109 protein-coding genes and 3 pseudogenes (2 of these 112 cut by a window edge) are annotated in these 115,343 nt (G+C 36.9%); 57 read left to right on the forward strand and 55 right to left on the reverse strand.

What is annotated here, in order from left to right; genetic code table 11:
* Positions 1–866: the 3' portion of a glycosyltransferase gene (locus AsFPU1_RS18305; RefSeq protein WP_124978665.1), read on the forward strand. Its footprint begins 145 nt before the window's first position; only the last 866 of its 1,011 coding nucleotides appear in the window; the start codon falls outside the window, past its left edge; it ends in the stop codon at positions 864–866.
* Between the two features lie 133 nt (positions 867–999).
* The gene (locus AsFPU1_RS18310; protein ID WP_124978664.1) at positions 1,000–1,884 is read left to right on the forward strand and encodes a D-alanyl-D-alanine carboxypeptidase; all 885 of its coding nucleotides are present in this window, start codon (positions 1,000–1,002) and stop codon (positions 1,882–1,884) included.
* A 222-nt stretch (positions 1,885–2,106) separates the two neighbouring features.
* Here AsFPU1_RS18310 and AsFPU1_RS18315 read toward each other — a convergent pair whose 3' ends face one another.
* From AsFPU1_RS18315 to AsFPU1_RS18350, 8 genes and pseudogenes are all read right to left on the reverse strand, one after another.
* On the reverse strand, positions 2,107–4,323 hold the full coding sequence (locus AsFPU1_RS18315) for a hypothetical protein (protein WP_124978663.1): 2,217 nt from the start codon (positions 4,321–4,323) through the stop codon (positions 2,107–2,109).
* A gap of 152 nt (positions 4,324–4,475) precedes the next feature.
* Positions 4,476–5,111 carry a precorrin-8X methylmutase gene (locus AsFPU1_RS18320; protein WP_124978662.1) on the reverse strand — a complete coding sequence of 212 codons (636 nt, stop codon included), beginning with the start codon at positions 5,109–5,111 and terminating at the stop codon, positions 4,476–4,478.
* A 3-nt stretch (positions 5,112–5,114) separates the two neighbouring features.
* Positions 5,115–5,891 (reverse strand): TPM domain-containing protein, encoded by a 777-nt coding sequence (locus tag AsFPU1_RS18325; RefSeq protein ID WP_227873683.1) that lies wholly within the window; start codon positions 5,889–5,891, stop codon positions 5,115–5,117.
* 130 nt (positions 5,892–6,021) lie between these two features.
* A complete protein-coding gene (locus AsFPU1_RS18330; RefSeq protein ID WP_124978660.1) occupies positions 6,022–6,432 on the reverse strand; it encodes a DUF948 domain-containing protein in 411 nt (136 codons plus the stop codon).
* Positions 6,433–6,444: 12 nt separating this feature from the next.
* Entirely contained in the window at positions 6,445–6,792 is a 348-nt protein-coding gene (locus AsFPU1_RS18335) for a YtxH domain-containing protein (RefSeq protein WP_124978659.1), read from the reverse strand.
* A gap of 89 nt (positions 6,793–6,881) precedes the next feature.
* Complete coding sequence (locus AsFPU1_RS18340) at positions 6,882–8,042, reverse strand: citrate synthase (RefSeq protein ID WP_124978658.1); 1,161 nt, start codon at positions 8,040–8,042, stop codon at positions 6,882–6,884.
* Between the two features lie 106 nt (positions 8,043–8,148).
* A complete protein-coding gene (gene sixA, locus AsFPU1_RS18345) occupies positions 8,149–8,646 on the reverse strand; it encodes a phosphohistidine phosphatase SixA (protein WP_124978674.1) in 498 nt (165 codons plus the stop codon).
* 159 nt (positions 8,647–8,805) lie between these two features.
* Positions 8,806–8,898 (reverse strand): annotated as a pseudogene (locus tag AsFPU1_RS18350) (IS200/IS605 family transposase); the annotation flags it as partial.
* A gap of 45 nt (positions 8,899–8,943) precedes the next feature.
* On the opposite strand from AsFPU1_RS18350, the gene AsFPU1_RS18355 reads away from it, so the two are divergent.
* Both AsFPU1_RS18355 and AsFPU1_RS18360 read left to right on the forward strand, forming a co-directional pair.
* Entirely contained in the window at positions 8,944–10,269 is a 1,326-nt protein-coding gene (locus tag AsFPU1_RS18355) for an RNA-guided endonuclease InsQ/TnpB family protein (protein ID WP_124978657.1), read from the forward strand.
* A gap of 365 nt (positions 10,270–10,634) precedes the next feature.
* Entirely contained in the window at positions 10,635–11,036 is a 402-nt protein-coding gene (locus AsFPU1_RS18360) for a hypothetical protein (RefSeq protein ID WP_124978656.1), read from the forward strand.
* 82 nt (positions 11,037–11,118) lie between these two features.
* On the opposite strand, the gene AsFPU1_RS18365 is transcribed toward AsFPU1_RS18360, so the two are convergent.
* Both AsFPU1_RS18365 and AsFPU1_RS18370 read right to left on the reverse strand, forming a co-directional pair.
* Positions 11,119–12,234, reverse strand: coding sequence for an AI-2E family transporter (locus tag AsFPU1_RS18365; protein ID WP_124978655.1), 1,116 nt, complete (start codon positions 12,232–12,234; stop codon positions 11,119–11,121).
* A 25-nt stretch (positions 12,235–12,259) separates the two neighbouring features.
* The gene (locus tag AsFPU1_RS18370; protein ID WP_124978654.1) at positions 12,260–13,603 is read right to left on the reverse strand and encodes a helix-hairpin-helix domain-containing protein; all 1,344 of its coding nucleotides are present in this window, start codon (positions 13,601–13,603) and stop codon (positions 12,260–12,262) included.
* Between the two features lie 40 nt (positions 13,604–13,643).
* Between AsFPU1_RS18370 and AsFPU1_RS18375 the strand changes: the two genes are divergently transcribed.
* Both AsFPU1_RS18375 and AsFPU1_RS18380 read left to right on the forward strand, forming a co-directional pair.
* The gene (locus AsFPU1_RS18375; RefSeq protein ID WP_124978673.1) at positions 13,644–14,042 is read left to right on the forward strand and encodes an acyl-CoA thioesterase; all 399 of its coding nucleotides are present in this window, start codon (positions 13,644–13,646) and stop codon (positions 14,040–14,042) included.
* Between the two features lie 352 nt (positions 14,043–14,394).
* Positions 14,395–14,733 carry a P-II family nitrogen regulator gene (locus tag AsFPU1_RS18380; RefSeq protein WP_124978653.1) on the forward strand — a complete coding sequence of 113 codons (339 nt, stop codon included), beginning with the start codon at positions 14,395–14,397 and terminating at the stop codon, positions 14,731–14,733.
* Positions 14,734–14,764: 31 nt separating this feature from the next.
* On the opposite strand, the gene rdgB is transcribed toward AsFPU1_RS18380, so the two are convergent.
* Entirely contained in the window at positions 14,765–15,340 is a 576-nt protein-coding gene (rdgB, locus tag AsFPU1_RS18385; RefSeq protein ID WP_124978652.1) for an RdgB/HAM1 family non-canonical purine NTP pyrophosphatase, read from the reverse strand.
* A 149-nt stretch (positions 15,341–15,489) separates the two neighbouring features.
* Positions 15,490–16,197, reverse strand: a complete 708-nt coding sequence (gene trmD, locus AsFPU1_RS18390) for a tRNA (guanosine(37)-N1)-methyltransferase TrmD (protein ID WP_124978651.1) — start codon at positions 16,195–16,197, stop codon at positions 15,490–15,492.
* Positions 16,198–16,662: 465 nt separating this feature from the next.
* Here trmD and AsFPU1_RS18395 point away from each other — a divergent pair, with 465 nt between their 5' ends.
* From AsFPU1_RS18395 to AsFPU1_RS18420, 5 genes are all read left to right on the forward strand, one after another.
* Positions 16,663–17,532, forward strand: a complete 870-nt coding sequence (locus AsFPU1_RS18395) for a cyanophycinase (protein WP_124978650.1) — start codon at positions 16,663–16,665, stop codon at positions 17,530–17,532.
* 113 nt (positions 17,533–17,645) lie between these two features.
* Complete coding sequence (gene cphA, locus AsFPU1_RS18400) at positions 17,646–20,279, forward strand: cyanophycin synthetase (protein ID WP_124978649.1); 2,634 nt, start codon at positions 17,646–17,648, stop codon at positions 20,277–20,279.
* Positions 20,280–20,526: 247 nt separating this feature from the next.
* On the forward strand, positions 20,527–21,672 hold the full coding sequence (locus AsFPU1_RS18405) for an IS4 family transposase (RefSeq protein WP_124969650.1): 1,146 nt from the start codon (positions 20,527–20,529) through the stop codon (positions 21,670–21,672).
* A 514-nt stretch (positions 21,673–22,186) separates the two neighbouring features.
* Positions 22,187–22,480, forward strand: coding sequence for an ATP-dependent Clp protease adapter ClpS (gene clpS / locus AsFPU1_RS18415; RefSeq protein ID WP_124978648.1), 294 nt, complete (start codon positions 22,187–22,189; stop codon positions 22,478–22,480).
* Between the two features lie 63 nt (positions 22,481–22,543).
* The gene (locus AsFPU1_RS18420; protein ID WP_172957599.1) at positions 22,544–23,398 is read left to right on the forward strand and encodes a CPBP family intramembrane glutamic endopeptidase; all 855 of its coding nucleotides are present in this window, start codon (positions 22,544–22,546) and stop codon (positions 23,396–23,398) included.
* 93 nt (positions 23,399–23,491) lie between these two features.
* Here the strand turns inward: AsFPU1_RS18420 and ftsH2 are convergent, their stop codons facing one another.
* Positions 23,492–25,378 (reverse strand): ATP-dependent zinc metalloprotease FtsH2, encoded by a 1,887-nt coding sequence (ftsH2, locus tag AsFPU1_RS18425; RefSeq protein ID WP_124978647.1) that lies wholly within the window; start codon positions 25,376–25,378, stop codon positions 23,492–23,494.
* 239 nt (positions 25,379–25,617) lie between these two features.
* Positions 25,618–26,037, reverse strand: coding sequence for a hypothetical protein (locus tag AsFPU1_RS18430; RefSeq protein ID WP_124978646.1), 420 nt, complete (start codon positions 26,035–26,037; stop codon positions 25,618–25,620).
* Positions 26,038–26,139: 102 nt separating this feature from the next.
* On the opposite strand from AsFPU1_RS18430, the gene AsFPU1_RS18435 reads away from it, so the two are divergent.
* Entirely contained in the window at positions 26,140–26,628 is a 489-nt protein-coding gene (locus tag AsFPU1_RS18435; protein ID WP_124978645.1) for a GNAT family N-acetyltransferase, read from the forward strand.
* A gap of 150 nt (positions 26,629–26,778) precedes the next feature.
* Here the strand turns inward: AsFPU1_RS18435 and AsFPU1_RS18445 are convergent, their stop codons facing one another.
* A complete protein-coding gene (locus AsFPU1_RS18445; protein WP_124978644.1) occupies positions 26,779–27,078 on the reverse strand; it encodes a colicin immunity domain-containing protein in 300 nt (99 codons plus the stop codon).
* Between the two features lies 1 nt (position 27,079).
* Entirely contained in the window at positions 27,080–27,385 is a 306-nt protein-coding gene (locus tag AsFPU1_RS18450; protein WP_124978643.1) for a colicin D domain-containing protein, read from the reverse strand.
* Positions 27,386–27,460: 75 nt separating this feature from the next.
* Here AsFPU1_RS18450 and AsFPU1_RS18455 point away from each other — a divergent pair, with 75 nt between their 5' ends.
* Together AsFPU1_RS18455 and AsFPU1_RS18460 are read left to right on the forward strand one after the other, a co-directional pair.
* Positions 27,461–28,051: a Uma2 family endonuclease gene (locus AsFPU1_RS18455; RefSeq protein WP_124978642.1), complete on the forward strand. Its 591-nt coding sequence runs from the start codon at positions 27,461–27,463 to the stop codon at positions 28,049–28,051.
* A gap of 24 nt (positions 28,052–28,075) precedes the next feature.
* The gene (locus tag AsFPU1_RS18460) at positions 28,076–28,684 is read left to right on the forward strand and encodes a Uma2 family endonuclease (RefSeq protein WP_124978641.1); all 609 of its coding nucleotides are present in this window, start codon (positions 28,076–28,078) and stop codon (positions 28,682–28,684) included.
* Between the two features lie 35 nt (positions 28,685–28,719).
* Here the strand turns inward: AsFPU1_RS18460 and AsFPU1_RS18465 are convergent, their stop codons facing one another.
* The 6 genes from AsFPU1_RS18465 to AsFPU1_RS18490 form a co-directional block, all read right to left on the reverse strand.
* Positions 28,720–29,373: a hypothetical protein gene (locus AsFPU1_RS18465; RefSeq protein WP_124978640.1), complete on the reverse strand. Its 654-nt coding sequence runs from the start codon at positions 29,371–29,373 to the stop codon at positions 28,720–28,722.
* 255 nt (positions 29,374–29,628) lie between these two features.
* Entirely contained in the window at positions 29,629–30,918 is a 1,290-nt protein-coding gene (eno, locus tag AsFPU1_RS18470) for a phosphopyruvate hydratase (protein WP_124978639.1), read from the reverse strand.
* A gap of 33 nt (positions 30,919–30,951) precedes the next feature.
* On the reverse strand, positions 30,952–31,719 hold the full coding sequence (locus tag AsFPU1_RS18475) for a DUF3887 domain-containing protein (RefSeq protein WP_124978638.1): 768 nt from the start codon (positions 31,717–31,719) through the stop codon (positions 30,952–30,954).
* Between the two features lie 100 nt (positions 31,720–31,819).
* Positions 31,820–32,743 carry a copper resistance protein B gene (locus AsFPU1_RS18480; protein WP_124978637.1) on the reverse strand — a complete coding sequence of 308 codons (924 nt, stop codon included), beginning with the start codon at positions 32,741–32,743 and terminating at the stop codon, positions 31,820–31,822.
* On the reverse strand, positions 32,744–34,510 hold the full coding sequence (locus AsFPU1_RS18485) for a copper resistance system multicopper oxidase (protein WP_124978636.1): 1,767 nt from the start codon (positions 34,508–34,510) through the stop codon (positions 32,744–32,746).
* 220 nt (positions 34,511–34,730) lie between these two features.
* Positions 34,731–35,123, reverse strand: a complete 393-nt coding sequence (locus AsFPU1_RS18490) for a hypothetical protein (protein ID WP_124978635.1) — start codon at positions 35,121–35,123, stop codon at positions 34,731–34,733.
* A 348-nt stretch (positions 35,124–35,471) separates the two neighbouring features.
* Here AsFPU1_RS18490 and rppA point away from each other — a divergent pair, with 348 nt between their 5' ends.
* Positions 35,472–36,167, forward strand: coding sequence for a two-component system response regulator RppA (gene rppA / locus AsFPU1_RS18495; RefSeq protein WP_124978634.1), 696 nt, complete (start codon positions 35,472–35,474; stop codon positions 36,165–36,167).
* A 31-nt stretch (positions 36,168–36,198) separates the two neighbouring features.
* Entirely contained in the window at positions 36,199–37,563 is a 1,365-nt protein-coding gene (gene rppB / locus AsFPU1_RS18500; RefSeq protein WP_124978633.1) for a two-component system sensor histidine kinase RppB, read from the forward strand.
* A 291-nt stretch (positions 37,564–37,854) separates the two neighbouring features.
* Here rppB and glgX read toward each other — a convergent pair whose 3' ends face one another.
* Positions 37,855–39,942, reverse strand: coding sequence for a glycogen debranching protein GlgX (gene glgX, locus AsFPU1_RS18505; RefSeq protein ID WP_124978632.1), 2,088 nt, complete (start codon positions 39,940–39,942; stop codon positions 37,855–37,857).
* 374 nt (positions 39,943–40,316) lie between these two features.
* Here glgX and AsFPU1_RS18510 point away from each other — a divergent pair, with 374 nt between their 5' ends.
* The 9 genes from AsFPU1_RS18510 to AsFPU1_RS18550 all read left to right on the forward strand — a co-directional run bounded on the left by AsFPU1_RS18510 (position 40,317) and on the right by AsFPU1_RS18550 (position 45,058).
* A complete protein-coding gene (locus AsFPU1_RS18510) occupies positions 40,317–41,270 on the forward strand; it encodes a ribonuclease III domain-containing protein (RefSeq protein WP_124978631.1) in 954 nt (317 codons plus the stop codon).
* A gap of 551 nt (positions 41,271–41,821) precedes the next feature.
* Positions 41,822–42,148 (forward strand): type II toxin-antitoxin system RelE/ParE family toxin, encoded by a 327-nt coding sequence (locus AsFPU1_RS18515; RefSeq protein ID WP_368665982.1) that lies wholly within the window; start codon positions 41,822–41,824, stop codon positions 42,146–42,148.
* Complete coding sequence (locus AsFPU1_RS18520; RefSeq protein ID WP_124978630.1) at positions 42,129–42,416, forward strand: addiction module antidote protein; 288 nt, start codon at positions 42,129–42,131, stop codon at positions 42,414–42,416. The genes AsFPU1_RS18515 and AsFPU1_RS18520 overlap by 20 nt, the downstream gene beginning before the upstream one ends.
* A 188-nt stretch (positions 42,417–42,604) precedes the next feature.
* The gene (locus AsFPU1_RS18525) at positions 42,605–42,976 is read left to right on the forward strand and encodes a hypothetical protein (protein ID WP_124978629.1); all 372 of its coding nucleotides are present in this window, start codon (positions 42,605–42,607) and stop codon (positions 42,974–42,976) included.
* On the forward strand, positions 42,973–43,404 hold the full coding sequence (locus tag AsFPU1_RS18530) for a hypothetical protein (RefSeq protein WP_124978628.1): 432 nt from the start codon (positions 42,973–42,975) through the stop codon (positions 43,402–43,404). Before AsFPU1_RS18525 ends, AsFPU1_RS18530 begins: the two co-directional genes overlap by 4 nt.
* A 138-nt stretch (positions 43,405–43,542) precedes the next feature.
* Positions 43,543–43,866, forward strand: coding sequence for a DUF4258 domain-containing protein (locus tag AsFPU1_RS18535; RefSeq protein WP_124978627.1), 324 nt, complete (start codon positions 43,543–43,545; stop codon positions 43,864–43,866).
* The gene (locus AsFPU1_RS18540) at positions 43,863–44,072 is read left to right on the forward strand and encodes a YgiT-type zinc finger protein (RefSeq protein ID WP_124978626.1); all 210 of its coding nucleotides are present in this window, start codon (positions 43,863–43,865) and stop codon (positions 44,070–44,072) included. The genes AsFPU1_RS18535 and AsFPU1_RS18540 overlap by 4 nt, the downstream gene beginning before the upstream one ends.
* A 395-nt stretch (positions 44,073–44,467) precedes the next feature.
* On the forward strand, positions 44,468–44,722 hold the full coding sequence (locus AsFPU1_RS18545; RefSeq protein ID WP_124978625.1) for a hypothetical protein: 255 nt from the start codon (positions 44,468–44,470) through the stop codon (positions 44,720–44,722).
* Entirely contained in the window at positions 44,723–45,058 is a 336-nt protein-coding gene (locus AsFPU1_RS18550; RefSeq protein WP_124978624.1) for a type II toxin-antitoxin system PemK/MazF family toxin, read from the forward strand.
* Between the two features lie 281 nt (positions 45,059–45,339).
* Here the strand turns inward: AsFPU1_RS18550 and AsFPU1_RS18555 are convergent, their stop codons facing one another.
* The 3 genes from AsFPU1_RS18555 to AsFPU1_RS18565 all read right to left on the reverse strand — a co-directional run bounded on the left by AsFPU1_RS18555 (position 45,340) and on the right by AsFPU1_RS18565 (position 48,805).
* Positions 45,340–46,131: a DUF3598 family protein gene (locus AsFPU1_RS18555; RefSeq protein ID WP_124978623.1), complete on the reverse strand. Its 792-nt coding sequence runs from the start codon at positions 46,129–46,131 to the stop codon at positions 45,340–45,342.
* Between the two features lie 70 nt (positions 46,132–46,201).
* Entirely contained in the window at positions 46,202–47,782 is a 1,581-nt protein-coding gene (locus AsFPU1_RS18560; RefSeq protein ID WP_124978622.1) for a glucose-6-phosphate isomerase, read from the reverse strand.
* Between the two features lie 225 nt (positions 47,783–48,007).
* On the reverse strand, positions 48,008–48,805 hold the full coding sequence (locus tag AsFPU1_RS18565; protein ID WP_124978621.1) for a biotin--[acetyl-CoA-carboxylase] ligase: 798 nt from the start codon (positions 48,803–48,805) through the stop codon (positions 48,008–48,010).
* 24 nt (positions 48,806–48,829) lie between these two features.
* Here AsFPU1_RS18565 and pgeF point away from each other — a divergent pair, with 24 nt between their 5' ends.
* On the forward strand, positions 48,830–49,639 hold the full coding sequence (gene pgeF, locus AsFPU1_RS18570) for a peptidoglycan editing factor PgeF (protein WP_124978620.1): 810 nt from the start codon (positions 48,830–48,832) through the stop codon (positions 49,637–49,639).
* 62 nt (positions 49,640–49,701) lie between these two features.
* Here pgeF and petE read toward each other — a convergent pair whose 3' ends face one another.
* Positions 49,702–50,061: a plastocyanin gene (gene petE, locus AsFPU1_RS18575; protein ID WP_124978619.1), complete on the reverse strand. Its 360-nt coding sequence runs from the start codon at positions 50,059–50,061 to the stop codon at positions 49,702–49,704.
* A gap of 285 nt (positions 50,062–50,346) precedes the next feature.
* Here petE and AsFPU1_RS18580 point away from each other — a divergent pair, with 285 nt between their 5' ends.
* The 3 genes from AsFPU1_RS18580 to AsFPU1_RS23355 all read left to right on the forward strand — a co-directional run bounded on the left by AsFPU1_RS18580 (position 50,347) and on the right by AsFPU1_RS23355 (position 53,113).
* Positions 50,347–52,596, forward strand: a complete 2,250-nt coding sequence (locus AsFPU1_RS18580) for a glycoside hydrolase (RefSeq protein WP_124978618.1) — start codon at positions 50,347–50,349, stop codon at positions 52,594–52,596.
* 155 nt (positions 52,597–52,751) lie between these two features.
* Positions 52,752–52,979 carry a hypothetical protein gene (locus AsFPU1_RS23195; protein WP_124978617.1) on the forward strand — a complete coding sequence of 76 codons (228 nt, stop codon included), beginning with the start codon at positions 52,752–52,754 and terminating at the stop codon, positions 52,977–52,979.
* Between the two features lie 2 nt (positions 52,980–52,981).
* Positions 52,982–53,113 (forward strand): hypothetical protein, encoded by a 132-nt coding sequence (locus tag AsFPU1_RS23355; protein ID WP_265415813.1) that lies wholly within the window; start codon positions 52,982–52,984, stop codon positions 53,111–53,113.
* On the opposite strand, the gene AsFPU1_RS18590 is transcribed toward AsFPU1_RS23355, so the two are convergent.
* Together AsFPU1_RS18590 and AsFPU1_RS18595 are read right to left on the reverse strand one after the other, a co-directional pair.
* A complete protein-coding gene (locus tag AsFPU1_RS18590) occupies positions 53,094–53,924 on the reverse strand; it encodes a CPBP family intramembrane glutamic endopeptidase (RefSeq protein WP_124978616.1) in 831 nt (276 codons plus the stop codon). The genes AsFPU1_RS23355 and AsFPU1_RS18590 overlap by 20 nt on opposite strands.
* A gap of 268 nt (positions 53,925–54,192) precedes the next feature.
* Complete coding sequence (locus AsFPU1_RS18595; protein ID WP_124978615.1) at positions 54,193–54,588, reverse strand: AbrB family transcriptional regulator; 396 nt, start codon at positions 54,586–54,588, stop codon at positions 54,193–54,195.
* Positions 54,589–55,022: 434 nt separating this feature from the next.
* Here AsFPU1_RS18595 and AsFPU1_RS18600 point away from each other — a divergent pair, with 434 nt between their 5' ends.
* The 6 genes from AsFPU1_RS18600 to AsFPU1_RS18625 all read left to right on the forward strand — a co-directional run bounded on the left by AsFPU1_RS18600 (position 55,023) and on the right by AsFPU1_RS18625 (position 60,416).
* The gene (locus AsFPU1_RS18600; protein WP_124978614.1) at positions 55,023–56,015 is read left to right on the forward strand and encodes a succinate dehydrogenase/fumarate reductase iron-sulfur subunit; all 993 of its coding nucleotides are present in this window, start codon (positions 55,023–55,025) and stop codon (positions 56,013–56,015) included.
* A gap of 11 nt (positions 56,016–56,026) precedes the next feature.
* Positions 56,027–56,395: a 2Fe-2S iron-sulfur cluster-binding protein gene (locus AsFPU1_RS18605; RefSeq protein ID WP_124978613.1), complete on the forward strand. Its 369-nt coding sequence runs from the start codon at positions 56,027–56,029 to the stop codon at positions 56,393–56,395.
* A 54-nt stretch (positions 56,396–56,449) separates the two neighbouring features.
* On the forward strand, positions 56,450–57,133 hold the full coding sequence (locus AsFPU1_RS18610; RefSeq protein WP_172957597.1) for a Uma2 family endonuclease: 684 nt from the start codon (positions 56,450–56,452) through the stop codon (positions 57,131–57,133).
* Positions 57,134–57,164: 31 nt separating this feature from the next.
* A complete protein-coding gene (locus tag AsFPU1_RS18615; protein WP_124978612.1) occupies positions 57,165–57,995 on the forward strand; it encodes an inositol monophosphatase family protein in 831 nt (276 codons plus the stop codon).
* A gap of 230 nt (positions 57,996–58,225) precedes the next feature.
* On the forward strand, positions 58,226–59,119 hold the full coding sequence (locus AsFPU1_RS18620) for a J domain-containing protein (RefSeq protein WP_124978611.1): 894 nt from the start codon (positions 58,226–58,228) through the stop codon (positions 59,117–59,119).
* A 76-nt stretch (positions 59,120–59,195) separates the two neighbouring features.
* Positions 59,196–60,416: an ATP phosphoribosyltransferase regulatory subunit gene (locus tag AsFPU1_RS18625; protein ID WP_124978610.1), complete on the forward strand. Its 1,221-nt coding sequence runs from the start codon at positions 59,196–59,198 to the stop codon at positions 60,414–60,416.
* Here the strand turns inward: AsFPU1_RS18625 and AsFPU1_RS18630 are convergent.
* The 3 genes from AsFPU1_RS18630 to AsFPU1_RS18640 form a co-directional block, all read right to left on the reverse strand.
* Entirely contained in the window at positions 60,408–60,752 is a 345-nt protein-coding gene (locus tag AsFPU1_RS18630; RefSeq protein ID WP_124978609.1) for a cell division protein SepF, read from the reverse strand. The genes AsFPU1_RS18625 and AsFPU1_RS18630 overlap by 9 nt on opposite strands.
* A gap of 636 nt (positions 60,753–61,388) precedes the next feature.
* Entirely contained in the window at positions 61,389–62,798 is a 1,410-nt protein-coding gene (locus tag AsFPU1_RS18635) for a caspase family protein (RefSeq protein ID WP_125061167.1), read from the reverse strand.
* Positions 62,799–62,871: 73 nt separating this feature from the next.
* On the reverse strand, positions 62,872–63,642 hold the full coding sequence (locus AsFPU1_RS18640; protein ID WP_124978607.1) for a carbonic anhydrase: 771 nt from the start codon (positions 63,640–63,642) through the stop codon (positions 62,872–62,874).
* Between the two features lie 222 nt (positions 63,643–63,864).
* Between AsFPU1_RS18640 and AsFPU1_RS18645 the strand changes: the two genes are divergently transcribed.
* Both AsFPU1_RS18645 and AsFPU1_RS18650 read left to right on the forward strand, forming a co-directional pair.
* Positions 63,865–64,713: a DUF547 domain-containing protein gene (locus AsFPU1_RS18645; protein WP_124978606.1), complete on the forward strand. Its 849-nt coding sequence runs from the start codon at positions 63,865–63,867 to the stop codon at positions 64,711–64,713.
* 105 nt (positions 64,714–64,818) lie between these two features.
* Positions 64,819–67,002 carry a glycosyltransferase gene (locus AsFPU1_RS18650; protein ID WP_124978605.1) on the forward strand — a complete coding sequence of 728 codons (2,184 nt, stop codon included), beginning with the start codon at positions 64,819–64,821 and terminating at the stop codon, positions 67,000–67,002.
* A gap of 50 nt (positions 67,003–67,052) precedes the next feature.
* Here AsFPU1_RS18650 and AsFPU1_RS18655 read toward each other — a convergent pair whose 3' ends face one another.
* The 6 genes from AsFPU1_RS18655 to AsFPU1_RS18680 form a co-directional block, all read right to left on the reverse strand.
* Positions 67,053–67,532 (reverse strand): photosystem I reaction center subunit XI, encoded by a 480-nt coding sequence (locus tag AsFPU1_RS18655; RefSeq protein ID WP_124978604.1) that lies wholly within the window; start codon positions 67,530–67,532, stop codon positions 67,053–67,055.
* 207 nt (positions 67,533–67,739) lie between these two features.
* Positions 67,740–68,915: an ISH3 family transposase gene (locus AsFPU1_RS18660; protein ID WP_227873682.1), complete on the reverse strand. Its 1,176-nt coding sequence runs from the start codon at positions 68,913–68,915 to the stop codon at positions 67,740–67,742.
* 447 nt (positions 68,916–69,362) lie between these two features.
* Positions 69,363–69,821: a hypothetical protein gene (locus AsFPU1_RS18665; protein WP_124978602.1), complete on the reverse strand. Its 459-nt coding sequence runs from the start codon at positions 69,819–69,821 to the stop codon at positions 69,363–69,365.
* A 7-nt stretch (positions 69,822–69,828) separates the two neighbouring features.
* A complete protein-coding gene (locus tag AsFPU1_RS18670) occupies positions 69,829–70,137 on the reverse strand; it encodes a DUF3181 family protein (protein ID WP_124978600.1) in 309 nt (102 codons plus the stop codon).
* A complete protein-coding gene (locus AsFPU1_RS18675; RefSeq protein ID WP_124978598.1) occupies positions 70,130–70,381 on the reverse strand; it encodes a 2TM domain-containing protein in 252 nt (83 codons plus the stop codon). The genes AsFPU1_RS18670 and AsFPU1_RS18675 overlap by 8 nt, the downstream gene beginning before the upstream one ends.
* Positions 70,382–70,505: 124 nt before the next feature.
* Positions 70,506–70,754, reverse strand: a complete 249-nt coding sequence (locus tag AsFPU1_RS18680) for a hypothetical protein (RefSeq protein WP_124978596.1) — start codon at positions 70,752–70,754, stop codon at positions 70,506–70,508.
* 253 nt (positions 70,755–71,007) lie between these two features.
* Here AsFPU1_RS18680 and AsFPU1_RS18685 point away from each other — a divergent pair, with 253 nt between their 5' ends.
* The 5 genes from AsFPU1_RS18685 to AsFPU1_RS18705 all read left to right on the forward strand — a co-directional run bounded on the left by AsFPU1_RS18685 (position 71,008) and on the right by AsFPU1_RS18705 (position 74,993).
* Positions 71,008–72,027: an ABC transporter ATP-binding protein gene (locus AsFPU1_RS18685; protein WP_124978594.1), complete on the forward strand. Its 1,020-nt coding sequence runs from the start codon at positions 71,008–71,010 to the stop codon at positions 72,025–72,027.
* Positions 72,028–72,039: 12 nt separating this feature from the next.
* The gene (locus tag AsFPU1_RS18690) at positions 72,040–72,936 is read left to right on the forward strand and encodes an ABC transporter permease (RefSeq protein ID WP_124978592.1); all 897 of its coding nucleotides are present in this window, start codon (positions 72,040–72,042) and stop codon (positions 72,934–72,936) included.
* Positions 72,937–73,009: 73 nt separating this feature from the next.
* Complete coding sequence (locus tag AsFPU1_RS18695; RefSeq protein ID WP_124978590.1) at positions 73,010–73,351, forward strand: hypothetical protein; 342 nt, start codon at positions 73,010–73,012, stop codon at positions 73,349–73,351.
* 257 nt (positions 73,352–73,608) lie between these two features.
* Positions 73,609–74,340: a hypothetical protein gene (locus tag AsFPU1_RS18700; RefSeq protein WP_124978588.1), complete on the forward strand. Its 732-nt coding sequence runs from the start codon at positions 73,609–73,611 to the stop codon at positions 74,338–74,340.
* Positions 74,341–74,420: 80 nt separating this feature from the next.
* Positions 74,421–74,993 (forward strand): hypothetical protein, encoded by a 573-nt coding sequence (locus AsFPU1_RS18705; RefSeq protein ID WP_124978586.1) that lies wholly within the window; start codon positions 74,421–74,423, stop codon positions 74,991–74,993.
* A gap of 222 nt (positions 74,994–75,215) precedes the next feature.
* On the opposite strand, the gene tnpA is transcribed toward AsFPU1_RS18705, so the two are convergent.
* Positions 75,216–75,632 carry an IS200/IS605 family transposase gene (tnpA, locus tag AsFPU1_RS18710; RefSeq protein WP_124973012.1) on the reverse strand — a complete coding sequence of 139 codons (417 nt, stop codon included), beginning with the start codon at positions 75,630–75,632 and terminating at the stop codon, positions 75,216–75,218.
* A 52-nt stretch (positions 75,633–75,684) separates the two neighbouring features.
* Between tnpA and AsFPU1_RS18715 the strand changes: the two genes are divergently transcribed.
* The gene (locus AsFPU1_RS18715; RefSeq protein WP_227873431.1) at positions 75,685–76,803 is read left to right on the forward strand and encodes an RNA-guided endonuclease InsQ/TnpB family protein; all 1,119 of its coding nucleotides are present in this window, start codon (positions 75,685–75,687) and stop codon (positions 76,801–76,803) included.
* Between the two features lie 233 nt (positions 76,804–77,036).
* Here AsFPU1_RS18715 and AsFPU1_RS18720 read toward each other — a convergent pair whose 3' ends face one another.
* The 4 genes from AsFPU1_RS18720 to AsFPU1_RS18735 all read right to left on the reverse strand — a co-directional run bounded on the left by AsFPU1_RS18720 (position 77,037) and on the right by AsFPU1_RS18735 (position 81,590).
* A complete protein-coding gene (locus tag AsFPU1_RS18720; RefSeq protein ID WP_124978584.1) occupies positions 77,037–77,516 on the reverse strand; it encodes a single-stranded DNA-binding protein in 480 nt (159 codons plus the stop codon).
* A 64-nt stretch (positions 77,517–77,580) separates the two neighbouring features.
* The gene (locus tag AsFPU1_RS18725; RefSeq protein ID WP_124978582.1) at positions 77,581–80,106 is read right to left on the reverse strand and encodes a mannose-1-phosphate guanyltransferase; all 2,526 of its coding nucleotides are present in this window, start codon (positions 80,104–80,106) and stop codon (positions 77,581–77,583) included.
* A 231-nt stretch (positions 80,107–80,337) separates the two neighbouring features.
* Positions 80,338–80,595: a CRR7 family NDH-1 assembly protein gene (locus AsFPU1_RS18730; RefSeq protein WP_124978580.1), complete on the reverse strand. Its 258-nt coding sequence runs from the start codon at positions 80,593–80,595 to the stop codon at positions 80,338–80,340.
* A gap of 14 nt (positions 80,596–80,609) precedes the next feature.
* The gene (locus tag AsFPU1_RS18735; RefSeq protein WP_124978578.1) at positions 80,610–81,590 is read right to left on the reverse strand and encodes a hypothetical protein; all 981 of its coding nucleotides are present in this window, start codon (positions 81,588–81,590) and stop codon (positions 80,610–80,612) included.
* A 229-nt stretch (positions 81,591–81,819) separates the two neighbouring features.
* On the opposite strand from AsFPU1_RS18735, the gene rbp reads away from it, so the two are divergent.
* Both rbp and AsFPU1_RS22780 read left to right on the forward strand, forming a co-directional pair.
* Complete coding sequence (gene rbp / locus AsFPU1_RS18740) at positions 81,820–82,119, forward strand: RNA-binding regulator (RefSeq protein ID WP_124978576.1); 300 nt, start codon at positions 81,820–81,822, stop codon at positions 82,117–82,119.
* 119 nt (positions 82,120–82,238) lie between these two features.
* Positions 82,239–82,400 carry an Asl3888 family RNA-binding protein gene (locus AsFPU1_RS22780; RefSeq protein WP_172957596.1) on the forward strand — a complete coding sequence of 54 codons (162 nt, stop codon included), beginning with the start codon at positions 82,239–82,241 and terminating at the stop codon, positions 82,398–82,400.
* Positions 82,401–82,508: 108 nt separating this feature from the next.
* On the opposite strand, the gene murJ is transcribed toward AsFPU1_RS22780, so the two are convergent.
* On the reverse strand, positions 82,509–84,110 hold the full coding sequence (murJ, locus tag AsFPU1_RS18745; protein WP_124978574.1) for a murein biosynthesis integral membrane protein MurJ: 1,602 nt from the start codon (positions 84,108–84,110) through the stop codon (positions 82,509–82,511).
* Positions 84,111–84,320: 210 nt separating this feature from the next.
* Between murJ and AsFPU1_RS18750 the strand changes: the two genes are divergently transcribed.
* The 5 genes and pseudogenes from AsFPU1_RS18750 to AsFPU1_RS23465 all read left to right on the forward strand — a co-directional run.
* Entirely contained in the window at positions 84,321–84,755 is a 435-nt protein-coding gene (locus AsFPU1_RS18750) for a peroxiredoxin (protein ID WP_124978572.1), read from the forward strand.
* Between the two features lie 172 nt (positions 84,756–84,927).
* Entirely contained in the window at positions 84,928–85,392 is a 465-nt protein-coding gene (locus AsFPU1_RS18755; protein ID WP_124978570.1) for a transthyretin-like family protein, read from the forward strand.
* Positions 85,393–85,614: 222 nt separating this feature from the next.
* Positions 85,615–85,968, forward strand: coding sequence for a Pepco domain-containing protein (locus AsFPU1_RS18760; RefSeq protein ID WP_124978568.1), 354 nt, complete (start codon positions 85,615–85,617; stop codon positions 85,966–85,968).
* Positions 85,961–86,590, forward strand: a pseudogene (locus AsFPU1_RS23460) (caspase family protein); the annotation flags it as partial. The gene AsFPU1_RS18760 and the pseudogene AsFPU1_RS23460, both read left to right, overlap by 8 nt.
* A gap of 489 nt (positions 86,591–87,079) precedes the next feature.
* Positions 87,080–88,043: pseudogene (locus tag AsFPU1_RS23465) on the forward strand (formylglycine-generating enzyme family protein); the annotation flags it as partial.
* Between the two features lie 448 nt (positions 88,044–88,491).
* On the opposite strand, the gene corA reads toward AsFPU1_RS23465, so the two are convergent.
* A complete protein-coding gene (gene corA / locus AsFPU1_RS18770) occupies positions 88,492–89,655 on the reverse strand; it encodes a magnesium/cobalt transporter CorA (protein WP_227873681.1) in 1,164 nt (387 codons plus the stop codon).
* Positions 89,656–89,811: 156 nt separating this feature from the next.
* Complete coding sequence (locus AsFPU1_RS18775) at positions 89,812–91,887, reverse strand: NAD(P)H-quinone oxidoreductase subunit 5 (RefSeq protein ID WP_124978561.1); 2,076 nt, start codon at positions 91,885–91,887, stop codon at positions 89,812–89,814.
* 213 nt (positions 91,888–92,100) lie between these two features.
* Here AsFPU1_RS18775 and AsFPU1_RS18780 point away from each other — a divergent pair, with 213 nt between their 5' ends.
* On the forward strand, positions 92,101–92,751 hold the full coding sequence (locus AsFPU1_RS18780; protein WP_124978559.1) for a DUF3782 domain-containing protein: 651 nt from the start codon (positions 92,101–92,103) through the stop codon (positions 92,749–92,751).
* 491 nt (positions 92,752–93,242) lie between these two features.
* On the opposite strand, the gene AsFPU1_RS18785 is transcribed toward AsFPU1_RS18780, so the two are convergent.
* Positions 93,243–94,217 carry a DMT family transporter gene (locus AsFPU1_RS18785; RefSeq protein WP_124978557.1) on the reverse strand — a complete coding sequence of 325 codons (975 nt, stop codon included), beginning with the start codon at positions 94,215–94,217 and terminating at the stop codon, positions 93,243–93,245.
* 793 nt (positions 94,218–95,010) lie between these two features.
* Between AsFPU1_RS18785 and AsFPU1_RS18790 the strand changes: the two genes are divergently transcribed.
* Positions 95,011–96,012: a 30S ribosomal protein S1 gene (locus tag AsFPU1_RS18790; protein WP_124978555.1), complete on the forward strand. Its 1,002-nt coding sequence runs from the start codon at positions 95,011–95,013 to the stop codon at positions 96,010–96,012.
* A 199-nt stretch (positions 96,013–96,211) separates the two neighbouring features.
* Here the strand turns inward: AsFPU1_RS18790 and AsFPU1_RS18795 are convergent, their stop codons facing one another.
* Together AsFPU1_RS18795 and AsFPU1_RS18800 are read right to left on the reverse strand one after the other, a co-directional pair.
* The gene (locus tag AsFPU1_RS18795) at positions 96,212–96,940 is read right to left on the reverse strand and encodes a sulfite exporter TauE/SafE family protein (RefSeq protein ID WP_124978552.1); all 729 of its coding nucleotides are present in this window, start codon (positions 96,938–96,940) and stop codon (positions 96,212–96,214) included.
* Between the two features lie 124 nt (positions 96,941–97,064).
* Entirely contained in the window at positions 97,065–98,204 is a 1,140-nt protein-coding gene (locus AsFPU1_RS18800; RefSeq protein ID WP_124978550.1) for a quinone-dependent dihydroorotate dehydrogenase, read from the reverse strand.
* Positions 98,205–98,411: 207 nt separating this feature from the next.
* On the opposite strand from AsFPU1_RS18800, the gene clpB reads away from it, so the two are divergent.
* Entirely contained in the window at positions 98,412–101,030 is a 2,619-nt protein-coding gene (gene clpB, locus AsFPU1_RS18805; RefSeq protein WP_125061168.1) for an ATP-dependent chaperone ClpB, read from the forward strand.
* Between the two features lie 217 nt (positions 101,031–101,247).
* Positions 101,248–101,472, forward strand: coding sequence for a hypothetical protein (locus AsFPU1_RS18810; protein ID WP_124977239.1), 225 nt, complete (start codon positions 101,248–101,250; stop codon positions 101,470–101,472).
* Here AsFPU1_RS18810 and AsFPU1_RS18815 read toward each other — a convergent pair.
* A complete protein-coding gene (locus AsFPU1_RS18815) occupies positions 101,469–102,458 on the reverse strand; it encodes a glycosyltransferase family 2 protein (RefSeq protein WP_124977237.1) in 990 nt (329 codons plus the stop codon). The genes AsFPU1_RS18810 and AsFPU1_RS18815 overlap by 4 nt on opposite strands.
* A 73-nt stretch (positions 102,459–102,531) precedes the next feature.
* Positions 102,532–103,449 carry an FkbM family methyltransferase gene (locus AsFPU1_RS18820; protein WP_124977235.1) on the reverse strand — a complete coding sequence of 306 codons (918 nt, stop codon included), beginning with the start codon at positions 103,447–103,449 and terminating at the stop codon, positions 102,532–102,534.
* A 252-nt stretch (positions 103,450–103,701) separates the two neighbouring features.
* On the opposite strand from AsFPU1_RS18820, the gene AsFPU1_RS18825 reads away from it, so the two are divergent.
* From AsFPU1_RS18825 to AsFPU1_RS18835, 3 genes are read left to right on the forward strand one after another with little or no spacing between them, the layout of a single operon-like run.
* Positions 103,702–105,483 (forward strand): hypothetical protein, encoded by a 1,782-nt coding sequence (locus tag AsFPU1_RS18825; RefSeq protein ID WP_125061169.1) that lies wholly within the window; start codon positions 103,702–103,704, stop codon positions 105,481–105,483.
* A gap of 4 nt (positions 105,484–105,487) precedes the next feature.
* On the forward strand, positions 105,488–107,674 hold the full coding sequence (locus AsFPU1_RS18830; RefSeq protein ID WP_124972695.1) for a putative glycosyltransferase family protein: 2,187 nt from the start codon (positions 105,488–105,490) through the stop codon (positions 107,672–107,674).
* A complete protein-coding gene (locus tag AsFPU1_RS18835) occupies positions 107,671–109,851 on the forward strand; it encodes a putative glycosyltransferase family protein (RefSeq protein ID WP_227873417.1) in 2,181 nt (726 codons plus the stop codon). The genes AsFPU1_RS18830 and AsFPU1_RS18835 overlap by 4 nt, the downstream gene beginning before the upstream one ends.
* Positions 109,852–110,063: 212 nt before the next feature.
* Here the strand turns inward: AsFPU1_RS18835 and AsFPU1_RS18840 are convergent, their stop codons facing one another.
* The 4 genes from AsFPU1_RS18840 to AsFPU1_RS18855 all read right to left on the reverse strand — a co-directional run.
* Complete coding sequence (locus AsFPU1_RS18840) at positions 110,064–111,617, reverse strand: glycosyltransferase family 39 protein (protein WP_124972697.1); 1,554 nt, start codon at positions 111,615–111,617, stop codon at positions 110,064–110,066.
* Positions 111,618–111,646: 29 nt separating this feature from the next.
* Positions 111,647–113,191, reverse strand: a complete 1,545-nt coding sequence (locus AsFPU1_RS18845) for an ArnT family glycosyltransferase (RefSeq protein WP_124972699.1) — start codon at positions 113,189–113,191, stop codon at positions 111,647–111,649.
* Positions 113,192–113,205: 14 nt separating this feature from the next.
* A complete protein-coding gene (locus AsFPU1_RS18850; RefSeq protein WP_124972701.1) occupies positions 113,206–114,996 on the reverse strand; it encodes a hypothetical protein in 1,791 nt (596 codons plus the stop codon).
* 80 nt (positions 114,997–115,076) lie between these two features.
* Positions 115,077–115,343, reverse strand: partial view of an FkbM family methyltransferase gene (locus AsFPU1_RS18855; RefSeq protein ID WP_124972703.1) — the 3' portion only. 894 nt of this gene lie beyond the right edge of the window; the window shows 267 of its 1,161 coding nt (coding positions 895–1,161); its start codon lies off the right edge, out of view; the stop codon is at positions 115,077–115,079.

A 115,343-nucleotide genomic window follows, 5' to 3' on the forward strand; every position in this document is an offset into this window, starting at 1 on the left:
AAACAGCAAAATCTCTAGGGGTTCAAGTCATCGAATTAGACTCATACCGTCCCTTTACTGCCGCTAGAGGCAGAAATACGGGATTTAGGTTTCTGATAGAGCAATATCCTAACTTAAAATATATTCAATTTATCGATGGAGATTGTACGATTATATCAGGATGGCTCGAACAAGCGATCAATGTATTAGATAATAATAAAAGTCTTGCTATTGTTTGTGGACGACGGGCAGAAAAATTTCCCGATGCTACTCCCTATAACCGCTTAGCGGATATGGAATGGAATACTCCCACAGGAGAAACAACCGCTTGTGGTGGTGACGCTTTAATGAGAGTACAAGCACTTCAAGAAGTTAATGGGTTCAATGATACTTTAATTTGTGGTGAAGAACCGGAAATGTGTGTCCGTTTGCGTCGTCAAAATTGGAAAATATTGCGCTTAGAAGCTGATATGACCCTTCATGATGCGGCAATGACCAAATTTAGTCAATGGTGGTCAAGAATGGTACGTTCAGGTTGGGCCACCGCAGAAGGTAGGGCCATGTATGGTTCATCACCTGAAAGATATATGGTACGTCAATCTTTGAGAAATTGGCTTTGGGGAGTGTTTCTACCCCTTATTTCCCTAATTTTTGCCTGGCCAACCTCTGGACTAAGTTTGTTATTGTTACTCGGTTATCCAGTTCTAGGATGGCGTATCTATAAATATCGCCTCAGTTGTGGAGATTTGCCCTCTCACGCGCGACTATATGCCTTTTTTTGTGTTTTAGGCAAATTACCAGAAGTCATGGGACAGGTCAAATATGGGTTAATACAATGGCGTGGTCAGCAAGCAACCTTGATTGAATATAAACTTCCCGTATCTTAAAATTAAGCTTGACATATTGAGAAAGATGAGATACAGTTAACCTCGACATCGACTTTATTTTTAATTAATCTTTGTCCGTCCCTTGATTTAATCAAGAGATTGAGTGAGGTAGTGAAAGGAAACATTTAGACTCATGCAACCAACCCGTTATTGGCTTAATCCTCTAGCAATTATTGCCACGGCTACCCTATTTTTGGGAACCCCTGCTTTGGCGAACGAGACAAACTCAATAACGATAGAATCTGATCAGGTTCAAGAAGAAGAAATTATTGAAATTGAGGTAACACCACCAGATATTAACCCATCTGGTGCTTGTGCCGCTTCTATTGAACCAATTATTAATAATATTATCGGTCGTTATCAAAATAATTGGGGTATTTTAGTCGAAAAATTAGAGGATAGAACTCTATTATATAATCACAACGCTGATAAATATTTTATCCCTGCTTCTAATAACAAAATATTTACTACTGCTGCTGCTTTACAAAGATTAAATCCCTACTCAAAAATTGGCTCAAAATCTCTACAAAATTGGGTTAATGTAACCAATATTAGAAGTAATAATTATTATGCTGATACCCTCTTACGTCACATTGGAGGGCCAAACGCAGCTAAAGCAGCTTTAGCTCAACTTGGGGTTAATCCTAACAGTTTTCGTCAAGTGGATGGTTCAGGATTATCTCGTAACAATATAGCAACTCCAAGGGCTTTAGTAGAAACCTTACGAGCGATGTATTATAGTCCTGCTAGGGATATGTTCTATTCTTCCTTACCCATTGCGGGAATCACAGGAACTTTGACAAACCGTATGAAAAGAACATCTGCTCAGGGAACAGTATCCGCTAAAACAGGCACATTGAGAGGGGTTCGCGCTTTGTCAGGTTATGTAAACCATCCTCAATTGGGATTACTTGTATTTAGTATACTAGCTAATAACTCGAATGTATCCGGCTCCGCGTTAGTCGGTTCCATTGATAAAATGGTTTTACAATTGAGTGCCTTCCAACCTTGTAATTAAGGCGATTTCCAAAAAAGACCTTCAAAGCAACGCTGGAACTTCTTAACGCCGCAATAGTAAAGGCTTGTAATGGGGTATTGAATAAGCTAAGACGCATTTAAAATGGTTATAGATAATTTCAGTACAAAAGTTCAAACTCTTTCTCCTTGCTCCGGCGCTCCCTTGCAGTCTCAACTACCAATTTAGATGCGTGACAGCTTACCCATCCCCCCTATCTAGCAGCTAATAAAACAAGAATGAACTAGGAACATATTTATCAGGTTGCTTATTTATGTTCCCTTTTGAATCATACCACTCAACCGCATAGTCCGTCAGTTTAAGGCTACTAGCTTCTTCTACTTTACCGAGATTAATTCCCAATGTAACAACCTTTAGGTTCAACCCTAACTTAAACCAAGATTTACTAGCATCCTTGCTATCTTGAAGTGCTGTACGGAAGCGCAAAGATTGAAGAATAGGGGTTTTATTTTTACTTGAAAGCCGCTCAAAAGTATCATTGTCAGGGACAAGAAACTGAGAATCTAAACGAAAATCTATGCTTTCTGGTGCAATAAAAGTTGCTTCCAAGAAATGCCCTTCTTTCTGTACTTCAAGGATGTCTAAGACTAAACTTTTATGATTGTCTAAGAATTGTTTGATAATGTTTTGATCAACTTTCAATTGTGTGGCTAAAGATTTTGTATATCTCGTTTTTTGTTCCTCCTTTCCAAGATAGTAATTATAAGTTAACTGCTGAGCAATAAGGGAATGACCCAGAGAAAAACCTGATACTTCTTCTTTTCTGAGTTGTTTTGTTTTTTGATTCCAGTAAAGAAATCCCGATTGATAAGATAAAGAGTTGACAACATCGTATTGCCCTCTTTTGTTTTTGTCCACAACGTTTTCTTCGCCCAATAGAACAGAGCCTGTGGCTTCAGCCGCAAGATAAACTTGTTTGAATAACATTGTGGTTCTTTGGGTTTTAAAAATTCCATTAGATAACTGATTTTGATAAGTATAGGTACTAAACTTAGCACTCGCATATACTCCACCCTTGAGTTCGGCTTTTACCATAGCACCATAAGATTCGTCTTCAGTACCAATCTTGGCTTCAACACCAATGCCTGCTTCAGCACCAACTTCGGCTTCAGCACTATAAGCATTAGAAGATAAAGAGAAAAAGACTGGTTCCTTAGGAAGTTTAATTTTAATTGATTGATTCTTGTTCGTCACTAGATCAATGATTATCTTGTCTATTTCTCCAAACAGATTGAAGTAAACTGGATTGGGATCGATAACTTGCATAAAAATACCTGTTACATCTGCTGCACCAGATACATAGCCTTCTATGTTAGCAAAAGCGTTCAATGAAATATTTTCCAGAATTTCAACACTTTTACCTTCAAATTTAGGGATAGGTTCTATTCCCATTTTGACAGTTACCTTAATCTTCCCCTCCATCTTTCGCCCATTCATATTCATTAGGCAATATCGTTTAAGAGCATTAGGAGATACTTCGTCAAGCTTAGATTGACATTCCGTGATAATCAGACGATCAGCAGTGACTTTAGCATTAGGCTCTATATCAATAGCTAATTTAAAGCAAGGCAGAATAAAAGTACCTGCATCAATACCAATTTTTACCCCACAACTTCCCCCTGAAGTTTGAATCGCTAAACTTGTTAAACCAATAAGATCATTATCGGCTACCAAGAAATTCCTCATTTCTGTTCTAAAGTTTTCCCGTGTAATTTGATCTACTTCGTAGATCGAAACTATCTTCTCCATCAGATAAGTAAACAGAATGGTTGGTGATTTAAGATAATAATCTCCTTGCAGCAAAAGTTGTAATATTTCTTTGTCTAAGCTCTTTTTTGCCTCTTCTGTCATAGCTAATTTTGGCAATTCATCCGCGATTTGTATCCGTAACTCTTCAAGTGCTTTTCTTCTATCCTCTTTGTTAAGATTATCATCTATATTCAGCCATTCACTTATTCCATCATTAACGCCCATTAAACACGTTATGTTTTTGATTACTGATTTCTTTTGCTTTAATAGTGCTTCATAATATTCTAGTTTTTTCACGATTTTTGAATAGATTGTTCCCTTAGTCTTCTCCCACAAAGTTGGAGATCCTGCTTTTTCCTGTAATTCCTGACTTGTCATTATTCCTGATGAATTGGGCATTTGAATTAACTCCGGTTCAATTGTTGTTGATGTTAGTTGTATATTTATTAAATTTTCTGTAGTTATTAAATTTTCTGTAGTTATTAAATTTTCTGTAGTTATTAAATTTTCTGTAGTTATTAAATTTTCTGTAGTTATTAAATTTTCTGTAGTTATTAGATTTTCTGTAGTTATTAGATTTTCTGTAGTTATTAAATTTTCTGTAGTTATTAAATTTTCTTGAGTTTGAGATTTTTTTCTTCTAGCCAGAATCAAATAACTTGCCATGTCCATTGATATAATTACCTCATTGAACCCATTTGTCGGCTTTGTACAATTTTCTACTTTTGAGGCCATCAACATAACAGTGGAAAGCGAAATTAAAATTTATATATATATATAGCATATCAGAGCTAAGTAGTCGGACATAAATAAACGACTCTGTATTAAGAAATATTAACCCCTCGTCCAGTCTGTCCATAAGCTTGCCAAGCTAAATCTAATAAACCATTAACAATAGCCACAGCAACCACCGCACTCCCTTTACGACTATCAACCGTAATATGAGGAATCTGAGAGTCTTGAAGTCGTTCTTTCGCCACATCCGCCCCAATAAACCCGGCCGGTGTTCCAATGACCAAGGCCGGTTTAATCTGTTCTTCTTCTACTAACTCTACCAATGATGTTAAACAAGTTTGAGAGTCACCGATAACAAAAATAGCTTCAGGATAACGTTGAGCAAGAGTTTCCATTCCCCAAGCGGTTTTAGTTTTAGTTTTTTGTGGCCGGGTAATAGTTTGGGTACTACAATAGACTGGATTAGCAAAAGTTTCTTGTAAATTAGGCACAATTCCTACTTGTACCATTGGCACATCAACAATAATAGTACAACGAGCTGCTAAAGCCGCGGCCCCTGATGAAAAGGCAGATTCAGAAAACCGTAGCAAGGAAAGATATTCAAAATCTGCCGTTTGATAGATAACCCGACGGATAATCTCATATTCCGCCGGGGAAAAGGAAGTATCACCGATTTCATGGTCAATGATGGCCAAACTTTGAGCGTCCGTCAGATGCCATTCCATAATCTAAGTATTGGAGGTATTTGGTTGATTAAGTAGAGGAGAAAGATAAGCCACCAGTACCCCTAAAGCAAAACCCATTATGTTGCGAAACAAGGGCAACCAATCAGAAGTACGAGTTACCACTGGCCCGATACCAAAAGAGATAAACAAGATGCCCCAAAGAGGTGACATGATTAAAGCCCATTGCCAAGCAAAAACTTGGCCTTTTTTACGAGGAATCCCCGCAAAACCACAAACTAAACCGCCGACAATGGAGGTGATTAATGTAAAAATCCACTGTTCTTTAGGTAATCCAGGAACAACAGCGCAACCCCCTTTGACCAGACAACCTTTAATGGTGTTTAAGGAATCCATAATAGCTTTATTGTCCCCATTATCTCGCACATAATACATATTGCCAAAACGAGATTGTAGTTCAATCCAAAAAGTTCGAGGTAATAAATTATAGACATCATCCCCAATACTAAAGGATAAGAGATTACCACCACGAGAGTCCGCCACTAATAAAATACTTTTGTCGTCCAATCCCCAAAAATTGATCACCGCACGACCAGGAGAACGATCATATTGGGTTAAGACCCTTAATCTCCATCCTGTTTCTTCCTCAAAATCTTTGATGTCTTTGATGAGAGAGTCTTCTTGGACATCGGGGAGAAAATTCGCTAAATCTACCACAGGGGTGACTTTCTCCGGCAAAAGTTCAGGATTATTGACTGCCCAAGCAGGAGGAACAGCTATCATCCAACTGGTTAGACTTATACAACAGGTAACAAGAATCATTAGGAGACTCGAAAGACAACGTTTCTGCATAGCAATCGTGCTGACCGATAATAATAGTGAACCGTTTCCTTAATATAATCAATATTAGATTTCTTTACAATTATTTACATTAAAATTAAGCTTTGGTTGATCACGATTCATCTTTTAGGTTTTGTCCTAAACTCCGTCGATTGTAAGGATAGCCATACCATGTCTCCCAAGCAGCTTTAAGTCCGGCTGTTACTCGACGAGTTCCCCGTTGCACCCGATTAACTTGTTGTTTAGTATTATTAAGGCTTTGATCGACTTGTTTAACAATATCCGAGGCACTTTTGACCCCTCGATCAAGTTCGTCGGTTAATTCAGTAATTTCTAATCCGGTTAAGCGAATAGATTCTAAGGTAGGGGGAAATTCTTGTCGTAGGGTATCAAAAAGCTTTTCCGCACTACGAGATGCTCGCCCTAATTCTTGCAGCGCAGGTACAGCAGCTATTAATACAGCAGTTAAACTAACAGCAACCAGTAGCAAAGAGCATCCAAGCCAAAATAGAGGGTCACTCACAGGTTTTTTCTCTCAAGATGGTTTTGGGGAGGACGAGGATTTGACTGTCATCTCACGAGGGGATGAAGTTTCTTGAATCTCTCTTTGAGAGGCTTCAAGTCCGGCCGAGACGGTTTCTTTCAGTCGGGTCAGAGTATCATTCCAGTTGGTCTGGGCCGATTCAGATAAACGATCAGCTTGAAACTGCACGGTAGTCGATAAATCTTCGGCTATTTCTGGGAGTGCATCGGCTGATTTTTTTAAGATCTGTCGGGTTTCTTTTCCTGAACGCGGGGCCATCAAGATCCCTGCTACCGTTCCGAGAAGACCCCCAAAGACCATTCCTACTATAAAAGTACTATTATTGTTATTTTTAGACATCATTAAAACTCAGTGAACTGTGAACTGCTACATAAAACTTTCGCGGAAGAAAGATAGGGGATTTAAAGCCCCTACGACCAACTTTCCTGTCAGTGTTCGTTATTTTCAGCCCCAACCCGCTTTTCTATAGGAATATAAGGCATATTATGAGAACCAACATATACTTGAGTGGGACGGAAAATACGGTTAACCGCTAATTGTTCTTTCCAATGTGCCAACCATCCGGCTACCCGTGCGATCGCAAAAATTGGCGTAAATAAATCAGTAGGAATGCCTAACTTACGATATACCAACCCAGAATAAAAATCTACATTCGCATAAATCCCTTTCTGACCGAATTTTTCCTCAACCACTCTTTCTAATTCCAGGGCAATTTCATAATATTCATCACGCCCTGTCTCTTCAAATAACTGTTCTGCTAAGCCTTGTAGAATGGTAGCGCGGGGATCTTTAACCTTATAAACCCGGTGTCCAAACCCCATGATTTTTTCCTTATTAGCCACACGTTTTTCGATGTAAGGACTCACCTTTTCCACTGAACCAATTTCTTCTAACATGACTAACACTTCTTCATTGGCCCCCCCATGTAACGGCCCCGCTAAGGTTCCTACGGCTGAGGCGATCACCGCATAGGGATCAGTTAAAGTAGAAGCTGTTACCATGGCCGAAAAGGTTGAGGCATTCATCGTATGCTCAGCGTGTAGAGTCAAACAGACATCAAACACTTTAGCGGCTAAAGCATTGGGCTTTCTTTCCGTTAGCATATAAAGAAAATTCGCCCCATAGTCTAACTTATCATGGGGTTGAACCGGGTCATTTCCCCTACGCATTTGATGGAAAGCAGCCACCATGGTCGGAATTTTCGCCAATAAGCGGACAACTGCTTGTCGAATATATTCAGGGTCATCTAAAGCCCGACGGGCGTAAAATAACCCTAAAGCGGCCGCTGAAGTTTGTAGTGCGTCCATAGGGTGTCCCGTCTCAGGAAAACACTTCATCATGTCGCGGATACGATATTTGACGCGACGATGATATCGAATTTCTGATTCAAAGGCTTCTAGTTGACTTTGAGTGGGGAGTTGATCCCAAATCAATAGATAGGCACATTCAAGAAAGCTGCTCTTATTGGCTAATTCTTGGATGGAAATGCCCCTATATTCTAATATACCGTCTTGGCCATCAACAAAACTAATACTCGATTTAGCGGCGGGGATATTCTCCAACCCTGGTATATATTCACATGCATTCATTGTTCTTCCCTATTACCTGCGAAACTCAACTTCAACTGTCTGAAAGTTAACCTACCCTAATTTCGCCCCTAGTTCCCAATTTCGCCCAAATGCTTTAATCATTGACTTAGAGTAACCATTTTGGAGAAGTTAATAAAAATAATTCCCCTTGACCAATGGGTGTGACTGTTTGAGGTAGGGTTAGTCCGATAATTCCTGCTTTTTTAACCGTAATTTTGTCTCTAGAACTGCCCCAAATCAATAATTCTGCCCACTCACCGAGATCGGGTTGATGACCGACTAGGGCTAGGCTATGTTCATCTTTATTGTAGCAGGAGTTTAACCACCAATTTACCCAGGCTTGGAGGGAACCACCAGGCGCAAGGGGAGCAAATTCGCTGATTTTTTCGCTTAGTTTGGCTTTTTGTAAAATTTCGGCGGTTTCCCAGGCTCTGACTAATGGGCTACTTAAAATTATATCAAATTTGACTCCCATTTCTCCTAACTTTTGCCCAATTTCTGTGGTTTTTTGTCGTCCTTTGTCAGTTAAGGGACGGGTTTCATCTTTAATATCTTCGTTGCGTTCTACCGCAATTCCGTGACGAATTAGATATATTTGGGTCATGATAGCTTGTTTAGTCATTGATAATGGATAATTGTTCGTGGGATATTTTCGTCGGTTGGGTTGAGGAACGAAACCCAACACGAAAAAAGACGGGAGCTTTTCCGCCCCGTCGTTTCAACACGGGGCGGAAAAGCGACGCGAGCGGATTTATCCGCCGTCTCAGTGTCTGTCATGATGTGGGTCATTAATATAAGCCATTACCTTTGCTGTACTAACTTTACCAGAAGTGTCATAAAAATAGCTTTTTGTCCAATACGTTAACATAAATATTATCCCATTAACGCTTAGTAAATCAAAATGTTTGGATGCCAGCAAGTTTTAATTAAAACAGACAAAGATACAAAAGCAATTATTGAATATCTATGTCGTGAGTCAAATAGTTTATATAACTGTTCTGTTTATTATGCCCGTCAAATCTGGTTTAAGACGGGGAAGATTGTTACTGGATTTGATTTAACGAAAGAAATGAAATCTAATCCTCACTTTAGGGCTGGATATGCTTCATCAATGCAGCAGACTTGTTTAAATGTCGGTGAATCTTTTAAATCTTTTAAGCAACTGTTAAAAAAATCTCTTAAAGGAGAGTTAAATCAAAAACCTAATGCACCCAAGTACCGTAAAAGTGGAGGATTATTTACTGTTACCTATCCTAAAAAATGGTTAAAGTTAATAGACGGTAACGTAAGGTTTCCACTAGGAAATCAAGTCAAAGTATGGTTTAAACTGACGGAATTCCTTCTTCCTTTTCCTATCAATTTAAAATGGGAGTCAATCAAAGAAGTCAGAATAGTTCCTAGAAATGGTTGTCTTTATGCAGAATTTGTTTATAAACAAATACTTGAATACCGACAAATACAACCCGTTGACGCAACTAAGGTGAGCCAGTCCGGTCTTGGGGGTTTCCCCCAAGAGGAACTGGCGGTGCTAGGGATAGATCACGGATTAAATAATTGGTTAACTTGTGTTTCTAACGTCGAAACCAGCTTTATTATTGATGGAAAACATCTTAAATCGATTAACCAATGGTATAACAAACAAGTAGCGACATTAAAACAAGGGAAACCAAAAGGATTTTGGTCAAGAACTTTAGCTCATGTTACCGAAAAACGTAATCGGCAAATGAGAGATGCCGTTAATAAAGCAGCAAGAATAGTAATCAATCATTGTCTTATTAATGGCATCGGCACTATTGTTTTTGGCTGGAATCAAGGTCAGAAAAACGAGTCAAATATGGGAACAAAAAATAATCAAAAGTTTGTACAAATTCCCACAGCTAAACTTAAAGAAAGAATTGCTCAACTTTGCGAACAATATGGTATTAAGTTTGTTGAGACGGAAGAAAGTTATACCTCAAAAGCTTCTTTTTTAGACAACGATGAGCTACCTAAATATGGTGAAAAACCCGACGGGTGGCAGTCTTCAGGAAAACGAATTAAGCGCGGTTTGTATCGTAGTGCTGATAATTGGTTAGTCAACGCCGATTGTAACGGTAGCGCAAATATTCTAAGAAAAGTAAAGGCAATGCTTAAATTAGATTTGAGTAGAGTTATTAGAGGCATCTTGACAATGCCCATCAGAATTAGATTTTGGTCTAAGGCTGTGCCAGAATCTGCGTCGCTTTAGCGCGCAGAGTGTCAAAACAGTTAAATTTTTATGAAGTGATGACAATTGCTCAACAAAAGTGTAACAATAGATACAGAAATGCTTTTTAGCATTCTGGATTTTTGTCCTGCTTAACCGAACTAACACAGTTGGGCAATGAGGGGAAACCGCAAATTAACAGTATTATTTTGTGGGATCAGTTACGACTATCAACCCCTCATCTTATATCACAGGGATCAGGAAATAAATGAGGGGTTCATTATATACAAAGTTAAAAAATGTGATTTTTACATAATTTTGAGACTTTGAAACTACTTTTTAGTCCAGGAATCATTACCGCAATTTTTTTTAGCTTACTGACCAACTTTAATCTAGGGAATATCACCATGCAATCATTAGACTACGGTTTTAATTATGATAACGGAACAAAAGCATTAGAACGATATCAGGGGCAAAATTTACCCCATCATTATCCTAGACATATGCGCCAAGCACAACCTAGATTATCTCGTCAAGAGCAAAACATTGCTTATGATTTTTCTGCGATGAAAATAACAGAAAGTATCCCTAAAATGGAATATATAGCACCAGCAGAAATGTGTTCCGTTCCGGTAAATAATTCAGAAAAAGTAGCTGTTAATGATCTGACTAAAACTCATTTTCAAAATATTTACCATAGCCTAGAACATCGACTCAAAGTTGCTCAATCTCAAGGAGATAAATTTTTAATAAATCTCTTAGAAAATGAGTCTCAGACCTTAGATTTTCTTTGTTTAGATTGTTCCTAACATTACTTCAGCAAAATTATAGCAACTACCAGTAAGTCCCATAGAACCATATTGTTTACCTGTTTAGTATTACCCTGACTTTTTATTGTGATTCACTATCAAAAGTTGAATTAATCTCATGATTATTAATTTGAGAAAAAGGATTATGAAAAAGAGAACCTGTTTGTGGTGGTAAAGTAGGATCACCTAAAACTTCTGTTAATCCTTTCATAACACCCGTTACAGGAATAGCTAAAATTACCCCTAAAAGTCCTCCAATTTTAGCCCCAAGTAAAAGGGCAATAAAAATCACAACTGGGGGAAGTCCCGTTAAATTACCCATGATTCTAGGGGCAACTAAATTATCTTTAATTTGTTGAATTCCGATGGCTAATCCTAACACTTGAATCGCTAACCACCAATCAATAAAAGCTAAAATAATTGTCACAGTTCCAATGCCTAAAGTTGCTCCAATAAAAGGTATAATTTCCATAGCCCCAATAAAGACAGCAAATAGTAAAAAGAAAGGAATTTTTAAGAGACTAAAAGCAATTGTTAGGGTAGTAGCCATAAACAAACCTAATAATAATTGTCCTGTAACAAACCGTTGTAAATTTTTCTCTAAAGTACGGGTTAAAACATCTCGAATTTGAGGAGAGAAAAAACTCGTTACTCCTCTCCAAATTCTTTCTCCATCTAATAACATATAAAAAGAAATAACCAAGAGAACAATTAAATCAACAAACCAATTAACTGTACCAACGACTAATCCGAAACCCGTAGAAGCAATAGCCTTTGTTTGCTCTTCAATTTTAGCTAATAGTTGTGAAGTCAAAAATTGAACATCAATCGGTAAATTTCGTGCCTTACTCCAGGCTTGAAAATCTATTAATTGTCCTTGTCCTTCTTCCAGTAAATCTGGTAAACGAATAATTAATTGACTACCTTGATTAACCACAGGAGGTAACAAAGTTATGGCTAAGAAACCAATGAGAAAAATTGCTCCTAAATAGACGATAACTGCCCCCAAAGGACGAGGGAATAAAGGTTTTAACGCTAAGACAGCATAATTAAGTAAAAAAGCAATTAAAGAAGCACTTAGAATTAAACTAATTAATCCTCCAATATAACTAAGAGTTTTTACCGTTAACCAACCCGTCACTAAAATCAGTAACCAAGTAATTAAAATTTTTTGAGAACGAGAAAATAAAGAATTCATAAATTAATTGACCTATTTTTGACATCTAAGATAAACCAGACATTAAAGGAAGCTGATAAGCATCAAATCCAGCATGATTAAGAGCATCTACTGTTGTAGTCTCATTTTGTACCCAATAGTTTAGACCTAAGCGTACAAATTGTCGTTGTTTACCCTTACCAATAATAGCGATTATAGGGGTTTTCGCCTTACTTTTATCCCCTGATTGTTCCTGAATAATCCCTTTTAAACTATTTTGAGAAACTCTATTTGTTGCTTGTTCAAGTGTTAAATTAATCATCACCATTTTAATATTGTCTATCATTTCTGCATCGTCAATAAGAATTTGTACTTTTTCATCTTTCATGTCAATTTTACCCCAAATAATTAGGTAAATATCTTCTCTAAGTAAATCTTTGATGCGTTGATAAGTTTCAGGAAAAACTACGCCTTCTGATTGACCAGAAGCATCTTCTAAAGTTAAAAAAGCCATAGGATCTCCCTTTTTAGTTGTATGATGTTTAATCATAGTAATCATAACAACAGCACTAATTTTTTGTTTATTTTTTTGCTCTTCTAAGGTACTCAAATTAACAGGGGATAAAATTTGAGCAGATTTTTGCATAGCTTTTAAAGGATGTTCAGAAACATAAAATCCTAGATGTTCTTTCTCCAATTTTAGTTTTTCTGGTAAAGAAAAATCCTCAGTTGATGGCGCACTTGGAGCTTGATCAAACTCACTATTTTGGTTATCATTATTTAGACCAATATCAAAAATATTCATTTGCCCACTTTCTTTCTCTTTTGCTCGTTTTTGACTCCAAGGAATAACTAGATCTAAATTCTTAATTAATTGTTGTCGGTTAGAATTAATTTTATCAAATCCTCCACAATAAATTAAAGTTTCTAAAGCCCGTCGATTAACCACTCGCAAATCAACAAGAGAACAAAAATTAGCTAAAGAACTAAATTTTCCTTTGGCCTCCTCTCTCGCTTTTAAAATATTTTCAATCGCCCCTTCTCCTAAATTTCTCACCGCCGATAAACCAAACAAAATCTTATTACCAATAGGGGTAAAATCTTTTTGAGAATGATTAATATCCGGAGGTTGGACATCAATACCCATTTTTTGACAATTTTCTCGATATTTTTCGACTTTATCTTGATTATCACTACTTGCCGTCAATAAAGCCGTCATATATTCCACTGGATAATTAGCTTTTAAATAGGCGGTTTGATATGTGACATAAGCATAAGCTGTCGAGTGAGATTTATTGAAACAATTAGAAGCAACTAAACCATTTACTAACAAAAAATTATGATCTGTTTCGACTCCAATATCGTAAACAGATTGAAACCCTAAAGATTTGGAACTAATAATTTTAACCATTGTCTTTGAATTAATGATACCCTAAAGAAAATTGACGGTTATTTTGACTTATTATAGAACCATTCGTCTATCAGACACTGATGCCGCAGGAGTCGTTTATTTTGCCTCCCTGTTGTCTATTTGTCATGAAGCTTACGAATCCTCCCTAGAAACGGCAGAAATTGACCTAAAAACCTTTTTTCGTGACCCTCAGATGGTCATTCCCATCGTTCACGCAGAAATTACTTTTTTTCAACCTCTTTGGTCTGGCGATCGCCTCAAAATTGACCTAACTGCGGTACAATTAAATCAGACAGAATTTGAGATTAGTTATAAAATTTTACTCTCATCCTCTGATGATAAATCTATAGCCCAAGCTAAAACTCGGCACGTTTGTATTAACCCAACTAGCCGTCAAAGAGTCCCTCTATCGGAGTCAATGGTTAAGTGGTTAAGCTAAGACGCATTTAAACAGGGTATTTGGTTGTTTAGTACAAAAGATTAAACTCCTTCTCCGGTGCTCCCTTTGCTCCGGCGCTCCCCTGCAATCTCAACTAGCAATTTATATGCTTAACAGCTTAGCTTGCCAAAACTAGCTTTTAGGGATAAAAACAGAAGGGAAAAATCGGCTCAAATCTACTTATTTTTTCTCCTTGGATAAGCTGTAATACCTAGACAAAAAGTAGCAAATCGAGTAAGCTATCAATGGATCTTCGCGTCAATTTATTACGCCGAGGTTTGACGATTAGAATCTATGCTTTTCAAAGCATGGAGACTTCAAGAATAGCTATATTTCATGAGGAGTAAGTCACTTGAAAAAGGTAGAAGCAATTATCCGACCCTTTAAATTAGACCAAGTTAAAATTGCTCTTGTCAACGCGGGAATTGTTGGGATGACAGTTTCAGAGGTACGGGGGTTTGGTCGTCAAAAAGGACAAAAAGAACGTTATCGGGGGTCAGAATACACCGTTGAATTTTTGCAAAAGCTAAAACTAGAAATAGTTGTTGAAGATAGTCAAGTCGAGATGGTCATCGAAAAACTGATCGCCTCTGCTCGAACTGGTGAAATTGGTGACGGGAAAATCTTTGTTTCTCCTGTGGATCAAACTATCCGTATTCGTACCGGAGAAAGCGATCTCGAAGCCATTTAACTTCGTAGGGGCGGATAACCATTGGCCCCTATTATACTTCACTTCCTCGTAATTGAGGCAATAACAGGGCAAATGCTTGCCCCCGATGACTCACTTCCCGTTTAATCTCTGGGTTCATTTCGGCAAAGGTTTGTTGATATTGGGGAACAAAAAAGAGCGGATCATAGCCAAATCCCCCTTTTCCTCTCGGTTCCGCTAAAATTTCCCCCCGACAAATACCTTCTGTTTCCCAGACAATTGAACCATCAGGAGACGCGATCGCAATGGCACAAATAAATTGAGCTTGTCGATTCTGATTATTGCCTAATTCTTTTAATAATCGTTCAATTCTTTGTTCATCTGTCTGACCATATCGCGCTGAATATATACCAGGTGCGCCATTTAGTGCATCTACTGCTAACCCTGAATCATCCCCAATGGCCCACTTTCCTAAGGATTTAGCTACTTGAGAGGCTTTTAAAGCGGCATTTTCCTGAAAAGTTGTGCCTGTTTCTTCAATATCTAATTCTTTTGGCTTTAATTCTAATTCCCAATCTAATACCGTTAAATACTCGGCTATTTCTTCTAATTTACCAGGATTACTGGTAGCAACAATTAATTGTTTCATCGTTTTTTTTGACTTGTTAGTATTGATTAAGCAAAAAAGCTCGGAACTATTGACTCTCGATTGACTTCTTTTCAAGAATAGACGTTCTTCGCCCCTTGCGGAGAATGCTCTTGTCACCAAGAATCGCTGGATACCTCTGGGGGTTAAGTCTATTGGCCGCCAGAGGGTTTTTTGCTACTATACAACTTTTCCCATAAATCAGGACGACGTTTTTGAGTACGTTTTTTTTGTTCTTCTAGTCGCCATTTAGCGATCGCTTGATGATTACCTGAACGCAATATTTCTGGAACTTCCCAATCCCGAAAAACCGCAGGTCGAGTATATTGGGGATAATCAAGTAAACCTTCCTGAAAACTTTCCGCCTTAAGAGACTCCTCTTTACCCACCGTTCCAGGTAACAAGCGAATCACTCCGTTAATTAAAGCTAAAGCCGGAATTTCCCCACAAGTTAACACAAAATCCCCCAAAGAAATCTCCCGATCCGCCAAATAACGAATACGCTCATCAACTCCTTCATAATGTCCACAAATCAAGACTAATTGCTGCTTTTGTGTGGCTAATTCCTGTAAAATAGATTGATTGAGAGGACAACCTTGAGGCGTAAGCAGAATAACTTCCCTTTTGGGAAGAACACTCAAAGATTCAACAGCCGCAAAAATGGGGTCTGGTTTAAGAACCATTCCTACCCCACCTCCATAAGGTATATCATCAACCCGATGGTGTTTATCGAGAGCAAACTGTCGAGGATTGACTAAATTAACCTTAGCGATTTCCTTAGCGATTGCCTTTCCTAAAAGTCCAGACTCAAGAGGTGAAGCGAAAAAATCAGGAAAAAGAGTGATAACGTCAATTTGCACAGGAATGACTCAAACTGTCAGGAAATATAATCTAAATTTTAGGTTTAGGATAATATTATAGCTTAAAATAGACGAAAGAACAGCAAACACAAACAAAGACTAAAATGCCGCTAAAACATTTTTATGTAGCAGTGTCAATATGTAATAATTATTAAGACTTTAGGTTTAGACCAGTAGAAAACTGGACTATCCCAGAGACCGAAAGCAATTCGGATAAGTTGTCAAAGTCAAACATCTAAGCAAGTTGCCACGACTCAACAGACAAACTGGGACTAACAAAAACTTCACTTGGGAAAGCCAAGAAAAATCAGCAAGAAAAATGAGCCAAATAAGGCTTAGCTGAAGGCTAAAGGGGCAAACAAGAGAAGGTAAAAGGATTTAAAGTCAGCTTATATTAACATTATCAAAAAGATTATTACGTTAACCTGACAATCTGAATTTTTCTTTTTGCTTAAAAACGATATCATGTTGCATCTAGAGACTCAATCCCACGAAAGCCCCATGTTCCAATCGACAACAACTGCTATTTTAGTCATCGGCGGTGCCGAAGATAAAGTACACGGCCGAGAAATTCTACAAACATTTTGGTTCCGATCAGGGGGAACCGAATCTACCATTGCCATTATTCCCTCAGCCTCTAGAGAACCCGTTCTCATTGGAGAACGGTATCAGCAGATTTTTGAAGAAATGGGAGCCAAATATGTCAAAGTCCTAGACATACGCGATCGCGCCCAAGGAGAAGAACCTTTCTTCCAACAATATATCGAAGAATGTACCGGAGTCTTCCTGACAGGGGGAGATCAACTCAGATTATGCGGTTTATTAGCTGATACTCCCCTAATGGAACGAATTCGTCAACGAGTCCAACTCGGAGAAATTAGTTTAGCAGGAACCAGTGCTGGAGCAGCCGTCATGGGACATCATATGATAGCAGGAGGTAGCAGTGGGGAATCTCCTAATCGGGCCCTAGTAGATATGGCCATGGGACTAGGGATAATTCCTGAAATGATTGTAGATCAGCATTTTCATAATCGTAACCGCATGGCCAGGTTATTAAGTGCCTTATCAAGTCATCCTGAACGTCTTGGTATCGGTATAGACGAAGATACCTGTGCCATGTTTGAACGAGATGGCATCATTCGTGTGGTGGGACGAGGAACCGTTACCATTGTAGATGGACGGGAAATGACTTATACCAATCAAAGTGAAGTTGGAGCGAATGATCCCCTAAGTCTACATAACCTGCGACTTCATGTGTTATCCCACGGGGACGGTTATCATCTTCATCAACACCAATCTATTGCTAAAGTAAGTGTTCCCATCGAATCAACTTAACTTAAGAAAGATAAACTGTTCATTATGAACAGTCAGTTAGTCCTAAAAGACTAGACAATTGAGAATAAACGGCTTCTTTGTGCTTCCCAGTGTGGATCTGAAAAACGGCAACCATGAAAATTATACGAACCCTGACTCTACGCGGCCCCAACTACTGGAGTATACGGCGCAAAAAACTCATCGTAATGCGCCTTGACTTGGAAGAACTCGCACAGAAGCCCTCCAACGATATACCCGGATTTTATGATGGTTTGATCAAGGTATTACCAAGCTTGGTTGAACATTTTTGCGCTCCAGGATATCGGGGTGGCTTCTTACAACGAGTCAAAGAAGGCACTTATATGGGCCATATCATCGAACACGTGGCCCTAGAATTACAAGAATTAACGGGAATGCCCGTGGGATTTGGTCGCACTAGGGAAACTGATACCCCAGGGACTTACAACGTCGTCTTTGAATATGTAGATGAACAAGCAGGGCGTTACGCAGGACGGGCCGCTGTTCGTCTTTGTCAATCAATCGTAGATACGGGAACCTATCCTCAAGAAGACTTAGAACAAGATTTAACCGATTTAAGAGATCTACGGGCCAATGCGTCCCTGGGCCCCAGTACAGAAACCCTGGTTACAGAAGCAGAAGCCCGTCAAATCCCTTGGATGGTACTAAGTGCCAGAGCAATGGTACAACTTGGATATGGAGTGCATCAAAAACGCATTCAAGCTACCTTAAGTCAAATGTCAGGCATTTTAGGGGTAGAACTCGCTTGTGATAAGGAAGGGACTAAAACTATTCTCCAAGACTCAGGAATCCCTGTTCCCCAAGGTACCACTATCCAATTTTTTGAAGATTTAGAAAACGCGATCGCCGATGTGGGAGGTTATCCCATCGTCATTAAACCCTTAGACGGGAATCATGGACGAGGTATCACCATTAATATTAGCAATTGGGAAGAAGCCGAAGAAGCCTATGATTTAGCCGCTAAAGAGTCAAAAACCCGTAGTGTGATCATTGAACGTTATTATCAAGGAAATGATCACCGTTTATTAGTGGTAAACGGGAAATTAGTGGCGGTGGCTGAACGAACTCCGGCCCATGTGATTGGAGACGGGAAACATACCGTTGAAGAATTAATTGAGATTACTAATAAAGACCCCAATCGAGGGGAAGGCCATGATAAGGTTCTGACGAAGATTACGGTAGATAAACTCTCTTTAGGGGTACTCGAACGTCAAGGTTATCGTCTCAATACCATTCTCAACAAAGGAGAGATTGCCTATTTGCGAGCAACCGCTAATTTAAGTACGGGAGGCAGTGCTATTGATCGTACTGACGAGATTCACCCGGAAAACCTCTGGATTGCAGAACGGGTGGCCAAGGTGATTGGCTTAGATATCGCCGGAATCGATGTGGTAACACCTGATATTAGCAAACCATTACGAGAAGTTAATGGGGTTATTGTGGAAGTAAATGCTGCTCCAGGGTTTAGGATGCACGTGGCCCCTAGTCAGGGATTATCTCGCAATGTGGCCGCCCCGGTGATGGATATGTTATTTCCCCCAGACAGTCCTACTCGTATTCCTATTGTGGGTGTGACCGGAACTAATGGAAAAACCACTACCACCCGTCTAACGGCTCATATCTATCGTCAAACGGGCAAAATCGTCGGTTATACCACCACCGATGGCATTTATATTGGGGAATATTTGGTTGAAAAAGGGGATAATACAGGGCCTCATAGCGCCCATGTTATTCTCAAAGATCCCACAGTGGAAGTGGCAGTGTTAGAGACAGCTAGAGGGGGAATACTTCGCTCCGGTATCGCTTTTGATGTCTGTGATGTGGGCATTATTTTGAATGTGGCAGCCGACCATTTAGGTTTGGGGGATATTGATACCATTGAGCAGATGGCCAAGGTTAAGGGGGTATTAGCTGAGGTAGTTAGTCCTGATGGTTATGTGGTCTTAAATGCCGATGATCCCTTAGTTTCGGCCATGGCAGAACGAGTCAAGGCGAAAGTGGCTTACTTTTCCATGAGTCCCGATAACCCTATTATTGAAAATCATCTCCGTCGTGGTGGATTGGCTGCCGTCTATGAAAATGGCTATCTCTCCATTTTAGAGGGTCAATGGACTCTACGGATTGAAGAAGCGACTAATGTTCCCATGACTATGGGAGGCATGGCTCCCTTTATGATTGCTAATGCTTTGGCGGCTTGTTTAGCTACCTTTGCTCAAGGGGTAGACATTGAAAAAATTCGTCAAGGGGTGAGAACCTTTAAAGCGTCGGTCAGTCAGACTCCTGGGCGGATGAATTTGTTTAATTTGGGCAGTTATCACGCTTTAGTTGATTATGCTCATAATCCGGCCGGATACGAAGCGGTGGGCGGTTTTGTTAAGAACTGGAAAGGAGAACGGTTAGGGGTTGTGGGAGGCCCTGGCGATCGCCGAGATGAGGATTTAATACTGCTGGGAAAAATTGCGGCCCAAGTGTTTGATCGTATTATTGTTAAAGAAGATGAGGATAAACGAGGAAGGGATAACGGCGAGGTAGCAGATCTGATTATTAAGGGGATTGTTCGAGAAAATTCTAACATACCCTACGAAATCATTTTAAATGAAACAGAAGCCCTAGAAACTGGTTTAGATAAGGTTAGTCAGGGGGGATTAGTAGTGATTTTCCCTGAAAGCGTTACTGGAGCGATTTCGGTGATTAAAAAGCGTAATCCTCTGGCGGATGACAGTCTGTAAATCTTGGAGGTGAAGTAAGGATGTTTTACTGTGATCGGCTCCGCAATGCCTTCGGCGATCGCTCTGCGTAGCTTGTGTTAGCGGAGCGTAACGCACAAATAATTAGTATTAAAAAGGTGCGTTACATTGCATTAACGCACCCTGGCGTGGGGACATGAAACCCTGAAAGCCTTACCAGATGACGAAAAGAGCAAAACATGGTAAAAAGAAAATGTTCTTTTTTTAGCGATCGCCGTCTAAACCCAAAATGTTACCAGAAATTTATAACAACCATTTAACAAAGTATCTGAAAAAATCGGAATATTTAATACTGTTAATCATGATAGAATTAGTGCAAGTATATAGGAAAATTAGGTTTTATGAGTTAGCTAGTTATTTTCCCAGTCCCATTTTATTTGAAAGTAAGAGAAAAAAGTTAAAACGGTTTTTCGAGATTCCTTGTTTGACAATTGAAGGAGTATGGATACCTATCATAAAACAGTGGTTAAAGCAATCATTTAGTACAGGAGATGTCTTACATATTGCCATAGATAGAACCCAATGGGGGTTGATTAATATTTTGATGGTAAGTCTGGTAATTGATAATAGAGGAATTCCCTTATATTTTGAGTTGCTAGATCACATCGGTAATAGTAACTTTGACACACAGAAAAGTATATTAGCCCGAATATTACTCTTTCTAAAAGAATATAAAATAGTTGTCTTAGGGGATAGAGAATTCTGCTCAGTTGAACTAGCAAAATGGTTACATGGACAAAAAAGAGTTTATTATGCACTCAGATTGAAGAAAAGCAACTATATTGAAGTAGAAAAGGAAATGTGGACGCGACTAAAAGATTTAGGATTATCTTCAGGAATGTCTTTATTTTATCAAGGAGTTAAAGTTACGAAAACAAAAGGATTTATAGGCAGTAATATAGTGGCGAAATGGAAAAAGAAGTATAGAGGAATAGAGACAAAAGAAGCTTGGTTTATTATCACAAATTTAACCAGTATTGATGAGACGATTGACGCTTATAAAAAGAGATTTTGTATTGAGGAAATGTTTCGGGATTTTAAGAAAGGTGGTTATGATTTAGAAAGAACGAAATTAACAGGACATCGCCTTACTTCCTTAATTATATTGATTACTCTAGCTTATTCAATGGCAACATTTTCTGGAAAAATTATTAAAGAGAAAGGATTGGCAAAATATGTGGGGAGAGTCAGAAAAAACAAGAAAATGCGACGGAGACACAGTAACTTTTATATCGGTCTTCATGGAAAAGATTGGGTTGACTCTTGTGATTTATTTACCGTTGAAGCCCAGGCATTAATGCAATTAAGCCCCGAAAAACGCGCCTATTATCGACGAGGACGACGGGCTATATCCCTGATTAAGTCTAGCTTATAGATTTTTATGTCCCCACGCCAGTTATAGAGGGTTTTGGTACAAAAGTTCAAATCTTTCTCCGGCGCTCCCTTGCTCCGGCGCTCCCTTGCAATCTCAACTACCAATTTAGATGCGTGACAGCTTAGCAGGGTAATGGCTCCAATTAGTACAGATACCGCTCCAATAAAAGTGATGGCGATCGCCAGTCCTCTGGGCAAATAACGGGATAACCAGACTACCGGATAGTTTAACAGAGCAGCAAAGATTCCGGCGGCGGTAAACAGAGCAATCGTGCTGTAAAAGTAATTAATCAAGACCACAGTGGCCTAACTACAGCTAAACAGCAACAGAAAGCGTAGAAGGGATGAATTATTAAGGGTTTTCCACATTTTGATTTCTTTTTTTTACGTGGCACTCAGGTTAGCAGAATATCACTTTAAGGTAATTTTTTAAACTTTGATATCATAATAGTTGATGTATAGATTCCCTTTCTTGGGAAACTTTGCGAAAGTGCTTTAACGAAAGGAGGAAATTTGTGACCACTGAAGTAATTGAAAAGCGTTCCGCTTCTAATGAAACTATTCGTAAACCAGCCCCTAGATATCGGGTATTGCTTCATAATGATGACTTTAACTCAATGGAGCATGTGGTTCAAACCCTCATACAAACCGTTGCCGGGATGACTCAACCTCAAGCGGTTGATATCATGATGGAAGCTCACACTAATGGGACTGCTTTGGTTATTACTTGTGCCTTAGAACCCGCAGAATTTTATTGTGAAACTCTAAAAAATCATGGGTTAACCAGTAGCCTTGAACCGGATGAATAATCTTCATACGGGTAATAGGGACAATTATAATTATTGAGTTACCATTACTTACAGTTTGAACCCTTGAAAGTTAATTTTACTACGATTGAGAATTACCCAGCACCTTTGAAGCTGGGAATTTTTATCTTTTGTCTATTATTATTATGGCTTCCCTTAGCCATTCCTTTGTATTTATTACTCAAAAATGACCCTAATTTAACTACTATTGTGACTATGGGGGTTTTATATCTTGAGTTTGTTGGCTTGTTATTTATTTGGAATAAAAATGTTTATAATATCTCTCATTGGTGGCGAGTTTATGGATTAGTTTTTACGAGGAAAAATGGTATTGAATTAATTAATGGTTTGAGTATCGGTTTATTATTTACCTTGAGTTTGTTTATTGTAGAATCAATGTTTGGATGGGTTAAATTTTCCCAACCTTCAAACAGTTTGATCCTGGTTATTTTTCAAGGGTTATTAAGTGCATTAGGAATTGGTTTAGCTGAAGAATTATTTTTTAGGGGTTGGTTATTAACAGAATTAAAACGAGATTATTCACCTAAAATCGCACTTTTTGCTAATGCTATTACTTTTGCTACCTTACACTTTTTAAAGCCTATTGAAGAAGTTATTAGAACTTTTCCTCAATTTCCTGCCTTAGTTTTATTAGGTTTAACTTTAATTTGGTCAAAGTGGGGACATGGTAATAGATTAGGCATTTGTATCGGTTTACACGGGGGTTTAGTCTGGGGTTATTACATTTTAAATGTGGGTAAATTGATCAATTATACAGAAATTGTACCCTCTTGGATAACTGGAATTGATAATAATCCAATTGCCGGAGTTATGGGGTTATTATTTTTAGTAATTTTAGGACTTTTGATGAAAAGAAAGTCGTCATCAATTTATTATAAAACCGATCCTTCTGATTTTTAACGATCTGTTACTTTCCTATATATTAATTCGAGAAATAAGATCACAAAAAAAGACGCGATCGCTCGCGCCTTATATTTTATTTTCTGACTTAAATTACAGTTGAGGAACAAACTGTTCTTTTTCAGGAACAACAGTATATTCAGCCACAATTTGTCTGAATTCTTGACCATCAATGGTTTCTTTTTCAATCAATAATTCCACTAAACGATCAATTACTTCACGATTATCTCGAATAATTTGTCGGGCTAATTTATGACCATGTTCAGCTAAAATTCTGATTTGATCATCAATCTTCATAGCAACCTGTTCGGAATATTCAACACGATTCATTAATCCACCCCCTAGAAATACTTCCCCAGAAGAACTTTCTAAAGATAAAGGGCCTAAATCACTCATTCCGAAACGAGTCACCATTTGACGGGCCATCTCAGCAACTTGCTGTAAATCGCCTCCAGCACCTGTTGTTACCTCATCATAACCAAATACTTCTTCTTCAGCCGCACGACCCCCTAAAGCACCAGCAATACGTGCCAAGAGTTGCGCTTTAGTGGTCAACCCTTGTTCTTCGTTAGGGGTAAACCAGGTTAATCCTTGGGCCTGTCCACGAGGAATTAAAGTTACTTTTTGTACTGGATCATGATCTTTAACTAAGGTTCCTACAATAGCATGACCTACCTCATGATAAGCAATCAAACGCTTACTCTTACTATCAACTAAGGGTGTACCTTCCATACCAGCGACGACTCGATCCACTGCATCGTCAATCTCCAATAAGGTAATGGCTTCTTTACGACGACGGGCGGTCAAAATTGCTGCTTCATTGAGTAAATTGGCTAAATCTGCACCACTAAACCCAGGAGTCCGACGCGCCACCGCATCAATAGAAACATCGGGGGCTAATTTTTTGTTGCGGGCGTGAACTTCTAAGATTTCAATCCGTCCTTTGAAATCAGGAGCATCTACAATCACCTGACGGTCAAAACGGCCCGGACGCATCAACGCAGAATCTAACACATCAGGACGGTTAGTAGCGGCGATAATAATAATCCCCGTATTGCCTTCAAATCCGTCCATTTCCGTTAATAATTGGTTGAGAGTTTGTTCCCGTTCATCGTTACCACCCCCAATACCTGCACCCCGTTGACGACCTACAGCGTCGATTTCATCGATAAAGATTAAACAAGGGGCATTTTCCTTGGCTTTCTTAAATAAATCTCGTACACGCGAAGCACCCACACCGACGAACATTTCCACAAATTCAGAACCGGAAATACTGAAGAAAGGTACACCAGCTTCACCTGCGATCGCTTTAGCTAAGAGAGTTTTACCGGTTCCGGGAGGGCCAACTAATAAGACCCCTTTAGGAATTCTGGCACCAACAGCCGTAAAACGTTCGGGTTGTTTAAGGAAGGTGACAACTTCTTGTAATTCTTCTTTAGCTTCGTCAATACCTGCTACATCATCAAACATGATGCCTGTTTTGGCTTCCATTTGAAAGCGGGCCCGAGATTTACCAAAACTCATAGCTTGACCAGGGCCACCCGGTAAGTTACTAGAACGACGGAACAGGAAGAATAAAGCCCCAATGAGGAGAACAGGGAATAGAAGATTGCCTAAAAAGCCCCATAATGCCCCTTCATTACGAATGGGATGAGATTCTAATTGTACATTAGATGAACGTAATTTAGCGATTAACTCAGGGGCGTTTAAGGGTAAATCGACCCGTGACCGTTGAACTCTGTCTTCTAATTCGGGATCGACTGCTTGAACAATGGCGGTGCGTCCTCCTTCATAGAGATCGACGCTCATAATACGTCCAGCATCGAGATATTCTAAAAAGCGTCCATAGGTCATACGAGTATTAGCCGTATTACTGCCTAGATTACTTGCCGCAGGGGAAAATGTTCCTTGCCACAGGAAGAAACCAACGACTAAAATCGGCAATGTCCAGAGTAATAGGGTTTTCCAAGAAATTTTCATCGGTTAATTTTTCTCTTAGTTAATCAAAAATGGATTTGCTTAATACAATTTGCTACTTTTGTCAAGGTGACTAACACAAATATTGTCAATTTGCCCTCAATAGCAGAGGTAACTTAATTAAATTTAACGTAATTCTCAGATTACTGACAACAAAAAAGAGGCAGTGAGTCGAAAATTAACACTACCTCTAGGGGAATTTACTGAAAAATCTGGAAAAATATATTAGGCTGAATGGCTGATTATAAGGGGTTTTTAGGGTCATTATCTCCCCCGTTACGAGGGGCAGTTAAAATCTCCCAAGCGGTTTTCGCGGCTTCATTAAGGCGATCGCCAAAGGTGGTCATTTCCTTAACAATTCCCTCCCAATCTTTTTCTACCTCTTTTTGAAGTTGTTTAACGGCTTCATCAATACGTTCAGGATTAAAGAGTTTACGAGTTTCAATGTCTTCGCGGATTCTACGCACGGCGGTTAGATAATTATCACGGGCGAAGTCTCCGGCTTCTTTGGCTTCTGATATGGCTTTTGTTCTAATGGTGTCAATGAGTGCTAAGGTTTCTTTAGCTAGATCTTGAGCAGGTTCTTTAGTTAAAGTAGAAACAACTTCAAGATTAACTGTTTTAGTTTCATCATTTTGAGAAAGATTAGGATCAGTTGTCATATTTCCTCTCGATTAAACTTTACAATAGAGCTAGTTAGTGAGTAATTTTTCAACCTTATGGTTTAACCTCATTCTAACGAAATAATCTTAATCACCCAAATTATGATACGCCCTGTAACTCCAGATGATACTGATGCGCTGATGGAACTTGCCGATGCAATCAGTCTTTTTTCTCCTGACCAGTTAGACGAGCTTCGCGCCATGTTGGTTGCCTCGTTTCTAAACAGTGGTGATAATCAACCGTTTTGGCTTACAGACGACGATAATGGACTGGTTGGGGTGGCATATTGTGAGCCAGAACGTATGACCGAAGGAACTTGGAATCTTCAATTCATTGCTATTCATCCTTCATGTCAGAAGGAGGGAAGGGGTACATCATTGTTAAAACAGGTCGAAGATTCATTACTAGCAAGGGGTGGGCGTATTCTGCTGGTAGAGACGGTAGGTACTGAAGACTTTGCACAAGTAAGAGAATTTTATAAAAAGAATGGTTATGTGGAGGAAGCACGGATTCGTGAATTTTATGCTGAGGGGGCAGATAAGGTTGTATTTTGGAAGGCTTTAAAGAGGACAGAAAGAACCAAATCTTAGAGTTAAGCCTGTGTTATGCTGTCAGCAATATATAGGATGAGCAGGAAACTGTGTATGAGTAGTCCTGAGCGTGGTGAAGTTTGGCTAGTTGATCTCGGTTATGTAGCGAAAGTCAGACCGTGTTTAGTAATTAGTAATGACTAATGAACTTTATTTGACAATCTGTTGAGTTTGTTTAACTAAAATCTGGTTGAGTTTTTCTAGGGTTATCGCAGCTTGTTTATAAAGAGATAATGCTGAAATAATAAAAGGAGTTTCTTCTTCAGGAAGACAATCAGGTGAATAAGCATCCACATCTGAGAACAGACTATCAAGCAATTGAAATAATTCAGGATTCATTCCTGTTGATTGAGATTTAAAAGCAGCTAAATATTGGGTTTCAAATTCTTGAATTGGCAGCCTCCCATCAACAAAAGCTTGAATCATAGATTGATAGTTTTCGATGTCCATTTTATCCACCTCCAAGGGATTGTTTAGTCATAAGTAATGCTATTTGATCGGGGTTGAGTTTCCGTCCACTGATAAAATTATCTTGAAGATCTAGTATGACGTTTATCTTGGTATTGGGATTAAATTTATGAATGACGGTAACTCCTCTATAAGTGCCAAGAATTTTTTGGGTTGTAGGTTCATCAATATGTGCTTGTAAAGCCGCTTTAAATTTAGTAGCATTTATTAAGTTGAAGTTTCCTATAATATCAAAGTCTCCTGCGTGTTTAAATTTAGCTTGAATCTGACGTGAATCAAAGCGAACCATTATCTAAATTGCCACTTTTTTAGCATGAGTAGACTATAGATCACCTATAATAACCCACTCACAAAACCTACGACTATGGTAATTGCAACTCAAAGAATGTCCCTAGAAGACTATTTTAACTATGACGATGATACGGATACCCGCTATGAACTAGAAGATGGGGAATTATTAATTATGCCGCCTGAAAGTGACCGTAATCTTCGTATAGCCTCGTTTTTGTTAGTGTATTTTGCTCAACATGGAATTCCTTTTTATCGCTTAAGAATTGGTACAGAAATAGTGGTCAGTGGTACAAAAACAACAGTACGTTTACCAGATTTGATGGTACTAACTGAAGAATTAGCGATCGCGTTACAATCGGCAACTCGTTCAACGGTAACGATAGATATGCCTCCCCCTCAGTTAATAGTAGAAGTAGTATCACCAGGCAAGAAAAATATAGATAGGGATTATCGTTACAAGCGATCGCAATATCAGGCGCGAGGCATTGCTGAATATTGGATTGTTGACCCCATAGAACAACGGATCACGGTGTTAAGCTTAGTAGAAGGTTTATATGAAGAAGCTATTGTTGAGGGGGATGGGGCTATAACTTCTCTAATGTTGTCAGAGTTGACACAAAGATCACCCCTAACCGCAGCCCAGGTGTTACAGGTAACGGAGTGACAATAAGGTTACTTAGGAGGTTTGATGGTAGTCTTTGCTCAAACAAGTCCCCCAGATGTCAGAAAAACTCGCCTTACGTTGGACGAGTATCGCGCAATGGAAGAAACCAACCCAGAACGCCATGAATATCGCAACGGAGAGATTATTACTATGTCGGGAGGTTCAGAATCTCACAGTGCGATCGCGAGCAACTTATTAATTTATTTAGGCTTTTTGCTCAGAGACACGGATTTTCGTTTGTATAATAGCGACTTACGGGTTTGGATTGAGGAATATCAGTGTGGTACTTATACTGATTTAATGGTTGTTAATGGTCAACCAGAGTTTAATAGCGATCGCAAGGATGAAATTCTTAATCCTTTACTTATTATCGAAGTTTTATCCCCCTCTACTGAAGGCTATGATCGAGGCGAAAAGTTCAGAAAATATCGCTCTCTTACCAGCTTTTGTGAATATTTGCTCGTCAGTCAAACTGAACCCTACATTGAGCAGTATTACAACCTTGATCGTAACAGTAATGATCACTGGCAATGGCAAGTTTACTCTAATATTGAGGGAGTAATTGTTCTGCACAGTTTAACGGTAGAAATTCCTCTAAATGAAATCTATCGTCGTATTAATTTTTCAGGGTAAAAGCATCTCAATTACCCTTAACTATCAAATTTTACTTAAAATCCGGCAAATCCTTGACCAGATAAGTAAACTTCTGACCAAGAGGGAGAACGATAATCAGTATTTTCTGCTTGATCAACGAATCCAATAACATAAGGAAGATCTTCAGATCTAATTTCTCGATTAATAAATTGACTCAGTTTTTGTTCCCAACCTTGAGGATAATCTCTAATGATAGGATGTTTAATTAACTGATGTTGATATTTTCCTTCATCAGGATCAATCACCACATCTAAACTAAGTAAAGCTAAGGGACGAATAAAAATACCTGTAGCGGCTATTCTAAAGTCAGCATCAGGAGTAGTTTGTTTGAGAATTACCACAAAATGTCCGCCATCAGGGATATTATATGGCACATCATTTCTATCTTTAACGGGTTCTACTTCAATATTATAACCAAGGCTTAATCCTTCTTCTAAGGTAACACCTTCATATTGTTGCTCAGGATGCGGCACATAAATAATAAACTGATGTAAGTCTAACCAAGGATTATTAATAGCTTCGTCCGTTTCGTCTTTCCAAGCGTTATAAAGTTGTTTCATTTCTTGACCAATATAACTTTCTTGGTTACAAATATTAATCAAACCGATCTTAAGAACAGCTTGATCAAACTTACTCGCGCCTAGTATTTCTGAGGTGAGAATTTCCATTAATTTGACCTTACTTACTACTATCGAAGCCAAGATTTAAGACTTTAAGTAATAATATCATGTTCACTAAAATTTACTTGTTATAATTGAACAATTTAGAAATTAGCTTGATATCAAATATTATGCTCAAAAATCCTTCCTGATTGCTATATTTAAAGTATAATATAGGGGCGGGTTTATCTAACTTATTTGTGAGAATCATAAGTGCTGTAAAAAACCGGCCCTTACAAAAACCCGCCCCTACAAAATAAAGGATTATTGCGGCCCTAGTCCTACTTTAGGCGCATATAAAGCGCGATCGCCCAATTCTTCTTCAATGCGTAGGAGTCGGTTATATTTAGCTACCCGTTCACTACGACACAAAGAACCCGTTTTAATTTGTCCTGCGCGGGTGGCCACCGATAAATCAGCAATAGTGGTATCTTCCGTCTCTCCTGAACGGTGTGAAATGACGGAACTATATTGAGAACGAGTCGCTAAAGCAATAGTTTCTAGAGTTTCGCTTAGGGTTCCGATCTGATTCAATTTAATGAGGATACTATTGCTCACCCCCGTATCAATGCCTTTTTTCAGACGAATGGGGTTAGTAACAAATAAATCATCCCCCACCAACTGAATACGAGATCCCAAGGTATCCGTCAGAATTTTCCAGTTATCCCAGTCTTCCTCATGTAACCCATCTTCAATGGAGATAATGGGATATTGATCTACCAATTTAGCCAAATAATCGATAAATTCTTGGGGAGAATGGGCCGAACCATCATAAACATATTGTCCATCTTTGTAGAATTCACTGGCAGCCACATCCATAGCTAAAGCCACTTGTTCTCCTGGCTTATAATGGGCCCGTTCAATGGCTTCTATAAGCAAATCTAAGGCTTCTTGATTAGATCCCAGGTTAGGGGCGTATCCCCCCTCATCTCCCACCCCTGAGAGTAATTTACGTTCTTTTAAGACTTTACTGAGGGAAGCAAATACTTCTGCCCCCCATCGTAACCCTTCTTTAAAAGACTCAGCCCCTATAGGCATAATCATAAACTCTTGGAAGTCTACGTTATTATCAGCGTGACTACCCCCATTGATCACATTCATCATGGGAACGGGTAATACATTAGCTAAAGGGCCACCCAAATAACGATAGAGAGGGATATCTAATTCAGAGGATGCTGCTTTAGCAACAGCTAAAGAAACCCCTAAAATGGCATTAGCCCCTAATTCTTTTTTATTGTGGGAACCGTCCCGATAAATCATTTTTTGATCAATAGAAATTTGATCAAAAGCATCCATTCCGATGAGTTCAGGGGCAATTTTTTCTTTGACATTGCGAACTGCCGTCAATACCCCTTTCCCGCCGTAACGATGGGGGTCATCATCTCGTAATTCGTGGGCTTCAAAACTGCCTGTAGATGCCCCACTAGGGACTTGGGCGATGCCAAACGCGCCTGTTTCTAGAAGTACTTCAGCTTCAATAGTTGGGCGGCCACGAGAGTCTAAAATTTCTCTAGCGGCGATCGCTTCAATGAGAACTTGAGGTTTGTTTAGCATGGACAATATAACTCCAAGGATAGAGAAATCTGGTTATTGGACGAGATTAATACCGATAATACGGCTATTTTCGTCAAAAATAATGAAAAATTTCCGGTTAGCTTTTTCAAATTCTGCCTCAACTATGACAACATTGGACTTATCCACACTGGAACCGAGGCGGACTTTGGTGCTAACAATGCGTTCAAAGAGGCCGTTTTCTTGTTGAATGCGTTGCCAAGAGGTTTGCAGTTGTTGGGGGAAAATCTCAGTCTTGAGGAAAGGATGTAAATAGCCTCTGGCCCGGGTAAAGTTATTAGCTGACACCGAATTAACCACTATTTCGGCAATTTCTTCAATAGAAGCTACCGTAGGAAAATCAACACCTATCACCTCTCCTTCTTTATTAAAGGTGACAATAAATTCGTCGGTTTTCTTATCAAACTGGGTGTTAATTACCACTAAATCAGCGTTTACGGTAGGAATAACTCTGGAGTCTAGTTGTTGTTTCACCGGCCCAGTTACGGCAATTAACCCTTCCCAAATTTCAGACATTTGGGCCGTAGTTAGTTCAGAGGCTAAGACTGGACTAATAAGCTTTCTAACTTCATCGTACTTTTTTTGGCTTAAGAGGTTAATCACTTGGGCCGCTTTTTGTTGTAAGCCTTGATTTTTGGCGGTATCAGATGATTGTGTCATCTGAAGGGTAGAGGGAGGCTTTAATTTTTGTGCCTTGACCGATACGTCACTAACAATACTCATTAACCCTAATACCAACAACGAGAGACTGACTTGTTTGAATAACGATAAAGACCCACTCATTGAATACTATCACTCCTTAATTTTTAAGTAAACCTAATTTAGTTAGTCTTAATCATTCGGGTTTAGTTCCTGAATATTGACAGAAAGCGTAAATTTCCTGTTAAAATAACATTCTAATACCTCCTACTACCGAAAAATTATCAACACTTTCTCCGTCTTTTCTAGCAAGATTTTCAGTTTCTCCGACTAACCGTATCCAATTAATTCCCAAATAAGGGGCGTAATTACGATTTATTTCATAACGTAATCTTAATCCTAATTCAATATCATTAACTCCTGAACCAATGCCAAAATTTTCAACTTTTTGAGCAGCAACATTAATTTCAAACCTTGGTTGTAAAATTAATTTTTGAGTAATTAATAATTCTTGTTCTACTTGAAATCTCGCTGATAAATCCCCATTTTCACTAATAAATAAAGCCGTATCGACTTCATATAAATCAGGAGCTAATCCTTCTAGTCCAATAACAGCAAAAGCACGTCCGCGATCATCTTCTGACCCATAAATTCTATCGTATCGTAAGCCTACTTGTAAATCCCAAAAAGGTGCAATTAAATAACCATAAAGAAGTTGTATTTCAGCTTCTCCACCGTCATCTTTTGCAAAAGCAACTTCACCCTCAGTTTTTAGCCAGATTCTTTCATAGTCACCCCCAACCCAACCTTCAATATCCCACCTAAAAAAATCTTTACTATCACTACCACGATATTCTAATTGGTCAACTAATAAAAACCAAAAGATTTCATCATCTTCTATGGGTGATGGCCAGTTTTCTTCATCCTTATTAGGAGTTTCATCGTCTTGTTGTGCAAATTCTTGATTTAAGCTTTCATTTGTGACAATATTTTCACCGAAGTCTTGTGTAAATATATCTTGATTACTGTTAATAATGGTTTCATTTAACTTGAATTTTTCTAAATTCTGTATGATTTCAGATTTGACTGTCGAAACATCTGTTAAGAAGTTAATACAAGATAATAATCCTGTCAAAAAACTGGAATAAATTATTGTTTTTAAGGACATTTAACCAGCCTCAACAGGATGATCCATAATAGCAACAGTCCGAAACATTCCTACTTTCATATGATAAAGTAGATGACAATGTAAGGGCCATTTACCTGATACATCTACGTTAATTTCTACAGATAGCTTTTCAGCAGGTTTAACAATAATTGTATGTTTACGAGGTTTATATTGACCTGCACCGTTATCTAATTCCATCCACATTCCATGCAAATGTATGGGATGTTCCATCATAGTTTGATTTATAAAAGTTAAACGTAATCTTTCTCCTTTGTAGAAAGCAATTTCTTTTTCTTCTGAATATTTTTTGCCATTGAATGACCACATATAACGTTCCATATTTCCTGTTAAATGTAGTTCTATTTCTCTGTCTGGTTTTCGTTGATCATAACCGGGAGCAATATTACGAAGATCACTATACACTAAAACACGAGTTCCTGTATTTTCTAACCCTATTCCTGGTTCATTTAATCGACTTTGTACCATCATAGGAACACCAGCATTTCTTACCCCGAAATCATTGGAAATATTCGGAACTGCTTCATCATTAAACATATCATGATTCATGGTTGAATTACTATTCATTCCCGACATATCATGATTCATGGTTGAATTACTATTCATTCCCGACATATCATGATTCATATGTAAATTATTATTCATTCCTGACATATCATGATTCATTCCCATATCTTTCATGGAACGGACAGGACGTTCCCGAAGTTTAGGAATAGGTGCGGTCATTCCTTGACTAATAGCTAAAGTTCCACGAGCATAACCACTACGATCCATTGTTTCTGCAAAAATAGTGTAAGCTTGCTCATTTTTCGGTTCTACAATAATATCATAAGTTTCCGCAGTTCCCATACGAAACTCATCAACAATAACAGGTTGAATATTCTGACCATCTGCTTGCACAACCGTCATTTTAAGTCCAGGAATACGCACATCAAAAAACGTCATGGCCGAACCATTAATAAATCTCAATCTGACTTTTTCCCCTGGTTTAAAAATGGCTGTCCAATTTGTTTCTGGTACTAAACCATTGATTAAATAAGTATAAGTTGCACCAGTAATATCAGCAATATCAGTGGGGTCCATTCGCATTTGTCTCCACATAGAATCTTCAGATAAGTTCTCAACCGTTCGTTTTTGGTTGTTGTAATAAGAACTCATTTTTTTGAGATTTTTTAGCACATCATAGGGGTCTTCAAATGTCCAGTCAGAAAGCATAACTACATAATCTTTGTCATATTGAAAAGGATCTGATTCAATAGGATCAATAATTATAGGGCCAAAATGACCTCTTTGTTCTTGTAGTCCACTATGACCATGATACCAATAAGTTCCACTCTGAATAATAGGAAACTCATAAGTAAAAGTTTGTCCAGGTTTAATACCTGCAAAACTAACTCCAGGAACCCCATCCATTTTCACTGGAAGAATGATACCATGCCAATGAATTGAGGTATCTTCATCAAGTTTATTAGTAACATTAATTTTGGCTATTTGCCCTTCTTTTAAGCGAATTAAAGGGGCTGGAATTGAATTATTAACTGTTATCCCAGTAGCATTTTGTTCACCAATTTTAACACCTGTTTCCTGAATTATTAAATCAATAATTTCAGGATATTTTAATTGTGTTTGATCAGCTTTTATACTTTTTATTTGCTTAGCATAAGCAGGACTAAAATAATCTAATCCAACTACTAAACCTAGTCCTGTCGTGAAACGCAAAAAGTTACGTCTATGTAAGAAATTTGGCATAATTTTAGGGGTATTGGCAAGAAATAACCAAGGAGGTTGTTATCATTAATTAACAAAATAAAAATTCGTAGTAAAAGATTCATCCCTTAATTCTTTTAGGTTTCAAATACCAAAATGCTTACTATAAATAGTTTAAGAATCCTAAAATTAAGGGATATTATGATAAAAAAAACGAAATCTCTGTCAAAAATCTCTGTCAAAATTTACCGTTAATGTTTAACTATTGTTGTGGTTTTGGGTGGTGGTTCATTGTTCCCATTCCTGTTCCTATTCCCATCATCTGTTGCATCTCTTGCATTTGTTCTATAGAATGCTGCATCTCTTGAGTCATTTGTTGATGATGCTGACTCATTTGTTGCATTTGTTCAGGAGTCATTTTAGCCATGTGTTCCTGCATTTGTTGAAGCATTTTCTGCATATCTTCTATCATTTTTTGATGCTGTTGACGCATTTGCTCAGGAGTCATCGGCATCGACGAACTTGCTTGAGCGATAATAATGGATATAATGGGTGAAGGTTGCGCGAGTGCAGAAATATTAACTAAAGAGGCTGTCATTCCTAATGCGATCGCACTACAGATAAAAACTTTATTGGTTAAATTAGGTTTAATCATTTTTTTTGAACCTTATACTGTTGACTTAACTATTAAGTACCGAAGCAAAATTAATTACATAGTCGGGGCGAGTTTTGATATAGTCGTAATGGTTGAGTAACAACGGTAGTAAGGGCGGGTTTATTGAAATTTTTTGTGAGAATCATTGATTTATGTAAAAAACCCGCCCCTACAAAACCCGCCCCTACAAATTTTGTGTAATTAATTTTGTGTACCTACTTATTGTGACACCTAAAAATGAAATCAGGATGAAATTTATGTTATTTTCTAAATTTCATCTTTGTTTCATAAAGATCAGTCAGATTATCAAAGAAAAAGTTATAAATATAATAGGAGAATATTAGAAAAATGCGTATCCTTTTAGTTGAAGATGAACCGGACTTAGGCAAGGCTATTAAACGCACATTAATTCAACATAATTATATTGTTGATTGGGCGCAAGATGGAGAAGAAGCATTAAGCTTTTTAGAGATTGGTTCTCAAATTTATACTTTAGGAATTTTTGATTGGTTACTTCCAAAAATATTAGGAATCGATTTAATTAAACAATTAAGAAAACAAAATAATCCATTGCCTATTTTAATTTTAACAGCAAAAGATAGCGAAGAAGACAAAGTAATTGGATTAGATACAGGAGCAGACGATTATTTAGTAAAGCCATTTGGTATGGCAGAATTATTAGCAAGATTACGCGCTTTACAACGTCGCTCTCCTCAAATAGCTCCCCAACAATTAAAATTAGGAAATATTACCTTAGATTACGGAAAATATGCTATTTTTTATCAAGATATTCAAGGAAATAATCAGTTAATTGAGTTAACCAATAAGGAATTTCAGCTATTAGAATATTTTATGCAGCATCCCAATCAAATTGTCACCCGCGATCAACTTCTTTCTCAACTATGGGAATGGGGAAATGAACCCATGAGTAATGTTGTAGCTGCTCAAATTCGTCTATTACGGCACAAATTAGCTCCCTATGGTGGTGATAATTGGATCAAGACTGTCTATGGGTTAGGCTACCAATTTGTTGTTAATCATTAATCTGAAAACTTCTCAATTAATAAGAGTATTTATGAAACAAAAACAACCGTCTTTTCTCTTATTTAAAAAAGCACGATGGCGTTTAGCAAGTTGGTATGGTGCTGTCATTAGTATTGTCTTGGGGATTCTGGGAATTGGTGTTTATGAAGCTATTATTCACGCGCATCAAATTACTGTTGAAAAAGAATTAAAAACCGTTGCTGGAACTTTACATGATAGTCTAGAAACCATTCTCAATACACCTGGTAAACTAGAAGATAAGATCATGCAATTTTTACCTAATTTATGTCCTGTTAATACTACCTGTCTCTCTCAAAATAATATTTATAATTATCGTCTAGGAGCAATTGAAAAAGGTCAATATTATTTATATATTTTTGATCTTTCTGGTAACTTAATCGCCTTAAGTAAACAAAATATTAAAGGCTTAGATATTAAGAAACATCAAAAGCAACAAGAAATATTAAAAGATACTCAAGGTATACGTTACTTACAAATATCTTATATGCTACATAATAAAAAAGGAGAAAATTGGGGATATATTCAAGTTATCAGAAGTCTTGAAGATTTTGATAATTATCTCAATAGTGTTGCTCTAATTTTATTATTAGGATTACCTTTAGCTGTTATTTTAATTGGGCTTTCTGCTTGGATATTAACAGGTTTAGCTATTAAGCCTGTTTATCAATCCTATTGTCAAATTCAACAATTTACGGCAGATGCTGCCCATGAATTAAGAACACCTTTAGCAGCGATTCTTGCCACCATAGAATCTACTTTAATGCTCTCGACCTGGACAGAAGAAGATGCAAAAGAGACTTTACAAAGCTTGAAGCGACAAACTGAAAGATTATCTGCTTTAGTGGCAGATTTATTAATGTTATCCCGTTTAGATTGGCAGTTAACCTCTAATGCAGTTAGCACAATTAAATATGAAAAAATTTGTCTTAATTATCTCATTAATGATGTCATAGAAGAATTAGCTTTTTTAGCAATATCATTACAAATTTTTCTACAATCAGAAATTAGGGTTAATCATCGAATAGAAATTCTCGGTGATCCAGAAAAAATTTATCGTTTATTATTTAATTTAGTTGTTAATGCAATTCAATATACTCCCCCTAAAGGTGAGGTAAAAATTATTTTAGAAGAAAAGAATAAATTAGCAATAATTAAAGTAAAAGATACCGGAATAGGAATAAATTCACCAGAATCAAAACACATTTTTGAGCGTTTTTATCGCATTGATAAAGGTCGTTCTAGAAAAGACGGTGGTTCAGGTTTAGGGTTATCTATTGCACAAGCGATCGCTCAAGCTCATCATGGTACTATTGAAGTGAAAAGTGAAGTAGAAAAAGGAAGCCTCTTTATCGTTCAGTTACCGATAAATTTCTGAAAAAGTGTTGACATTAAATAACCTTCAAAACTTGGGCTTAGTTACTATTATAGTTTGTGGAACAGGCTTCTAGCCCGTCCCCATTTTCGGTTCTACCGAACTTAGTAGGATGTAAAACGATTACAAATTACAGGCTTAACCCGATCGGGTTAAGCTATAGGAACTAAGCCTGGCTACCCAGGCTTAAAATTAGGCTGTGTAGACAGCCTTTGTGTTTATAGAATAAGGCTTTAGCCTGTATTAATTTATTAATTTTACATGGCAAGTTCGGTAGAACCCCATTTTCTTTTATCAAATTGGTTGAACCATCAAAATCACACAGGAACGGGCCTGAACCTCATAAATTTGGGTTTTCACCTGATAAGCAGCATCTAATTCGCAAAATGTCTCTGATAAGGGTAAAGCCGTATCAATAACACGATACCAAGACTCTCCATGGCCTAAGACGGGTAACTCAAACTCCAAAGGTTTCCAATAAGAATTTAACATCACGTGCAAATGTTCATCCGCATCAGGATGACGTAAACTAAAGGCTAAACAACGGGAATAATCAGACCAGTCAGGCTTTCCTAATTCGGTTCCGTGCCAACTAATATAGGGATGATGGAGACTGGCATAGGTAACTTCTAGTCGTTCTTCTTGGCGAAACAGTTGTAACCCTTGTATAAAGTGAATCAGTCGCCGCACAAAACACCATAAATCAAATTGTCGATCAACTTCCTCCCAATCAAACCAATTTAATTCATTATCCTGACAATAAACGTTATTATTGCCTTTTCGAGTATGACGAACTTCGTCTCCCATTAAAATCATGGGAGTTCCTTGAGAAATAAACAAAATTGTTAAGAAATTTTTAATCTGTTGCAACCTTAAGGCTTCAATTTTAGGATCATCGGTTTCTCCTTCTATTCCACAATTCCAGCTATAGTTATCATTGGCCCCATCTCGGCTATTTTCTTTGTTAGCTTCATTATGTTTTTCGTTGTAGGAAACTAGATCATTGAGGCTAAACCCATCATGACAGGTAATAAAATTAATACTACGATTAACATCGGTATCGATGCGGTGGTAAATGTCGGGACTGCCCAAAATACGGGCCGCCAAACAGGGAACCATACCCGCATCCCCTTTGATAAAACGACGCACATCATCCCGAAAAGGGCCATTCCACTCGGCAAACCAGTCCGCTAATTCGACAAATCTTCCTACATCATACAGTCCGGCCGCATCCCAAGCTTCTGCAATTAATTTAGTTCCTGCTAAAGCAGGGTCTGATTCAATAGACCATAAAATATCAGGAGTATGAGTTTGACGGTTTTCTAGGGGGTTTCCTTTAGCATCTCTGGTTAAAACGGAGGCTAAGTCAAAGCGAAAACCATCCACGTGCATTTCTGTCACCCAATAACGTAAACAGTCTAAAATTAACCGTCCGACAATGGGATGATTCCCTCGAAAAGTATTACCGCAACCGCTATAGTTTTTATAGTGAATTAGATCGGGTTCTAAAATATAGTAGGTTTCATTATCTATTCCTCGAAAACATAGGGTTGCCCCCCGTTCATCACCTTCAGCAGTATGATTAAATACTACATCTAAAATAACTTCAATTCCAGCTTTATGTAAAGCTTTCACCATGTCCCGAAATTCATTTATGGGACCTAAAACACTTTTATCGGAACTATAACTACGATGAGGAGTAAAAAAATTAATGGTACTGTAACCCCAATAATTTGTTAACCCTGGCATGGCATCTTCAGGATCAAAATAATGAACGGGTAATAATTCAACTGCCGTAATCCCTAAATTTTTTAGATAGGGAATTTTTTCAATTAATCCGGCAAAAGTTCCCCTTTTTTCGGGGGATAGTCCAGAATTAGGATTACGGGTAAACCCTCCCACGTGCATTTCATAAATGACACTTTCAGAGTAGTGTAATCTTAAAGGGCGATCGCCTTCCCAGTCATAATTACTATTATCAATGACTACATTTCTTAAAGCTTGGGCGCAATTATCTCCTGGTTGTCTGGCTGCATTTCTATTATAAATTGATGAGCCAACAATAGCTTTACCATAAGGATCTAATAAGACTTTATTCTTATCAAAACGATGGCCTTTTTCCGGGGTATAGGGGCCATCAACTCGATAAGCATAGACTTGTCCTGCTTGAAGTTCAGGAATAAAAATATGCCAATAATAATGGGTACGATTAAGTTGAGGGTCTAAGGGAATGGTATCAATAGGTTGAGGGGCATTAGGTTGGTCAAATAAGAGTAATTCTACTGCAGTGGCGTGTTTAGAAAACAAACAGAAATTAACCCCATTGTGTTCAACGGTAGCACCAAGGGGGTGACTTTCGCCAGGTAAAGTTTTTAATAGCATGGTGCAATCTTATAATTTAGGAGTTGCTTACGCTTAATTAGTTTACTCTTAGTTTAGGTTTAAACTGGGTTTTATTTAGCATATTTTTATTAATTAATAGTCTAGAATATAATCTCATCAAGAAAAGTTTAAGTAGGGGTCAACGGCCGTTGACCCCTACACAGACAAGGTTTCACCGGTCATAAATGTCCTAACCTTAATGGGTAGTGCTATAAATTCTGGCGATTTTTACCAATATGTTAGATAAAACCGCCCCTACAACCTCTAATTTATTTAATTTAACTCTTGAAATTAATAATACTTTACAAAAAGCGACAAGAAAATCTGATTAAGGATACAATAAGACTAATCAACTATTATAAGTTACCTAATATATGGAATGGAATTCAGAAATCGTAGAAAATAAGATTAGTATTCAATTTAAAAATAGTGAGTTACTTTTTTTAGCTTTAACTCATAGTTCTTATGCTCAACAAATTAATACACCGGAAAAAGATAATGAACGATTAGAGTTTTTAGGAGATAAGATTCTCAATTTAGTCATTGTTGATTATCTTTATCATCACTTTCCTTATTTACCCATGACAAAATTTACAGCTTTACGGGATAAATTAATGGAAGGAGAGAGATTAACACAAGTTTGGTTTAAATTAGGATTAGGAGAAGGTTATCCCTTTATTGCTTTAACAGAAGAACGGCATCGTCTGAAAGTAAAACGCAATAATCCTTTTGAAAAAGCCTTAAAAGCTATTATTGGGGCTATTCATTTAGATCGAGGGTTTTCTCAGAGTTATAATTGGGTCAATAAACAGTTAATGGCTTCTTTATTGGGCCGTCATCAACAAGATGCAAAAGAACGTTTTTCTCCTGATAAACAATTACAATTATTAGGGGATACTCTGTTAAAAGCAATTATGATCGATTATTTATATCGACTACTTCCTTATGTTAATCCTACTCGGTTAACTAAATTATCCAAAGAGTTTATTAGTAAGGAAAAACAAACCAAGTATCTCTCAGGAATTGAAATTGATCCGAAGGTAATTACTCCTGAGAATGAAAAAGTTATCAAAAAATCATTTCCGGCGTTGTTAGGGGCAATGTATTTAAGTTTTGAAACACAAAATAGTAAGACCCGTTTTGCTAAAAGTAGTGATTGGTTAATCAAAAAAGTGATTGATGAAGATGACGTATTAAGAGAAGCGATCGCCTTATTATTAAAAGAAGAAGTTCCGCAAAAATGGATTATTAAGGAAGTTTTAGGCTACGATAGTAAAGATTATGATGCAGGTAGAGAACGGTTTCATAAATTAATGGAGAAATTATGAATTATGAATTATGAATTATGAATTATGAATTAATATTTCCACAGGTATATTAGCTGTCAAGGGTCTTAATAATATGATTTTTGATGCTAATTACTCTCAATCAAAAGAAGGCTCAAAATCCTGGTAAAGTGTTAGCAGATATCACTGATTTTACACAAGGAGAAGATAAAACTATTGCAGAAGGTTGACGCAGTTTTAATCATGATGTATTAACTGTTCAAAAAGCGGGAAAAGCTAATCTAAAAATTTCTGATCTAGAGGTCTTAGCTTTTGCTATTGAAGAAAATTATCCAGAAGATATCAGAGATCAGAATTGTTTAATTTTAGGTTATGGTGATAAGGAAAGGATTTAACACTGTTAAATCCCTACAATTATCTGATAAATCACCATAGTAAACCCCTTAAAAAGTTCTTTAAACTAACAGTTTGACAAATTTGCATTTTTTTGGTATTATGAAATGTAAGATAGGATAAATGTGTGTGTTAAAACGCAAGTTCGCGGGTGAAAGCGATCGCCTAAAGGTTTAGGCCTATTCTCTAGATAAAATAAGATGATGGATAATCCAGACATCACAATTATTACTACAGAGACATTTGAAAAGTGGCTTAGTAGTATTGCTGATATTAGAAGCCGTAGAAAAATAATTCTACGAATTCAAAGACTAAAAGTTGGTAATTTTGGTGACTACAAATCTGTTGGAAAAGAAATATTAGAATTAAGGATTCATCATGGCCCTGGGTATAGAGTATATTTTAGTAAGAAAGGAAATGTTTTAGTAATTCTCCTTAGTGGTGGCGATAAAGACTCACAAAAAACAGATATCAAAAAAGCCCAACAAATTTGGCAGGAGATCAAAGATGAAATTGAGAAACTTTGATGAATTTATCGAAGAAGAATTACAGGATTCTGAGTTTGCTTCTGCTTATCTTCAGGAAGCTTTAGAAGAAGGTGGTATACCTCTATTTTTAATTGCACTCAAGCAGATAGTCCAAGCAAAAAAAGGATTAACAAATGTTGCTCAAGAAACAGGTTTAGGAATAGAAAACCTCAATAAAAACCTTTCAGAACAGGGAAATCCTCATCTATTAACTATTGAAAAAGTTTTAAAATCAATTGGCATGAAACTTACTATTAGCCCCGAATAAATTAATAAATAAAAACTCTTAAAAAGTTGTTTAAACTAACAGTTTGACAAATTTGCATTTTTTTGGTATTATTAAATGTAAGATAGGATAGTTGTGTGTGTTAAAACGCAAGTTCACGGGTGGAAGCGATCGCCATAAAATTCAACCCTTTGTCTTGAGGGAGTAGATGAATCATCGATGAGGTTATATTGTCCAATGACAGGGATATACCAGGATTAGACAAACCTTTTAGTTTACCGCAAGGAATTTCCCCTGAACCTGAAGCAACAAAAGCAATGAACCAAATGAGCTTTGGTTTAGGTACGGATTGTTCAGAAATTGCGGAAAATATCTTAATAGCGACAGGAGGTAAAGGAAAAATATTAAGAGTCGAACCTGTAGAGGGTTATAGGTTAACCTTATTAGAAGGGGATAAACTAGAAGAAAATTTATTTATTTATCATGAAGTTTATACCGATGGTTATTATATTTTCGACCCCAGATTAAATCCTTATCCAATCTTCTTAGAAGAATGGGAAACATTAATTAAATTCCTCAATCCTCAAGCTAAGATAACATGAAAACTATCACTGGATTAGAAATATTAGAAATTCTCGAAATATTAGGAGAATTAGAATGGGTTAGATGTAGTGCAACCAGAGGAAAAGCAGACAGATTAGAACGTTCTCCCTTTGTTGTTTGGCGATATAAAACCCGTGATATTAATTTAGAATCTTTACTGATTAAAGCTGTAGAATCTTTTCGAGGTAATGTGGAATGGGAGATTAAGTTTACGGGAAAAAATTGGCTCATCGCACCTAAATTACTAGAAAAATTCCAACAAGAAAGAGACTATAAAAAAGACGTTGATGCTCTTAAAGCTATATCGATTGAGTTTCCCGAATTTTGTCAACAAGCGAATGAAGATGTTCCAGCTTTGGCGGCTAAAATTAAAGAAACTACGGAAAAAATTGATACTTTCAAACCGTTAAAAAGTTGTTTAAACTAATAGATTGACAAATTTGCCTTTTTTTTGTATTCTGTAATGTAAGATAGAATAGGTGTGTGTTAAAACGCGGGTCCACGGGTGGAAGCGTAACCATCATAATAATTTATTAACCAGTTTAAAATCATCCAATCAAGATGTATGTCCGATGAGATTTTGAGAAAAGTCAGACAAGCCGCAGACAAGCGCATCCTCTTTCTTCCTCATACCATTCAACAAATGTCTCGTCCAGATCGAATGATAACAACTCAAGAAATTGAAACAGTGATAAAAAGGGGAGAGTTGATAGAAAATTATCCAGAAGATATCAGAGGTCAGAGTTGTTTAATTTTAGGTTATGGTGATAAGGAAAGGAACATTCATGTTGTTTGTTCTCCCAAAGAAGACTATTTGGTAATTATTACGGCCTATTTACCTGATCCTAATCAATGGTCGTCAGATTTTAAAAGGAGATTACGAAAATGAAATGTATGTATTGTCAAGGAAAAATGGAAAAATCAACTGCTCCTTTGTCTCTTAATCGCAAAGGCTATCATATTCACTGGGATGCTATAGAAGCTTGGGTTTGTTCTCAATGTTGTGAAGCTTATTTTGAAGCAAAAGAAGTTGATACAATTCAAAAGGCTTTATCTGCTTTAGAACAAGAAAGTGAAGGATTCTTAAAAGTCTAACAATTTTCGCTACAGAAATCTTTGAAACTTGGCTTCGTAATCAATCATCGATAATTTGTAGTGACATAATACCATTTCAGTTACCAGTTACCAGTTACCAGTTATCAATGATTTGTAAGGACATAATACCATTATGTCCTTAGCCATAAATAAGGATAGGATTTAACAGTGTTAAACCCCTACAATTATCTGATAAATCACCATAGTAAACCTCTTAAAAAGTTATTTAAACTAACAGTTTGACAAATTTGCATTTTTTTGGTATTATGAAATGTAAGATAGGATGGGTGTGTGTGTTAAAACGCAAGTTCGCGGGTGAAAGCGATCGCACAAAAGTAAAACAATATTATTGATAAGTAAATCTGAGTATTTCTCGTTATGGTGTAAATTGATCTATGTCTGTCACCGATATTAATAATCTTCAAGGCCAAATTCTACAAACAATTCAGACTTTATCCAGAGAACAACAGCAAAAAGTCCTTAAGTTTGTGCAATCTTTACAAAGAAATTCCCTGTATGAGAAGTGGGATAATATTACAGATGCAGAAGCACAAGCTTTACAGGATGAATTTGCTCAAGAAGATGTTAGTATTGCCGAAAGTATTTTACCCGATTATTTATCTCAGCTTGAAGAAGAGGATAATCAATAAATGCGGGGAGATATTTATTTAGCTAACTTGACTGAGGGTCGAGGTTCAGAACAAGCTGGAACTAGACCTGTTATCATTGTCCAAAATAACAATATTAATCGATTTACTCGCACAGTTATTGTGATTCCCTTAACCACAAATTTACGTCGTACACAAATACCTGGAACTATTATTATTCCAGCAGGAGAAGGGGGATTAAATCAAGAATCAGTAGCTTTGTGTTATCAAATTATTGTTATTGATAGACAAAGACTTCGAGGATATTTAGGAACACTTTCTGACATTTATTTACAACAATTAGCTGATGCCATTAGATATACATTAGATATTATTTAATTTATCCTATCAAAAAAAACTAAAAAACTTGGTTTGTAGGAACATAATACCATTATGTTCATAGCCATAAATAAGATTAGAATTTAACAGTGTTAAATCCCTACAATTATCTGATAAATTACCATAGTAAACCCCTTAAAAAGTTGTTTAAACTAACAGTTTGACAAATTTGCATTTTTTTGGTAATCTGTAATGTACGATAGGATAGGTATGTGTTAAAACACAGGTTTATGGGAGGATGGGGTAGTCCTCCTTATCTTAGTGGGTGGGCATTGCCCACACTAACATTGAAATGTCTCATTACTGAGGCTCACAAAGTTTCCCAGTTCATTATACATAACGCTAAGTCGTTGATAGCGATTTGCTGTGACTAATCTTCCTGCAAACATTTGGAAGGCTTCTCCTAATTTTACCATTTTAGGAATTGTCAAGACAACTTGATCAGGGAGGAAAAAAGTTTGATTTTGTCCTTCAGAGGGGTCTAAAATTAATTTGGGGATGATTTCAGGCTCTAAAATCCTTAAATCTGGCATCATTGTTAATTTTTCCCCTTGCCAACTACCAGAAATGTTAGTTAATGGGGTTAATGGTTCACAGGGAAAATCGCCTAATTGTTCCCGAATCATAATAATTCTATCTAAAACGCCATTATCTCCATAGATACCACCAATGCTATCATTACTTGGGTCATATTTGAGAAAAAATTCCACACTAAATTGAATTCCTGGGATTAATTTTTGAGGAAACCAAGAAGTTGCACCATATTCTAAGATAGAAAAAGATCTTTTAGTAGGGTCAGCCGGATGGAGTAAGCCATCAGCTAAATTACAAGTTTCTTTCTTAATTTCCCAACTTTTTTCTTGAAATGTACCGTCATTTTGAGGAAATTTATTAGTATGAGTAAGAATAGTTAAATCTTCATTAGCTTGTAAAATTCTGAGACCCTGAAAATTCCTAAGAATTGTATTTTCTAATGAAAAAACTGTCCAAGAACCATAATGAGGAATTGGTTCTGTTGTAACATTACCAAAAAGTCTTGTCCAGTGTTGTTCTTGAAGATTGACTGATGCCATATTAGTTGATGTTGATTATGTTCAATTTTAATCGTTATAGGGATTAAGGTGGGCATTGCCCACCCTACTACTAACTAGCAGAAATTTTGAGGGTTGAGGGGTTACTTAAATCTCCATCTAAGGAGACATGGCGACCATTTGCTGCTAAATGACGAACAATTTTATAAACAGCTTCTACCGCTTGAGGTGATCCTGCTTTTTCGGCTAAAGTTGCCAAATCTAAAGGACTATTTGTTTCCTTAATAACAGTTTGTACCTGACTTTGTAAGTCTAAAATAGAAGCTGCCATTTTCTTACCTGCTTCTACTCCTGGTTGGTGATAAGCATTAACATTAACCAAAGATCCATAGAAACTAACAGCCCTTTCATAGAGGGCAATTAAAGCCCCAACGGTGCGGGGATTAACTTGAGGAATGGTAATAGTAATAGAATCACGATTATTTTCGTATAATGCCTGTCTTGTTCCTTGAATAAACCCTGATAAATAGTCACCCGAAGTAATACCTGGATCTAATTCTAAAGGAATTTTTCGGCCATCATCTAAGACTTCAATAAAGGTAGCAAAAAAGTTAGGCACTCCTTCTCTTAATTGTTGAACATAAGCGTGTTGATCTGTTGATCCTTTATTCCCATAAACTGCAATACCTTGATAAACCGTATTACCATCAAGATCTTTTTCTTTTCCTAAAGACTCCATAACTAACTGTTGTAAATAACGACTAAACAACAGCAAACTATCTTTATAGGGAAGGATGACCATATCTTTTTCACCTTTCCCATTTCCCGAATAATACCAAGCGAGTGCTAATAAAGCAGAAGGGTTTGTCTTAATATCTTTTACCCTGGTTGCTTGATCCATTTCTTTCGCACCTGCTAACATGGCTTGAATATCAATACCTTGTAAAGCTGCAGGTAATAAACCAACGGCCGACAGTTCTGATGTCCGTCCACCTACCCAATCTTGCATGGGAAACCTAGCTAACCAGTTAGTTGCTAACTGATCCATTTTACTCCCTGGCATTGTTACTGCAACTGCATGGGGTTCAAAAGCTAAACCTTTAACTTCGTAAGCGTGTTTAAGTTCTAACATCCCGTTACGAGTTTCGGGGGTTCCTCCTGACTTAGTGGTGATCACCACTAGGGTACTTTTCAGGCGATCGCCAATTTTAGTTAAGATACGATCAATGCCTTGGGGATCAGTATTATCGATAAAATGGATAGCCATGGGAGGAAAGGTATCAGTCAAAGCTTCAGCCACAAATTGAGGGCCTAAAGCTGAGCCACCGATACCAACCGACAGAACATCTGTAAATTTAGAAGCGGTGGGAGGTTTAATAGTTCCCTGATGGACTTTTTTAACAAATTCTGCGATCATTGTTAAAGGTTGGGTAATTTCGGCTTTTACGGCTTCATTAGGGGCTAATTCGGGGGCCCGTAACCAATAATGTCCTACCATTCTTCCTTCATCGGGATTAGCGATCGCCCCACTTTCTAAGGCTTCCATATCTTGAAAGGCTTTGTCAAATTTGGGTTTAAGATGGTTAACAAATTGATCATCAAAGCGCATCCGACTAATATCAAGATATAGTCCTAACCCTTCGTGATAATAAAGCCAGTCTTGGTAACGTTGCCAAAGTTGTAAGTTATTCATAGAAATTATGGAAAAAAAGTTGAACAGGTTTTGTCGAGAAGGTGTCTAGAAGTAAGATAGATTAGGGTTTAACTTCTCTTAACTTTTATAGATTAAGTCAACCTGCTACATAAAACTCTCAAAACACCTTATCTTACTGTTTGGAATTTTAAACTAATAGTCTTTGCACATTCGTTTTTCTTCTACTAATCATTAGAATATACAAGTTCAGGGGTTAAGACAATGCTACTGAGTATCATAACCCAAAGAAATTGTGCCAGGGGGTAAGGCTATTTCTGTACTAGCTCCAGAAGCGTCAAAACGCACCTTTAACTCTCCTTGCGGGGTAACTCCTGTGATGATACCTGTGACCCCGTTAACCACGACAGAACTGCCCATACTCTCTAATAATTGTACATAAGCGTATAATAAGCGATCGCTACCTTGGGATAAATAATAGTTGTATCCTTGAAACACTCCTGTTAAGATAATAGCCCCTAGTTGTTCGAGAGAGGCAATAGGAGGGACAGTATGGGGAGTCCAAAACGATTGTAAACTAATTCCGGTTGGGGGAACCTCATTAGACCAATTAATGCCAATACCTATGATACCCTGGTTGATACGGCCTTGATAAATACTGGTTTCACTTTTAATGCCCCCTAATTTACGGCCTTTAAGTATTAAATCATTAGGCCACTTTAATCCAACAGGAATATCATATTTCCTTAAGATTTGGGCTATACCCCAAGAACTCCATAAAGTTAAATGAGGCAGTTCTTGTACTGATAATGATAAGTCTAGGGCCATAGAAAGATAGAGTCCTCCGGGGGGAGAATACCAAGTACGTCCCCATTGCCCTTTTCCGGCAGTTTGTTGAGATGCGATCGCCACTAGGGGTGGTTTATGCCCTTGTTCTAGGAGTTGTCTCACAATAACATTAGTTGAAGCTATAGTATCAAAGACATAAACTGATGAGGGAGACAGGGGAAAATCATCAAACAAATTAGCTAATTCAATGATAAATTGTGCATAATTAAATCCCATAACTGTAGATTTCTGGTAGTTTCTATGATTAGCGATCGCCCAATTTCAACTGTGACTTGGCAATGGCAAGGATGGCAAGGTTTACCCTATTTAACTTGTACTTTGTTAAAAGATTGGCAACACGGTTTTTTTACTCAACCATTTTACCCTCGTACTCCTGAAAGTTTAACAGAAATTTTAGCTAAAGGGGCTATTACTTATCGAGTTAAACAAGTGCATGGAAACCGAGTTTTAACCCCATCAGAAATTGATTTAGAAAGACAAAATAAAGAGTTAACTGATGGTTTCTCCTGTGGTGATGCCATTATTACAAACCAGCAAAAACAGGCAATTTGGGTAGCTAGTGCTGATTGTACACCATTATTGATTGGGGATGTTGTTAAGGGTAATATTGCTGCTATTCATGCAGGATGGCGCGGTACTGCTCAAAAAATTGTTCCTCATGCGATCGCCAGATTTCAAGAATTAGGCAGTTCTTTAGAGAATTTACGGGTGGCTATGGGGCCTGCCATTAGTGGAGAAGTGTATCAGGTGACAGAAGCTGTAGGGGCAGAGGTGGGGTCTAGTTTGTTCAAAAAAGAAGAAATAGACAGTCCTAAAGCTATTTTAATGGAGTTACAAGAAATGTTTAACCCTCCTATCCTTCCTGATATAGAAGAGGGAAAAGTACGATTAGATGTACGAAGAATCAATCAATTACAGTTACAAAAGTTAGGCATTCAAGAAGAACAAATTGCGATCGCGCCTTATTGTACTTATCAATCACCATCTCATTTTTTTTCTTATCGACGTACAGGAGAAAAAAAGGTACAATGGTCAGGAATTGTTAATTAATAAAAATGCCCACAAATCTAATTTTGCGGGCTAAATCTTCGATTATTAGGAATAACAAAAAATTACTTAACGATGATCTTACCAATCATACCAGCACCACGATGGGGTTCACAGTAATAAGTATATTCGCCAGCATCGTTGAAGGTACTTTCAAAAGACTCTCCAGGGGCAAATACAAGTCCTTTGTGAGACAATATGGTATTTCCGTCAATCACAGCATTATGAGGGGCCAATTTGTTATTAATCCACTTCACTGTATCTCCGGCATTGATGGTCAGTTCTTTGGGTTGAAAACCTAATGCTCCTGCGTCAGTTCCCATTTTAACTTCATAGGTTTCTGCTGCCACTGGGTTGACTGCAACAAATAAGGTAGAGACAACTAGCGCGATCGCAGCAATGAGTAACCCTAATTTTCTTGACATTTGATTCATCCTGTGAATACTTTAATACAAAAGTTTTAGATAGTTTGCGTTCCTACTGATATTACTATAATGCTGAATAGGTAAGTTTGACAATATGTCTTTGGACAAAACTAATTTATTTTGCTAGGGATTCTCTAAAACCTTGTCTAACGTTTCGCCTTAAAAAGCGAGGTTTTAGACCCAATTATTTTGATCAATCATGAAAAATCCATAAAGAAGCGGGGAGTAGGGGTTCAGGTTAACCTTAAATATAGATGAATAAAGCTAACGGATTAAACAATTTCGATGGCCCACCCTCTATACGTTGCATTTATCTGGCATCAACACCAACCCCTTTATAAATCCCGTGAAGCTGTAGCCGATGCTATGGGACAATATCGTATGCCTTGGGCCAGATTACACGGGGTTAAAGATTATCTCGATTTAGTCCTGGTTTTAGAAGAATATCCTCAATTACACCAAACGGTCAATTTAGTTCCTTCCCTGATCTTACAATTGGAAGATTATGCACAAGGGAAAGGTATTGATCCTTATTTAGCCTTAACCCTGACTCCTGAAGAACAACTAGGCCATCAACAAAAACAGACGATTATTAAACACTTTTTTGATGCTCATCATCGCACTTTAATTGATCCTCATCCTCGTTATGCCCAACTGTATGAACAAAAACAGGAAAAGGGGATAAGATGGTGTTTAGAGAACTGGTCTAATCAAGATTATGGCGATCTACTTGCTTGGCATAATTTAGCTTGGATCGATCCGATCTTTCGAGAAAAAGATCCTGCTATTCAAGCTTGGTTCGACCAAGGAAAAGGGTTTACTTTAGGCGATCGCAAAAAAATCATTGCTAAACATAGGCAGATCATCAGTCAGATTATCCCCCAACATCGAAAGATGCAGGAGTCAGGTCAATTAGAGATAACGACCACGCCTTATACTCACCCGATTTTACCATTATTGGCGGATACTAACTCAGGAAGGGTAGCTATTCCTCAAATTGAATTACCTCAACGACGTTATCAGTGGCCTCAAGATATCCCTCGACATTTACGCAAAGCCAAGGAAATATACACTGATCGCTTTGGTATAGAACCCCGTGGTTTATGGTCTTCGGAACAGTCAGTTAGTCCTGCCATTTTACCTTATATTGCTCAAGCTAAGTTTAAATGGATGTGTTCGGATGAGGCAGTTTTAGGTTGGAGTCTCAAGCATTTCTTTCATCGCGATGAGACAGGAAATGTCTATGAACCGGAATTAATTTATCGTCCTTATCGTATAGAAACTCTCTATGGAGATATTTCTATTGTTTTTCGAGATCACCGTTTATCAGATTTAATTGGGTTTACTTATGGGGGAATGGATGTCCGTCATGCTGTTACTGATTTGATCGGACATTTAGACGCAATTTCTCGTTCTTTGGTGGAAAGAGAACCAGGAAACGAAACTACTCTGCAAAACCCTTGGTTAGTGACAATCGCTTTAGATGGAGAAAATTGTTGGGAATTTTATCAAGAAGATGGACTACCTTTCTTGCGAGAATTATATAAACGTTTAAGTCAGGATGAAGATATTAAACTGGTAACAGTTGGGGAATTTTTACAAGAATTTCCTGCCACTGAAACTATTGCGGCCGATCAGCTACATAGTGGATCTTGGGTTGATGGTAGCTTTAGCACTTGGATTGGTGATCCGGTAAAAAATAAGGCTTGGGATTTACTGACAGAAGCGAGAAAGACCTTAGCGAAACATCCTGAAGCGACGGAAGAAACTAACCCTAATGCTTGGGAAGCGTTATTTGCTGCTCAAGGATCAGACTGGTTTTGGTGGTTTGGGGAGGGTCATTCTTCTAATGATGATGCTTTGTTTGATGAGTTGTTCCGGGAGCATTTACGAGGGGTTTATCGCGCTCTCAATGAAGCTATACCGATTCAATTATATGAACCTTTAGAAGATCATGCCCAAAAAGCGGATCATGCTCCTGAAGGGTTTATTCAACCTGTAATTGATGGTTATGGAGATGAACAAGACTGGCATAATGCTGGACGTATTGAGGTGGGTGGGGCCATGGGAACCATGCACAAAGCTAGTGCAGTACAACGTCTTTATTATGGGTTAAATCATCTCAAGTTTTATCTTAGATTTGATTTTAAAATGGGAGTGGAACCCGGAAAAGATACCCCAAATGAGCTACATTTACTTTGGTATTATCCTGGAGCAAAGGTTTATACTAGTCCGGCCCCTTTGATTGATTTACCGGATCAAGCACCTTTAAATTATTATTTTCATCATCATGTTGGCATTAATTTATTAACACAATCAGTTTGGTTACAACAAGCGTGGAATAATCATGAATGGCATCCAAAAAACAGTCGGGTGGAAGTGGCTTTTAATCAATGTTTAGAGTTAGCTATTCCTTGGGCTGATTTACATCGGGAACCGGATGCTTGGTTACATTTAGTGGCTATCTTTGCTGATCATGGTAAGTTTAGGAGTTATTTGCCAGAAAATCGTTTTATTGAATTACAAATTCCCTAAGTTATGATATTTAAAAATTGGAAAGAACACAATTTTAAACCGGAAGATCTTAAAAAGTTTCCCTGTAAAGATTTAGAAATTATCAATCAATTATGGAAGGAAAAAAATCCGCAGCAACCAGTATTAGTAGAACCTAATGGAAGCGGAATCTATTATTGGATGACTGTAAATATAGTACAGATTCCAACGGAAAATATACCTCAGAATCAATCAAAACCATTTGTCAATGGGATAACAGATATTATAATAAATTGGGACTTTTAAGCTTTAGAGTCTATGATGAAGATAATGGAGCTTGGCTAATCATTACTTCCAGTTTAATACTACCTCAATCATACTTATTACCCAACGGCGAAATTGTTCCCTTAGAATGGATGTTTTAACTATGGAAAAACCAACAGAACTTCAACAACAACAGTCTAAAAGAATTAGCGAAATTACAGCTAGAGGAAGACAGCGTTATTTAGAAGCAGGAGGAGACCCAAAACAAAGAAATTTCACAACTGGGATAAAATAAACCCAGTCCCTAATAAACAGAAAATTCCCCCAATACCCGCTAAAGGTTGCTGTCTAAACCCAATTATCCAATCTAACCCTTTACCTGTATAAGAGATTAACTCCGCAGCATCTAACGCAGCTAACCCTAATATCCAACCCGCATGGAGTCCCCACGCTAACCCAATACTACCACCATCAACTAATCTAGCACCTACTAACACCATCCCCATTAACCATAATCCAGGTATTTGAGGTAGGGTGTCTTCTCGTTCCCATAATAAGTGTACTAAAGAAAATATGCCACTAGAAATAACCGCCGCAACCTCTAGAGTATAATCTTTCTGTAATACATTAAAAAAGACCCCACGAAAAATCAATTCTTCCGTTATACCTACCCATAAACCTAAACCTAATAAGGGCAAAAATATCTTGCCTAAACGGGGTAGGTTTTCTCGATGCCAGTTTAACCAGCCAAACACCCCTTCTAAAGCAAAAATAACCCCTATTCCCCCTATTCCCATTACTATCCCTATCAATAATGATAAGAATAGAGTAGGTTGCCAAGACAGTCCGTAATCTGATAAATATGTTCTGTCTAATCTGAGGGTTAACCACAATACAAATGGAGTGGTTAAGTATAATGATAGCACTAAAGGTAACTTTTGACTGCCACTTAGGGATTGAAAGGGTCGCCATTTGATTCTTTTGCCTAAGAGAACCCCTAAAGGTAGCCAGATGATGATCCAAGTTAATAAGAAAAGACCGATTTTGATCCCCGCAGGAAACTCAACCAGACTATTAAGCCAATGGTCTTTTGACGATAATAACATTTTTCCCCAACTTTCCTGATTTGCTCATGCTTGCTGACCTTTTTTAGTCTAACAAATGCTAGAATAGGGGCAGATTATCCAGCAATTCTCCTCTGAGGATAACCCATTTTGACAGCTAGATACCGCCCCGGAAATTTTCAGGAGAGATGGGGTAAGATGGGGAAATTTAAACCCGCACTAGACTCCATCAATTAGGCTAATTTCACCGAATTAGTGAGTCTTCCTAAAGGATTGTAACGGGTCTATTTTTCCCTTTTAGTGGTTGAGTTTATGCTGCTTCTTCATCATCTTCGGCATCAATATCAACCTGTTTGAGATGGATGTGTTTGTAACCTAATTTAATTTCAAACTCATCTCCTGGTTTCAATCCCATCTGCTCAGTATAGGTGGAACCGATGACAATTTGACCATTCTTGTGGACGCTCACACGAAAAGTAGGTTCTCGGCCACGACCATCTTTAGAGGTTCCGGGTTCGAGAGGAACTCCTTTCGCGCCTAGAACTGCATCATAAAAGTCCGTCAAATTGACACGAGTTTGACCTTCTTTTGTTATGGTATAAAAACCACAGCGTTTTGCTGTTTCTCGGCGGGGTAAGTGGGATAGCTCTTTTACTTTTTGAAGTAGGGCTTTTCCTGATAAAGGATTGGTATTTAGTTCACTCATGATACTGTCAATGTTCCTTGATTTTATGTCAACTGTTGTTTAATTTCAGTCTTCGCTATTTATCCTATCAAAAATATAGCATTAAATTCATAACTAGAGCAAAAATTTTTCAAGAATTATAAAGCCAAGAAGGGAGGGGTTTTTTGGGGCAAAAATAATGCCGTCTGATAGGTTGCCCAATAATTTCACCTCCAATAACCCACTTTATTTGAGTCGCTCAGTCTAAAAAGAAGTCCTCTAAACTAAGGGTTGACAAGGCTAAAATGCTTATAAAAAGAGAGTTTACACTAATCCACCTGTCGAAAGAGATCCCTAATAACTCCAATCTATAGAATGTATTAAGAGATCAGTAGCTCAAGGTTGGGTTGAGGTGTCTTAAACTTATAAAAGATCTGATACTCCTAGCTTTAACCTAATTTAGCCTCATTGCTCTTATGCAAGTTGTCTTGAAAATTCTGCGACAAAAGTCCAATCAGTCCCCGTATTTACAGAGTTATACCTTAGAGGTAGAGCCAGGCAATACTATATTAGACTGTCTTAATCGGATTAAATGGGAACAAGATGGTAGTCTGGCCTTCCGCAAAAATTGCCGTAATACTATCTGTGGCAGTTGTAGTATGAAAATCAATGGCCGTTCTGCCCTAGCGTGTAAAGAAAATATTGGTCATGAACTACAACAGTTTCCTGCATCTAGTCAAAACAACCCTCCAGAAATTACCATTGCCCCTCTAGGAAATTTACCAGTTATTAAAGATTTAGTGGTAGATATGTCACCTTTTTGGGATAAATTACAACAAGTAGATCCTTATGTGAGTACCCAAGGACGGGCCATTCCTGAAAGAGAATTTTTGCAAAGCCCCGAAGAGCGATCGCGTTTAGATCAAACGGGCAATTGTATTATGTGCGGAGCTTGTTATTCTGAATGTAATGCCCTGACGGTCAATCCTGATTTTGTGGGCCCCCACGCTTTAGCTAAAGCGCAACGGATGGTAGAAGATTCGCGCGATACCCAGAAGGAAGCTCGTTTAGAAGTCTATAGTCAAGGGACTCAAGGAGTTTGGGGTTGTACCAGATGTTATTTTTGTAATGTAGTTTGTCCGATGGAAGTGGCCCCTATGGATCAAATTACCCAAATTAAACAGCAAATTTTAGAACGCAAAGATGGTCAAGATAGTCGTGCTATTCGTCATCGCAAAGTCTTGGTAGAATTAGTTAAAGAAGGGGGTTGGGTAGACGAGCGTAAATTTGGGTTATTCGTGGTGGGAAATTATTTCCGAGATTTACAAGGGTTATTAAGTTTAGTTCCTTTGGGATTAAATATGTTAGTTAAAGGTAAATTTCCCCTATCATTTGAAGCTTCCGAAGGTACTCAAGAAGTGCGATCGCTCATTGAAGCTATACAAGATCAGCAAACTGTAAAAGACTGATATCAATAATTATGACTCGATTTCATCAAATTCGTATCCATCATCGTCAAACGGGAAAACATTACACTTTAGAAGTTCCTGACGATAACTACATTCTTCATAGTGCAGAAGATCAAGGTTATGATTTACCTTTTTCCTGTCGCAATGGAGCTTGTACTACCTGTGCCGTGAGGGTCTTATCGGGAGATATCTATCAACCAGAAGCGGTGGGACTTTCTCCCGAATTAAAAGATAAAGGTTATGCTTTATTGTGTGTCAGCTATGCTCAGTCTGATTTAGAAGTAGAAACTCAAGATGAAGATGAGGTCTATGAACTACAATTTGGGCGATATTTTGGTAGAGGAAAAGTTAAATTTGGCTTACCCTTAGATGATGATTAAATTCACCGTTAATCATGAGCTAGAAACCTGTACCACAAATTAATAGAGGTAAATATGTTGACACAGAGCATAGTCAAACCTAATTTAACCATTCCTCCTTTAGAAAATGGTGATAAATTAACTCGCTTTGAATTTGAACGCCGTTATGAACAAATGCCTTATATTAAAAAAGCAGAATTAATCGAAGGAATTGTTTATATGGGTTCTCCCTTACGAATTAATCAACATGGAAATCCTCATATTCATATTGCCACTTGGCTAGGGATTTATGAAGCACTGACTTTTGGAGTTCAAGCTGGTGATAATTGTACAGTAATATTAGACAGTGATAATGAACCTCAACCTGATGCTTTACTAAGAATAAAAAAAGGAGGACAATCTATAATTAATGAAAAAGGTTATGTAGAAGGTACGCCAGAATTAATTGTAGAAATTGCGGCAAGTACGGCTTCTATTGACTTAAATGATAAAATGAAAGCCTATCGTCGTAACCAAGTCCAAGAATATTTAGTCTGGCGAGTATATGATGGTGAGTTTGATTGGTTTAGATTAAAAGAAGGGATATATACTAAACTAGAACCAGATGAAAATGGAATTATAAAAAGTGAGGTTTATGTAGGATTATGGTTAGATATTAATTCTTTATTAACGGGAAATTTAGCCAAAGTTTTGGAAGTTTTACAAAAAGGGATTGGGACAGAAGAACATAAAAATTTTGTTAAAAGAATGTCAAATTAACTCTAAACTTAACTAATAACTGATAACTTTTATGGAACAAACCACCCTTAACGAACGAGAGATTTTTCTAGATATTGCTACCGAAGCAGTCATGAGTGCTGGAGTCATTTTACAAGATCTCTTAGGTCAACTAGAAAAGATTGAAGAAAAAGGCAGACCCGGAGATTTAGTCACGGAAGCGGATAAAAAAGCAGAAACCGCTATTTTAGAAGTTTTAGGTCGTCGCGTTCCCCATCATCGCATTTTAGCTGAAGAATCAGGAAAATTAGGGGCAATCGAAAGTGATTATTTATGGGCCATTGATCCCTTAGATGGAACAACAAATTATGCTCATAGTTACCCCATGTCTGCCGTTTCTGTGGGATTATTATTAGGAGGTGTTTCTTTAGTCGGGGCAGTATATAATCCCTTTCGTCGGGAATTATTCCGAGGAGCCAGGGGATTGGGTGCTACTCTTAATTATCGCCCGATTCGCGTGTCTAAAACCACTGAATTAAGCAAAAGCTTACTGGTAACGGGATTTGCTTATGATCGACGAGAGACAAAAGATACTAATTATCCCGAATTTTGTTATCTAACCCATCTGACTCAGGGTGTACGTCGTAGTGGTTCAGCTTCCTTAGATTTAACCGATGTCGCTTGTGGACGGTTAGATGGTTACTGGGAACGGGGGTTAAGTCCTTGGGATATTGCCGCCGGAATTGTTATTTTAGAGGAAGCTGGGGGGAAAATTACCGCTTATGATGAAAGTCCTTTAAGTATTGAGTCAGGTCGTCTTTTAGCCACTAATGGAATTATTCACCATCAGGTTAGTCAAGAGTTAAATGAGGCCTTACCTTGGCTCAAAAGCTTCTATAAATAACGTAAAAATGTTATAATATTACCAGTGAATCTCTAAATTGTCTAGATTTCTCATTGTTACCTTTCCCTGTAAAAATACATAGTCGATGGGTTATTTAACAAAAATCATAATCCACTTATGTTGCGTAATTTAGTTTAGCCAATGTTCAAAAAATTATTTCCCATTTCCAGACAAACGTTACAGCTAATATTTTTAGCTAACCGATATAATTAAAGGTGGGTTGGCAGTTTATGTCGTCTTTTCCAATCCAACAAGGACTATTTAAGTACGATTTGGCCGATCATTTTGCTATTTTAGGGGTTCCCCTAGATGCTGAACCTCGGCAAATTCGTCAACGATATCTAAAAATAGCCTATCGTCTTCATCCTGATACCTGTAAAGCTACAACAGAACGGGAGAAACAACGGGCCAGTAAAATTTTATCAAAATTAGTCAATCCTGCCTACGAAACCCTATCTAAAGAGCGTTCCCGCACAGAATATCTATTAGTCTTGTCTCAAATGGGGCAAAATTTAGCTCTCGAATTAAGTAGTATGACTTTAGCGTCCGAAGAAGCGCAGAAACTCACTCGGTCTGTTCATAATATCGATTTGATGTATCATAAGCTGATGTTACCCTTAATGAGTGAGCAATACAAAGATTTAGATGCTCTATTTCCTAAAATTGCTCAAATTAGCGAATTAAATTTAGTCTATTTAATGTTAAAACAGGGAACACAAGTTAAACCAAAACCCCAACCTAAAAAAATCACCCCTCCTCCACAACCCCCTAAACCATCCCCAGAAACTCCGCCTGTTTCTCCTGTGGCCACTGCTTTACGGCGAGCGCAAGAATATCTCGATCGCAATAATATCTCCCAAGCAATTACAGAATTACGAGAAGCTCTCAAAACAGAACCTAATAACGGGACTTGTCATGGGTTGTTAGGATTAGCTTATTTGCGAGAAAATCAAGTAACTATGGCTAAAGTTCATATTAACAAAGCTCGCAAAGTTAGTCCTCAAGATCCCATTGTGATTAATGCCAAAGAAGCTTTAGATAGACTTGCTCCCGATAAGAGCAAACCCAAAGATCAAGACAAAGGAGGGGGATTATTTGGTTCTCTATTCGGTAAAAAAAAGTAGGTTGGGTTGAGGAACGAAACCCAACAAACCCGAATTCTAATACATCAAAACGCCCTAATAACTGTTTACTATTTTTATGATTCATCAAGCACCCGCAGGGGCCAGAGATTTACTCCCCCTAGAAGTTGTTCAAAAAGCCTGGATCAATGATCGTCTACAAGATGTCTTTGGCCAATGGGGTTATCAACGCATTGTCACTTCTACTATTGAATGGTTAGATACTCTCATGGCCGGGGGTGCTATTGAACCTTCTACAGTCATTCAACTTCAGGATAACTCTTCTGGACAATTAGGCTTAAGACCTGAATTAACTGCCTCTATCGCCCGTGCTGCGGTGACTCGTATGGCTGATAATAGTCATCCCCAACGTCTTTGTTATCGGGCTAATGTCTTTCGTAATCCGCCTATGGGCTATCATGGCAAACAATTAGAATTTTATCAGGCCGGGGTAGAATTATTGTTTGTGGGGGGCGTTTTAGCTGATGCAGAAATTCTCTTATTAGCTGCTCAATGTCTTCAACAGTTAGGCTTTCCTCAGTGGCATTTAATGGTTGGAGAGGCCGGTTTAACGCGATCGCTACTTTCAGTATTTCCAGACCCTTTAAGGGAACAGGTGCGAGACTGTTTAGCTCAACTTGATTATGTTAGTTTAGAAAATTTAGATTATCATTCTACAGATTTACAACAAAGGGCTAAATTACTGTTTAATTTACGGGGAAATCCGGCGGATGTACTAGAAAAAGTGATGGGTTTAGAGCTAGATGAGAGGGGACAACAAAGTTTAACTAATCTTAAATCTCTGGTAGACCTGATTAATGAAAGTTCTGGGACTCCTTTACCCTTGACCTTAGATTTGAGTTTGATTCAAACCTTTGATTATTATACGGGAATTGTGTTTAAGGTAATTGGTCAAACGGATAACCAACTGCGGGTTTTAGGGCAAGGAGGACGTTACGACCAATTATTAGGGGTTTATCATCCTCAAGGAAAATCTGCCCCTGGTATTGGCTTTTCTCTCAATTTGGAGGAATTACACGCTGGTTTGTTGAAGACCTCAATATTACCCCAAACTCCCCCTATTATTGATTGGTTAGTGATTCCTCGAACTCCCCAAGCTCAAGGGTCGGCCTTACGTCATGCTCAAACCCTAAGAAATACTCCCAACCAAGGACGGGTAGAAATTGACTTAGGGGGACGCTCATCAACAGAAATCCATGATTATGCCCTTGAGTGTTCGATTAAAAATTTAGCTTGGGTTGACCATGACGAAACAGTTGTTATTGAAAATTTATTTTAAAGATGGGGATGGTTGTTTATTTTTTAGATAAGGGGACACGGGAGCAGGAGCGGAACGACTAGACTTAATTTCTACTTGATTAGGGACAAACAAAAAGGTCTTTTCCCCAATCCAAAATGTCTGTCCGTCAATGGCACAAGTTCCCCCTGCCATCCAGTCTACCACTCGCTGAGCTTGCTCTGCGTTTAAACGGTCTAAGACCAAAATTACTGTCTTGCGTTGTTGTAACAGTTGAAGGGCCTGGCCCGTTTCTTCTACTGTTTTGACTATTTTCACAACAACTTCAGCTTGAGAGAATTCCTGAACAGACCAATCGAGTCGGGATGTGTTTTGCATTATCTGGTGTTTTAATCGTATGTATTAGTAAAAACTGTCATAAAATTAAACGAATTCAGTAAAATTATTCTCTAAAATAACTGAATTTTCGGGTTTATATTGTATTATTAATAACATTTTCTGAATCATTCAATCCCTTCTCCTTGAGATAAAATATTAGGAAAAACGGCTCAGAGACAGATTTATAGGCAAATATAGACAATAAAATTATCATCAAATATCTCCATATTTCTTACTATATAAAAAGTGTATGTAAAACCAAAGGAAGATTTATTTGATTGATCTTACTCTTAAATTTTTATTGGTGTCATTCTTTGAGATCTCATCATTGTTAGAGAAAAAATATACTCTAAAAGACCTCTTGTGAAGTCTAACACAATTATTCAGGCAAGATCATTAAGACAATCTAAAGCTTTGAGCATTTTGACTTAATTCTATTGATCTAATTTTTTTTGCCAACTCGCGATCGCTTGTTGTGCTTGGTCATAAGAGATAGTATTATGAGGCACTAAGCGAGCGGTTTTAATGGCTAAAGAGAATTGTCCTTGAGTCCCCCTGATCTTAGCTAAATTATAAATCCGTTGACTCCACTGTTGAATAAATTGTTGCGCGATGTCATAATCTAGTTCCCCTGGATTAATATGACGAAGGGTGGTAATTGCTCGATTGTAGGAAGAAGCCTTGCTGTGGTCGAATTAACCCAAGTGCTGCATCAATCAAAACTTGATTATATTGCTTTTGTTGGCTAAGTTTTTGCCAATTTTGCAGGTATTTTTGAGCTAACAAATAAAGAGTTTTTTGTTCTTGAGGTACTAATTGAGCAGCGATAATCGCTCCCTCAAAATCTCCTTTCATTGCTCGTCCTTGGGCAATTTCTAAAATAGCTTCACTCCACCGGATAATACTGGTTTGCGCTTCATTATAAAAAGGAGTATCAGGATAAATTTGACGAGCAAGGGCAATGCTTTGACTAAAACGGGATGCTTGATGAATACTTAAGGTAATTTTAGCCTTATTTAAAATCTCTCTATTTTTCTGACTTTCTTCCTTACCATTCCAGAAATTTGAGTTATTAAAAAGTAGAAAGAATGACCCAAATAATCCCATTAATAAAACAATTCCTCCCCCTAAAAAGAACCCTTTTCGTTTAGGAGATGATGGGGTGATGGAGTGGGGTGATGGGGTGGGGTGATGGGGTGATGGGGTGATGGGGTGATGGGATGATGGGGTGATGGGATGATGATGTGAGGAAACAGCAGCAACTTTCGGTTGAGGTAAAGGGGGTAAAGTCAGGGTAGGAAGGGTGACTAATGGTTTATTGACAACAGGTCTTGAACGTTGTTTAACTGGTACTGGGGGGGAAGGGATGAGGGGTTGACGACTGGTTTGAGGAGTCGGTGTAATGACTACCAGTTTATGGGAAGATTTGACCCCAAGCAATCTTTCCTGGAGATAAGCTTCTAATGCGCTTAAGGTGAGATGATGACCATAGTAGCGTAGAGCTTCTAATAGGGCTGTAGTAAATTTAACCCCTTGAGAGGAATTTTGATAGGGTTCACGGTATAAAATCAGTTTAATTCCTCTCTTTTGGGCAAAATCAAGGATTTGTTCCCCTAATCTACTATCTCCCACTATAGGGTAAAGATCGAGGACAATGATTAGTTGTTGTATACTACGTTGTAATCTTTCTAAAAGCGATCGCAGATGTATTCCGGTTTCAGCAATAGCTTGGAGTTGACCATCAATAGGCATTAAATAGTCTTGTCCTTGATAATTAATACCATACCCTTGAAAGAAAAACCAACCCATTTTGACAGGAATTGATCCATTATTGATCCATTGTCGAATATTCTCTTGATTGGGATAAGTAGAATTTTTCCCAGGAGAAGGAGAAGTATCCGTTAATAATTGTAATTGATGAGAGGGAATGTGAGCGTCTTCAAAAAAATAGCGATAGATAGCTTGAGCATTGGTTTCAGAACTTTTTAAGGGGGGACAATGAAGATAATAATCAATACCGATAACTATAGCTCGAAAATTTTCCATTCCTGCTGTTTACTGTTCAATGATTCTGCTGTTTAATACCTAGAGACTCAGTAAACACAGTTCCCGTTCCCAGTTATATAGAGGTTAGAAGAAATCGACGATTAAGGGGTTGAATAGGACGAGCATTTAATGGAAAAATTTGTCGAAATTGATTAATTTGTGCTGAAGAAATTTCAATGGGTTCTTGAAAAACTACCCAATTAACAATTTCTGAACAAGGAGGGGTAGTTAAAGAGCCAAAATAACGATAACTATTACTATTAGTGGGTAAAAGTTCCGTCATAGATAAGGCAACTTCTTTGATAATTTTCTCAGAACTTTTATGATTTGGCATTGCTTTCCAAATTGGTTCTAGGATCTTATTTTCTGCTCCTTCTTTGAGAAAAACTCCGACAACAGCTAATAACCCTTGCTCATTTTTGTGAACAAAATGTATTTCCATCGGATATTTTTCTCCGGTTATAGTATGTTCACTAGGATGGTGAAAATGAAACTGTAATAATTCAAATTTTGTCTGATCGAGAATCAGATAATTACCCGGATTACTATTAACTTGAATGGTATGACCATTATTGATTAGTCGCAAGGGAATATTCTGATAAGAAATCTCAATTGGTTGCAGTTCAGACTTAATAGCTGATCTTAAGTCAATGGGAGATTGTTCATTACCGATTTTACAAGCTGCATAGTCTTGAGCAAGATCACCCCAATGTTCCGAATTATTATAGCCCCATTCTGCATGTTTTTCTCCAGCAATTGCTGCCATTAAAGAGGGATAGCTTAGGCTGAATGTTGTTGCTGCTAATCCAATAGGAATAGATGTGATTAGAGTCCGTCGTTTCATTTTGAGCCTCTATTGATTTTTTCCCAAATACTATTATTTTCATAATACCATATAATTTTTTATCTTTTAAATTGTTTATTTATAGATGGAATATTAAACTTTTGTTTCCCTTAAGTTATAAAAATTAATCTTGAATCCTTAACTCTCAGGTATCTCTCAACAAGATTTCATTTTTAAGTGATTTAATATAAAGAGGAGTGATAATTGAGGAATATTTTAAATATGCAACCCTTAAATCGTTATTTAATCTCTTTATCTGTCTTTATCTTACTATCTGGCTGTAGGGTCACTACTATTTCATCTTCTGGAAATAATTCATCAGTCGTTGCTAGTTCTGTTTCAGTTAGTAATGATACATTTAATTATAATAATTATGCTATAATCCTAAAAACGTATGTTAATAACCAAGGATTAATTAACTACAGAAGATTACAAAGTAATCGCCATTTATTAGATCAGTTTAATCAATCAATTGGAGAAGTTTCATTAAGTAACTACGAATCTTGGAATGAGTCAGAAAAACTGGCTTTTCTCATTAATGCTTATAATGCTTTTACGTTACAATCCATTATTGATCAAACTCCGATAAAAAGTAGTATTCGAGATATTCCTGGAGTTTGGAAGTTGCGTAAATTTAAAATTGCTGGACAAGAAAAAACTCTCGATAATATTGAACATGATACCATCCGCAAAGAGTTTAATGAACCTCGAATTCACGTGGCTTTAGTGTGTGCTGCTAAAAGTTGTCCTATTCTACACAATGAACCTTATACCTCTGAAAAACTTGATCAACAATTACATAATCAAGTGGAAAAATTTATTAAGAGTTCTCAGGGTTTCCGCATAGATAAAGAGCAAGGTAAGGTTTATTTATCGTCTATTTTTGAATGGTATGGGGATGATTGGAAAGCTAATTATGCTGCTAAAGAGGGATTTACCGGAAGTGAAACAGAACGGGCTGTTTTAAACTTTTTAAGTAATTATTTACCTATAGACAATCAAGTTTATTTACGTCAAGGAAACTACAGAATTGATTATCTAAACTATGATTGGTCATTAAATAAACAATAAAATATATGGAAAATATTAAGGATAATCATTAGATGTCTTTTTATTGTAAAATAGAATAAAGGCTTCCGATAAAGGATAACTTTAGCTCAAATTTTGTCAAGCATTATGGACAGTTCTAATTCAATTTACAAAAAAATCAAAAAAGCCTTGACTAATGGCTCTATTTTACCAAAGTATAAGGCGACTTGGATTTTATTAGGAATTGTAGGATTTTTTTCTGCGATCGCTTTAGCTTGGTTATTAGGTGAAAAAAATATAGTTGAACTTTTTAATCAATTAAATATTTGGCAAGAACAGCCACTTTTGGGAATAGAAGTACCTATTAATAATCCTTTTTCTTTATATTTCCCCACACTAATCTTTTTTATTATTACTCAAGTGGTAATGAAATTATCTCCTCAACCTAAATATTGGTCACGAGGAGTGATTATTTTGATTTTATTAGGATTAATAATTCGTTATTTTTTATGGCGAACGCTGTCTACATTAAATCTATCTAACCCGGTGGATGGTATCTTTAGCTTAGGTTTATTTTTGCTAGAATTAGTAGTAATTATCAGCAGCATAATTCAATTAGTTTTAAGGCTAAATATAAAAGAAAGACGACGAGAAGCAGATCTCTATAGTCAAGCAGTTATTGAGGGAAGTTATCATCCTTCTGTTGATATTTTCATTCCCACTTATAACGAACATTATTTTATTTTAAAACGAACGGTAATCGGTTGTCAAGCTTTAAATTATGCCAATAAAGAAATTTATATTTTAGATGATACAAGACGAACTGAGATCAAACAATTAGCCGAAGAATTAGGATGTTATTATATTAACCGTCCAGATAATTTAGATGCTAAAGCGGGTAACATAAATCATGCTATTGCTCAAACTCAAGGAGATTTAATTGCGGTATTTGATGCTGATTTTATTCCAACTAATAATTTTCTTGAGCGAACAGTTGGTTTTTTTCAAAAGAAGAAAATTGCTTTAATTCAAACTCCACAAAGCTTTTATAATTCTGATCCTATTACTCGTAATTTAGGATTAGATAATATTGTTAATGCAGAAGAAGAAGTTTTTTATCGTCAAACAGAATTAGTCAACGATGCGGCAGGATGTGTAGTTTGTTGTGGGACATCTTTTGTGGTTAGACGAAGTTTATTAGAGGAAGTTGGAGGGTTTGTTACTGAGTCCATTTCTGAGGATTATTTAACAGGAATTCGTCTATCAGCAAGAGGATATGAGGTAATTTATCTTAATGAAAAATTGAGTGCTGGTTTAGCAGCAGAAAGTATTTCATCTTATATTGCTCAAAGATTACGTTGGGGTAGAGGAACTCTACAAGCTTTATTTATTAAGGAAAATCCTTTTACTATTGCTGGGTTAAATTTCAGACAAAGATTAGCTAATTTTCAGGGTATAATTTTTTGGTTAAATGTAATTCATCGATCTATTTTTTTAGTAATTCCTTTTCTTTATTATTCTTGTGGTATTATCTTTTTTAAAGCTTCAAGTTCTGAAATTATTTATCTATTTTTACCTTTGTGTATAACCCAAATTTCTGTATCAAGGTGGTTGAGTTCATATGCTCATTCTTGGTTCTTTTCTGAAATATATAGTTTAGTAAGTTGTGTTCCAGTTGCTATAAATAGTCTCAAAGTTATGCTTAACCCTTTTGAAACAAAATTTACGGTAACTCCTAAAGGTATTTCTCGCGAAAGATACATTTATCATTGGAAATTAGCTTTTCCTTTAATCTTTCTTTTTGTCATTAACTTGATAAGTTTATTCTTCAATTTAAAAGAGGCATTAACTGAGATTACTGGAATTAATTTAGGTTTATATTGGAGTACCTATAATTTAATAATTATAGGAGTTGCTTTATGTGCTTTTTTGGATAAACCACAACCCCAATTATCTGAAAGTTTTCCCATTAAGAAAAAAGTTAAGTTAATTAATTCAACTCAAACCTTAGAAGGAGAAACGATAGAGATTTCAGAACAGACTGCAATTGTTAAATTACCGAATAATGTATCTTTAGATGGTGTTATTTTATTAGACATAGATAGGTTAAGATTAAAGAGTCAAATCATTGAGCAAAAAATAGTTAATCATGAAATAGAGATAAAGGTTCAATTTTTAAATTTAAATTTATCTCAAGAAAGACAACTTATTAATCTCTTATATTGTCAACCTGGTAGATGGAAATTCAAAGAGTTACAGAAGAATCCAGGAGAATTATATTCCTTGTGGTTAATGTTAAAAATAGTTTTGAGGAGAAAGATGGTTGTATAAAACCCACACCAAGAAAAAAGGTGTGGGCTATGGTTTTCCAAGAGAAATACTTAACCGACTTTGCTAAGTACGTCTTGTATCAGACTCATATAAGGGCTTTGAGAGAGGAGATAGGCGAAAAACGCACCACCACAACCACCAATGAAGAAACCATTGGCAAACTCTCCCCAACCTTCAGAAGTACCTAAATCTTCTGGCACATCAGGAGTGGTCAAAGTTGTTGTAGGTGCGCTCACACCAACAAATGCATACATTGATACAGCAATGGTTAAAATAGCGACTAATGCAACCGAAGCTAAGAGTCCGGCGGTACTTGCGTATTCGCTGTTACGTAAGGGGCCTAAAAGGGCAAAAGGGCCATAGAGGAAATAACCATGAGTCATGCCGACTTCTAAACCACGACGATTAGGGGATAAACCTTTACGGTAAGCAGGGAGATTTCTGATGAAAGTGAGAGTAAACCCTGAAGAATTAACAGGAGTGGCTAAGTTGCCAATTTGAGGATCTCCCCCATGTCCAATAATGTCCATTGTGATGAATTTCAAATGTGGTGATACTGTATTTACCCCCATGATAAAACTTTTCAAGTGTAGAGAATGGATAGGGGTACTGTTTCTAATCCGGCTTTTTTGTAATCACTCATCAATTTTTGAAAACCATCCCATTCTCAGTAGATCACAAAGTCAGTTTCAGAGAGGCGATTGCGACAAAACCGTGTTTTCATTAATAAGTTTTAGTTATGTATTCGGAGAAGGAAGTCTCGAAGAATTATCTAAGGGAATATAGACCTCTTTTACTGTTTCAAAAATTTGTTCAACGGCTTGGCGTAAAAAGGATAACATCTGTTTTAAAGGAAACTTATCTCGGTAAATTAATCTTCCTCCACATCGAGGTTGGCTGATTCGTCTCCAGAGAAAATTGACCCAAATATTGACAAGAAGAAAAGAAATTCCCACAAATAGAAGTCGCAAAACAGGTTTTTTAGTAGTAGTTCTAATGCGACAGACATTTTTAAGTCGGTAGCTACTTTCAATACCAAAACGTTGACGGTAGCTCTCTCGAATATAGGATAAACTGGTTTTGACTTTATGAACGACATACACTAAATATTCTATGCCATTTTTTCCTCTTTTCCCTTTTTTATATCGACAAACTATCCAAAGCTCAAAGGTGACTGATTTGCCTTTCTGACTGGACATAGTATGATGAGTTTTATAGCTTTTTTTTCCTTTGAGAAATTGATTTATTCCCCCCGTTTTTCCTCTTTTAATGGCTGGCATAATAAAAGGAATATCTAAAGCAATTAACCAACTAATCACAGCTATACTGAAAAACTCTCGATCTAAATAAATTTTTTGAATTTTAATGTTTAGGTCAGATAACTCAGCTAATAAATAAGTGATAATGGCTGCTTTCGTATCTGCCCATCTTACTCCTCTAATAGCTAAAGTCACTCTTTTTCCATTTTTGATAACATAGAGAGTAGCGTAAGCATAAAAAGAACAAGTCCCATCTTTAGCTTGGCTTCGATAAATATAAGGAAGTTCTTCTTCTGTTGGTTCCCCATAATATGGAATTAAATTTATATCTAAAGCTAAGGTCTGGTTTTTCTTTTTTAAACCTTTGGGTATCTGACTTTTTAAGGCCAGATTCATTTCAGCCTCTAATTGTTTGAAATCCTTAATTTTATTCAGATGATATCTAATATTATTACTTGAAGGGACATTCTTTAATTCTTTGGATGTTTGTTCTATCGTGGCTCCACAACTTGCTGCTCTAACCAAAATTTGAAATAATGATTCAATATCAAAGGCTCCTTTTGTCTCTAGAGAAATATGACTTGATAAACAGTTAATTGTGTTTTCTAAAGTTTCTTGAGAAGTTAAAGCTAATTTAGTGAGTAAGTCTGTCAATTTTGTCTTACATTTTGTTGTTAAGGTCAGCTTTCTATTATATAAGATAAAATTATGGTTTGGCGAGTTTTTTGGGCTGTTTTAACTTAAATTGGCGTTGCTTTGCACTCGCGTAGCGAGACCGCCACCTTTAAAAATCCGTCTCTGAAACTGACTTTGCGATCTACTGATTCTTGCCTATTACGAATAACGATGCACCCGGCCGAACCTGGGGCATTTGCATCAAAATGAACCCCAAACTCTCCCTTAGAAATTCCCTCGATGTTGACCGAATTGGGTAAAATGTGGTAAAAATTCCCTTCTATGCCCTTTGTTTGAGAAGGAAAATCAACCTTTAACAAACTAATTTATTCAGGAACCAAGGAGCTATTCCTTCATATTGGCGAAATTTACAATCAATATAGTATGTAAAGATTACGTTTTCAGGTAAAGGCTCCTAAACATATTTTAATCGGGTAAAGGAGTTCCTAAAATACCTTCTTGTCGTGACACTCTTTCAATTTTAAAGTCTTCAATATTATCTTCAAACCGACTAAAAATTACCCGAATTTCATCATACTTAATAGCAATTGAAACTCCTTGAGGTTCAGAACATTTTACCCGCATTAAACTAAGAAAACCCCCCGATGTTTCCTCAAAATAAAAGGTTTTTGTACAAGTAGGACTAATAAACCCTTCAATTGCCAATTGATTAAGGGCCGCAATACCTAACGGACTATTTAAAATATATTTCCAGGTTTGAGATTCTTCAGCATCCGCCATTTTTCGCCATTGACGAACGTTTGCTTGTTGTAGTTCTTCTAACACATAAGCGGGGGTTTCTGTTAATGCTTTCAAGGGAAAAACGGCTAAAGTTCCTAATCCTATACTAAGAGATAAAATAAGTTTACAGGAATAGAATTTCATGCCTAAATTACCGATTGTTTTGATATTTTTCCAGTAAATCAATAAGATTAACCTGACATTGCATGGGCAATAATTCGAGTAAAGAAACTTCTAATCTTCCTGCACCTAATTTAACGGGAATTTGACGCAAAATAGAGATAACTGATGCTTCACTTAACTCATCATTTTCTATGAGAGGATAGACTTTTTCGGCTACAATTGTATGTAGATGAGCCTCGGCTAAATACAGATGCCATTTGGCTACATCGATGTAAATAGATTCTCCAATTTCAGCCGCTAGGGATTCAATTTCTTGAGTAGTATTAGAATTAGCCATGGGATTTTTTTGAGTAATCAGCAATTGCTACAATATAAATAAGATGACCCAATAAAATCGCCCCCCAAATTCCCGTAAATCCTATAATCCAACTCCAGTCTGTTTCTTTAATATTGTGGACAAACCAGACACCAGAATTACAGGCGAGAAATAGGGCAACATGAATAGCAAAATTCATGCGATCATCGAGACGACGATAATCAGGATCAGCGCGATCAGGTTTGCGGGGCCAACGAGGAGGCATAAATACTTAATAACTTGGTAACTAGGAAAAACAACTTAGAATCGATCCCTATTATACCATAGAGTAGAAGATATATTAGATTATATCAATTTTTAATCATCATTGTTTAGGGATTGTTTCTCTTTTAAGCCGCAGCAACTTCTCCATGACCAAATTTGTCTAAACCTTTCAGTCTTTGATTAACTTGATCTAAAATTTCATTCGCTAAGTCCAATTTTTGAGCTATTTCTAGTTTATTATCTGTGACTGTTTGAGAACTTTCTAAAATCTCAATTGCTCCCTTAATTTCTTGTAAAGAAAGAGCTAATTGCTCTTGATAATCCACTAAATTAGGTGAATTTGTATAAATTTCAGAGGTGCTTATATCTTTCATGATGTTCTATTTATTAATCTATTTGTAAATAATTGAACCGTATTATAACATGAATATCATCAACTTACAGAAAACTTTAGATAAATTTAATAATATTCTCTAAATCAATTAGGAATAGACTTGATCAACTATTTTGTCTAAGTATCTTGGCTCTAAAACAGTAAAATTACAGCTAAATTTGAGACAATAGTTTACAATAGAAGAAGAAAAAAGAAATTTAAGATTTATATCGTTGCTTTCATAATTGATTCCTATGACTCCGGCAATTGTTATTGACTCCCTTAAAAAAAATTATGGCTCACTCGAAGCCGTGAAAGAGATTTCCTTTAGTGTACAACCAGGGGAGATTTTTGGCTTACTTGGCCCCAATGGGGCCGGAAAAACCACCACCATTCGTTGTTTATGTACCCTAGCCAAGCCTGATGGGGGTAAAATCGAAGTGGGGGGAGTTTCTGTGATAGATTACCCCAAAGCAACCCGCAAACGCTTAGGATACGTGGCCCAAGAAGTAGCCCTAGATAAAATTTTAACAGGGCGCGAATTGTTACAATTGCAAGCAGCCCTCTATCATTTGCCCAAAACAATCGCTAAAGAACGAATTAACCAGTTAATCTCCCTCTTAGATTTAGGAGAGTATGGCGATCGCAAAACTGGAACTTATTCAGGAGGCATTCGTAAACGTCTCGATTTAGCGGCCGGATTACTGCATCAACCGGAAGTATTAGTCTTAGATGAACCCACCGTAGGATTAGACATAGAAAGTCGTTTTATTGTTTGGGACTTTTTGCGAAAATTGCGAGAAGCAGGGACTACGGTACTGATTACTAGCCATTATCTCGAAGAAATCGACGCGCTGGCTGATCGTTTAGCCATTATTGATGGTGGACGAGTCATTGCTAGTGGAACCCCATCACAATTAAAAGATCGTTTAGGTGGCGATCGCGTTACCTTGCGAATTAGGGAATTTTCCCCCTTATCCGAAGCTGAACAGGCAAAAACTATTGTACAAGCTTTACCCTTTGTAGAACAAATTATTATTAACACAGCCCAAGGAAATTCTCTTAACCTAGTAGTTAGTGTGGGCAGCAATCCATTAAGTAAAATTGAGAAATCCTTAGAAGAAGTTGGCTTACCTATTTTTAGCCTAGCCCAATCTCGTCCCAGTCTCGATGATGTTTATTTAGCTGCAACAGGGCGAACCCTGATGGATGCTGAGTTAGCGGCGGCCAGTGGCCGAGATCTCAAAGCCGAGAAAAAACAACAAATGAAATAATCCTATAATTCTATGAGTCAAACTATTACCCCTCCCCCGATTCCCTCGACCCTATCCCCCAAAAAAGGTCAATTTACACCGATTAATGAGGAAGGAAATGTAATCGGAGAATTTGTACAAGAAACCTTAGCCATGACCAAACGGTTATTTATTCAATTACAACGTCGTCCTTCTACCTTGATAGCTGGGATAATTCAACCGTTTATGTGGTTAATTTTGTTTGGGGCCTTGTTTTATAATGCCCCTCAAGGATTATTCGGGAATGATATGAATTACGCCCAATTTCTCGCCCCTGGAATTATCGTTTTTACCGCTTTTTCCGGGGCCTTAAATGCGGGATTACCTGTGATGTTTGATCGGGAATTTGGGTTTTTGAACCGTTTATTAGTGGCCCCCTTATCCTCTCGTTATTCGATTGTGGCCGCTTCTACCCTTTATATTATTGCCCTCAGTTTCATTCAAACCGCCGTTATTGTGGCGGCCAGTGCCTTTTTAGGGGCAGGATTACCCAATTTAGTCGGATTAAGCGCGATCGCCCTGATTGTCTTTTTAATTGTCTTAGGGGTGACAGGATTAAGTTTAGGATTAGCCTTTGCCTTACCGGGTCATATTGAGTTAATTGCGGTCATTTTTGTGACAAATTTACCGTTATTGTTTGCTAGTACCGCTTTAGCCCCCTTATCATTTATGGCAAAATGGTTACAAATGGTGGCTAGTCTCAATCCCTTAACTTATGCGATCGAACCGATTCGTTATATTTATCTTGAGGGAAGTTGGTCTTTAAGTAGTATTGTCTTAGAGACACCTTGGGGCCCCATCAGCGTCGCAGGAGTTTTGGCAATTTTATTAGCCTTTGATGGGTTAATATTATTAACAATTCAACCATTATTGCGTCGTCGTTTTGCTTAGAACAGAAATTAACAATTAATGTTTAAAGCGTCGTCTTTCATTGTTTAATTGTGTATTGGAGTGAACTACTATTATGCTCATTAAATCAACCCCTAAGAAACTCGTTTTCATTTTTACATTATTGGGAATTTTAGGGGGATTAACACCTCTTACCTTAGCCCAATTGACTAATTCTGTGGATAAAAATGTCTCCACGAGTAATCAAAATTCTGACAAAGACGAATTGCAAAACTTTTTTAATCCCCTAGATATTATGCACCGGGCTAATCTAGAAAGAAGTCGTGATGGACAGGAATTTGCTGACGATACCCGTAACAGCATTAATAAAGCAGCCGAGGAGTTTAAGCGTCTGCAGCAACAAAGATTACAACAAGCTGGCTCAAATTCATCGAATCAACCTATTCCTAAGAATTAGCAACAGCTAACAATTAAAAATTATAGGTACGGCAGACAATAGGGGCAATTCATGAATTGCCCCTGCTCTCCTGACATCTTAGTATAAAATGTATAATCATCTACAATACTTAAGATGGTGGGTTAGGACGCGCCTTAAAAGTTATAAGTTTTTCATCAAAATTATCGCCGCGTCTAACCCACCCTACGAATTATAAGCTTTACTTATCACCACAGGTACAGGAGAGCCGAATTAGAGAGTTTTTTGAGGAATTAATCATGGCTACCACTTCTGATGAGGTTTGGCAATTATTAGGGGAATTAATAGAAGCCCAAAAAGAAACCAGACGAATTTTACTCCAACAAGCTCAAGAAGCTGAAAAAAGCCGTCAGCAGGCTGAAAAAGATCGTCAGCAGGTTGAAAAAGATCGTCAGCAGGCTGAAAAAGATCGTCAGCAGGTTGAAAAAGATCGTCAGCAGGTTGAAAAAGATCGTCAAGAGACTAAACACAGTTTTCAAGAAACGGAACGAATTCTCGAAGAACAAAGCCGAAAAACTGACCTAAAAATTCAGCAAGTAAGTGAACAAATAGGTAAATTAGGTAATCGTTTAGGGGAATTTGTGGAATGGCAAGTACGTCCTGCGGCTGTACGTTTATTCCAAGAAAGAGGAATTGATGTTCATGAATTACATACAGAAGTGTCAGTAAAAAGACCTCAAGGTGGTCTAGAAATTGATTTATTAGTGGTCAATGAAACAGAAGTAATATTAATTGAAGTTAAAAGTAAATTAACTCAAAGAGATGTAGATGAACATTTAGAACGTTTAGCTAAATTTAAAGAATTTATGCCCCGTTATGGTGATGCAAAGGCTTTGGGGGCAGTAGCGGCGATGGTAGTAACAGATGAGGTAGCAAATTATGCTTATCGTCGAGGTTTATTTGTGTTAGCGCAATCAGGAGAAAGTGTAATTATTTTGAATGACGCTCAATTTCAACCACAAGTTTGGTAGGCTATTATTATTATTATTTATTTGAAATGTGTTAACATCGGGCTTAAAATAGAATTAGAGAATTTTGAGAGGAATTAATCATGGCTACTACTTCTGATGAGGTTTGGCAATTATTAGGGGAATTAATCGAAGCCCAAAAAGAAACCAGACGGATTTTACTCCAACAAGCTCAAGAGGCTGAAAAAAGTCGTCAGCAGACTGACCGACAAATTCAACAAGTTAATGAACAATTAGGTAAATTAGGTAATCGTTTAGGGGAATTTGTGGAATGGCAAGTGCGTCCTGCGGCTGTACGTTTATTCCAAGAAAGAGGAATTGATGTTCATGAATTACATACAGAAGTGTCAGTAAAAAGACCTCAAGGTGGTCTAGAAATTGATTTATTAGTAGTGAATGAAAGAGAAGTAATATTAATTGAAGTTAAAAGTAAATTAACTCAAAGAGATGTAGATGAACATTTAGAACGTTTAGCTAAATTTAAAGAATTTATGCCCCGTTATAGTGATGCAAAGGCTTTGGGTGCAGTTGCAGCTATGATAGTAACAGATGAGGTAGCAAATTATGCTTATCGTCGAGGTTTATTTGTGTTAGCACAATCAGGAGAAAGTGTAATTATTTTGAATGATGCTCAATTTAAGCCGCAAATTTGGTAGACTGAGTAGTCACATATAAATAAACGGCTATATATATATTAATAACTGTTACGAAGCTTGAAAACCTTTGCTGTTGCCTAACCGTATAGATAGTAGGATGGGTTCCCAACCCATCCTATTTATTGCTATCTAAAATGCAAAAAGAGGACTCCCGCTACACCGCCTAAGCGGTTAGCGGTGAGATGAATTTTTGCCAACAAATAAACCGACCGTAGGGAGTCCTTATTTCTTAGGGGAATTTTGGTTTTCAACATAATTTTTAAGTTGTTCAACAGTTACGCCACCACAACTTGCCACAAAATAAGAGCCTGTCCAAAAATAAGGTTTTCCATAAAAGTATTTCTTAGACAAGTCAGGGTTTTCTTTTCGTATCAACCTACTACTAACAGTTTTTAAATTACCGATTAAAGTAGATAAAGGTTTATCGGGTTTGTAGTCAATGAGCAAATGAACATGGTCGGACTCGCCATTAAATTCTAGTAATTCACAATCCCATTTATTTAAAGTGTCTTTAAAGATTTCTTGAAGTCTAGACAGTATAGGTTCACTGATAGCCTGTTTTCTGTATTTAACGACAAAAACAATATGAGCGTTAAGTCTGTAGACCGATCTAAATCCATGATTGTAAGCGTTTGACATATTAAAGCGTTAAGTGTTACACTGGCTAATGTAACACAACAGGTCGAAAGCCGTGTTAAATGTCTTAAAAGTCAGAATTTATCCAAATCAGCCACAAGAAATTGCCTTAAATCGAAATTTAGGCTGTGCAAGATTTGTGTATAATTTTTACTTAAATAAGACTAACAATCAGTATCAAGAAACTGGGATTGGGATGACTTATTGCCAAATGGCAAAAGACCTAACTCAGCTAAAAAAGCTCCCTGATTTTGAATGGTTGCAAGAATCAACGGCTGCCACCTTACAACAGGCACTCAAAAACTTAGAAGCTGCTTTTAAAAATTTCTTTTCTAAAAGGGCTAAATTTCCTAAGTTTAAGAGTAAATATAAACAACAATCAATCCGTTACCCTGAAGGTTGTTCTCTTAATAACAACGGTTTAAAGCTCCCAAAACTGGGGATTGTTAAAGCTAAACTTTCAAAAGAGATTTTAGGAAAGATTAAGTCAGTGACAGTTTCAAAAACAAGTACAGGTAAATATTTTGCCTCTATTTTATTTGAATCTGACGATTTAATCATCAATAAAACCTCTAAAGTCTCAGGAATTGATTTAGGCTTATCTAGCCTAGTGACAGTCTTTGATGGTGAAACAACTTATAAGGTTGACCCAATTAAACCAACTAGAAAATATGCCAAACGATTAAAAAGGAGACAACAGAAATTATCTCGTAGAACCAAGGGTTCTAACAACCGTAGAAAAGCGATTAAAGAAGTCGCTCTTGTTCACGAAAAAATTACTAATACTAGACAAGATTTTCTCCACAAACTCTCAAGAAAGCTCGTTGACGAAAACCAAGTCATTGTAGCAGAAAACCTTTGTATAAAAGGATTAGCGCGTACCAAATTAGCTAAATCAATACTTGATGCTGGATTTGGTATGTTACTAAACTTCTTAAGCTACAAGCTAGAAAGAGAGGGGGGGAAACTTGTTCAAGTTGACAGATTTTATCCAAGTACAAAAACCTGTTCTTGCTGCGGATTCAAAAATAATTTGATAAATTTAAGCATCAGAGATTGGGTTTGTCCTAATTGTCAAACTCACCATGACCGAGACGAAAACGCAGCTAAAAATATCAGAGCAGAAGGATTAAGAATACTGTCAATAAATACCGCCGGACAGACGGAATTTTAAGCCTGTGGAGAGTGAATAAGACTCGCTGGTACTTGTATTAGAAAGCATCGCTCGTTGAATCAGGAATCTCCCGCTACACCGCCCAAGCGGTTAGCGGCGAGAGTGTCAAATATTAAGAACTGCTACGAAGTTGGAAAACCTTGGCTGTTGGCTGTTGCCTAACCGTATAGATAGTGGGATGCGTTGGGAACGCATCCTACTACATCTGGTGTTCACGGGTAAGTGCGCCTCAACTAAAAAGGAATAGTATCAAAATCTTCCCCAGTGGTATCAGATGCTTTAGTATTAGGGACAGGAGCAGTTAACTCATAACTTTCTGTCTGATAGGAAGTAGAAGGGGTAGGAGTAGATTTAAAGCTATCCATTGACACCACATTACTACTAGGAGTATGACTGGTTAAGGTATTAGCATCACCATCCAAAGAATAAACATGAGACGCGACTAACTCGGCCCGTTTTTCCTTAAACCCTTCGGGACGATCAAAGGTCGTCATTGATAAACGACCCTCAATAATTAAGCGATCGCCTTCATGACAAGTTTCTTTAATTTGTGTAGCTAAATTACGCCATCCTACTACTTTCAGAGTAGAGGGGGGATCTTCAGGTTTTCCTCCCTGAAACTCTACCAACATTTGAGCAATTTCCACTTGTTCTTGAGTATAGCGCAATTCAGGATTACTAATCACTTTGACCATTAAAACACAACTATTCATAACGGTTGTTAACTCCCATTTATTGATTACCAATTGATAATTATCTATTATCTATTATTGAAGCTTAGATACTCACCATATCGTCTTGTTCTTGTTCAATAAACTCCTGTACCCTTTGACGATATTCCTTAAGAGTATGGTCAACCCATTCTCGATCATCACTGTTAGCGAAAATATGAACTAAAGGTTCGCCCCCATCAGGTAAAATGAGTACCCAATTGTCATTTTGAGGATTAATAATTTTGACCCCATCAATTAATTCTAACTGTTCAGGGTTATGGGTTTCGACCAAATGACGCATTAAGGCCCCTTTTACCTTCCAGGGACAACGAATATCATAAGATTTATGGCAAACACGGGGCAGTTCATCCCGAATTTGTACTAGCGATCGCTCTTGAACCGTGAGCATTTCTAACAATTTAGCTACACTAAACATCGCGTCAAACCCTGGATGAATTTGCGGAAAAATAAACCCGGTTTCCCCACTTCCGGCTAAAACCACATTAGGATAAAGATGAGAGGCTTCCATCAAAGCCGTAGGATTAGCTTTAGTGCGGATCACATTGCCATCATGACGACGGGCAATTTCTTCTACCGCACTCGACGCATGAACCGGAACCGCTACCGTACTTCTAGGATATGCTCTTAAGATAGTATTAACCATCAGTGCGGTTAACATTTCCCCCCGCACAGAAATTCCTGACTCATCAACTAAAATTAATTGTTCTCCGTTGGCCGAAACTTGTACCCCTAAATTCGCTTTGACGGCCTCCACCACTTGGCCAAGTTGATGTAATAAAGATTCTCGTTCCTCATTAGACACCGGAGTTTGACGTAAACTAGCATTGAGAACTACGGCATCGCAACCGAATTTGCTCAGCAGTTGGGGTAAAATCGCGCCAGACACCCCATAAACATAGTCAATGACAATTTTTGACCCCATATTGCGAATAGCTTCGACATTGAGTTGAGTTTCAAAGGTTTGACGATAAGTTTCAATAACTTGGGCCGGATAGGACATATCCCCAATATCAGAAATACTCACCCGTCGCAAATCTTCTTTAAAATAAGCCCCCTCAATTTTCTTTTCTTTAGATTTAGAAATATTGATGCCTTTTTCGTCAAAAAATTCAATCAGGATATGATCCGGACGATCAGGATGTACCCGCAAGTGAACCCCTCCTGTTACCCCTAATTTGGGGGTCATAGTCCGAGAAATAGGAATGGCCGTGGCTTCTAAATTTTGAATATTGATCCCCACTGACATTAATCCGGCAATTAAGGAACGACTCACCATGCGTGATACACTGCGTTGATCCCGTGAGACAACCACTTGCGACCCAGGTTTTAAGGTCGAACCATAGGCGGCCCCTAATTTAACGGCAAAGTCGGGAGTAATGTCAATATTGGCTAATCCCGTTACCCCTCGTTGGCCAAATAGGTTACGATGGGCTGTATTACCCCAAATCAGGTTAATATTCAAAATAGCTCCTGATTCTATGCGTTTGCTAGGCCAGACCCGCACATTATGACTGATTTGGGCTTCTTCTCCAATAGTACACAACGGCCCAACGACAACCCCCTCTAAGATTTGAGATCGACGATCAACTCGCGTTCCTCTAGCAATAGTACAAGCGGCGAGATAGGTTTCCTCCCCAACCGTGACCCCGTTCCAAAGAATAGGACGTTTTAATTCGCTTCCGGCCCCAATAGTGACATTATCCCCAATGACTGTTCCCTGTTCTATAATCACTCCTGGGCCAATGCGACAATTATCACCAATAATAACGGGGGGTTCTATTTTAGCGGTGGGGTCAATATAGGTATTTTGTCCGAGCCAAAATCCGGGGGATTTCTCCTCATAAGCAAAGTCTAGCTTCACTTTGTTTTGTAAACCGTCATATTGCGCCTCTCGATAAGCGTCTAAATGGCCAACATCACACCAGTATCCCTCTGCAATAAAACCGTATAGAGGTTCCCCTTGTTCAAGGAGTAAGGGAAAGAGATCTTTAGAAAAGTCTGATTCTTCGTTTTTGGGCAAATATTGTAGGACTTCGGGTTCTAAAATATAGGTTCCTGTGTTGACTGTATCGGAGAAAATTTCACTGGTGGAGGGTTTCTCTAAAAAACGGCTGATTCTTTGTTGTTTATCGGTAATAACCACTCCAAATTCTACAGGGTTGGGAACACGGGTTAAGACTATGGTTGCTTTTGACCCTTTTTGTCGATGAAAGGCGATCGCTGCTTGTAGATCAAAATCGGTGATACTATCCCCACTAATTACCAGAAAGGTATCATCGAGGAGTTCTTCAATATTTTTAACACATCCGGCGGTTCCTAATGGTTGTTCATCTTCTACCGCATAGGTCATTTCTACTCCAAAATCACTCCCATCTTGGAAGTAGTCTCGCATTACATCAGGTAAATAATACAGAGTGGCAATAATTTCGGTGATCTGGTGACGTTTGAGAAGGTTGATGATATGTTCTGCAATGGGCCGATTTAAAATAGGAACCATTGGTTTAGGTAAATCACAGGTTAAAGGACGTAACCGAGTTCCAGAACCTCCAGCCATCAATACTGCGCGCATAAATTCTTCTTTCCTGTTCTTTTTTCGGGAATCAACTCACTTTTTAAGATCTAGCCTTTTTCCTGATTCGTCCTATCGTCTCATTATTTGACAGACTTAAGTTACTGTTATTTTTGATTGTTTTAACAAGAATCATTTACATAGGTTTTCTGCTCATTATAACTTTCAAATTTATTTTTGTCTCAAATTAAAGGATTTATTTAACCTCAGTTTTGTGTTTAATCAACTTTTCTATTTTTCTAATCGAATCACATACCATTGTAAATAATTACCTGGCCCCATATCCAAATCACAAAAATTTTCCTGTAAATAAACTGCTTGTTCTTCAATACTAGAAATTTTTTGTAACTCTCTGGGTAAATCATCTTGACGAGTTGATAAAATATCTTTGAGTTTATCTAATAACTCTTGATGGGTTAAAATTTGTTCATCTTGATCAGTTTCGAGGACAACAAAACCATCCTCTTGATACATAATTGAATTGGGCATAGTTTTAATTGTAATTAAATGTTATTTGATAAACTAACTAAAATTATGATGTCATTGCCCACCACCGGATTACGAGCAATTAGATTACCTTGATTATCGAGTAATTCTAATTTACGAAAATCTAACCGTTTAGATCGTTTTAAAATAGTATTACCGAGAGAAGTTTGTCGATTAGGACTTAATTTATACCATTGATCACCCATTGTTACAATTAAACGACTAGCCGAAAAATTAGCCTCAATTGAACCAATTAATCCTTGTGGATATTGACTGGTTAAATTCGTTACTTCCTGTTGAATAGCCGCAATTAAACTTTGTTCTGGGGTTAATTGGGGTTTAGGGGGAGGCAGAATATCAACAGGTTGGGGAGACTCAGGGGCCTCTAATTGAGGTGGAGTCACAGAAACATCAGGTTTTGTCCTTTCTGATAATAAGTTAACCCCTTCCCCTAAAGGACCAGAGAGAAACAACACAGAAGTTAACAAAACCGTTACCAAAAGCCCTGTTAAGATACCAGTAATCCCCCAATCAGAAAGCCTTTCACTAATTCGAGTGGGTAGAATACCGCGAATTCTTCCTAGAATGCCATCCCACCAACTTTCTAGACGGTTAAAACTCGGCAAAGCGCGATCAAGACCTTCTAATTCTAGTGATGGTTGTTTTTGTGGTTCTTCAACCCATTCTTGAGCCTTAGCTACTTCTGGCGAGGGTTGAGGGACTTCTGAAACCATTGTCGGGGTCAAAAAAGTAGCGATCGCTTCCGTACTTTTGATTAAATTATCTACAGTAGCGCGATTCGGTAAACTTTCTAAAGATTCCTGATTGAGCTTTGTGACAATGGCCTCAAGTTGTTGGCGAGTGTTTTCCAGCAACGCCACTAATTCCCCTTGAGATAAACCATTTTCTAGGGTTTCTGAAGAGATAAAAGACTCTGATGTTGAGGGTTGGTGTTCTTCTGACATAGGAACTGAGCCGATAAATTTTAAGATCGCCATAGCTCCAATTTATCATTTGTGTTGAGTTTTATGGGGAGAAATAAACTAATTTCGTTAATTTGCTCTGAGTTAAAGGAAAGTGCTAATATAATTAGTGAAATGAGAATCAAGATCGGTGATCAAGTTTGTTGTCAGTATTCCCCAGGTTTTTTCTGAATTTAATATTGACCGGCTCGCTCTCCAGGGTCTTGCATCTCTGCACACCTAAATTATTAAGGAGATCGTTCCGATGTCAATCTATGTTGGCAATCTTTCCTACGACGTTACACAAGAAGATGTAAGTCAGGTATTTATCGAGTATGGAACCGTTGTGAGAGTTCATTTACCAACGGATCGAGAAACAGGAAAAATGCGAGGCTTTGCTTTTGTTGAAATGGGAGACGACGCTCAGGAAACAGCCGCGATCGAAGCACTTGATGGTGCTGAGTGGATGGGAAGAAATCTTAAAGTCAATAAAGCTAGACCTCGTGAAGAGAATAATAATCGCTCCTTTGGTGGAGGTGGAGGCGGTCGTCGCAACAACTACTAACGATAAAATGCGGTAAAAAAATACCGATTTCAATCAAGTGACGCTTCTGGAAGTTACAATAAGTTTAACTTGTAGAGACTTTTCCAGGAGTCTTTTATTATTTTAATGAGGAAATTTTAGTGGCTAAACGTCGTAATCTAAAAAAAGAGAAAGCTGAGCGAAATCAAGCTTATGCTCGTCAATTTCGTCAAAAATCTTCTCGTTTCTCTTCACGGGGAGGTAAACGCTATTCTAACAATGGTAATGGTAATGCTGCTGAGAAACAAGAAGGTGAAGACTAATATACCCTCACAAAGTTATTTAGTGATCTCATAAAAAGTTTACTACTATTAACTTAAAATTCCCCCCAACTCAATCTTAATGATGGTTGGGGTTTTTATTAATTCTAATTAAGCTTTTTTGAACTTTTGAAGAATACGAGACAATAGAATATCAACTTCTGGTAACTTTAAGGGTATAGCCAATAAGAGAAATAAGCCAAAGGCAACCCCAACTGCGACACTTAATTGTAATAATTGAAATAATAAATTATCACTTCCTAAAAATTGTTCCCATAACCCACAGACTCCCCAACTGCCTAAACCAGCTATAACACTAATTCCTGTTAATGCTAATAGAGATATTCCCCACTCTTTAAGCGGTAAACCATTAAGACGCTTATGAAGAATTCCTAAAAATATAATCATTGAGATAACATTAACTCCAACCGTAGCAAATACTAATCCAGGAGTACCCAAAGGTTTGTATAATAAAAAATCAAGCAAACCATTGAAAAAAATATTTAAAATACTTACTTTAAAAGGAGTTTCTCCATCCCCTAACGCATAAAATACCCTTACTAAAATATCTCGACCTAAATAAAAGAACATTCCCACACCATAAGCCATCAAAACCGGAATAACTATATCAGAATCTGCTGATTTAAACGCCCCCCGTTGATAAATTAGGCGAATAATAGGGGAAGCCAAAGCAATAAAAATAGCAGTAAAAGGTAACATCGTCAAAGCAGTTAATAAAAGTCCCTGACGAATTCTTAATTTTAATTCCGTCCAATTTTCAGGGGCCGCTAAACGAGAGAAAACAGGCATAAATGGCACTAAAATCATATTAGAAATAATCCCCAAAGGCGTTAAGACAATAAAATTGCCATAACGCATAGCGGCCGCCGCATTAGGAATAAAAGAAGCAAAAAATAAATCAGTATAAACATTAATATGTAACATCCCTGATGATAGAGTAGCTGGGGCCATCACATTCATCACATCTTTCACCCCAGGAATACGCCAGTCAAAGCGTAAACGCAATTTACCTAGCCCTGACTGAATTTGTGCCATAATTTGACTTAACCACTGTAAAACCCCTCCTGCTAGGGTTCCTGCGGCTAATATTACTCCCCCTAATTGAATATATTGAGGGGTGTTAATTTTGTCACCCACTTGCCAGGCCAAGACCCCAACTCCAATAATAACTGTTAAACTAGAGAATAAAGGGCTGATACTAGGCAACCAATATTGATCCGCCGCATTGAGTGTACCAAATCCAATACCAATGAGTCCGGCAAATAAAGCTAACGGGGCCATTATTTGTAATTGTTGCACAGCGATCGCTTTAGCTATTGGTTCTAAACCAGGGGCCAACAAATCAATACAAGTTCCGGCAAAGAAAATTAAAATTACTGTTACGAATAGTAGTAGAATACTAACTAAGGTAGTAACAGTTTCGACGATAGGGGCCGCTTCTGACTTATTACGTTTAGCAATGACACTAACTAAAGCACTATGAAAAGGGCCATTAATTCCACCGAGAAGAATTAACAAAAAACCAGGGACAACATAAGCATAGGCGTAAGCATTAACCACAGGGCCAACCCCAAAAGCAGCAGCGATAACTTGTTCTCGGAATAACCCGAATAGTTTACTAATGAGGGTAGCAAGAGCGACTATTCCAGCAATACCTACCAGGGAACGAGACTTTTTATTCTTATCAGACACGGGATTTTAAGGAAAATGTTCAATGATCAATTATCTACTCTACATAATACTTTATGCGGTTTAAAACCCCTGATGCTAGTCAAGGGTCTATTTATGGAAAATTTGAGTTTAAAACCCCGTATCTTTAGGACGGCTTTGGTATAATGAATTGTGTGCAAGGATAATCAACCCCAGTTTATTTGTGGGGATTCACTTTAGGAATGAGTTATTATGGCTTTAGCTGTTGGAAGTGTTGCCCCTGCCTTTACTACCATTGATGATGAAGGTAATACTGTTTCCTTGTCTGACTTTAAAGGCAAAGTTGTAGTTTTGTATTTCTATCCCAAGGATGACACACCTGGTTGTACGAAAGAAGCTCAAAGCTTTCGGGATAATTATGAACAGTATCAAGATAAAGATATTGTGGTTTTAGGGGTCAGTATGGATGATCAAGCTTCTCATAAAAAGTTTAAGGAGAAATATGGTTTACCTTTTCAATTATTAGTAGATAAAGATGGCAGTTTAACTAAGGCCTATGATGTTGATGGTGGTGGTTATTCTAAGCGAGTTACCTATATTATTGATGGAGAAGGTAAAATTAGTTCTGCTGATCAACAGGTTAATACGGGAACTCATGCTCAAGATATTTTAGAATCTATGGGTTAATTAACTGTATTAGGATGCGTCGGGGACGCATCCTCACTAAACTACATTATTAAACTACATTATTAAACTACGTTTTGATGCGTTGGGAACGCATCCTACTAAAATGACTATCTTAATTATAAACTGTTATAGTTTTAAGTATATAAATAATTACATGAGGAGCATTGTTACCATGAAGAAACTACTTGTCTTGTTACCTATTTTATTAGGTATTGTGGCTATCCCTACTAAAATCTTAGCTCATGCAGTAGAAACTAACTATTTATTGTCTAATCAATTAGAGTTTCAAACAAAATATAGCACAGGAGAACCGTTAAAAGGAGCAAAAGTTATGGTTTACGCGCCTAATAATCCTGATAAACCTTGGATGGAGGGAAAAACAGACGAAGAAGGACGATTTTCTTTTTTACCCGATAAATCTATAAAAGGAGATTGGCAAGTTGAAATTTTACAAGAAGGTCATGAAGATTATTTAACAGTTCCAGTTGATGAAAAAGGCATTGAAGTTGATAAGATTAGTCAAAAAGATCAACAAGATCTTCACTATAGTTCCAGTGCTTTAAGTCCTATTGAAAGTCTCATAATTACTGCTGGAATTGGAGCAAGTTGGTTTGTATTTTTACGGAAAAAAGTTTAAATAAAAATGTAGGGGCGGGTTGATTTAACTTATTTTTGAGCATCATAAATACAGAAAAAAACCCGCCCCTACAAAAATCCGCCCCTACAAAAATCCTGCCTCTACAAAAAATCCACGATAGAAGCTCGTACTACAATAAATAAGCCATAGTGTATTAATCTACTAATATATTTAACAAAAGTAATACAATTATTAGAGGTTTTAGCTAAAAGAGAGGCATTCATGACATCAGGCGAAAAAATCGGCATTATTACGGCCACCATAGAGGAAAAGGGAAGCAGAGGAAGTGAAGATACGGGTGGGAGACTAATAAGAGAAGCTATCATTCCTGAAGTTATGGGGGTGAGGCGAACTGAGGTGGAGTTAGATAAGCTAAAAGCGGAAATTAAGGCATTTATCGGGGCTATGAGAGAAATGCTCGATGAAGCTGATCCCCCTAATAGTCAAATGAGATTAGAAGAAGTAGAATTATCTGTCGAGATTAATGGTGAGGGAAAGGTTAGTTTATTGGGAATAGGAGGGAAAGCAGGAGGAAAAGGCGCAATGACCTTCAAATTTAAGCGAAAAGATGGCTAAGAATTGGGCGATCGCTATTGGTGTCAATCATTATGATAATCTCAAAAACCTTCATTTTGCTAAACGGGATGCGGAGGCTATAGATATATGGTGTAAACATCCCCTAGAAGGTAATTTTGACAGAGTTTTTCTATTTACAGAAGATTCCCCTGCAATACCAGTTAATCCCCCCATTTCTACTAAACCAACTTACGGCAGTCTCAGAAGATTTCTCCGAGCGCAATTTGATACACCCTTATTAGGTGCGGGGGATAATTTATGGTTCTTTTTTGCTGGACATGGTAAACGTGATCAAGATCGGGATTATTTGATGTTATCTGATAGTGATCCTGGTGATGTGGCCGGAAGTGCGCTATCTGTAAGTTGGATAACTGAGCGTTTACGACGGTGTGGGGCGGATAATGTGGTATTATTCCTGGATGCTTGCCGTTCGGATGGCAGTCGAGATGGTAGAGGTATAGGTTTAGAACAACCTCAAGGGGTGATCACTTTTTATGGGTGTGACCCGAAAATGGTGTCTTATGAGATTGACGAACTACAACAAGGTGCTTTTACCTATGCCCTGTTAGAAGCTCTCAGAATCAAAGGAACTGACAACTGTGCGACCGTAGAACGTCTTTATGATAGATTACGTTATCGTGTGCCAGAAATTGTCACACGCTATCAAAAACCCCTTATTCAGCGTCCCTATGCGATCGCGGAACCGGTCACAAAATATCATTTAATCCTGTTACCTCAACAAGCAACCCTAAAAGATGCAGAAACCCTCAAATTAGACGCTGTGAGGGAAGAAAGAAGGAAAAATTATGCTCTAGCTAGGCAGTTGTGGATTAGGGTGTTAGCTATTTCACCCGCAGATAGAGACGCGATCGATGCTATTGAAGATTTAGCAAGGTCAGGAAATAGACAAAACAGGGACATTAGGCCTTCTAATGAACCATCAAGCAATAGAGGAACAAGACAAGTAAGGAATGTAAGACCACCTATATCATTACCGACCTTACCCACTATCAGGGTGACTCGCAGACAGATACTAACAACACTGGGTTTAACAGGGGCAGGAATCACCGTATTTGGGGTAGGAAAGGGGATACAACAACATTTAGCTAACTTACCTCCATCTGAACCTTTACCCAGTGCTAAAACGGGAAAATTCGAGTTTCCAGTAGTGACAGTTAACAACAAAGGGGAAGAAATTAAGCGTGAAACGAAACAAGCAGAATATAGAGCAGAATATTTAAACAAAAATGTGCTTTTAGAGATGGTGTCCATCCCTGGTGGAACTTTTATGATGGGAACGGAGGATGCTGAAATTGAGAGATTGGTGAAAAAGTTTAACTGGGACGGTTTCAGAAGGGAAAAACCCCAACATGAGGTAACAGTTCCAGCTTTTTGGATGGGTAAATATCCCATTACCCAAAAACAATGGAAGGCGATCGCCGCTTTAAGCAAAATAGATATTGATCTTCAACCAGACCCATCATTTTTCAAAGGGGATGACCGTCCTGTAACAAATGTTAGCTGGAATGAGTCTGTAGAGTTCTGTAAGCGACTATCCAAGCTAACGGGCAAAGATTATCGCCTACCCTCAGAAGCAGAGTGGGAATACGCTTGTAGGGCAGGAACAACCACTCCTTTTCATTTTGGGGAAACTATCACAGGGGATTTAGCTAATTATGAGGCCTAGACAAACCTTTGCTAATGAACCCCCAGGAAAATATCGAGGAGAAACGACCCCTGTAGGTCAATTTCCCCCCAATGGGTTTGGTTTATACGATATGCACGGGAATGTGTGGGAATGGTGCTTAGATCCTTGGCATGATAACTATAATGGCGCACCGAATGACGGTAGTGTGTGGGATGAGCAGAGTCTGGCGACAAATAATGATGAATATATTGTAAAGAATTATAAAAAACTATTGACAGATGAGCAATTTCGTGTACTGCGGGGCGGTTCCTGGGGCAACAATCCTTATAACTGCCGTTCTGCTATCCGCGTCATCGACTATACGCGCGACAACCACGACGATTATAACGGTTTTCGTCTGGTATGCCTGTTCGGTAGACCTCTTTAACCCTCTGCTCTTTTCCCCTATTGCCCTTTATCCTTCCGTCAAATTTTTTTTGGCAATTGTTACATTTCTTAACATAAAGATCCCCCTAAATCCCCCTTAAGAAGGGGGACTTTGAGGAAAACCTGTCATTGCGAGGGGGTTTTATGACTGAAATTCTTGTTAAAAAGAGATGACCCCCCGAAGCAATCTCGGTTCTACCGGACAAGTTATGCTAAATTATCACAAACAATGGACTTTAACTCTAAAGAGTTAAGCTATACAAACAAAGGTTGCCTACGCAACCTAGAATTTAGTCCGCCTTCGCGGACTTCGTTTCTATAGCATAAGGCTTTAGCCTTTTATTCATTATTAATTTAGCATAGTAAGTCCGGTAGAACCAAATCTCTAATCTTCGGCCAATAATGCCCTCTCGTAATGACATAAAAAATTGTTACTTTTTAATGATTCATTATCTTTCAGTGGGAAAATTAAAACGAGTTTTAGGGGGAAGTTGTTGTTTAAACCATCCTCTACGCCAGAAAAAGAAAATAGAAGTTAAGGAAATTCCTAACATTACTCCTAAACAGATAAAATAGCCCCAATACCAATTAAGTTCTGGCATATTAAAAGGAGAAGCTTCTGGATTAAAATTCATGCCATAAATTCCAGCAACAAAGGTTAAGGGAATAAAAATAGTAGAAACAATGGTCAATAATTTCATTACCTCATTAGTTTTATTACTAATTGAAGATAAATAGAGATTTAATAATCCTTCGAGAAGTTCATCTCCAGCATCGAGAGTTTCGATTATTTGCAAACTATGATCATAACAATCTTTTAATCCTGTACGGGCTTTTTTGCTAAAAAAATTGGTATTTTCTTGAAGTAAAAATTCTAAAGCATTGCGTTGTGGCCAGATAGCACGATGTAAAATTAGTAACTCTTTTTTGGCTATATAAATCTTTTCTAAAGTTTTAAGACTGGCATTAAATAAAACTTCTTCTTCTAACCCAGCAATTCGCTCTCGAAAGCTTTCTAAAATTGGATAGTATCCATCAATAATAGCATCCCAAAGAGCATAAGTTAAATAATCTGTTCCCAGAGTTCTAATTTTTCCTTTGTTGTTAAGAATGCGTTCACGAACCAATTCAAAACAATCTTTTAGAGGTTCCTCTTGAAATGAAATAACATAGGTTTTACCTAAAACTAAACTAACTTGTTCTAACCAAAATCCTTCTCCATAAGGTTTAGGAATTGCCATTTGAGCAATAATTAATAATTGTTCGGAAAATTCTTCAACTTTAGCCCGTTGTGGCACATTAACAACATCTTCAATTAAATAGCTATCTAATTGAAATATTTCTGCTATTTGTTGTAATATTTCCTCACTGCCTAATCCGGCAATATCAAACCAAGAAACAGAGTCAGTATGAAGATAAGAAGCACAATTTTGAGGAGTTAAATTTTTAGATTTAATAGCTTTTTCAATGGTATAATCTATTAAGTTAATTTCTGTTGTTTGTGCATCTTGAGCAATGCGGAGAGTTCCTGGCATTGTACCTGGATGGTCATGACGATAATTGAGATAATCGTTATGATCAGTATGTTGCCTTTTTCGAGATCGTGGGTTCATTTTGTTAAAAGAACTTTGAATATTCATAATATTAACTGTTAATATCACAGGCAAGATGCCTGTGCCACAAGAGACAGGATGGCTGTGTCATATTCTAGAAAAAAAGGGGCTTTAAGCCCCTATGATTAAGAAATCAATGGTCAATTTATGCTTAGTTTAGACCACACTAAACACAATAACAAATGCTAAAACTGCACCAAACACAATTAGGGCATAAAATTGAGCGCGACCACTTTCTAAATATTTCAGACCTTCACCACTGACGATAGTAGCTAAACCTGTTAAATTTACCGCTCCATCAATAACACGATAATCCACTTCCATAATTTGGCGGGCTAGACGACGACATCCTATCACAAAAACGCGATGATAAAGAGCATCCAAGTACCATTTATTGAGGGAAAATTGATAAAGAGAGGGGTATTTTTCGGCGATCGCGGCGGGGTCAATTTTATGTTGCAAATACATCAAAGAAGCAACAGTGATACCAATTAAGGCGATACCCACAGAATTTCCGGCCATGATACCAAATTCTGTCCAGTCAAAATGAGCAACTTCTTCAATGACTTCTCCTGGGGCATAAATAAACTTTTCAAAAGTATTATCCCAAGGTTTACCCAATAAGCCGATAACCGTTGAAGGAATGGCTAAAATAAGCAAAGGTAAAGTCATTGTCAGGGGAGACTCATGGGGAGAGTGACTATGGCCATGACCGTGATCATGATCGTGATCATCATGTTCATCGGTTTTATGGTCTAATTCTTTGATATTCATGGCCCCAGGTCCGAAAAGGGGCTTCATGGGGGAAGAACCCACCGCCGCTAATAATTTCTGACGAATGCCCATATCATTGCCCCGGAAGTCTCCTTCAAAGGTCATGAAATACATACGGAACATATAAAAAGCGGTCAGGCCGGCAGTTAACCAACCCATTAACCATAAGACAGGGTTGGCGTTAAAAGCTAGTCCAAGAATTTCGTCTTTTGACCAGAAACCCGCAAAGGGAGGAATACCACAGATAGCGAGGGTTCCAATGAGAAACGCCAAGGAAGTTAGGGGCATATATTTACGCAAACCGCCCATCAAACGCATATCTTGGGCTAAAGCTGGTTCATGACCGACAACTCCTTCCATACCATGAATGACCGACCCTGAACAGAGGAACAACATGGCTTTAAAGTAAGCATGGGTCATCAGGTGAAACAGTCCAGCCGTATAAGCACCAATACCCATGGCCATGACCATGTAACCTAATTGGGAGATGGTAGAATAGGCTAAACCTTTCTTAATATCATTCTGAGTTAAAGCAATACTAGCCCCTAAAAGGGCGGTAAAGGCCCCTGTCCAGGCAATGGTAGTCATGACTGCGGGGATATGCTCAAATACGGGATACATCCGCGCTACCAAGAAAACCCCAGCCGCTACCATTGTGGCTGCGTGAATGAGGGCAGAAATGGGCGTAGGCCCTTCCATTGCGTCCGGCAACCAGACATGAAGGGGAAATTGAGCAGATTTAGCTACGGGGCCTAAAAAGACTAAAACTGCGAATAATGCAGCTAAAGCGGGGGCAATAGTTCCCAGAGAAACTAGGTCTTCTAACCGTTCCCCCATAACATCAAATTCAAAGCTACCCGTAGCCCAGTATAAACCAAGCATTCCTAAGAGTAAGCCGAAGTCTCCGACGCGGTTGGTTACAAAGGCTTTTTGACAAGCATCGGCGGCTGGTTTACGGTCAAACCAGAACCCGACTAGGAGATAGGAACACATCCCCACCAGTTCCCAAAAGATATAAACTTGGACCAGGTTAGGACTAAAGACTAAACCCAGCATGGAGGAGCTAAAAATGCTCAAATACGCATAAAATCGTACATATCCTGGGTCATGGGCCATGTAACCATCGGTATAGACCATCACCAACAGGGCGACAGTGGTAACAATGACCGACATTAAGGTACTCAGGTGATCGACCGTATAACCCATCTGGAGATGAAATGTACCGGCCGAGGCCCATTCAATCATGTAGGAATATTCCGCATGACCGTTGATTTGACTCCACAATAGGGCAAAAGACAACACCATAGACGCGCCAAGCAAGGAAATGATAAATACAGCATTCCATTGTCTAAGACGGTTTGTAGCTTGATTAAAAGAGATTAGACCTATGCCAACTAACATCGCCCCTACTAGGGGAAGGACAGGTATTAGCCAGGCGTATTGATAAAGCGGTTCCATACCGTAATGCCTACGTTATTCTTTACTACTTTGTTGATACCGCTAACCATTGTTACACAGCTAATTCCTTAAGAAAGTGTTTATACCCACTGTTAAAGATTTTATTAGAATTCGGTCGGTATTCCCCACCTTTCACGCCTTGATGGGGTTTGGGATGTTGATCGCGGATAATCCATTAAAATAAAGAAAACCAAACAATACAATCAATAATCTATGGCAACCACCGCAGACGACGTATGGCAACTCCTTGCTGAATTGGCCACTAGGCAATCGGAATTAACGGCTGCTCAAAAAGAAACTGACCTACAACTGAAGGAAACTGATTTACAACTCAAGGAAGTTAGTCAACAACAGAAGGAAAATGCTCAACAACAAAAGGAAAATGCTCAACAACAGAAGAAGACTGATCGCCAACTCAAAGAATTAGGCAAACAAATTGGAGGACTTGGTGCAAAATTTGGTAGCTTTACCGAAGGTCTTGCCCTCCCCTCAATGGAAAAGATTCTAAGACAACGCTTTGGCATGGAAATTATCAGTCCTAGTGTACGCGCCCGTAAAGAAGGGCAACATATGGAAATTGATGTCCTCGCCTATGCCAATGGTAATATTAATACTGCCTATATTGTTGAGGTTAAAAGTCATGCCAGAGAAGATTCTATTACTCAATTAAAAAGTATTCTGCAACGTTTTCGTACTTTTTTCCCTGAACACAAAGATAAACAACTCTATGGCATTTTAGCTGCTGTAGATATGTCTCCCGAATTACGGGAAAAAACCCTACAAGAAGGGCTTTATGTTGCTCGTATTAATGATCAAGTATTTGAACTCGATATTCCTGAAAACTTTCAACCCCTAAGCTATTAATTTTTCTCGATTTATTATTAAAGGGCAATCACATTTTCATATAAAATAGAGAAAACCATCATAAGGCAATAAATAATCTATATTTATTCTACGACACTAAAATATCAATGATTTGCCATTAATTTTGTAGCAAATTGGAGACAGGCATAAATATATTCTCTTGAGAGGGAGGGTGGGAAGGGGGACAAGAAGGGGAAGATAAAAACCTGACTATTGCAAGATTGCTCCCCACACCTCCCACACCTCCCACACCCCCCATCTCCAGAATGTTTTGCAGCTTAACCGAGCAATATTGGGGGGTATTGGTGCGTTACATTTCATTAACGCACCCTACACTCGTCGGCGATCGCCATTAATCTCTATAGGTATCTCTGCGATGACGACAACTAAGAATAAGAACAGTTAATGTTTTGTCGTCAATTTCATACCGTACACGATCTAACTTATTTAACATCCTTATCAATTAAAATCCGACTTAATTTTAATTTTAATTACCCATTTAAAGATGCTAAATTTTGTAACTGTTCTCCGATATTTTCCCGTTGATTAATAAGATAAATACTAACTAAAGTTAAACTGACTCCTCCCCATTGAAGTCCCGTTAACACTTCTCCTAACAATAAATTACCAAAACTTAAAGCAAAAACAGGAGTCAAAAAAGTTAAAGAACTTAAACTGGTTAAATTTCCTTTAGCCGCTAAATAGAAAAAGATTCCATAAGCGATCGCACTGCCAAATATAGTAGCATAACTAATAGCTAACCAACCTTGTAAATCAATATTTATCCACTGTTGAGATTCCCAAAGAATAGAAGCTAAAAATAAAGGAATACCCCCAATAATCATGTGCCAACCTGTAGCAACAACCGCATCACAATGACGACTTACATAACGAATAGAAACCGTTCCAGCAGCCATAGAAAGCGATGCGAATAACATCCATAACTCCCCACTATTTAAGAGGTTCTGATCTGTAAAATTAAAAGTAATAGATTGAGTTTCCCATAAACTTTGAAACCATTCTTGAGGCAGTCCAATTAAACTAATTCCTATGATACCAATACCTAACCCAATACCTCCCCAAAGTCCAATAATTTCTCCAAATAACCAACTAGACATCAAAGCAACAGCTAAAGGTTGAGAATCAATAATAACTGACCCTAAACCTGCCCCAGTTTTAGTTAAACCAGCAGCAAGAAACCCTTGAAACATGGCCCCATCTAATAAAGCAAATAACCCAATCCATAACCAAGCTTTAATAGTTTTAGGTTGAGAACGTCCTGACATTGCTGCTACAATTAACACTAGAATTCCCGCAGGAACTAAACGCATTCCAGCCATGAATAAAGGAGTTGTATGAGGAATAACCCCTTTCATGGCTACCATTGCCGTTCCCCAGAGAAAAAAAGGTGCAATGAGAAGCAAAGATGACTGTAACGTAGATGTTTTATTAAGATTCAAGTTCATAAAAACAGGTTAACCAGATTTCTTTACTCTATCTTAACCAATTGTGTAGTTTGGCAATGCCCACCCCACAGTTTTTGTGTAATTAATTTTGTATGCTTACTTATTATCAATTAATGTAGGTTGGGTTGAGGAACGAAACCCAACCATTAAGTAGTCGGACATAAATAAACGACTCTGTATTAAGAAAGATTAACAAACCTAAAACCCTTACCTGTTGCTTGTTTCCGTCTATGTTAAGAACAGTTAACCAAGCTAAAACCCGAACCTGTTCCGGCGTTCCGTGACAGTTAACTTTTATCGGGAAACCGAATGGAAGGAAAAAAGCAAGATAATGCCAACAGGGTGTGCTAGGATAGAAAAGCTGAATTATTGATTCTCGCTAGATAGAATATTTGAACCCTAAAAAATATCTAAATAATAGGGGTGACATAATTTGTCAACGAGAAGTCCCAGTATAACTAAATGTTATTGTCTGCTGTCAGCCAACCAGTAGACATTTAAAGGGTGCTTGAGTCAGGAAATCAGCGACAGGGTTAACAGTCTTACAAAGACTTGATAACTGGTCAAACCTGAGCAAGCAGGAGTCTCCCGTTAAACCATATGGTTAACGGCGAGGGTGTCAAGATTATCTTTAAGGCGTTTGTCAGTAAGGATAGTGGCCATGGCAGTTTGTCCGATTAGAGAATTTTTAAGCCATAATTAAAGTGGGAATTAATCTCTAAAACTAGAAACTGTACATTAAGCAGGAGGCACTAGCACCTATTGGAGATCAGATATAGGAAAACAAAGGTACATGGTAACTCAGAAAACAACAGCAACTAAAAACATTGGCTTTACTCACGAGGATTTTGCCGCACTTCTCGATAAATACGACTATCATTTTAGTCCTGGGGATGTAGTTCCTGGGACTGTTTTTAGTATGGAACCGAGAGGCGCGCTGATTGACATTGGGGCAAAAACTGCCGCCTATATTCCTATTCAGGAGATGTCAATCAATCGGGTTGATGACCCTAAAGATGTTCTCCAGTCTAATGAGACGAGAGAATTTTTCATTCTAACGGATGAAAATGAAGACGGACAACTGACTCTCTCCATTCGTCGCATTGAGTATATGCGAGCTTGGGAACGGGTTCGTCAACTCCAAGCAGAAGATGCGACCGTGCGATCTAATGTTTTTGCTACTAACCGAGGTGGGGCCTTAGTTCGTATTGAAGGGTTGAGGGGATTTATTCCTGGTTCACATATTAGTACCCGTGAAGCGAAGGAAGATTTAGTCGGGGAAGAACTACCCTTAAAATTTCTCGAAGTTGATGAAGAACGGAACCGTCTGGTGTTAAGTCACCGTCGCGCGTTGGTTGAACGTAAGATGAATGGCTTAGAAGTGGGTCAAGTGGTCATCGGTTCAGTGCGCGGTATCAAACCTTATGGTGCGTTTATCGACATTGGGGGAGTTAGTGGACTGCTACATATTTCTGAAATTTCCCATGACCATATTGATACTCCTCATAGTGTCTTTGGGGTTAATGATGAATTAAAGGTCATGATTATTGACCTAGATGCAGAAAGAGGCCGTATTTCTCTGTCTACGAAACAATTAGAACCCGAAGCAGGAGATATGCTGAAAAATCGGGATTTAGTCTTCGAGAAAGCGGAAGAAATGGCGGTTAAATATCGTCTGAAACTTTTAGCAGAAGCAGAAGGAAAAGTCGCTGTACCTGAAGAAGAACTTCTTGAGATTCCTTCAGCTTTGGAAATAGATGATGAAGAACTCGCGGTTGCTGCGACTGAGGAATAAGCTAATCGGAGTTAATCTTTAATATTTTGAGTAAAAGAGGGCAAGTACCTCTTTTTTTGTTTATTTGACCTAAAATTATGTTTAGTTTCCTTCAACCTCAAGGTTGAGGCTATATAAACGAAGCCTGCCTACGCAGGCTTTTTATATAATTATGAATTTAGAGTATATCGATTAAAATACAATATTAAATTAGAACTACTTAATAGAATAACCAAACTTTAAAGAGTAACTGTAATCCAACTCCCACTAATAAAACTAAAACAATTTTGCGAAATAACCAAACATTAATAAATTTAGATACAGAAAATCCCACGATTAATCCTAATAATAAAATCGGAACATTGATTTCAAAAAGGCGCAAAACTTCAGGAGTATAATTTTTTTTGATAAGATGACTAACAGAAAGCATTATAACATTACATAAAAAGAAAACATTGAGATTACTTTTAAATTGTTCAGGAGTCCATTGACAACAAGTCCCATAAATAACGATAGGAGGCCCCCCTGTATTATAGGCCCCTGATAAAAGTCCTGATAAGAAAGCAAAGACATAACCCCATTTGGGTGACTTAATGACAGGATAAGAAAATTCAAGTAAAGAATATAAAGCATAACCAAGCACAATTATTCCTAATAGGGTTAATGTGATTTTTTGCTCAACTTTTGTTAAAAACTCTATGCCTAAAGGAATGGCTAAACTTGAACTAATAATTAAGCCGAATATAGATTTGAATTGAAAACTTTTGCGATATAAAATAGATATAGAAACTAGGGTAGTTAAGGCAATTAAAGTCATGAAAGGTGAAGCCAGACGAATGTCAATTACTTGGGTTAATAAGGGCATAACCACTAACCCTAAACCAAAGCCGGAAATACTTTGGGTAAAGACTCCAATAAAAATAATTATACAGACAAGAATATCAATCATTAGAGTCTATTTATAACGCAAATGTTAGTTTATTTTACTCTGTTTGATCCCCCCTAACCCCCCTTCAAAAAGAGTGGAAATTGATAAAGTCTCCCTTCTTAATGGGGATTTAAGGGGATCATGATTACTTAATAAAAGCCGTTTTACCAATAGCTTCTGAAATATGAGATAATCCTTCTTTTTCTAATTTACTAACTAATCCTTGTAAAATTTGAGGAATTAGCCAAGGCCCTTGATAAATCCATCCAGTATATAATTGTAATAAACTAGCTCCTGCTGTTATTTTTTCCCAAGCGTCTCCAGTTGAAAAAATTCCTCCTACTCCAATAATTGGTAATTTACCTTGAGTTTCTTGATAAATAAAACGAATAATATCTGTGGATCTTTTCTGAATAGGTATTCCACTAATTCCTCCGGCTTCTTCTTCAATTTTATTACCAGTTTTATCTAATATTTTTGTATTTAATTTTTCCCGTTTAATTGTAGTATTCGTAGCAATAATTCCAGTTAAATTATGAGTTTGTGATAAGTTAATAATTGTAGCGATCGCGTCCCATTCTAAATCAGGAGAAATCTTGACAAATAGGGGTTTTTGTTGTTTATTTGCTGCTTGTAAAGTTTGTAAAATAGTATTTAATTGTTCTCCTTCTTGTAGCGATCGCAAACCAGGAGTATTCGGAGAACTAACATTAACTACAAAATAATCTGCCCAATTTTCAAGATAACAAAAACTGCCTAAATAATCTTCGGCTGCCCCTTCTAATGGAGTTATTTTAGACTTACATAAATTAATGCCAATGGGAATATTACGAGGATGACGTTGCCAAGTATTTTGTAAAGTTTTAGCGATAATTTCTGCCCCTTGATTATTAGCCCCTAAACGGTTTAAAGCCGCTTTATCGAGGGGTAAACGAAACAAACGAGGTGGCGGGTTTCCAGATTGAGAATGGAGGGTAACAGCCCCAATTTCAGCAAAGCCAAAGCCTAAATGAGACCATATTCCTGCGGCTATTCCATCTTTATCACAGCCAGCAGCCAACCCTATAGGATTAGAAAAATTTAATCCCCATAATGTTTGTTGAAGACGAGGATCATTGACACAGAAAGTATCACTCATCTGAGAAAATATCCATTGTCCCCAAGGCGTTTTACGAGTATAATCAAGACGGTTGAAAGTATTTAAAAGTTGTTTATGTGCGCTTTCTGGGTTATTTTTAGTCGTAGCAAGTAACAGAGGATAGAAAAGTTGGGAGAAATTAAACATAAGCTCTTAATCATTTAATTAGATAATTATATTACATAAGTAACATTTTAAATATGTCAATCTACTACGCAATGATTTAATGCTTTGTTTATCCATAGACTCTAAATTTCAGGGAAACCCAACAATAAAAAGTAGGGTAAACCGTCTTATCTAAGAAATTAGGGGGCATTATAATAGCAATATAACGAGGTATAAGTAATTTTTACAATGCAACCAACTAATCCGAATCAATTTACTGAAAAAGCTTGGGAAGCCATCGTCAGAACTCCCGATATTGCTAAACAAAATACTCACCAACAAATTGAAACCGAACACTTAATGAAATCTCTCTTAGAACAAGAGGGACTTGCTATTAGTATTTTTAATAAAGCTAATATTAGTGTGCAACGGTTACGAGATAGAACCGAAGACTTTATTAGTCGTCAACCCAAAATATCTAATCCGGGTGAGTCTGTTTATCTTGGCCGTAGTTTAGATAGTCTTCTGGACAGGGCTGAACAGTTTCGGAAAGAATTTGAAGATGAATATATTTCTATCGAACATTTACTGTTAGCTTATACGAAGGATGACCGCTTTGGTAAAATTTTATTGAATGAATTTGGTTTGACGGAAAGTAAGTTAAAAGAAATCATTAAACAAGTGAGAGGAACTCAAAAAGTGACGGATCAAAATCCAGAAGGGAAATATGAATCTTTGGAAAAATATGGGCGTGATTTAACTCAATTAGCCAGAGAAGGTAAACTAGACCCAGTAATTGGGAGAGATGATGAAATTCGCCGGACTATTCAAATTCTTTCCCGTAGGACTAAAAATAATCCGGTTTTAATTGGAGAACCTGGAGTGGGTAAAACTGCTATTGTAGAGGGATTAGCACAACGAATTATTAATAGAGACGTTCCTGAATCTTTACGGGATAGAAAGTTAATTGCTTTGGATATGGGGGCATTAATTGCTGGAGCAAAATATCGAGGAGAATTTGAAGAAAGACTTAAAGCAGTGTTAAAAGAAGTGACAGATTCTCAAGGGAATATTGTCATGTTTATTGATGAAATTCATACGGTTGTGGGTGCAGGGGCAACTCAAGGGGCGATGGATGCAGGAAACCTTTTAAAACCTATGTTAGCGCGGGGAGAATTGCATTGTATTGGGGCGACAACTTTAGATGAATATCGTAAGTATATTGAGAAAGATGCAGCCTTAGAACGACGTTTTCAATCAGTGTTAGTTGATGAACCTAATGTAGTTGATACAATCTCAATTTTACGAGGATTAAAAGAACGTTATGAAGTCCATCATGGGGTCAAAATTGCTGATACGGCTTTAGTGGCTGCGGCTATGTTATCTAATCGTTATATTAGTGATCGTTTTTTACCGGATAAAGCGATTGATTTAGTTGATGAAGCTGCTGCTAAATTAAAGATGGAAATTACGTCTAAACCTGAAGAATTAGATGAAATAGATCGCAAGGTTCTTCAGTTAGAAATGGAACGACTTTCTTTACAAAAAGAAGAGGCTCAAGCTTCTCGTGAACGGTTAGCAAAACTAGAAAAAGAGTTAGCTGATCTCAAGGAACAACAATCTCAACTTAATGCTCAATGGCAATCAGAAAAAGAAGTGATTGATCAGATTCAAACAGTTAAAGAAACTATCAATCAAATTAATCTAGAAATTCAGGAAGCTGAGCGAAATTATGATTTGAATAAAGCGGCTGAATTGCGTTATGGTAAATTAACTAATTTACAACGAAAAGTAAAAGAATTTGAAACTAAAATTGAGGAACGTCAGACAACCGGTAAAACACTATTACGTGAAGAAGTTGTAGAAACTGATATTGCTGAAATTATTGCTAAATGGACAGGAATTCCCATTATTAAGTTAGTCGAATCTGAGAAGGAAAAACTATTACATTTAGAAGACGAACTTCATGAAAGAGTCGTTGGTCAAGAAGAAGCTGTTACATTTGTAGCAGAAGCAATTCAGCGTTCTCGTGCTGGACTTTCTGATCCTAATCGTCCTACTGCTAGTTTTATCTTTTTGGGGCCAACAGGGGTAGGTAAAACTGAATTAGCTAAAGCCTTATCTCAAAATATTTTTGATACGGAAGATGCGTTAGTTCGGATTGATATGTCTGAATATATGGAGAAGCATAGTGTATCTCGTTTAATTGGTGCGCCTCCAGGATATGTAGGCTATGATGAAGGGGGACAATTAACAGAAGCAATTCGTCGTCGTCCTTATTCTGTTATCTTGTTTGATGAGATAGAAAAAGCTCATGCTGATGTCTTCAATATGATGTTACAAATTCTTGATGATGGACGTTTAACGGACTCTCAAGGTCGTACAGTAGACTTTAAGAATACTATTATCATCATGACCAGTAATATCGGTTCTCAATACATTTTAGATGTGGTGGGTGATGATTCTCGTTATGATGAAATGCGTTCCCGTGTGATGGAAGCAATGGGTAATAGTTTCCGTCCTGAATTTCTTAATCGTATTGATGAAATTATTATTTTTCACGGGTTACAAAAGTCTCAGTTACGGGAAATTGTTAAGTTACAAGTTCAACTACTGAAAACACGATTAGAAGAACAAAAAATGTCTCTTAAATTAGCTGACTCTGCTTTAGATTTTGTGGCGGATATCGGTTATAATCCTATTTATGGTGCCAGACCTTTAAAACGGGCGGTTCAAAGGTACTTAGAAACGTCTATTGCTAAGTCAATTCTTAAGGGAGAATTTAAAGCAGGAGATACTATTTTTGTCGATGTAGAAGATGAAAGATTGAGCTTTAAACGGTTGCCTTCTGAGATGTTAATGGTTTAATTAAATAGGGGCATAATATGAGAGTAATACTATTATGCCCTGACCAAGTTTTAATCTAAGTTGGGCATGGCAGAGCATGAATATTTAGGATAAGATTAGATGATTCTCTGATGCCATGCCCCTACAAATATTATACTTAAATATTATTAATGTCATTACGAGTGGACAATAATGGTAAAATAGTGACTTGTTGTTAATCAGGTTGAATTTAATTAATATGTGGCGAGTCAATATTTATTGTAGTGGAGATGATTGGAAACGCTATGGTGCTGACTTTAAAGAAATGACGAAAAAATATCAATCTGAATTGATAGTTTCCCAAAAAATGCCCGATGAAACGCGTATTATGGCTTACAAAATTGAGGGTATTAACGAAGCAGAAAGCTTTCAGGAAGATTGTATTAAGTTTTCTGGATTTACTTCTGATTATGAATCTTTTTAAAAATGATTTACTTTAGCGATTGGTATTATTGAACGGTTCAGCTTTTGATTATAGTGTTCCGTGTCAAACCCCAAGTGTTCACGAACTAGATATAAAGGACGACGTTTATCTTCTCTGTAAATGCGACCAACATATTCCCCAATTACCCCTAAAAAGACCAATTGAATGCCTCCAATAAATAGAGTAGCCATGAATAATAATGTCCAACCAGGAACCCAAATTGAGGTAAATAATCGCAATATTAAAGCATAAATAATACCCGCTAAAGATAAGCCAAAAGTCAATAATCCAGCCCAAATTGCCATTCTTAAAGGAACCAAAGAAAAAGATAAAATCCCATCCATAGCAAAGCGGAACATTTTCCATAAGGGATATTTACTCACTCCCGCAAATCTTTGGGCCCGTTGATAGGGAACTGGAATCTGACGAAACCCGACCCAACTGACCATCCCTCGGAGGAAGCGATCACGTTCTGGCATATGTTTTAACGCTTCTACCACACGACGATCCATCAGACGAAAATCCCCCGTATCTAGGGGAATAGCTACGTCTGACAGATGGTTGATTAAACGATAGAAAGCCTTAGCAGTCCACAGTTTAAATGCGGTTTCTCCCGGTCTATCTGTCCGAACCCCATAGGCCACATCGTAACCTTTGCGCCATTGTTCTATCATGTCTGGAATGACTTCAGGAGGATCTTGTAAATCCGCATCAATGAGAACAACTGCATCTCCTGAAATGTAGTCTAAACCTGCGGTGACAGCCATTTGATGGCCAAAGTTTCGAGAGAGTAACACCACTTTGACTCTTTTATCGTCCCGTTGCAAGTGACGCAACAGTTCAGATGTTTGATCTTGACTGCCATCATCAACATAAATGACTTCAAAGGAGGGGGTTATTTGTTCTAAAACCCTGACTAAACGATGGTGAGTCTGGTTGATGACTTCTTCTTCGTTGTAACAGGGGACAATGACTGAGATCAACAAGGTGATTTTCTCCTCACAACAGACTTTCGACACTTGCCACTGATGCTAACTTAAGAGAGGGAGTCTTAAGACATTATTGATGAGTTTTGGCCGGTATACAGAGTAAAGTATGTCCTTCAAGGCGAGTTTCGTAGCCTAGATGACTCAAGAAGGGTTCAACCCCTAATAAGGCTGATTCTCCGGTTTGAACATCTTTATGTATATCAATACAAAGGTATGGTAGATAGGTAGTCAGGGTAGTTTTAGCCCCATGTAAAGCATATAGTTCAAAACCTTCAATATCAATTTTTAATGCTTTGGGTTGTAAATTATGGGCCGCTACATAATCATCAATTGTTGTTACTTCGACTTTGTAAGTTTCATGTTTAAGACTATGACTAACCGTTGGCGCATTGAGGGTCGAAACATCTGAAGCCCAAGTTAATTCATTATCGGGAGTATATTCTATAAATTCCGCTTCTCCTGGTTTATCTGCGATCGCGGCTTTGACAACTGTTACATTATCAAGATGATTTAAGTCAACAATTTGTTGTAAAAAATGTTGTGTTCTTTTAGCAGGTTCAAAGGCATAAACATGACCCTGAGAACCAACAGCACGAGATAAAGGAAGGGCAATTACACCAAAAGCAGAACCAATATCTAAGACGGTATCTCCTTCTTTAATCTGGGAACAAAGCCAATTAGAACAGTGAGTTTCTACATAATAAGTCAATTTCTTATCATTTTTAGGATGTAGACAGTGAGGATAAATTCTTAACATCTCTACTGGTGCGAGAACTTCCATATCGTTCATCTGACAAGTTAGAATAGAACCTGATTTATTTTCAGTTACTAATTCCTGACAGGTTTCTCTAAGAAGTTGTTGATTGAGTTTTTCTAATAATTCGATAGTTTGGCTCTGTTGTTGTTGTAAACTAATAACTTGGTTTTCAAGGTGGGTCAGTCCCAAAGCCTTACGGATAAAGAGTTTTATTGAATTTATTATTGCCATGTTTTTAAGATATTAATCAGTTTCAATTTTTAATTTATGCAGATCCAAAGTTCATTGGACTGAGTATAGCATGAGAAAGTTCCCGAAATTGTCCTTGACACTTAGCCATCTTTCGATTAATGTGACACAATATGTTAAATAGTACATTTATGTGATTAAATAGGTCAAAAATATTCATTTTAAGTTTGTTCTAACCTATTGAGGGCTTAACAATTAAACAGAGTATCGATAAATTTTGTCTAGGTTCTTATTATGTTTTTAGTTGTCCATCAAAAAAAAGTTGGTTTTATTATACTTAGTTGTATTTATTTTTTAATAGGAATTTTTTTGATTTTTCAAACCTCAATTACGGGGGATGAACCGGCTTATCTTGGGGCAGCTTATGCTTATAGTCAAGGGTTAGGATTAAATGTAGAACATCCTTTATTATTAAAATTGATAAATGGGGCTTCTTTAAAACTTTTTTTTCAAAATTTACAGGTGTCAGTTCCTCTTATTGATCAAATTCAAAATTATGACAGTGCTGAGGGACGTTTAGCCTCTTTCCAAGTTGGTTATCATCTTTTAATGGGTTATCCTGAACACTTTTTTAATATTATTTATGTTTCTCGTTTTGGTTATTTATTATTTAATAGTATATTTTTAATTTGGTTATATTTTTATACATTTGTTTTTAAATTTATTAATTCTAATGTATCTTTAATTTTCTTAACTCTTTATATTTTTTCTCCGAGTTTTTATTCTCATAGTTTTTTAGCCACTTTTGATGTACCTGCTTCTCTCTATGGTTTAGGAAGTATTTTATCAGCCATTCTTCTTAGCTTTAATTTAGAGAAGCTATTCCAAAAAGAAATTTTACTTCATTTTATAATTAACACAATCTTAATATTTTTAGCGATCAATATAAAATTTAGTAACTTAATTATTATACCAATCATCATAGGAGTTTATGGAATTACTATATTTTACCTAATTTGTGATAAACAAAAAAAATTAGCTATCTGTTACAGTATTTTAGCAATCATTAGTTTGTTGGCGCAAATCGGTTTAATTAATATCATGTATAACCTAGCATTTGGTAATTTATCACAGCCTGAAGTTCAGAGCAATTTTGAATACTATTGGCAAGGGATAAAAATGAATCTTAATACATCAAATGGAGTTCGTGAACCATTTTTTAAAGATCGTTTTTTGCCGATTAATTACTTAGAATATTTGTTGAGAATTTTTTGGTTTAAGGAAAATCCAGGATTTTTGATCATGATTGTGCTTATCTTAGTTAGTTTAATTACTTCAATTCAGCACAATAGAAACTTATTTACGAAAATTAATTTTTTCCAGAAAATCAAAATAAACTTCAACTCACTATTAATATTAGCTTTTACTTTATATCCTATAATTTATCTAGGTTTATTGAGTAAAAGTAGATTAATTATTGGTTATCGATATTTTTATCCAATTCTCATTTTTTTGTATTTATTCACTGCCATCTTTTTATTAATTGTTACCAAAAAATTAAAAAAACAACGAGAAATAATAGGAGTGTGTTTAGGTATTTATATAGTTTTTGGTATTGTAGGAATTCCTCAATCTCTAAGTTATGTTAATCCTTTATGGTTTAATGAGAAATGGCAACTAACCGATGATTCTACTGTCAACTGGGGACAAGAAAACTATCAGGCTGTACAATACCTAGTTAATAATAAACTACTACCTCCTAAAAATGTAAATATAATAGCGCAACAAACATTTGGAGTTATAATTAATATTAATCAATATTTAGAGATTATTGCTAAACAAAAAAATTATCCCATTGATATTCAATCTTATTATGCTCATCCCCCATTTAATCCTCTAGAAGATGAAATTACTAAACTACCCGATAAATATTTATTAATTGATAGTAGTATCAAACAGAAAATAGTAGCAAACACCTCTCAAAATTTTGTAGCCGCTAAAAACTGGGACTATTTACAAAGCCATCAACCGATTTATTCTTATAACAAAATAATGTTTATTTATCAACTCAGATAAAAAAATGTCATCAATAAAATTCTGGTTAATTAGTCATCGTCGTCACTTATTAGTTTTGCTACTTTATGGAATAATTGCCATAGCTTTAATGGGCCCAATGGCTTCATCTTCAGTAATTTTTTCAACAGGAGAAACTGGGCCACATTTAGGTTATTTAATTCAAGCAAAAATGGCTTTAGAAGAAGGACAATTTCCCCTACGAATTGCTCCCATTGAAAATAATGGTTGGCGTTATGCTGCCTTTCAATTTTACAGTCAAATTCCCTATACTTTAGGAGCATTAATTTACAAATTTATTACTCCTGAAAATCCTTATACTGCATATAAAATAATGCTCTGGTGTTCTTTAACTATCGGAGGCTTCTTTATTTATAATCTCAGTTTATGGCTAACGCGCCGTCAAATTCCAGGGATTTTAGCCGGGGTATCTTATATGTCAGCCCCCTATTTTCTGAATACAATTCATGCTCGCGGTGCTTTTCCTGAATCTATTGCTCAAGGCATTTTACCTATTGTTATTTATTATGTAATTCGTTGTTATAATAGTTCTAAACCTCGTTATATTTTACTCAGTAGTCTTGCTTGGTTTGCCCTAGCAACAACCCATATTATTACCTTTGTTTATGGGTCATTATTTATTGGTCTATGGGGATTTTTATTAATCATAAAAACAAGTTTTTTAGGTCAAATAGATAGGCAATCATATAAATTATCTCTAGTAATTAAAACTCTTCATTTTCCAGTATTAAGAAGTAAATTAATACGAATTAGTTGCTCCTATATTTTAAGTTGGTTATTAGGCCTATATTTTCTAATCCCAGTAGTATTTGAATCGACTACCTTGAGTATGCGGGTTCAACTTAATACCATCAATCCTTATGTGACTAATTGGATGTCTCCCTTAGCTAATTTACTATCTCCTACTGCGCTTTCACCCCTTCCCACTCCAACTGGAGATTCTCCAACTTATGGCTTAAATCCGGCAGTTGGTTGGATTTTTTTAGCTGCTTGGGGTGTAGTTTTTTATTATTATTATTTTAGACAAAAATTACCTCCTCGTCTTCAAGTAACAAGACCTTATATTTTGGGGTTATTATGGATTTTTATTCTTGTTTTATTCATTACTTGGAGTCCTATAGACTTCTGGAGTTTCTTACCTAAAACATTTTGGGTAACTCAATTTACTTTTCGTTTTTTAACTCATATTATGTGGACTGGAGCATTATTAACAGGTTATGCAGTAGTTATTTTATTTCGACAAAAGTTAGAATCTAAACATCTAATTATTGGCATTTTAATTATTATATTAGCCAGTAGTCCTTGGCTTCCTAATCCTCGTGGTACTTTGACAGTGGATGAAGTTCTAAAAAGTCCCTTATTTCGCTATTCAGGTGCTTTAGATTATCTCAACCGTAGTCCTCTAAAAGCATTATACGGCAATGCTCAAATGCCTTTACTACCTAATTCTTGGATTCCCGGAGGTGATGCTTGGGATGCCTTTAATACTCGTCCTTTATTAATAATTCCTGAAAATGACAATAATTGGCAAACTTGGCCTCTTTGGCAACCTGGAGAAAATCCTATATTAGTATTAGAAGGTAGGGTGTTTCAAGATAGATTAGCTGGACCAACTATCTTATCAGTTTTATCTAATGGGAAACTAATAGCAGAAATATCTTTAAATCAACCTCAAATCAGTTGGAGTATTCCTTTTAAAGATGCAAAAACTGACGAAAAGAGTTTTAATATACAATTTATTTATAAAGGAATTACTCAGAATGGACAACGACCTAGAGTAGAAGTAGATAACTTATATTTTCAAGGTATTTCACCTACAAATACTGTTATTCCTCTTAAGTTTACAAAAGATAAATGTGACCTATACGGGATGGAAACTTTATGTAAAATATCCGTCAATGAAACTGCTCAAGTTGTTCAACTTCCTGTGCTTTATTATCCCAATATGCAACGAGTTGAAGTAAATGGGAAAAAAGTTCCATATTTTGCGACTAATTATCATGATTATAATGTAGTTGGTATTCGCTTAAAACCCGATACCTATGAGATTAAAGTTATCTTTATTGGGTTAGCTTGGGCTAACTGGATTAGTTTTGTGGCTTGGATTACTCTAATTACCATAAGTGCTTTTAGACTTTATCAGTCGAAACTAAAACTAAAACAAATATTATGAAGTTAATTAATTTGTTAAAACAAAGCAATAGATTATTATATATCCATCAAACTAATCTGCTAATTCTGATTCTTTATGGCGTAATAGCTATTGGTTTAATGGCACCCATGGCTTCAGATAATATTCTCAGCACTACCGGAGATAATCCCTCTCATTTAGGGTATATGATTCAAGCTAAAATGGGTTTAGATGAAGGACAATTTCCATTAAGAATTGCTCCTGTTGAAAATAATAGCTGGCGTTATCCCAGCTTTCAATTTTATAGTCAAATTCCCTATACTTTAGGTGGATTATTTTATAAATTTTTTACTCCTAATAATCCCTATGAAGCTTATAGATTAGTTATTTGGCTATCATTATTAATGGGAAGTTTTTATATTTATCGTCTTAGTTATTGGTTAATAAACTCTCAAATAGCTTCTATATTATCCGGAATTTCTTATTTATCATCTCCCTATTTTCTCAATAATATTCATGCAAGAGGGGCTTTCACTGAGGCTGTTGCTCAAGGAATTTTACCTATTATTATTTATTACGTTATTCAGAGCTATAATTATCCTAAAATAAAGTATATTTTTCTATGTAGTATTGCTTGGTTTGCTCTGGCAACAACTCATATTATTACTTTTGTTTATTCAACCTTATTTATTGGGTTATTTGGATTAATTTTAATTATAAAAACAGGAAAAATAAATTTTAAACTATTATCATTATGTCGTGTAATCATTGGATATGGGGTCAGTTGGTTACTGTCTTTATACTTTTTAGTTCCTGTTATTTTTGAGTCTTCATCTCTATCTATTCGGCAACAAGTTCAAGTTATTAGCCCCTTTGAAAATAGGTGGTATAGTCCCTTAGCTAACCTTCTTTCTCCCACTTCTTTACCTCCTTTTCCCTCAGAAATGGGAGTCGCACCTACTTATGGTTTACATCCCTCTATTGGTTGGATTTTTCTCTCAGCAGTTGGGGTCATTATTTATTATAATTACTTTGCTCGTTCCCTATCCTTAAAATCACAATCTACCTATCCTTATCTTATTACTTTACTCTGGATATTTTTGATTGCTTTTTTAGCAATTTGGAGTCCTATTGATTTCTGGAAATTTCTACCACGTCAATTATGGGTGACACAATTTAGCTTTCGGATATTAACCCATATTATGTGGACAGGTGCATTATTAACTGGTTATGGAATTATCTTGATTTTTAGAAAAAAATTAGATCGTCGTCATCTTATTCTTGGTTTATTAATTATTATTATAGCCAGTCGTTCTTGGTTGCCCTCACCTCGTGGAAACATCAGTGTTGATGATATTGTAAAAGACCCCCGGTTTAAGTATACTGGTGCTTTAGATTATCTAAATCGTAACCCCATTGAAGCATTATATGGAAATGCAGAACTGCCCTTACTTCCCCCTAAATGGATTCCTGATTATAGCACTTGGGATATCTTTGTTAATCAATGGTTAGTATTACCAATAAAGCAAAATTATCCTGTCTGGAAAGCTGAAGAAAAGCCTGTTTTATCTTTAGAAGGAGAGGTCTTAGATAATCTTCCAGAAAATGCTTCATTAGTTGTTCAACTTAACGGAAAAATCATAGATTCTATTTCCTTATCTTCGTCTCAATTTACTTGGAATATTTCTTTTTATAATATTAATATACCGGATAAATATTTTAGATTAAAATTTTTAGTAAATGGTACAAATAACAATGAACAAACCATTAAAATTAAAATCAATAAATTTGTCTTTCAATCTCTTTCTCCTCAAAAGACTATAATACCTGTCTCGGAGACGGAAAAAAACTGCTCTCAAGAAGGGGTTAATAAGGTTTGTCAAATTACAATAACTCCAGAAGCGCAAATTATTCAACTTCCTGTTTTATACTATCCCAAGATGTTAAAAATATGGGTAAATAACCAGAGAGTTAATTACTTTCCTGTGTATTATCGAGATTATAATTTAGTGGGTTTACAGCTTGAACCAGGCACTTATAAAATTAAAGTAGCTTTTCATGGTTTATCATGGGCTAATTGGATTAGTGGTTTAGCTTGGTTAGGTTTAATTAGCGGAATTATTGTATCAATAACACAAGATAAGAAAACAATTAAATCAACCTCTAGAGAGAGACTAAAGTTTGATACTATAGGAACAAAGCCTCCGAAGGGAGGCTAAATTAAACCCACGTAGGTGGGTTTTGTCTTTATAGCTTAACCTTTCAAGGTTTAAGCCTAATTTGTTCTGTTAAATCAATCTCTACAGACAGACCTTATGTCTGATACTATAGGAACGAAGCCTCCCTTTGAAGGCGAAATAAAACCCACGTAGGTGGGTTTTGTATTTATAGTTTAACCTTTCAAGGTTTAAGCTGATAATTTCTAATAGTTTTACATACTAGGTTCGGTAGAAGCAATTTTTTTTACCTTAACTAGCTGATAAAGTTCTTCACCATTAATATCTTTAAAATGATGCACAGATTTAGCATGATAACCTCTATCTCTTAACCTGGAAAATTCTTGAGTAGAAACGATATAAAGACAGGTTTCATTTAAACTAGCATCTTTACTTAAATCAATTACTTTCCATCGTCCCATATCTAACTTATTAATAGCAACATCTACATTTAATTTCTGATAATCAGAGGGGTCTAACTTAGTATAAAAAGGAACCAGGATATAAATATGTTTTCCGTAAACATTACTATCGATAATTATGCACTCGGCAGAAGTATTATTAGCATAAGTAATAACTTCTCCCATAGTAGATAACCAAGCATCAGTACGCCATCGAGGATAATCTATAAAATAGCGATGACAAAAGAAAACAAGAGAAATAGAAATCACAAATAAAATAATACCGTTAATAATTTTTTGTTTTTGAGGAAATAAATCTATTAATTTAGTAATACCATAACCTGAAATAATTGCCATTAGAGGTGCGCCAATCATTGCTCTAAGTGAGTGAATTTCTGAGGTTAAAGCGGCGGGTATAGGATATAATAATAACCAGAGCATAAAAATTGCACTTTCTTTTCGTTTTTCTTTGATTAAATAAATTAACCCAATGGTTAAAGTTACCATATCAAAATAATAAATTTCCCCTCTATTTTGGGGAAGATGTCGCGGATTAGGATCACCTTTAAAAAACATAAAATCAGGGCTAAAATGAGCAAAATAATAATTACTAAATGTGAGAAAATCAGGAGCAATCATAACATCATTTGCTCTTGTCATTCCTTCAGGAGATAAATAATATATTAATTGTGGAACAAAAAAACACAAGAAAACAATAATAGAAATTAATGTATAACGTTTATTTTGCCACAAGTGTTGATAAAAAATAATCACTAGACCAATTAAAAAAAGCGGAACAAATACTCTAGCTGATTGATATGTAAAAATACTTATAGCAAATAAAAAACTAGATAAAGGTAAATATTTAAGTTGTTTTATACTCTTGACAAATACGAGTAAACTTAAGCAAAATAAACAAGGAAATAAAATAGCTCTAAACCCAATACGGCTAAATTGAATATGCCAAGGTGAAATGGCTAATAATAAAGCCGAAAATAAGCCAACACGCTTATTAAAACACTCTTTAGATAAATGATATACAATTAAAACAGTTAAAGTTCCAATAAAAGCTGAAGCTACTCTAATTCCAAAAACATTAAGCCCCAAAATTTTAATAAAAGGAATCAACAAATAAATATATAATCCCTCCCGATAATCATTAGCTGATTTAAACATGAAGGGTAAAAATTTGCCATATTGATCTCGCAATGTATGAAGAATAGAATAAGCATCATAAGCATAAGAAGCTTCATCAGGGAAAAAACCATTAGGAACTTTATCAAGAAAAATTAAACGTAGTAAAGCAGCAATTATTAAAATAATTATTAGTAATTTTAAATGACCATTTTCTGCTTGATCTTGTCCCATAGTAAAAAAAGTTTCTAAAAGTGTTTAATTTAATTGTTTTTGGAAATTCTAACTAATTCATAATTCAGATCATTATTAATATCTCTAGGGGCATAAATAACTTCTTGTTTATATCCTTTTGATTGTAATATTTTCTCATCTGTATTTTTAGAAATAACGTATAGACAGTTAGAATCTAATGTTTTATAATTATTTAGAGTTAAAACCTTCCATCTTCCCATATCTAATTTATCAGTAACAACATCAACCCCAAGTTTTTGATATTCTGCTGGAGGAAATTGGGTATAAAATGGAATCATTATATAAATATATTTTCCATGAATATTATCACTCATCACCAAACATTCAGACTGACTTTTATCTGCATAATTAATCACATTTCCTAATTTAGCAAACCAAACATCTGTATGATACTTTGGATATTCTACAAAATATCGTTGACAAAATACTGTTAAACCAGCAACTAATATTAAAGAGATTGTAAACTTAACAGCTAATTTTAAATTACCTTGAAAAATATCAATAATAGTAATTAAACCATAGGCTGATATGAGAGCAAATATAGGAGGGCCTACACAAGTTCTCACTGCACTACTAGGCGAAATAAGAGCGGCTGGTATTGGATATAGTAGTAACCACAAAAATATAATACCTCTTCCTTGAACTTTATTTTTGATTAATGTAATTAGGCCAATAATGATGGTAAAAAATTCAAATGAATACAATTCTCCCATCTTATTAACCGTATGACGAGGAATAGGATCTCCTTGAAAAAAGAGAAATTTAGAGCTAAAATAAGAGAAGTAACTATTAATAATATCAGACAAAGTAGGAAGAATACCTACTGCACTAGCCCTGGCCCCACCTTCATCAGAAAAATGATAAATAAGTTGGGGAATAAAAATTAGTAAAAATAAAATTAATCCCCAAAGTGTTTGTTTTTTATGTTTCCATAAGTGATCTTTATAAATAATAATTAAGCCTAGCAAAAAGAGAGGAACAAAAACCCTGGCAGAGTTATAAGTATAAATACTAATGCCAAATAATAAACCAGCTAAGGGAATAAAATTAGGTTTCTTAAGACTTTTGAGAAAAATAAACAAACTTAAGCAGAATAATAGAGGAACGGAAATAGTTCTAAAAGCGATACGGCTAAAGTGAATATGCCAAGGAGAAATAGCAAGAAATAAGGCAGCAAATAAAGCTACTCGTTGATTAAAAAGCTCTTGAGCGAGATAATATAAAATTAAAACTGTTAACGTTCCAATGACGGCTGATGTCAATCTTGCGCTAAAGACACTAAGTCCAAATAATTTTAGGAAAGGAACCATTAAATAAATGTATAATCCTTCCCGATAATCATTGGCTGACTTAAAAAAGAAGGGCAAAAATTTACCATACTGATCTCTTAAAGTATGAAGAATAGAATAAGAATCATAACTATAAGACGCTTCATCAGTAAAAAATCCATTAGGAATAGTTCCTAAAAAACTGACTCTTAAAGTAAAAGCCAGTAATATAATTCCTAATAAATAAATTTCTTGAGGTGGTTTAATTTTGAAAAATTTTAACATTCTTTAGAACATTTTTATCGAATTAGGGTTCTACCTTTACATTTTTGTGTACTATATTTTGGACTAATTTCAAATTCCGATTTAAGTGAATAATTTCTAGAAGGATGAAAATAAGAACTATAAAAGAAGCTATGGGGAGTCTTACCGACTAAACAAACTTTTTCTCCATCCTTAATTTTATCTAAGATTTCCGTTTGAACGTTCCCTTGAATATATCTAGATAAAGGCTCAAATTTTGGTATAGTGAAAAATTTATCAGTTTGCAGAATAAATACTAACATGAAGCCAGTCGCTACCAAAGCAAAATTTTGTGAATTAATCAGCTTATTTTCAGAGAAATAATTAAGATGCTGAGAGATAAGATAGGCATTTAAAGAAACAAACACAATCATCCAATACATATAATATCTGAGTTCATAAGATTGGGGCATAATAGAGGTTAAACCTGTCATTATAACCATCAAAAATATAGCTATTTTAGATTCGTGATTATGAATTTTCCAACAGAGATAAATAAAGAGCAATAAATTAAATATGACATAGCCACCGAAATAACCACCTATGCCAAATGCTTCTTCATCCCAGGAAATAAAATCCATAGCCAAAGTCCATGGCCAAGGTCTTCTCTTATCAAAAGCATTAATTTCTAGCACAGATTTTGCCCATCTTAATGTTGGAGGAAGCTTTCTGAGATTTGCGTGCATAAAATCAGGAGGTGCTTCATTATGGTTAAAAATATGTCCAGCTATTTCAATTTTAACTGGATAAAAAGGATTGTGATATACAAGAATATTTCTTATTGGTGTAACAAAAATAACAAGAGTTGCTAAAAAAGATATTGATAGAACTTTAATTAAACGAATCAATCCTGTTTTTGCATTACCATCAGGTTTCCAATATTTAGAAATTATTTGAGGAAAGATAAAGCATAATATAATAAAGACAACAGGAATTAACTGAAACTTAATATTGGCAGCACTAGCAGCCGATAAAAATATTATTAATAAGGTTTTGTTGTTAAATGAAATTTTGTTAATGTATAGAAGATAAGTTGTCAAAATTAGAATAGATACGCACACATTTCCTGGTAAGTCAATATAACTTCTAGCTGCGTGCATATGAACCATAGGAATAGCTAGTAAAGAAATTGTAGCTAAATAGAAAGGTATTTTGAGAGAATTTGTTAAATAAGTGATTAAGATAATTAGACTTGAAAAGCAAACTAGATTAGTAGCTTCAGGTCGTTGAAAAATTTTCCAGAAAAAGCCTTGAAGCGCGTTGGCTAAAAGTGGAAATCCTAAAAATCTATGTTCTGTATAATCTTCAAATGTGTATTGTTCAGGGGAAATAATTCCCCAAATTCTGGCAGCAAAAGGAAGATGATACATATAGCCATCACCTCCATAATTACCGTCAAAGAAACTAATCAAAAAAATTGAAAATAAAGTAATTATGGAAATAAAAGTTAAACCTGTTTTTATATTAAGATAAGGAGCAATATATTTACCGAATTTCTCTGAATATTTAAGTCTTTCTGCAACAGGAAACGTCATTAATATTATTCCGCCTCCTCCCATAACAAATCTTAAAGTTCTCAGCATCTGGCCATCAATATAGCCAAAATAACCGATAATCCCTAACATCAATGTTAAGGAAATTAAACTACTTCCTAATCCAAAATAAGGTTGACTCTTTAATTTAAAAAGTACAGGAATATTTTTGAGGAGAGGTAAACCTATATAAGTTAAAAGTGTTAAACTTAATATAAAACAACCTATGGCTAAACTAGCTAGTGGAATTAACATAATTGTAAACGGCTAATTAGGATTTTAAACATTGGGGGTGATTAATAAGTTATCATGACTTTAAATAATTCCCCCCAGATTTAGATATAAAGATTAGTAGACAAATCTTTAAAATCATTGATTCTCGTGATTTTAGCTCCTTTTACTAATAATGTATCATCAGAACTTTCATTAAGGAAATCAAAATAAAGATTAACTTTTGATGTTTCCGAAATATGAATTACCCAATCTCGATAAGTAGAGGCAAGCAAGTTACTATAGGCATGATAACGGAAAATAATTTTATCATCTATTTTCACACCACAAGTCAGATCATTGTCCCTTCCTTGAGCAGTAAAATCCATATC

Origin of the sequence: Aphanothece sacrum FPU1, from assembly GCF_003864295.1 — a bacterium.
GTDB classification, from domain to species: domain Bacteria; phylum Cyanobacteriota; class Cyanobacteriia; order Cyanobacteriales; family Microcystaceae; genus Aphanothece_B; species Aphanothece_B sacrum.

What these genes read in the sequence shown, in the direction of transcription:
- AsFPU1_RS18310 (WP_124978664.1), top strand. Translation starts at nt 1,000, where the DNA reads ATGCAACCAACCCGTTATTGGCTTAATCCTCTAGCAATTATTGCCACG.
- AsFPU1_RS18315 (WP_124978663.1), bottom strand. Translation starts at nt 4,323, where the DNA reads ATGGACATGGCAAGTTATTTGATTCTGGCTAGAAGAAAAAAATCTCAA.
- AsFPU1_RS18320 (WP_124978662.1), bottom strand. Translation starts at nt 5,111, where the DNA reads ATGGAATGGCATCTGACGGACGCTCAAAGTTTGGCCATCATTGACCAT.
- AsFPU1_RS18325 (WP_227873683.1), bottom strand. Translation starts at nt 5,891, where the DNA reads ATGATTCTTGTTACCTGTTGTATAAGTCTAACCAGTTGGATGATAGCT.
- AsFPU1_RS18335 (WP_124978659.1), bottom strand. Translation starts at nt 6,792, where the DNA reads ATGTCTAAAAATAACAATAATAGTACTTTTATAGTAGGAATGGTCTTT.
- AsFPU1_RS18340 (WP_124978658.1), bottom strand. Translation starts at nt 8,042, where the DNA reads ATGAATGCATGTGAATATATACCAGGGTTGGAGAATATCCCCGCCGCT.
- sixA (WP_124978674.1), bottom strand. Translation starts at nt 8,646, where the DNA reads ATGACCCAAATATATCTAATTCGTCACGGAATTGCGGTAGAACGCAAC.
- AsFPU1_RS18355 (WP_124978657.1), top strand. Translation starts at nt 8,944, where the DNA reads ATGTTTGGATGCCAGCAAGTTTTAATTAAAACAGACAAAGATACAAAA.
- AsFPU1_RS18360 (WP_124978656.1), top strand. Translation starts at nt 10,635, where the DNA reads ATGCAATCATTAGACTACGGTTTTAATTATGATAACGGAACAAAAGCA.
- AsFPU1_RS18365 (WP_124978655.1), bottom strand. Translation starts at nt 12,234, where the DNA reads ATGAATTCTTTATTTTCTCGTTCTCAAAAAATTTTAATTACTTGGTTA.
- AsFPU1_RS18370 (WP_124978654.1), bottom strand. Translation starts at nt 13,603, where the DNA reads ATGGTTAAAATTATTAGTTCCAAATCTTTAGGGTTTCAATCTGTTTAC.
- rdgB (WP_124978652.1), bottom strand. Translation starts at nt 15,340, where the DNA reads ATGAAACAATTAATTGTTGCTACCAGTAATCCTGGTAAATTAGAAGAA.
- AsFPU1_RS18395 (WP_124978650.1), top strand. Translation starts at nt 16,663, where the DNA reads ATGTTGCATCTAGAGACTCAATCCCACGAAAGCCCCATGTTCCAATCG.
- cphA (WP_124978649.1), top strand. Translation starts at nt 17,646, where the DNA reads ATGAAAATTATACGAACCCTGACTCTACGCGGCCCCAACTACTGGAGT.
- AsFPU1_RS18405 (WP_124969650.1), top strand. Translation starts at nt 20,527, where the DNA reads ATGTTACCAGAAATTTATAACAACCATTTAACAAAGTATCTGAAAAAA.
- ftsH2 (WP_124978647.1), bottom strand. Translation starts at nt 25,378, where the DNA reads ATGAAAATTTCTTGGAAAACCCTATTACTCTGGACATTGCCGATTTTA.
- AsFPU1_RS18430 (WP_124978646.1), bottom strand. Translation starts at nt 26,037, where the DNA reads ATGACAACTGATCCTAATCTTTCTCAAAATGATGAAACTAAAACAGTT.
- AsFPU1_RS18435 (WP_124978645.1), top strand. Translation starts at nt 26,140, where the DNA reads ATGATACGCCCTGTAACTCCAGATGATACTGATGCGCTGATGGAACTT.
- AsFPU1_RS18445 (WP_124978644.1), bottom strand. Translation starts at nt 27,078, where the DNA reads ATGGACATCGAAAACTATCAATCTATGATTCAAGCTTTTGTTGATGGG.
- AsFPU1_RS18450 (WP_124978643.1), bottom strand. Translation starts at nt 27,385, where the DNA reads ATGGTTCGCTTTGATTCACGTCAGATTCAAGCTAAATTTAAACACGCA.
- AsFPU1_RS18455 (WP_124978642.1), top strand. Translation starts at nt 27,461, where the DNA reads ATGGTAATTGCAACTCAAAGAATGTCCCTAGAAGACTATTTTAACTAT.
- AsFPU1_RS18460 (WP_124978641.1), top strand. Translation starts at nt 28,076, where the DNA reads ATGGTAGTCTTTGCTCAAACAAGTCCCCCAGATGTCAGAAAAACTCGC.
- AsFPU1_RS18465 (WP_124978640.1), bottom strand. Translation starts at nt 29,373, where the DNA reads ATGGAAATTCTCACCTCAGAAATACTAGGCGCGAGTAAGTTTGATCAA.
- eno (WP_124978639.1), bottom strand. Translation starts at nt 30,918, where the DNA reads ATGCTAAACAAACCTCAAGTTCTCATTGAAGCGATCGCCGCTAGAGAA.
- AsFPU1_RS18475 (WP_124978638.1), bottom strand. Translation starts at nt 31,719, where the DNA reads ATGAGTGGGTCTTTATCGTTATTCAAACAAGTCAGTCTCTCGTTGTTG.
- AsFPU1_RS18480 (WP_124978637.1), bottom strand. Translation starts at nt 32,743, where the DNA reads ATGTCCTTAAAAACAATAATTTATTCCAGTTTTTTGACAGGATTATTA.
- AsFPU1_RS18485 (WP_124978636.1), bottom strand. Translation starts at nt 34,510, where the DNA reads ATGCCAAATTTCTTACATAGACGTAACTTTTTGCGTTTCACGACAGGA.
- AsFPU1_RS18490 (WP_124978635.1), bottom strand. Translation starts at nt 35,123, where the DNA reads ATGATTAAACCTAATTTAACCAATAAAGTTTTTATCTGTAGTGCGATC.
- rppA (WP_124978634.1), top strand. Translation starts at nt 35,472, where the DNA reads ATGCGTATCCTTTTAGTTGAAGATGAACCGGACTTAGGCAAGGCTATT.
- rppB (WP_124978633.1), top strand. Translation starts at nt 36,199, where the DNA reads ATGAAACAAAAACAACCGTCTTTTCTCTTATTTAAAAAAGCACGATGG.
- glgX (WP_124978632.1), bottom strand. Translation starts at nt 39,942, where the DNA reads ATGCTATTAAAAACTTTACCTGGCGAAAGTCACCCCCTTGGTGCTACC.
- AsFPU1_RS18510 (WP_124978631.1), top strand. Translation starts at nt 40,317, where the DNA reads ATGGAATGGAATTCAGAAATCGTAGAAAATAAGATTAGTATTCAATTT.
- AsFPU1_RS18515 (WP_368665982.1), top strand. Translation starts at nt 41,822, where the DNA reads ATGATGGATAATCCAGACATCACAATTATTACTACAGAGACATTTGAA.
- AsFPU1_RS18520 (WP_124978630.1), top strand. Translation starts at nt 42,129, where the DNA reads ATGAAATTGAGAAACTTTGATGAATTTATCGAAGAAGAATTACAGGAT.
- AsFPU1_RS18530 (WP_124978628.1), top strand. Translation starts at nt 42,973, where the DNA reads ATGAAAACTATCACTGGATTAGAAATATTAGAAATTCTCGAAATATTA.
- AsFPU1_RS18535 (WP_124978627.1), top strand. Translation starts at nt 43,543, where the DNA reads ATGTCCGATGAGATTTTGAGAAAAGTCAGACAAGCCGCAGACAAGCGC.
- AsFPU1_RS18540 (WP_124978626.1), top strand. Translation starts at nt 43,863, where the DNA reads ATGAAATGTATGTATTGTCAAGGAAAAATGGAAAAATCAACTGCTCCT.
- AsFPU1_RS18545 (WP_124978625.1), top strand. Translation starts at nt 44,468, where the DNA reads ATGTCTGTCACCGATATTAATAATCTTCAAGGCCAAATTCTACAAACA.
- AsFPU1_RS18550 (WP_124978624.1), top strand. Translation starts at nt 44,723, where the DNA reads ATGCGGGGAGATATTTATTTAGCTAACTTGACTGAGGGTCGAGGTTCA.
- AsFPU1_RS18555 (WP_124978623.1), bottom strand. Translation starts at nt 46,131, where the DNA reads ATGGCATCAGTCAATCTTCAAGAACAACACTGGACAAGACTTTTTGGT.
- AsFPU1_RS18560 (WP_124978622.1), bottom strand. Translation starts at nt 47,782, where the DNA reads ATGAATAACTTACAACTTTGGCAACGTTACCAAGACTGGCTTTATTAT.
- AsFPU1_RS18565 (WP_124978621.1), bottom strand. Translation starts at nt 48,805, where the DNA reads ATGGGATTTAATTATGCACAATTTATCATTGAATTAGCTAATTTGTTT.
- pgeF (WP_124978620.1), top strand. Translation starts at nt 48,830, where the DNA reads ATGATTAGCGATCGCCCAATTTCAACTGTGACTTGGCAATGGCAAGGA.
- petE (WP_124978619.1), bottom strand. Translation starts at nt 50,061, where the DNA reads ATGTCAAGAAAATTAGGGTTACTCATTGCTGCGATCGCGCTAGTTGTC.
- AsFPU1_RS18580 (WP_124978618.1), top strand. Translation starts at nt 50,347, where the DNA reads ATGGCCCACCCTCTATACGTTGCATTTATCTGGCATCAACACCAACCC.
- AsFPU1_RS23355 (WP_265415813.1), top strand. Translation starts at nt 52,982, where the DNA reads ATGGAAAAACCAACAGAACTTCAACAACAACAGTCTAAAAGAATTAGC.
- AsFPU1_RS18590 (WP_124978616.1), bottom strand. Translation starts at nt 53,924, where the DNA reads ATGTTATTATCGTCAAAAGACCATTGGCTTAATAGTCTGGTTGAGTTT.
- AsFPU1_RS18595 (WP_124978615.1), bottom strand. Translation starts at nt 54,588, where the DNA reads ATGAGTGAACTAAATACCAATCCTTTATCAGGAAAAGCCCTACTTCAA.
- AsFPU1_RS18600 (WP_124978614.1), top strand. Translation starts at nt 55,023, where the DNA reads ATGCAAGTTGTCTTGAAAATTCTGCGACAAAAGTCCAATCAGTCCCCG.
- AsFPU1_RS18605 (WP_124978613.1), top strand. Translation starts at nt 56,027, where the DNA reads ATGACTCGATTTCATCAAATTCGTATCCATCATCGTCAAACGGGAAAA.
- AsFPU1_RS18610 (WP_172957597.1), top strand. Translation starts at nt 56,450, where the DNA reads ATGTTGACACAGAGCATAGTCAAACCTAATTTAACCATTCCTCCTTTA.
- AsFPU1_RS18615 (WP_124978612.1), top strand. Translation starts at nt 57,165, where the DNA reads ATGGAACAAACCACCCTTAACGAACGAGAGATTTTTCTAGATATTGCT.
- AsFPU1_RS18620 (WP_124978611.1), top strand. Translation starts at nt 58,226, where the DNA reads ATGTCGTCTTTTCCAATCCAACAAGGACTATTTAAGTACGATTTGGCC.
- AsFPU1_RS18625 (WP_124978610.1), top strand. Translation starts at nt 59,196, where the DNA reads ATGATTCATCAAGCACCCGCAGGGGCCAGAGATTTACTCCCCCTAGAA.
- AsFPU1_RS18630 (WP_124978609.1), bottom strand. Translation starts at nt 60,752, where the DNA reads ATGCAAAACACATCCCGACTCGATTGGTCTGTTCAGGAATTCTCTCAA.
- AsFPU1_RS18635 (WP_125061167.1), bottom strand. Translation starts at nt 62,798, where the DNA reads ATGGAAAATTTTCGAGCTATAGTTATCGGTATTGATTATTATCTTCAT.
- AsFPU1_RS18640 (WP_124978607.1), bottom strand. Translation starts at nt 63,642, where the DNA reads ATGAAACGACGGACTCTAATCACATCTATTCCTATTGGATTAGCAGCA.
- AsFPU1_RS18645 (WP_124978606.1), top strand. Translation starts at nt 63,865, where the DNA reads ATGCAACCCTTAAATCGTTATTTAATCTCTTTATCTGTCTTTATCTTA.
- AsFPU1_RS18650 (WP_124978605.1), top strand. Translation starts at nt 64,819, where the DNA reads ATGGACAGTTCTAATTCAATTTACAAAAAAATCAAAAAAGCCTTGACT.
- AsFPU1_RS18655 (WP_124978604.1), bottom strand. Translation starts at nt 67,532, where the DNA reads ATGGACATTATTGGACATGGGGGAGATCCTCAAATTGGCAACTTAGCC.
- AsFPU1_RS18665 (WP_124978602.1), bottom strand. Translation starts at nt 69,821, where the DNA reads ATGAAATTCTATTCCTGTAAACTTATTTTATCTCTTAGTATAGGATTA.
- AsFPU1_RS18670 (WP_124978600.1), bottom strand. Translation starts at nt 70,137, where the DNA reads ATGGCTAATTCTAATACTACTCAAGAAATTGAATCCCTAGCGGCTGAA.
- AsFPU1_RS18675 (WP_124978598.1), bottom strand. Translation starts at nt 70,381, where the DNA reads ATGCCTCCTCGTTGGCCCCGCAAACCTGATCGCGCTGATCCTGATTAT.
- AsFPU1_RS18680 (WP_124978596.1), bottom strand. Translation starts at nt 70,754, where the DNA reads ATGAAAGATATAAGCACCTCTGAAATTTATACAAATTCACCTAATTTA.
- AsFPU1_RS18685 (WP_124978594.1), top strand. Translation starts at nt 71,008, where the DNA reads ATGACTCCGGCAATTGTTATTGACTCCCTTAAAAAAAATTATGGCTCA.
- AsFPU1_RS18690 (WP_124978592.1), top strand. Translation starts at nt 72,040, where the DNA reads ATGAGTCAAACTATTACCCCTCCCCCGATTCCCTCGACCCTATCCCCC.
- AsFPU1_RS18695 (WP_124978590.1), top strand. Translation starts at nt 73,010, where the DNA reads ATGCTCATTAAATCAACCCCTAAGAAACTCGTTTTCATTTTTACATTA.
- AsFPU1_RS18700 (WP_124978588.1), top strand. Translation starts at nt 73,609, where the DNA reads ATGGCTACCACTTCTGATGAGGTTTGGCAATTATTAGGGGAATTAATA.
- AsFPU1_RS18705 (WP_124978586.1), top strand. Translation starts at nt 74,421, where the DNA reads ATGGCTACTACTTCTGATGAGGTTTGGCAATTATTAGGGGAATTAATC.
- tnpA (WP_124973012.1), bottom strand. Translation starts at nt 75,632, where the DNA reads ATGTCAAACGCTTACAATCATGGATTTAGATCGGTCTACAGACTTAAC.
- AsFPU1_RS18720 (WP_124978584.1), bottom strand. Translation starts at nt 77,516, where the DNA reads ATGAATAGTTGTGTTTTAATGGTCAAAGTGATTAGTAATCCTGAATTG.
- AsFPU1_RS18725 (WP_124978582.1), bottom strand. Translation starts at nt 80,106, where the DNA reads ATGCGCGCAGTATTGATGGCTGGAGGTTCTGGAACTCGGTTACGTCCT.
- AsFPU1_RS18730 (WP_124978580.1), bottom strand. Translation starts at nt 80,595, where the DNA reads ATGCCCAATTCAATTATGTATCAAGAGGATGGTTTTGTTGTCCTCGAA.
- AsFPU1_RS18735 (WP_124978578.1), bottom strand. Translation starts at nt 81,590, where the DNA reads ATGGCGATCTTAAAATTTATCGGCTCAGTTCCTATGTCAGAAGAACAC.
- rbp (WP_124978576.1), top strand. Translation starts at nt 81,820, where the DNA reads ATGTCAATCTATGTTGGCAATCTTTCCTACGACGTTACACAAGAAGAT.
- AsFPU1_RS18750 (WP_124978572.1), top strand. Translation starts at nt 84,321, where the DNA reads ATGGCTTTAGCTGTTGGAAGTGTTGCCCCTGCCTTTACTACCATTGAT.
- AsFPU1_RS18755 (WP_124978570.1), top strand. Translation starts at nt 84,928, where the DNA reads ATGAAGAAACTACTTGTCTTGTTACCTATTTTATTAGGTATTGTGGCT.
- AsFPU1_RS18760 (WP_124978568.1), top strand. Translation starts at nt 85,615, where the DNA reads ATGACATCAGGCGAAAAAATCGGCATTATTACGGCCACCATAGAGGAA.
- corA (WP_227873681.1), bottom strand. Translation starts at nt 89,655, where the DNA reads ATGAACCCACGATCTCGAAAAAGGCAACATACTGATCATAACGATTAT.
- AsFPU1_RS18775 (WP_124978561.1), bottom strand. Translation starts at nt 91,887, where the DNA reads ATGGAACCGCTTTATCAATACGCCTGGCTAATACCTGTCCTTCCCCTA.
- AsFPU1_RS18780 (WP_124978559.1), top strand. Translation starts at nt 92,101, where the DNA reads ATGGCAACCACCGCAGACGACGTATGGCAACTCCTTGCTGAATTGGCC.
- AsFPU1_RS18785 (WP_124978557.1), bottom strand. Translation starts at nt 94,217, where the DNA reads ATGAACTTGAATCTTAATAAAACATCTACGTTACAGTCATCTTTGCTT.
- AsFPU1_RS18790 (WP_124978555.1), top strand. Translation starts at nt 95,011, where the DNA reads ATGGTAACTCAGAAAACAACAGCAACTAAAAACATTGGCTTTACTCAC.
- AsFPU1_RS18795 (WP_124978552.1), bottom strand. Translation starts at nt 96,940, where the DNA reads ATGATTGATATTCTTGTCTGTATAATTATTTTTATTGGAGTCTTTACC.
- AsFPU1_RS18800 (WP_124978550.1), bottom strand. Translation starts at nt 98,204, where the DNA reads ATGTTTAATTTCTCCCAACTTTTCTATCCTCTGTTACTTGCTACGACT.
- clpB (WP_125061168.1), top strand. Translation starts at nt 98,412, where the DNA reads ATGCAACCAACTAATCCGAATCAATTTACTGAAAAAGCTTGGGAAGCC.
- AsFPU1_RS18810 (WP_124977239.1), top strand. Translation starts at nt 101,248, where the DNA reads ATGTGGCGAGTCAATATTTATTGTAGTGGAGATGATTGGAAACGCTAT.
- AsFPU1_RS18820 (WP_124977235.1), bottom strand. Translation starts at nt 103,449, where the DNA reads ATGGCAATAATAAATTCAATAAAACTCTTTATCCGTAAGGCTTTGGGA.
- AsFPU1_RS18825 (WP_125061169.1), top strand. Translation starts at nt 103,702, where the DNA reads ATGTTTTTAGTTGTCCATCAAAAAAAAGTTGGTTTTATTATACTTAGT.
- AsFPU1_RS18830 (WP_124972695.1), top strand. Translation starts at nt 105,488, where the DNA reads ATGTCATCAATAAAATTCTGGTTAATTAGTCATCGTCGTCACTTATTA.
- AsFPU1_RS18835 (WP_227873417.1), top strand. Translation starts at nt 107,671, where the DNA reads ATGAAGTTAATTAATTTGTTAAAACAAAGCAATAGATTATTATATATC.
- AsFPU1_RS18840 (WP_124972697.1), bottom strand. Translation starts at nt 111,617, where the DNA reads ATGGGACAAGATCAAGCAGAAAATGGTCATTTAAAATTACTAATAATT.
- AsFPU1_RS18845 (WP_124972699.1), bottom strand. Translation starts at nt 113,191, where the DNA reads ATGTTAAAATTTTTCAAAATTAAACCACCTCAAGAAATTTATTTATTA.
- AsFPU1_RS18850 (WP_124972701.1), bottom strand. Translation starts at nt 114,996, where the DNA reads ATGTTAATTCCACTAGCTAGTTTAGCCATAGGTTGTTTTATATTAAGT.